A 115343-nucleotide genomic window follows, 5' to 3' on the forward strand; every position below is an offset into this window, starting at 1 on the left:
GGTAGCACACTTCGCCACTGGGTATGGCGGCGCCGAACGAGCGGGCCATGAAGTACTCCGCCGGCACGCCGGGCAGCGTCAACCCCGGCTCGGACACGAAACCGAAACGGCCGTAGAAGCCCGGATCCCCCAGCACCACGCAGCCAGCCGCTCCCATCCCCTTGAGCTCGGCCAGACCAGCCTCCATCAGCCGTGATCCCAGCCCCCTGCCGTGCAGCTCGGGAGAGACCGAAATGGGACCAAGGCCATACCAGTGCGGGCTGCCATCGCTGATGGTCACCGGCGAGAAGCAGAGGTGGCCGACCACCCGCCCCGCCTGCTCCGCCACCAGCGACAGGCTGAGTGCCCCGGCCTGGCGCAGGTCACGCACGATCAGCTGCTCGTTGTGATCGGTATGGGGGGCATTGAGGAACGCGGCCACGGTCAGCGCTTCAATGGCGTCGTGATCGGCGCCTGTTTCGGGCCGAATGATGATGTTCATAGGTTTTCTCCGTTTGTTATCTTGCAATGGATGGCCTGATCAGACTGCCTGCAAGCAGCAGATCACATAGCCATAGCTGCCCAGGTGTTGGCGGTGGATGGCCACTTCCCGGCTCAGATCCTGCCAGGCGGGGCTATCCCCCAGCTCGGCACGGTGGCGCGCCAGATTGCGCTCGATGGGGTCCAGATAGTTGTGCCAGGCCCTTTGCGGCAACGGGGTGTGCCACAGGCAGCGATAACCCGCCTCCTGCACCGTTTTGAGCAGGCCCGTCAGGGTCTGCATGGCGGGATAATCCCGCTGCCAGAACGCCAGCGCCTCCTCTGGCGGCGTGTCCGTCAGCCACACCAGGTCGCTCAACACCAGGCAGGCAGCAGGACCGGCAAGGTACGGCCGCCATGCCTGCAAGGCGTTGGCCACCCCGATGGTGTAGGCGCTCCCCTCGGCCCAGATGAGATCGGCGGGGGCAAGATCTGCCGGCAGCGCCGCCATGTTGGCGCACAGGGTAGTGACATGACTCAGCCCCGCCGCACTGGCGCTACGGGCCACGGCGGCCAGCGCCTCCTCGTCCAGATCGATGGCCACGATGGTGGCGTCCGTCACCTGTGCCAGCGCCAGGGTGGCGGCGCCGCGCCCGCAGCCCATGTCGAGGATCCGGCGAGGCTGGCTGGGCAGCGAGGCAAATTGCTGCTGGGTGAAGAGGCTATCGCCCGGCCCCCAATAGCTCATGCCATCCAGCAGCAGCTTGAAATCCCGGATGTAGCGCTCATGTTCGTTCATGTCTTTGCTGAGCCACTGCAGGTGGTAACGCGCTTTTTCACTGAATCCCTGCTTCATCACCCAGGCAAAGTAAGCCTGCGGGGCTTGATGCTGCAGTTGCCGCTGCCAGGCCTTGAACTCGTCGCCGGAGTGCGCACGCAAACCGGCGAGATCCGCCAGCAGATCCCGGGCGCGTTGCATCCGCGCCAGCTCTTCATCCAGCTCCCTGACCCGGGCTTCCAGCGTTGCCTGCTCCAGCTCGCCCGCCAGGCAGGCGAGGCACTGCTTGAGGCTGAGCCCGCCGGCCTGCAGGGCCTGTACCATCCGCAGCCGCTGCAGATCTTCATCGTCGTAGTGGCGATAGCCGTTGGCGCCCCTCGTTCCCGCAATCACCCCCAGCTTCTCGTAATAGAGCAGGGTGGAGCGGGCGAGGCCGCAGCGCCGGGCCAGTTCGGATATTTTCATGACAACACTCGCTGAGGGGTCCGTGACCCGATGAAGGGAAGCTTAAACTGTGAAGCAATAGACGGGTCAACGACAACATCCGGGTTCATACCATAAAAAAACGGCCACCCAGAGGTGGCCGTCATCGGCAGCAAGAGAGACTCGCGGGAATCAGAGGCCGGCGGCTTCCAGATGCTCCACCAGCAGCTGCACGCTGCGGTTGCCGCGCCACTCGTTGACGTCAAGCCGGTAGACCAGCCGCACCCGCTTGACCGAGGCGTCGGGCCAGCGCTTGAGATCGACCCCGAAGGCGATGGCATCCACCGCATGGCCGGAATCCGTGGTCAGCATCATCTTGAGGTGCTTCTCCCCCACCAGCCGCTGCTGCACCAGCACGAATTCGCCGTCAAACAGCGGCTCGGGAAAGGCCTGACCCCAGGGGCCGGAGGCGCGGATCAGCTCCGCCAGCTCCAGACTCAGCTCATCGGGCAGCAGCTCGCCATCGGTGAGCAACACCCCGGTCAAGAGCTCAGGGGTCACCAGCTCGCCGATGACTGCCTCAAAAGCCCGACCGAAGGCCTCGATATTGGCCTTGGGCAGGGTCAGCCCGGCCGCCATGGCGTGGCCGCCAAACTTGCCCATCAAACCGGGGTGGCGGGTGTCGAGCAGTTCCAGCGCATCGCGCAGGTGCACCCCCGGGATGGAGCGCCCGGAGCCCTTGAGTTCGGTCTCGCTGCTCTCGGCAAACGCGATGACCGGGCGATAGTACTTCTCCTTCACCTTGGAGGCCACCAGCCCCACCACCCCCTGATGCCACTCGTCCCGGTGCAGCACGATGCCGGAGGGCACCTCGCCGTCGCGAAAACGGATCTGCTCCAGGGTGGCGAGCGCCTCCTGCTGCATCCCCTGCTCGATCTCCTTGCGCTCCTGGTTGAGGCTGTCCATTTCGGAAGCGAGCTGGCGCGCCAGGTTGATGTCCTCGCTCAGCAGGCAGGCGACCCCGAGCGACATATCGTCGAGCCGGCCCACCGCGTTGAGGCGCGGCCCCAGCGCAAAGCCGAGATCGGCGGCGCACAGGCGACGCCCGTCGCGGCCCGACACGTCCACCAGCGCCTGGATGCCGGGGCGGCAGCGGCCGGCCCGGATCCGCTGCAAGCCCTGATGAACCAGGATGCGGTTGTTGCCATCGAGCGCTACCACGTCGGCCACGGTGCCGAGCGCCACCAGATCGAGGTAATCCGCCACGTTGGGGGCGCGCAGCCCCTGACGCTCATACCAGCCGCTCTGGCGCAGATGGGTGTTGAGAGCCGCCATCAGATAGAAGGCGACCCCGACCCCGGCCAGCGACTTGGAGGGAAAGTCGCAGCCATGCTGGTTGGGGTTCACTATCGCATCGGCGTCAGGCAGCTCCTGGCCCGGCAAATGGTGATCGGTAACCAGTACCTGCATGCCTGCCGCCTTGGCCGCCGCCACCCCGGCGATGCTGGAGATGCCGTTGTCCACCGTGATCAGGAACTCGGCGCCGCGGGCTACCGCCAGCTCGACGATCTCCGGGGTGAGGCCATACCCGAACTCGAAGCGGTTGGGCACCAGAAAATCGATGTGGCGACCGCCCATGGCGCGCAGGGCCAGCACGCACAGCGCCGAACTGGTGGCGCCGTCGCAGTCGAAGTCACCGACGATGAGAATGCGTTTTTGCGCCGTCAGCGCCTCGGCCAGCAGCGGCACCGCCTGCGCCATGCCGAACAGGCGCTGGGGCGGCAGCAGCGAGCTGGCACTGCGCTCCAGCAGAGCGGGATCTTCAACCCCGCGGCTGGCGAAGATTTGACGAAGCAGCGGGTGCAGGGTGGCGGGCAGATGGGAATCATCAACTCGCGGACGACGACGGATTAGCAGGGGCATTGATGTGATCCAGTATCTTGAGCAGTTGTTCAGGGCTCTGATAACCGCGCACCAGGTCGCCATTTGGCAGGACCCAGCTCGGCAGCGCCTTGATCCCGAGCCACTGGCTCAGGCCGATATGATGGGCAAGGATCTCATTACAGCCGGTCTCAGGCAAACGATCACTGAGATCCAGTGCACCGAACTGCCGGGGATTGCACCAGCGCGCCTGCGCCTCGGCCAGATCGGCAAAGGTGCCGAGCACCGGTAGCAGTTGCACGCTGACCCCTCTCGCCTGCAGGACCGGCAGCTCTTCCAGGGTAGTGCGACAGCTGCTGCAGGCGAGATCGGTGAACAGGGTGACGCGATGGCGCTCCTGCTCGGCCCGCAGCTGTACCCGCCGCTCGCCGATCTGCGCCAGGGCAAGTTGCCGCTGCTGACGCAGCCCCAGCATGGTGAGGTTTTTCATGTCGTGGGCCAGATCCAGCATGGTACCCTGCAGCACATAGTCGCCCCTGGCATCGGTATAGAGCAGCCCCTGGGCGGTGCCCAGCATGTAGAGACCGGGCATGGGGGTCTCGTCCACCAGATAGACCTGTACCCCGAGCCGTTGCTCTATGGTCTGCTTCAACAGTTGGGGATCCATCCCCGCGCTGGCGGCAAAAGAGCCCAGCAGCATCATTCCCAGCAGTAAATACTTCACTCTTTTACTCACTTGGCATGAACGAATGGACTCACAAGGTAACTCAGTGAATATTCTCTCCTCAACCGCTTAATTACTGATTGATTAATAAGTGGGGCCGCAAAAAATCCCGATCTGACAGGTTGCCAATCGGGCAAAGGCCCAGCAAGCTAACCGGGACGACAGGAAACACGACGGTCATCCTCTGTTTTCCTGAAGCTTTATTATTCAAATACCGGTGCGGCACTGGCCGTACCTTGCCCATTTTTGGAGGGGAAAATGAGTCTGATTCAAGAGTTCAAGGCCTTTGCGTCCAGAGGCAACGTGATCGACATGGCGGTCGGTATCATCATTGGTGCCGCCTTCGGCAAGATAGTCTCCTCCTTCGTTGGAGACGTGATCATGCCGCCCATCGGCCTGATCCTGGGGGGCGTGGACTTCAGCGACCTCGCCGTGACCCTGAAGGCCGCCGAGGGGAGCACCCCGGCCGTGGTCATCGCCTACGGCAAGTTCATCCAGACCATCATCGACTTCCTGATCATCTCCTTCGCCATCTTCATGGGGCTGAAGGCCATCAACACCCTCAAGCGCAAGCAGGAAGAGGAAGCCGCCCCGGCCGGCCCGACCAAGGATCAGGAACTGCTGACCGAGATCCGCGATCTGCTCAAATCCCAGCAGGGAAAATAAGCGCCAGCTCCTGTCGTGTATTCGAAAAAAAACCGCCTTCTGGCGGTTTTTTGTTGCCGGTCAGGCGCGCGGATGGTGCTGGCCGTGCAGCGCCTTGAGCCGCTCGTTGGCCACGTGGGTATAGATCTGGGTGGTGGAGAGATCAGCGTGGCCCAGCAGCATCTGCACCACCCGCAGATCGGCGCCGTGGTTGAGCAGATGGGTGGCGAAGGCGTGGCGCAAGGTATGGGGGGATAGCTCGCCGTTAATCCCGGCCCGCAGGGCATAGAGCTTGATGCGATGCCAGAAGGTCTGGCGGGTCATCATACGGGCCTGCTTGGAGGGAAACACCACATCCGAGCTGGTGCCGCCGAGCAGCAGGGTGCGGGCCTCCCGGTAGTAACGCTCCAGCCAGTGCACTGCCTCCTCCCCCATGGGCACCAGTCGCTCCTTGTTCCCCTTGCCGACCACCCGCACCAGCCCCTGGCGCAGGCTGACATGCTCGGCGGTCAGCCCCACCAGCTCGGAGACCCGCAGCCCGGTGGCGTAGAGCAGCTCGAGCATCGCCTTGTCCCGCAGCTCCAGCGACTCGTCCACCAGCGGCGCTTGCAGCAGCGCCTCCACCTCGGCTTCGCTGAGATCCGATGGCAACTTCTTGGGCAGCTTGGGCCCCTCCAGCAGCACGGTGGGATCGTCGCTGCGCAGCTTCTCCCGGTTGAGGTACTGATAGAAACGGCGCAGGGCCGACAGGAAGCGGGCCGTGCTGCTGGCCGCAAACTGCTGGTCCACCCGCCAGGCGAGATAGTGCTGGATGTCGTCCAGCCCCGCCAGCAGCAGGGAGCCACCCTGCTCGTCGAGCCAGAGGGAGAATTTTTCCAGATCGGTGCGATAGGAGCTGACCGTGTTGTCGGAGAGACCCCGCTCCAGCCAGAGGGCATCCAGAAACGGCTCGATCAGGGGATGGGATTCAGACTTGCTCATGGTGCGCCGCGCTCAGGGAAAACATGGCCCATTGTAACGTGCCGACCCACCGCGGCCGCAAGTTGCCGTTGTCCATCGCCCGCCAGGCGATGAAGCGCGCCGGCCAATCTGCTAGACTGACGCCCTCCCCCGGGCGCCACCCTGCGGTTGCCCGCTCCCATTGCCGACTGCGATCAAGAGAAGAGCGATGAAGATAGGTTTGTTTTACGGCTCTACCACCTGCTACACCGAGATGGCCGCCGAGAAGATCCGCGCCCTCATTGGCCCCGAGCTGGTCGATCTCCACAACATCAAGGATGTGCCCCTCACCCTCATGCAGGAGTACGACATCCTGATCCTGGGCATCTCCACCTGGGACTTCGGCGAGCTGCAGGAAGACTGGGAATCCCGCTGGGAAGACATTCAGGATGTCGAGCTGGAAGGTCGCATCATCGCCCTGTTCGGCCTTGGCGATCAGCTGGGTTACGGCGAATGGTATCAGGATGCCCTCGGCCTGCTGCACGATCAGCTGGTCCCCAAGGGAGTCAAGCTGGTGGGCTACTGGCCCAACGAGGGTTACGAGTTCGATGCCTCCAAGGCGCTGATCGACGATGGCCGTCACTTCGTCGGCCTGGCGCTCGACGACGCCAATCAGTACGACCAGACCGAATCCCGCATCGAGCAGTGGGTTGACCAGATCCTGAGCGAGATACACGAGCTGCTCTGAAGCAGGGTTGCCTGACACCAGTGGCGATGGCCCCCAGCCATCGCCCTCTCCCCACACGGCATGACGACGAAGGCCTGGTCAAAGGCCCCTTGATTGAACAAACGTCAGCGGCGACGCTTCACTGACTGCCGGCGGCCGGGTTTCGGGCCGCCGGGCGCATAAATCGCACCGATTTTCTCAATCGGTATCATCGCATGACGCTATAGCGACTTTTTTGTGCTGGTCTGCAACAATGGAAACGGTACCCCATAACAATCAGAGCCGGGTATCGGAAGCAAACGGACAGACCAGAATAAGGAAATTCTATGACCCCATTCTCCCTGTTGGCCCCTGCCATCGCCCGCGACGTGCTCGATCACGCGCTGGCGCTGGGTGCCGACTTCGCCGAGCTGTTTGTGGAGCGCAAGCGCCGCAGCCAGCTCAGCCTGCTCTCCAGCCAGATAGAAAACATCAGCGGTGGCCTCGATTTCGGCATCGGCGTGCGCCTGTGCTACGGCCACAAGGTGCTCTACGGCTACACCAACCTGGCCAGCCGCGATGAGCTGTTGCGCATCGTCAGCCTGCTGGCGGCCAAGGACCGGCGTGACCCCGTAGTGGCTGCCACCGCCTTCGATTTCAGTCGCCTGAGCGATCGCAACCCTGTGGCCCTACCGCTCTCAGCCGACAAGTTGCTGGAACAGAAGATTGCCTACCTGCACACCATGGATGCCGCGGCCCGCGCCGAGAGCACCAAGGTGAGCCAGTTTGCCGGCAACGTGCTGGGCTGGGAACAGGAGGTGGAGATCTTCAACAGCGAAGGGGTGCAGGTGAGCGATCGCCGCCACTACAACCGCATCATGGCCCAGACCATCGCCGCCCTTGGCAGCGAACAGAGCGTTGGTTACGAAGCCCCTGGCGCCATGATGGGCTGGGAACACGCCGCCGGCGTGGATCCCCGCGAGCTGGCCCTCACCGCTACCCGCCAGGCGCTGGTGAAACTGGGCGCAGCCCCCTGCCCGAGCGGCAAGCTGCCGGTCATCATGGAGAGCGGCTTTGGCGGCGTCATCTTCCACGAGGCGTGCGGCCACCTGCTGGAGACCACTTCGGTGGCCAAGAAGGCCTCGGTGTTCCACGACAAGATGGGCCAGCTCATCGCCAATCCGGCGGTCAGCGCGGTGGACGAGGGGCTGCAGGGCAACGCCTGGGGTTCCATCAACGTCGATGACGAGGGAATGGCGACTCAGCACACCCAGCTCATCAAAGATGGCGTGCTCACCGGCTTCCTGGTGGACCGGATGGGGGCCCTGCGCACCGGCTACGCCCGTACCGGTTCCGGGCGCCGCGAATCCTACAAGTTCGCGCCGGCCTCGCGCATGCGCAACACCTACATAGAGCCGGGCAATCACAGCCTGGACGAGATGCTGGCAACCGTGGAGCACGGCATCTATGCCAAGCGGATGGGAGGGGGCTCGGTGCAGCCCGGCACCGGCGAGTTCAACTTCAATGTGCAGGAGGCCTACCTCATCGAAGGGGGCAAGATCACCCGGCCGCTCAAGTCGGCCACCCTGATCGGTACCGGCCCGCAGGTGCTCAAGGAGATCTCCATGGTGGGGCGCGATCTGGCCCTCTCCGCCGGCATGTGCGGATCGGTCTCCGGCTCAATTCCGGCATCCGTCGGCCAGCCGCCGCTCAAGGTTGACAGCATTCTGGTAGGGGGGAACGCCTGATGAGCCAACTCGACATGAACCAACTACTGACCCGTTTGCTGGACCAGGTCGCCGATCTCGGTGCCGAGGCGGACATCATCGCCAATCAGGACAAGGCCTTCTCCCTCAAGGCCGACAAGGGCGAACTCAGCGAATACAAGGTCACCAGCAGCCAGCAGATCGGCATTCGGCTGATAAAAGAGGGCCGGGTCGGCATCGCCTATTCGGAATCCCTCGACGAGTCGGCGCTGGCCGCCATGCTGCAGGATGCGCTGGATGCCAGCCGCTTCGCCAAGGTAGACCCGGATCAGACCATCGCCGTGCAGCAGAGCCGGCTCGCCACCGACTGCGCCGAAATCAATCAGCCCGACACCACCCCCGTGGAGGAGAAGATTGCCTTGGCCCTGCGCCTCGAGTCGGACATGCTGGCGCTGCCGGACGTGACCGGCGCCCCCTACAACAGCTTCTTCGAGGGAGAGGGCCGGCTGTGGCTCGCCAACAGCCAGGGCAGCCTCTGCCAGCATCAGGCGTTCAGCGTCGGCTGCTATAGCTCCGCCCTTATCGAGCGCGACGGTCGTCAGTCCATGTTCTCCCAGGGGCAGTATGAGCGCCGCTTCGATGCGCTGGACAGCCAGACCCTCATCCGCCAGATCCACGCCGTGGCCGACGGCCTGCTGGCGGGTGACGCGGTGCCGAGCGGCCACTACAGCGCCATCTTCGACACCAATGCCCTGGCCAGCCTGTTCGGCTGCTTCCAGGCCGCGCTGTCGGGCAAGTGGGCCCAGCAGGGGATCAACCCCTGGCGCGACAAGCTGGGCCAGTCGGTTGCCTCCCGCTGGCTCACCCTGGAGAGCCGGGCCTATATGCCAGGCGGCATGCACATCAAGGCCTTCGATGGCGAGGGTGCCCCCACCCGGGATCTGCTGCTGATTGGCGAAGGGGAGCTCAAAACCCTGCTGCACAACAGCGCCACCGCCCACCACTTCGGTCTGGCCAGCAACGGCTCGGCGGCGCGCAGCACCCGCAGTGCGCTGGATGTCAGCCCGCGCCACCTGGTGTTCGGGCTCGGTCCCCACAGCGAGGCCGAGGCGCAAGGCGGCGAGTACCTGGAGCTGGTCAAGCTGGACGGCCTGCACTCCGGCGCCGATGCGGTGAGCGGCGACTTCTCGTTCGGCGCCTCCGGCTTCCTGTGTCGGGACGGCGTGCGGGTTGCGCCGGTGCGCGGCATCACGGTGGCGGGCAACTTCTATCGCCTGCTGGGTGAGCTGGAAGCGGTCGCCAACGTGCTGCACCACGACGATGGCAAGAGCTTCTATGCCCCGCTCATCCGTTTCGGCGGGCTGAGCATTGCAGGCAAGTAACCGCCAATGGATGACCAGGAGCATCATGCTCCTCCATTCATCCGCTTCGGCGGGCTGAGCATTGCAGGCAAGTAACTATATATCGAGGAAAAAACCTCCAGCTTCCCACCCGAAAGCGGCGCCATCAGGCGCCGCTTTTTTCGCTCTGGCGCCCCTCATGGGCCGCTCCTAACCTCTAGGAAGCTGCCTGCGAGCTGCCGCCAGAGGCCGTCAGCAAGGAACAGAGCCGCCGGTCGCATCGGCCGGAACATGCTGGAGATCACCAAGATGGACAATACCCTGGTTTGGGCCGACATTCCGACACGGGATCTGGATCGCGCCATGGCCTTCTACTCGGCCCTGCTCGACGTGCCGGTCACGCCGATACAGGAGGAGATCCGCTTCGCCATGTTGCGCCACGATGGCAACAACGCGGCGGCCTGTCTCGGCCCCATGGACAAGTACCACCAGCCGGGGCACACGGGCCCCCTCATCTACCTCGCCCTTGGCCAGCGCCTACAGGAGGCCGAACAGCTGGTGCCCAAGATCGGCGGACGGGTGCTCGAGCCCCTGCACAGCATCGGCAGCGGCCATGGCTCCCGGGTCATCATCGAAGATAGCGAGGGCAACTGGCTGGCCCTCTATGCCCCTCCCGCCAGCTGATAACCGGTGACAGAGCCAGAAACAACAACGGCGACCTCATGGTCGCCGTTGTGCATTGGCCAGTCTTCCCGGTCATCAGACCTGCGGGTTGAGACGGGTCGGCATGCCGGTACGCTGTTCCAGCACCTGCTTGACCACATTGGAGTCGCTGTCCATGTGGGCGATGAAGCGGGTGGTGGCCGGGGTCATGGGCAGCGGCACGGAGGCGGTGGAGTTGAACTCCTCCTCGTTGCGTGACAGCGGCTCGTGCACTTCCATGTAGCGACCGCCATCCGGCTCGACCGTGGTCTTGACCGGCTGGTTGACGAACTGGACGCGAGTGCCGACCGGCACGTTGTCGAACAGGTACTTGATGTCGTCGGCGCGCAGACGCACGCAACCGCTGCTCACCCGCAGACCGATGCCGAAGGTGGCGTTGGTGCCGTGAATGGCATACAGGTTGCCGATGTAGAGCGCGTGCAGGCCCATGGGATTGTCCGGACCGGCCGGCCAAACCGCCGGCAGGGTCTTGCCCTGGGCGGCGTAGCGGCGACGGATGTTCTCGGTCGGGGTCCAGGTCGGGTTGGCGCGCTTGCGCTCCACCTTGGTGATCCAGTTCTCCGGGGTGTTGACCCCCAGCTGGCCGATGCCGATGGGCAGCACCTGCACCACGTTCTTGCCTTTCGGGTAGTAGTAGAGACGCATCTCCGCCACGTTGATGACGATCCCTTCGCGGGGAGCGTTGGGCAGGATCAGCTGATGGGGGATGACCAGTTTGCTGCCCGCCTTGGGCAGGTAGGGGTCGACACCCGGGTTGGCTTCCATGATGTTGGTCAGACCCAACTGGAAGTCGGAGGCGATCTGCTCCAGCGGACGGTTGTCCGCGGGTACCACGTACTCCTGGTTCTCACCGATCAGACGGCTGTTGGCTGCAGGCAGCTGGTATTCAACGGCGGCGGCCTGCTGGCTGACCAGCGCCAGAGTACATAAAAGAGCCGAAGCGGCAGTGCGAAGGGGATTCATAAAATTCCTGTGTGGTTTCCTGTACCAAGTTGGCCGACGGCCATTTCATCCTCGGTCTGGCCCGTGACGAGTCACCTTGCGTCCGAGGTCGATTACCGAGCGCGCATTCTTTCCTGAGTCGGCCAAAAATTCAACGTCGGGATCGCTCTTTTTGCATGAAAAAGCGCATCCGGCGCCGCTGACGCCGCCTCTTGTCACCCTGGCCACCCTAGCAGCCACAAACTGAGCGCAAGCTGAACAACAGGGAGGCCATCGAGCCCCCCTGTTTCATCACGGGATCACCCTTGCCCGCCGAGCAGGGCGGTGACCGCCCCGGCGATGGCGGCGCGGGCATCGAGCGCAGCCATCTCGTCGGCCAGCAGCTGGGCCCTGGCCCGATAGCGCGGCTCGTGCACCAGCTTGCGCACCGCCGCCGCCACCGCATCCGCCGTCGGCTCGTTGCTGTGCAGATTGATGCCGGCGCCGCTCCACGCCACCCGGGTGGCCACCTCCGCCTTGTCCTCCCCGGTGCCCGCCACCACCAGCGGCACCCCGTGCGCCAGCGCGGCCTGCACCGAGCCATAACCGCCGTTGGTCACCAGCACGGCGGCGCGGGGCAGTGCCAGCTCGAACGGCACGTGTTCGGTGACGATCGCATTGGCCGGGACGGCGGCGCCCAGCCGCGCCGGATCCCGCCCGCCGGTGGTCAGCAGCAGTTGCAGCTCGTCGCCGGCCAGCCCCTGCATGGCCGGCAGCAGCAACTGCCCCAGATCCACGTTGGCCAGGGTGCCCTGGCTGACGATGACCAGCGGCCGCTCATCGAGCTGCTCCCACCAAGGCGGCGGCGTCAGCTCAATCCGGGGTGGCAGCAGCGGGCCGACATAGCGGATCACCCCCTCCAGCTCCGGCCGCTCGTATTCAAAGCCGGCGCAGGAGAGCTGCAGGAAGGCATCGGGCGCCGTCACCATCACATCGGTGAAGGGGGCCGTCAGCGGCGGCGCCCCCGCCTCGGCCAGCGCGGCATCGAAGCTCTGCTGTACCTCCCTTTGCAGTTGCCGGGTCGGCTCGTCGAGCCAGGGCAGCTCGCCAAGGGAGCGGCGCAGCTCGGGGGGGATGCGCGGGCCGTAGAAGATGGCGTCCGGACTCGAGAAGGAGACCGGGTTTACCCCCAGCATCAGGATGGGAAGGTGCCGACCGCGCCCCTGCTGCAACAAGGGCAACACACCGTAGAAGCCGTTCTCCACCAGCAGCAGATCCACCCTCTCCGCCGCGATCAGCGCCCGCAGATGGCGGTCGTGCTGCGCCATGGGGGCGGCGAAGAAGCGTTTGAGTGCCAGCGCCATCTGGGCGGTGCCGCTCAGGCTGGCCCGCTCGGGAAAATGCCGCTCCAGCGCCCGGTAGTCAAAGTCCACCTCGGGGGTGAAGGGCACGAATTCGGCACCGGTTGCGCGGATGCGCTGCTCGAACAGGGCGCCGCACAGCATCAGCACTCTATGCCCCTGCGCCACCAGCAGACGGGCCGCCGCCAGCATGGGATTGACGTGGCCCGGGGTGGCGGTGGCCGCCAACAAAATGGTCGCCATCACGCCGCCCCTTGCGGCGCCAGCGCCGGGTTGAGGCAGACCGGGCTGGCCTGGATGTGGACCCGCTGGATGTGGCGGGCCGAGCGGGCGGTGAACCCCTCGCGGCCGTGCAGCAGGCCGAGGTTGTCGGCGATCACCACGTCCCCCCTTGCCACTGGTGGGCATAGAAGTAGCGTGGGTCGTAGAGCCGCTGGTGCAGATCCTGCAGGAAGGCAGCCTGCTCGGCCGGTGCCACCCCCTCAATCTCGAGGGCATGCTGGTTGAGAAAACGTACCCCCTCGCGCGGCGGCTCGTTGTAGCGCAGCACCGTCTCGCCGCTCACCGGGTGGGGCACCAGCAGCGGCGAGCGCACCTGGCCGCCGTAGTGCACCACCTGCTTGATGCGATAGGTAATGTGCACCTGCTCCCAGCGGGCCAGCCGCTCGCCGTCGAGCTCGGTGAGCAATTGGCGGGTATTGATGAAGGTGGTGCGCCCCCTTCGTCCGCCGCCGGGGCGTGCACGCAGTGAAACAGCTGGAACTCGGGCAGGGTCGGCTTGTACATGCCGTCCCAGTGCAGCGGCACATAGCTGGAGTCGAAGATGTGGTCGGTGGCATTCTCGTGCTCCTTTACGTCCAGCACGGCGCCGAAGGGCCACATCATGATCTCCCCCACCCCTCGCCGTAGCGGGTCAGCCGCTCGGGTTCGGTGAAGCCGGACTCGAACCCGCGCAGGATCAGCACGCCGTGGCGGCGGGCCAGCTCGCGCAGCGCCTCGATAGCCAGGCTCTGCACCGGCTGGGCGTTGCGGGCCGGTTCAATCAGCAGGCCGAACGGGGCCTGTGGCAGGATGCGGCAGCGCTCGCCGCCGAGGGTAACGATGGATGCAGTCATGGGAAACTCCTCAGGCGGCGGCCTGCTTGCCGTTGATCAGGTAGTGGCTCGGACGGCCGTGGATATGGACCAGCTCATGCTCCATCGCCAGCACGTCGCGCCGCTTCATCAGCACGAACTGGCCATCCAGATTGGCCGCCACCCCGTGCCAGGGGGTGAGCCAGTCATCCCGGGTCGGCAGCATGTGGATGCCCATCTTCAGGCTGTGACTCGCCTGGGGGTGGATGGAGAGGCGGATCGCCTCGGGGAAGCGCTCCGCCAGCAGGTTGCCCCAGGCACGGCTGCGCTGGATCACCGCATGGGTGCGCGCCTTGGCATCCCGCTGCAGCGCCGTGTTGGAGAGCGGGGTATCCGGCAGCTGGCTGTCTTCATAGAGGAAGCGGGTCATGGCGCGATAGAGGCGAATGCCCTCCTCGGTGCTTCTCACCTCTTCCGTGATCTGTGCCAGCGGCTCGGCATAGCGCTCCACCAGCTGTTCGCGCAGGGTGTCGAAGTCGCGGCTGGCGCAAAACTCGGCCATGCCCGCCACCATGCCTAAGTGGAAGACCCCGAGGTGGGTCGCCCCCAGCTCCAGGATCAGCTGCTCGATGTGGGCCTGATAGGCGTCGATGGCCGGGTCCGCCACCCGGATGAGGTCACCGAACACGTGGCCGTCCGAGCAGATGAGGATCCGCATGCCGGGCGCGTAGTGCAGCTGAATGCGCTGGCAGAGGTGGTTGAGAAAGCTGAGGGAGAGCCGCTCCGCCATGTCCGGCAGGGTGCCCAGCACCTTGTTCGGATTGGGCGACTTGGTGGGAAAGGCGGGCAGCACGCAGGTGATGGTCTCGCCACGCTCGATGAAGACCTGCAGACGGGGGATCTGGATGGCGGCCACCTCTGCTTCCTCCTGCTGCAGACCCAGAATGGGATCGGGGAAGCGGCGGCGATAAGGCAACAGCTCGGCAAATATATTTTGGGCAATATGATGGGAAGATAAACCACTCATTATTCCGGCTCCTTTGGCAAGATTAAAATCAATAAAGATGACTCTTTATCAATGCGTCCAGTCTCTGTCGTTATTATTTTTGTATCCGTTTGCTACCCAAACGAATCGAGAGGGGACAGTAGCCGAGATGAAGTCAGGCTATCAATTCGCCATTGATGTAAACAGATTCAACCCGCAGCGAATAATCTATTTCGCATAAGTTATGTTGAGCTATATATATGAATATAAACAAATTTCATTTAAATAAATGCGTATCAAATATAACCAGTCAGAAAAGTTCCCCGGTCGCTTTATTATTAAGTCACAAATTGACTCGTGGATTATTTAGCACAGCTTAATAGTCATATTTTTTCATGGTGGCAATCCTGACCATTTCGCTGTAAATATCGCAAATAATTATCCAGCTACATATTAAGCAGACGAACAGAGAGCAGCCACCGCCGCGCAAGAGGGGGAATGACCGGGCGAAATGACGCGTCACAGACCTGCTGCGCCATCGCCATGCGCTTTCATGGTGGCGATCCCGTTCGGGGCCGCAACTGTACGCAGAGCGCGCCTAAGCGCTCCCTAGATAGTCGAGGGCCGCCTGCCAGCCCATCTGGTAACCCTGCTCCAGCCGTCCCCGGTCGGTGGTCATGCGGCCGACCCGAAAACCCGCCGGCGGCACTATGACCCGGATGCGGCAATCGGCCGGCGGCTGGCGGATGAAGTCGATGGCATCGTTGTAGCTTTGATGACGCGACAGGCTGGCGCGAGCCAGGGCCGGCGTCTCGCGCAGCAGGTAGCGATGCAGGGCGGGCAGGCGCGGCGCCCGCTTGCGATACCCCAGCGGGCGGGAGAGCACCACAGTGATGTCGCGCGCCCCCTGCTCATAGGCGTGACGCACCGGAATGGAGTCCGCCACCCCGCCATCCGTCATGGCCTCCCCGTCGATGCGCACGAAGTCCCGGTAGACCAGCGGCACCGAGCAGGAGGCCTTGATCTGCTGCTCCAGCTCGGCGGCGTTGGCCTTGAGGTAGGCGGCCTGGCCGTCCGCGACCCGGGTGGTCACCACGGTCAGCGGCACCGGGTTGGCGGCAAAGCGCGCCAGATCTAGCCGGCATTCGCGGATGGTAATGGCCCACAGCCAGTCGAGATCGAGCCAGTGGCCGCCGCGCAAGAACTTGGCCAGGTTGATGAACTCGGGACGGCAGGAGTAGTCGGTGATGACGTTGTGGTTGCGCCCCTGCTGACCGGCCAGAAAGGCCGCCAGATTGACCGCCCCGGCCGATACCCCGATACAGTGATCAAACGCCGTGCGGCCCTTGGCCAGAAACGCATCCAGCACCCCGGCGGCGAAAATACCGCGCATGGCGCCCCCCTCGACCACCAGGGCCGTCTGTCGCCGACTCATCTCGCCTCCCCGTTTTGCTCTGTGAATGGTCTCACACTTTGGCCCATTCAGAACCCGGCTGCCGGGCCGGGATCCCTATAATGGGCACGCCTTCGCTCCCCATGAGCAAGGTATAACTTATTGATGCTACGGAATATTACAATGAAAAATATCAGCAAATCCCTACTGGCCGCTGCCATTTCCCTCGGATTGATGGCAGGCTGTAACAGCCAAAATGACTCCGAGACCCCGACCCCCATGGTTCGCTTCGCTACCTTCAACCTCTCCTTCGATCGCACCGCAGCCGGCATGCTCGCCGGTGAACTGGCCCTCAGTCGCACCGAACAGGATGCCCTGCTGGCCCGCCTCGCCGACGGCACCTTGAGCGGCGCTGAGAAGACCAAGGCCCTCGACGTGCAGCAGATCCGCAACATCGCCGAAATCATCCAACGCACCCGGCCAGACGTGTTCCTGCTCAACGAATTCGACAATGACGGCAAGGGCGCCGACACCACGGACCTCAAAGCCTTCAACGACAACTACCTGGCCCACGCCCAGCACGACGAGGTGAAGGCCATCAGCTACCCGGTGCTGCAGAACTTCGCCACCAACACCGGCCTGATGAGCGGCCATGACCTCAACCTGGACGGCAAGATCAACAACGGGCCGGACGACGCCTGGGGCTTTGGCAACTACCACGGCCAGTACGCCTTCGCCGTGATGTCCCAGTACCCCATCGATACCAAGCAGATCCGCACCTTCCAGAAATTCAAGTGGAAGGACATGCCGGGCGAAACGAACCCCGTCATCGACGACTGCAACAATGCCAAGGCGCCGATCCCGGCCGCCGCCAGTGCGGCGATGCCTGGTATGACGATGCCGCCTGGCAGGCCTTCCCGCTCTCGTCCAAGAACCACGCCGACGTACCGGTGCGCATCAAGCACGGCAACAAGGAGGAGGTGATCCACTTCCTCATCTCCCACCCGACCCCGCCCATCTTCGGCAACGCGGCGCGCCACAACGTCAAGCACAACCGGGCCGAAGTCGCCTTCTGGCAGGATTACGTGGAGACCGCCAGCTACATGGTGGATGACGCCGGCAAGGCCGGTGGCCTGCCCGCGGGCGCCAAGTTCGTCATCGCCGGCGATCTCAACGCCGATCCCCAGATTGGCGATGGCGACCTGACCGCCATTCAGGATCTGCACAACCATGTGCTGGTCAACCAGGCCGTCACCAACGGCACCCTGATCCCGGTCAGCCAGGGCGGCCCCGAGTGCCTCGCCAGCCAGCCGGATCAGTGCAAGCGCAACAACAGCCGCCCCACCCCGGAGCGCATCACCAGCAGCAGCGGCCTGCAGCTTGACCACGTGCTGCCCTCCGCCAACCTGAACGCGGTCGCCTCCGGCGTGTTCTGGCCAGCCAGCTTCGAGCCGGGCTACCACCTGGTGTACGACGCCAAGCTCGGCATCGCCAAAGGCGTTAGCTCGGATCACCGCCTGGTGTGGGTCGACTTCAAACTGTGACAGTGACGCAGAGCAGACAAGCAACGGGGCCCGCAGGCCCCGTTTTCATTGGATCCTCATACCAGCTTCTCCACCCGGGCCGGCAGCCCCTGACGGGCCGACGAGCCGATGGCCCAGTCCACCAGGGGGTAGCGGCCATGGCGGCTGGGATCCAGCACCGCCAAGTCATTCAGATTGACCCCGGCTCCGCGCAGCGGATTGGCGACCACTTTCTGGCCGTCTATCCAGTGTTCCCGCGCCCCCAGCTCCTTGTGGCCGAAGCCGTGCTCGATGGCGATGGCATCGGCCTGCACCCCGGCCACGCACTCGGCCACCCCGATCACGCTGCCATCCGGGGTACTGACCCGCACCCTGTCCCCGCTCTCGATGCCCAGCTGCGCCGCCGTCTGCGCATTGAGCCGCACCCGGTTGCTGGGGTTCACCTGGCGCAGGCGATCCGAGCCGATGCTCATGGAGCTCATGGTGTGGGACTTGTAACTGGTGAGCAGCAGCGGCCACTGGGCCGGCTTGAACGCCTCATTGAGCGGCGTGCCGTCCGCCAGCTGGGGGCGGAAGAAACGCGGGGTACCGCTTAAGAACTGGCCGCTCTGGCTGTGACGGCGGCTGCCCACCTCGGGGTTCCACACCATCAGCGGCTTGGGCCAGCGCTTGCTTGGCTGACCCGCGTCATCGCGCCCCTTGGCCGCCGGCTCGAAGCGCCCGCCACGGGCGAAGAGATAGGCGGCGCGGCCCGCCTCCTCCGCACTCAGGGTGGCGTTCAGCACCGGCAGGATCCGCTCCACCCCGGACCAGGCGAGATCCTCGAGACCTATGGCGGGCACCGGCTCGCCGAGATAGGCGACGTTGGCCGCCCCGTAGAGGGAGAAGTCCGCCGCCCTGTTCAAGCCATGCAACTTGCCGTCCGCCCCTTTGAGCGCCCCCTCGCCAAAGCCTGGCAGCCCCAGCCGTTTGGCCACCGCGATAAAAAAGGACTCCATGCAGACAGGATCCCCCTCGGCAGTCTTGGCGACTCTAGGCTCCACGATAGGCCAGCGGCCGGTGGAGACCTTGGTCATCACCCCGTGCCAGGCACTGGCCCAGCCCCAGGACTCGTAGGTCAGGGTGTCCGGCACTAGGTAGTCCGACAGCGCCGACGACTCGTTGATGAAGCTGTCGATGCTGACCACAAGGGGCAGCACGGCAGGGTCCTTGAGCTCTTCGCCGATGGCCTTGCTGAGCCCGGCCTGGCCGTAGAGGGGGTTGCCCATGTGGTTGATCCAGGCCTTGAGCCGGTAGGGGTAACCGTTCACCGCCGCAGTCAGGTGTTCGCCGAGCAAGGGGCCGGAGATGGGGAACCAGGGCTCTTGCGCCGGATAGGGGTTCTGGCCCGCCTCACGCTTGCGCCGATACTCAGAGGTCTTCTCGTAAGGGAACTTGGAGCGCGACAGGAAGACCCCGGCGGGCTTGACCATGCCGGGGAAGCTCGCCAGATCGTAGCGCGGCCCCGCCCCGAAGGGATCGAACTTGCCGCCGCTCGCCACGGCGCCGCCCCTTGCGTTCAAGTTCCCTACCATGACGTTGAGCATCATGATGGCCCAGGCCGAGTAGAAGCCGTTGGCGCTCATGGTGCCGCCGTGGGAGACCACCGCCGCCCGAGTGCCGTGGCTGGTGAACTCCCGTGCCAGCGCCTCGATGTCGGCCACCGGCACGGCGCACTCGGCGCTGTATTGCGCGAGGCTATATTCCCGGCACGATTCGGCCAGCAGTTGGAAGCTGCTCTTGACCGTGAACACCCCCTTGGGACCCTGAATGGTGCGATCCACCCAGAGGTTGGCCCGCTCACACTGGCCGGCGGGTCTCGGCTCGCCGCTGCCCGCCTCCTCTACCAGCATGGCGTCCCCCTCTCCATAGGCTTCCCCCTCAAAGGGCAAGCCGAGATCGCTTGAGCGCAGCATCTGGCCGAAGCGCGGATGCCCCCCGTCGCAGACAACCAGATGGCTGGCGTTGCAAAAACCGCGATAGCCGGCCCGCTCGGCGGCAGCGGCATGGGGGGCAGCCAGGAAGGGCTCGGCGTAACGTTGGTTGTCGATGATCCAGCGCAGCATGGCCAGGGCCAGCGCCGAGTCGGTGGCAGGGCGGATGGGCAGCCAGCGGTTGGCGGGGGCGGAGGGCATGTTCACCGTGTTGGGCAGGCTGGGGGCCACCACCACGTAGGAGAACGGCTTGCCCGGTCGCGCCCGGTTTGCCGCCAGCTGACGGGACTGGCGCTTGAAGGGGTTGCCCGATTGCTGGGGCGAGGTACCCATGAACAGCAGGAAGTCGCTCTCGTCCCAGTCCGGCTTGAGGTGGGCGTTCTTCTCCAGATCGTCCAGCAGGGCGCCGGCCCCGACCCGGAACGACAGGCCGCAATAAGCACCGTGGTTGGCGAAGTTGCGGGTGCCGAAGCTGTTGAAGGTGAAGCGCTTGATGAAGTGATCCCGCCCCTCGTCCGAGGCGTTGCTCACCAGCAGCTGGTTGGCCCTGGGGCCGTACTCCGGGTTGGCCGGGTCGAGCGGCTCGGCGAGGTTGCGAATGGCCCGCAGCCCCTCAACCAGGCCCTCGCCAAACAGATCGCCCCCCTCCACCACCTCGGCCACCAGCTGCTCGAAGGGGATGCTCTGCCAGCGGCCGCTGCCACGGGGTCCCACCCGCTTGAGGCAGCGGGTGACCCGCTGCGGGCTGTCGAGCTGCTCCAGCATGGCATTGCCCCGCGCGCAGGCGGTGGAGCGCCCGTCCAGCCCCCCTTCCTGGTAGCCACTGGTGGCGAGCAGCGCCTGCTTGACCGGGGTCTTGAAGTCGATGTGGTGCCAGGCGGAGAGGGGGTGATAGGGGTTGCCCAGGATCCGCACTATCTGGTCGCGCTCGTTGTCGATGCGGGCCCGCACTCCGCACAGGGTCCAGCAGCCGAGGCACATGGTGTTGGCAACCCGCTGGGCCGGGTTGGGGTGCAGCTCCCCTCGCTCGTCAACCCGGTACTCCACGGCCAGCGAGTTGCCATGGATGGGATCCCGGGGCGGCTGGCCCGAGCTGCCGGTGGCGAGGCCGCTCGCCACCTGCTTGAGGGTGTCGCTGTAACCGGCGACGAACAATCCGGTGCCGCCGGCGATGGCGGCGCCCTTGAGAAACTTGCGTTTGCTGTGATCCATCAGAGTGCCTCGCGTGCAAAAGTTGTGGATGCCTTGATGGCAGAGGAAGCAGAGGGGTGCACCAGCTCCGAGAGGGCCACCAGCAGGGCCAGCAGCAGACCGAAGGTGCCGAGAATGCCGAGCACACCGGCCGGGCCCCAGGCGATTTCATAGAGGTAGACGCCGGCCCCGTACTTGGGTGCGAGCTGCCCCTGGATCAGCACCAGCCAGCGCAGGCCCCACACCAGGTGCAGCCCCAGCAGCGCCAACCCCCAGAGTGACAGGCGAGCAGAGATCCTGGGCCGCAGCAGCATCAGCAGGCTGGCCAGCCACAGGGTCAGCAACAGCCAGTGGGCCGCCAGCCGCCAGCTCGGGTCGAGCCGATAGAGGGCCGCGGCCTCTGCCGCCGAGGCGCCGCCAAACAGGGCCCAGCCCAGCAGGGAGAGCGCCAGCAGGCCTAACGTCCAACCGCTCTGGCGCAGCAGGGTCGACTCGGTCTGGGCACGCCAGCCCGTCAGCAAGCGATTGAGCAGCAGCAGGGCACTCTGGGCCCCCAGTACCGCGCTCAGGGTCAGCAGCCAGGGCAACCAGGGGGTATGCCAGAGCGGGCGCGCCGCCACCGCCATGGTCTCGAGCCCGGTGTAGATGGCGATGCTGAGCCCGCTCAGGGCGGCCAGCAAAGAGAGAGGCCGCAGCCAAACGTGCCCCGACCAGCTTCCCAGGCAGAGCAGCCGGGCAAGGCGGGCTAGCTTGTCCCCTTCTGCGCCGCGCCGGGCCAGGGCTGGCCTTAGCAGCAGCCAGCCGAACAGCATGGAGAGCAGGCTGAACAGCGGCAGCAGATAGGCGCCATACCACATGACGGAGCCAAAGCGCGTCTGGGCGTAGAAGTGCCAGGCCCGGGCCGGCTGGTGCAGATCCGCGGTCAGGGCGATGGGGGCCACCAGGCCGGCCGCCACCATCAGCACCGCCGCCAGGGTCTGCAGCCGCGGGTCCGGCGCCTTGCGCCACAGCTCAAACGCGCCGAGCCAGAGGGCTCCGTAGGCGAGGCCGATGAGGAAGAAATATTGCACCGCCCAGGGCAGCCAGGTGATGGGCTGAGCCGGGGCCAGCAGTTCGTTAATGACCATGGGCTATCTCCTTGCCATCGTCGGTGAGCAGGGTGCGCAGGGCCGGGTTGCCGTCGACCTTGCTGACGAAGGCCTCGTCCATGCCGAGATAAAAGACCCGCGGCTGGGTATTGGCCTCGGGCTTGAGCACCTTGAGCGCCGGCTCGTGTTCGCGCAGCAGCTGGCTGATCCTGCTCTTGGGATCGTTCAAATCCCCTATGATGCGCGCCTCGCCGACACAACTCTCGACGCAGGCGGGCAAGAGCCCCGCCTCCAGCCGATGGGCGCAGAAGGTGCACTTGTCGGCGGTGTTGGTCTCGTGGTTGATGAAGCGGGCGTCATAGGGGCAGGCCTGCACGCAGTAGCCGCAGCCGACGCACCAGTCGTTGTTGACCACCACGATGCCGTCATCGCGCTGGAAGGTGGCGCCGGTGGGGCAGATATCGAGGCAGGCGGGCTCGGCGCAGTGGTTGCAGAGCCTTGGCAGCATCAAGAGGGAGGCGGGAGCCGCGAGGGCGGCCACGTCGCTCACCTCGTACTGGCTCACCGTGGTGCGAAACTGGCCGAGGGGAGGCTGGTTTTCGATGGTGCAGGCCACGGTGCAGGCCTGGCAGCCGACGCAGCGGCGCAGGTCGATCAGCATGCCGTAACGCTTGCGCCCGTCCCCCCGGCTGATGGCCGCCCGCCCGTTGCGGGGAGCGGGAACGGACTGCGCCTGAACCTGGGTGACGGGGATCAGGGCCGCCCCTGCGGTGAGGGCAGCGATCCCGGATAACAATCGGCGCTTGCTGGGCTCCATGGCGTCTTTCCTTCTGCTGAGCTGGCTTGAAAGGGGTTGGGCCGATTGTCCTCAACGCGGGAAGTCGCCTCTATTGTGGTTTTCCACATACCGGGAGCCGGGTTGATCCAGCGCAATAAAAAATGCCCCAGCCCTGCTGAACTGTGACCGGGGCGGCGTTTGCCACCCCTCCCGGCCCCCGTTCGCATGCAAGCGCGCGCCCCGGTGATAGACTGCCCCTTTGCATAGAGAGGAGAGCCCCCTGCACGCCCCAGTCCCCTTGCCCCTGCTCAGCCTGCTGCTCTGGCTCGCCCTGTCAGCCCTGCCGCTGCGGGTGCAAGCCACCCCGACCCCCTCTTCGCCAGCGCCGGCCCGACAGGAATCCGCACCATCCCAGGCCACGCCGGGGCAGACCTTGGCCGAGCCGATACGCATCGGCGTGCTGGCGACCCGCGGCCCGGCACTGGCCAGAGCCCAGTGGCAACCGCTGCTGCGCTGGCTGGCACTGCGCGTGCCCGGCCATCGCTTCGTACTGCATCCGCTGGGGCTCGATGAACTGGCCGAGGCCGTCGCCCGCGAGCACCTCGATTTCGTCATCACCAACCCGGGCCAGTCGGTGAGTCTGGCGCGCCAGTATCCGCTGGCCTGGCTCGCCACCCTCAAGAGTCCGGCCGGGGGGGACAACCTCGCCATCGGCGCCGCCCTGGTGGTGCCTGCCCAGGCCCCCTACCAACACTGGCGTGACCTCGAGGGGCAAGCGGTCGCCGCCGTCTCGGAGAACGCCTTCGGCGGCTACCTCGCCTATCGCTTCGAGGCAGGCGAACAGGGGGTCAGGCTGGAGCACTTCTTCTCCACCGTGCAGTTCACCGGCTTTCCGCTGGACCGGCTCATCGAGCGGCTGACGGCAGGGGAGGTGGTCGCCGCCATCGTGCCGGTGTGTCAGCTGGAGCGCATGGAGCGGGAAGGCAAGGTCGCCAGGGGGGCGTTTCGGGTGCTGGACGATCAGGCGCCGGCTGGCTTTGGTTGCCAGAGCTCGACCCGGCTCTACCCCAACTGGTCCTTCGCCAAGACGGAGCGGGCCTCCCCCGCGCTGGCGCTGGCGGTGACCCGTGCGCTGTACGATCTGCCCGCTGATAGCGAGGCGGCCATCGCCGCCGATTCGGCGGGCTGGACCGTGCCCACCAGCGAGCTCGCCATCGACCGCCTGCTCAAGGCGCTGGATCGCCACCCGCTGCAGGGCCTCTGGTGGCAATCGGCCTGGCACTGGCTGCGCCAGCATCAGCAGTGGGGCTGGGGCGCCCTGGCGCTGGTACTGCTGCTGGGGGGCCACCACCTGCTGCTGCAATACCTGTTCAACCGCAGCCAGCGCCGGCTGCTCAAAGCCCGCCACCAGCTCGAGCAGAAGGGACGCCAGCTGGCACAGGCCAGACGGCTCGCCGAACTGGGCGAGCTGGGCGCCAACGTGGCCCACGAGATCAATCAGCCCCTCAGCGCCATCGCCAACTACAGCCAGGGTGCCTTGTTGCGACTGGACAGATTGGCACAGGATCCGGCCCAGGCTGCCGCCCAGGCCTCCCTGCGTCAGGCTCTGGAGCAGATAGGGCTCCAGGTCCAGCGCATCACCCAGACCGTCAACCGGCTCAGAGCCAGGCTGCAAAAGCGCCCTCCCCGCGTCGCGCCTTGCGACCTGCCCACCCTGGTGGCGGAGTTGCGCCCCCTGCTGGAGCAGATGCTGGCGCCGCTCGACGTCGCCTTCACCCTGCACTGGCGGGGCCAGCCGCGCCAGCTGCCTCTGGATGGCACCGGGATGGAGCAGCTGCTGGTCAACCTCATCAAGAATGGCGCCGAGAGTGCAGCGAAGAGAGCGGCGCAGAGTGTAGCGAAGAGGGCGGCCAAGAGTGCGCGCGCCGCTGTTCACTCTCCTGCTCACCCCCCTGCGCAAGCACCGGCACAGGAGCCTGCCCGGGTCGAGCTGCTGATCGCCTTCGAGGCGCAGACCCTGTTGCTGGAGATCCGCGACAACGGCGTCGGCCTGAGGGTCCCCGCTACCGAACTGCAGCAGGCGTTTTACAGCGACAAGCCCGATGGCATGGGGCTGGGGCTCGCCATCTGCCGGGAGGTGGTCGAGAGCCATCGCGGCCAGTTCAGCCTGGAGAACCTGAGCCCCCACGGCTGTCTGGCCCGGGTCATCCTGCCCGTGCCACCACCCGAAACCCTCCCTTCATCCACCGACATGCCGAGGAACTGAGATGACTCCCCCTCCCGCCCCCCGCTCTATCTGGTCGACGACGACGAGGCCGTGCTCGACTCCCTGCGCTTCATGCTGGAGAGCTGCGACGAGCGGCAGCTGCTCAGCTTTGCCGATGGCGAGCGCTTTCTGGCCGAGGTCGACCTGCACCAGCCCGCCTGCCTCATTCTCGACTGCCGCATGCCGGGACTCTCTGGCCCCGAGGTGCAGCAGCGGCTGAAGGCGGCCCAGAGCCCCATCGCCATCCTGTTTCTCACCGGCCACGGCGAGGTCCCACTGGCGGTGGAATCCCTCAAGCTGGGGGCGGTGGATTTCTTGCAAAAGCCGGTGCAGCTGGCCCCCCTGCTCGCCGCCATCGAGCGGGCCGAGCAGGCGACGCTGAGTGCGGCCACCCGCCTCGCCCAGCTGGCCGCCTTTGAGCGCCTCACCCCGCGCGAACGCCAGTTGTTGCAGCTCATCGCCCGGGGCCACAAGAACCAGCAGATAGCGCAGGATCTCTGCATTTCGGTGCGCACCGTCGAGGTGTGCCGCGCCAGCCTGATGAAACGCCTCGAGGTCGATTCCCTGGCCGAACTGATGCTGCTCTATGCAAACGTCCATTCAGTCCCCTGAGCCGGGACACTAATCCAGGCCCCTGAGCCAGACCGGGAGAGTGACCCACTTGCCGGGCCTATGCCCATCCCCCATCGGGCCGCACAGGGGATGCCTTTGGCTCAGGGTGCCGGCAAATCTGTGCGCAGGCGCGCTATTCCGGCGCCCGCGGCTTGCAGCGCAAATCGGGGTTTGCTAATACTCCGCGTCCATTGGATGAGCATCCCCTTTCGAGATAGTGTGCCGTGGCTTTCGAACAATTCGCGCTCGTGATATCTCTCTTCCAGCAGCTCTGCGTCTATCTGGTGATCGCCTGGCTGCTCTCCAAGACGCCGCTGTTCATGCCGCTCACTCAGGTGACCCTGAGCTGGCCCCACAAGATCCTCTGCTACCTCATCTTCTCCGGCTTCTGCGTCATGGGTACCTATTTTGGCCTCAGGGTCGAGGATTCCATCGCCAATACCCGCGCCATCGGCGCCGTGCTCGGCGGCATCGTCGGCGGCCCGGTGGTGGGGCTGCTGGTGGGGCTCACCGGCGGCATTCATCGCTATTCACTGGGGGGCTTTACCGCGCTGGCCTGCACCTTCTCCACCATCGCCGAGGGGCTGCTCGGCGGCCTGGTGCACCGCCACTTCGTCGCCCGCCACCGGCTCGACCTGCTGTTCAGCCCCTGGGTGGTGGGCTCGGTGGCCCTCGTCGCCGAGCTGATGCAGATGGGGATCATCTTGCTGGTGGCTCGCCCTCTCGATGACGCCATCCACCTTATCGAGAACATCATCGCTCCCATGCTGGTGGCCAATACCCTGGGGGCCGCCATGTTCATGCGGATGATCCTGGATCACCGCGCCATGCTGGAGAAGTACTCGGTCGCCTTCTCCGCCCGCGCCCTCAAGATCGCCGAGCGGGCGATGCGGGTGCTGGACAAGGGCTTCACCCAGGAGGCGTGCCAGCAGATGGCGCGCATCCTCTACGAGGAGACCGGGGTCGGCGCGGTGGCCATCACCGATCGGGAGAAGCTGCTCGCCTTTATCGGCATCGGTGAGGATCACCACCTGCCGGGCACCGCCATCAACTCGGCCCACACCTTCAAAGCGATCCAGCACAACGAGGTGGTCTATGCCGACGGCAACCTTATCCCCTACAGCTGCAACCTGCATCCCCAGTGCCGGCTCGGCTCCTCGCTGGTCATTCCGCTGCGGGGGGAAGAGGGGTCGGTAGTGGGCACCATCAAGCTCTACGAGCCCAAGCGCAAGTTCTTCTCCTCCATCAATCGCACTCTGGGAGAGGGGATTGCCCGGCTGCTCTCCGGCCAGATCCTGGCCAGCAAGTACAACGAGCAGAAGCGGCTGCTGGCCCAGTCGGAGATCAAGCTGTTGCAGGCGCAGATCAACCCGCACTTCCTGTTCAACGCCCTCAATACCCTGGCGGCGGTGATCCGGCGCGACCCCGAGGATGCCCGCACCCTGGTGCACCACCTCTCCACCTTCTTTCGCAAGAACCTCAAGCGCCAAGGTGACGAGGTGACCCTGGCCGACGAGCTGGAGCACGTGAACGCCTACCTGCACATCGAACAGGCCCGCTTCGCCGAGCACCTGAGCGTGCAGATCCAGATTCCCGAGCCGCTGCTGGAGTACCGGCTGCCCACCTTCTCCCTGCAACCCATCGTCGAGAACGCCATCAAGCATGGCATCTCCCAGATGTTCGAGCCCGGCCGACTGACCCTGACGGCGCGGCAGGAGGGCGAGCAGCTGGTGCTGGAGGTGTGTGACAACGCCGGCCTCTATCAGACCAGGCAGGAGGAGAGCGGCCTTGGCATGAACATAGTGGATCGGCGCATCAAGGCCCGTTACGGCGCCGAGTACGGGGTCACCATTCACTGCGAGCCCCATCAATCCACCCGGGTGAGGATCACCCTTCCCCTGCAGGAGAGCCCATGCTGACCGCTCTGATCGTCGACGATGAACCCCTCGCCCGCGAGGAGCTGCGGCTGCTGCTGGAGCAAGCGGGCAACATCCGCCTGCTGGGGGAGTGTGCCCACGCCATGGAGGCGCTTCCCGCCATCCATCGCCTCAAGCCCGATCTGCTGTTTCTCGACATCCAGATGCCGCGCATCAACGGGCTGGAGCTGGTGAGCATGCTGGACCCGGACTTGCGCCCCCACATCGTCTTCATCACCGCCTACGACGAGTTTGCCCTGCGCGCGTTTGAGGAGAACGCCCTCGACTACCTGCTCAAGCCGGTCACGGCAGAGCGGATGAACAAGGCGCTGGAGCGCATCCAGCGGCTGCTTTCGCCAAAAGGTGAGCTGGCAGGCCAGCCGCTGCCGGACCCGACCCGCATCGCCCAGCCCCTGCGCAGCATCCCCTGCAGCGGCCACAACCGCATCCTGCTGCTGCCCCTTGGCGAGGTGGAGTTCATCCACAGCGATCTGGCCGGCAACAAGGTGGTGAGCGCCCAGCAGCAGGGCACCACAGAGCTGACCCTGCGCACCCTGGAGGAGAAGACCGGCTTCGTGCGCTGTCACCGCCAATACCTGCTCAACCCGGGCCAGATCCGCGAGATCCTGCTGCTGGACGGCGGGCTGGCGGAGGTAGTAACCCAGGGCGGCCACAAGGTGCCGGTGAGCCGCCGCTACCTCAAACCCCTCAAGGAGCTGCTGGAGATCCCCTGAGGCGCGGGCCACTCTCCCCGCTCCTGCTCTGCCCGTTACCACTCACCCGCTTGCCACGCTCGCCGGCTCATCCCTCAAACCGCTCGGGGCCGCTTTTCTGCCGCTCGCGAGCGGCCCTCTGCCACTGACCTTTTCTGCGCTCCCCTTTCCCTGCCGCATCGGTAGAGTGCAGCCTGAGCCCGGCCGGATTGGCCGCAGGAAAAGGAAACTCCGTCATGCAACACGCAATCACTTTCGTCATTGCGGCCCTCTGCATCCTCGCCATCGCCTATCGCCTCTACGGCGTGTTCTTTGTGCGCAAGGTGCTGATGGCCGACGACAAGCTGGTCACCCCCTCCCACCAGCTGGAGGATGGCAAGAACTATGTGCCGACCAACAAGTGGGTCAACTTCGGCCAGCACTTCGCGGCTATCGCCGCCGCCGGCCCGCTGGTGGGCCCGGTCCTGGCCGCCCAGTACGGCTACCTGCCGAGCTTTCTCTGGCTGCTGATCGGCTGCGTCATCGGCGGCGCGGTGCACGACACAGTCGTGCTGTTCGCCTCCATGAAGCATCAGGGCAAGTCACTCTCCGAGGTGGCCAAGGCCGAGCTCGGCCCCATCGCCGGCTGGTGCACGGGGCTCGCGATGCTGTTCATCATCACCATCACCATGGCGGGTCTCTCCATGGTGGTGGTGCACGCGCTGGAGCGTAACGCCTGGGGCGTGTTCGCGGTCTTCATGACCATTCCCATCTCCATGGTGGTGGGGATCTGGCACAAGCTGACCGGCAACCTGCAAGCGGCCTCCTGGGTGGGCTTCATCGCCGTGTTGGCCTGCGTCTTCTTCGGCCCCTACGTGCAGGAGAGCGCCTTCGGTGCCTGGCTGACCCTGCGTGCCGAGACCATCAGTCTGGCGCTGCCGGTCTACGCCTTCTTCGCCACCGCGCTGCCGGTCTGGCTGCTGCTCACCCCGCGTGGCTACATCTCCAGCTTTATGAAGATCGGCGTATTCGGCGCCCTGGTCATCGGCGTTATCTGCATCAACCCGGAGATCCAGTTCCCCGCCATGACCCAGTTCGTCCACGGCGGCGGCCCGGTACTCGGCGGCCCGGTCTGGCCCTTTATCTCCATCACCATCGCCTGTGGTGCCATCTCCGGCTTCCACGCCTTTATCGGCTCAGGTACCACCCCGAAACTGGTGGACAAGTGGAGCGACATCCTGCCGGTCGCCTTTGGTGCCATGCTGGCCGAGTGCGTGGTGGGCGTGATGGCGCTGATCGCCGCCACTGCCCTGCACCCGGCGGATTACTTCGCCATCAACGCCACCCCGGAGGCCTTCGCCAAGCTGGGGATGCAGGTGGTGGACTTGCCGTTCCTCTCCCAGGAGATCGGCATGGATCTGAACGGCCGCACCGGCGGCGCCGTCACCCTGGCGGTGGGCATGTCCTACATCTTCACCAAGGTGCCCTGGTTCAGTAACCTCGCCTCCTACTTCTTCCAGTTCGTGGTGATGTTTGAAGCGGTGTTCATCCTGACCGCCGTCGACTCCGGCACCCGGGTCTCCCGCTACCTCATTCAGGACTTCTTCGGCGAGTTCTATCCGCCCCTCAAGCGCATCGACTGGATGCCGGGCGCCATCGGGGCCAGCGTGCTCGCCTGCGTGATGTGGGGTTACCTGCTGATGTCCGGCGACATCGGGTCTGTGTGGGCGCTGTTCGGGGTCTCGAACCAGCTGATGGCCTCGGTGGGCCTCATCATAGGTGCCACCATCATCTTGCGACTGGCCAGCAAGCGCCGCTACATGCTGACCTGCCTGATCCCGCTGGCCTACCTGTTCGTCACCGTCAACTACGCCGGTTACTGGATGGTCAGCCACGTCTACTTCAACCCGGAAGCCAAGGGCTACAACCTGCTCAACGGCGGCATCTCGCTGCTGATGCTGGGGCTGGGCGCCGTCATCCTGGTGTCAGCCATCCGCAAGTGGATTGAGCTGTGGAAGCTGCGCCAGCAACCCGAGTTCCGGATTGCCCCGGCCAGCGCCAGCTGACCCATCCGCTGCAACAACAAACCCCGGCATGCCGGGGTTTGTTTCATCTGGCGGTCAAAAAACGGGCTCATCAGGGTACATGGCGCCATCGATCACAGAACCTGAGCAGCGATCGGGCTAGAATGGGGGCTTCCGTCACCCGGCCTGGGGCCGGTGACCTCTTCGCGCTTTCACTTATCGAGGACACGCTTCATGGAACTGCTTCTTCTCAGCAACGGCAAAGCCACCGAATGCCCGGGCCTGCTCGGCTGGGCCCGGGATCGGGTGCAGACCCTGCTCGCCCGCAAACAGGTCAAGCGCATCCTGCTCATCCCCTACGCGGTGATCCGCAGCGACTGGGATGCCCGCGCCCTGGAGCTCAGCGAGAGCCTGGGGGTGGAGGCCATCAGCATCCATCAGTTCGATGACCCGGTGGACGCGATCAACCATGCCGACGCCATCTTCATCAGCGGCGGCAACACCTGGCGCCTCAACCAGCTGCTGCACGAGAACGGCCTGGTGGTGCCCATCCAGCGTGCCGTGCGCGAGCGGGGCGTGCCCTATGTGGGCTGGAGCGCCGGTTGCAACGTGGCGACCCCGAGCATCCGCACCACCAACGACATGCCGGTCTGCAGCGCCGCCGTGCTGCCTGCGCTGGGGCTGTTCCCGCTGCAGATCAACCCCCACTATCTGGACGCAAGCATCAGCGGCCACATGGGGGAGACCCGCGACGAGCGCCTGGCCGAGTTCTGCGCCATCAACCCGAGCGAACACGTGGTGGCCCTGCGCGAGGCGAGCCTGCTGCAGATCAGCGGCGAGCACATCGAATACTGGAGCGCCCGCGGCGAAGGTTTCAAAATCTTCAAGCACGCCGAAACCACCCAAGAGTTCAGCACGGCCGCACCGCTGGCCGAGCTGACGCCGTTTCGCCCGCGCAGCTGAATGGCGCTGACCGGCTGAAAACCCACAGGGGCGCAGGATGTCGCCCCTTTTTCGCAATGAAGGGAGGATGAGATGAAGAGCAGGACTGAACACGACAGCTTCGGCGCGATCGCCGTGCCGGCCGATCGGCTGTGGGGGGCCCAGACCCAGCGCTCCCTGCAACACTTCGACATCTCCGGCGAACGCCAGCCGATGGCGCTGATCCACGCCCTGGCCCGCATCAAATCGGCCTGTGCCCGGGTCAACCACGCCAAGGGACTGCTGCCCGCCCGCACGGCGCAGGCCATCATGAGCGCCGCCGACGAGATCCTGTGCGGCCAGCATGATGAGGAGTTTCCGCTGCGGGTATGGCAGACCGGCTCCGGCACCCAGACCAACATGAACCTCAACGAGGTGCTGGCCAACCGGGCCAGCGAACTGCTCGGCGGCACCCGTGGTGAGGGGCGGCTGGTGCACCCCAACGACGAGGTGAACAAGAGCCAGTCGAGCAACGACGTCTTCCCGAGCGCCATGAACCTGGCGGCCGTCACCACCCTCATCCAGCACCTGCTGCCCGCCCTGGCCACCCTGCGCACCACCCTGGCTGGCAAGGCGGCGGCCTTCGACGACATCATCAAGATAGGCCGCACCCATCTGCAGGATGCCACCCCGCTCACCCTGGGGCAGGAGTTCTCCGGCTGGGTCGCCCAGCTCGAGCAGGGGGAACGCCATATCCGGGCCGCCCTGCCCCACCTCTATGAGCTGGCGCTTGGGGGCACCGCCGTCGGCACCGGCCTCAACACCCCGCCCGGCTTTGCCGAGGCGGTGGCCGCCACCCTGGCCGAGCAGACCGGGCTGCCGCTGGTGAGCGCCCCCAACAAGTTCGATGCGCTGGCGGCGAGCGATGCCCTGGTGCATGGCCACGGCGCCCTCAAGACGCTGGCCGCCTCCCTCATGAAGATCGCCAATGACGTGCGCTGGCTGGCGAGCGGCCCCCGCAGCGGGCTGGGAGAGCTCATCATCCCTGAAAACGAGCCAGGCTCCTCCATCATGCCCGGCAAGGTCAATCCGACCCAGTGCGAGGCGCTCACCATGCTGTGCGCCCAGGTGATGGGCAACGACGTGGCCATCAACATCGGCGGGGCCAGCGGCAACTTCGAGCTCAACGTGTTCAGGCCGATGATCGCCCACAACTTCCTGCAGAGCGTGCGGCTGCTGGCGGACGGCATGCAGAGCTTCCACGACCACTGCGCGGTCGGCATTACCCCGAACCAGCCCCGCATCGACGAGCTGCTGGCCCGCTCCCTGATGCTGGTGACGGCGCTCAACCCCCATATCGGCTATGACAAGGCGGCAGAGATCGCCAAGCGGGCCCACCATGAGGGGCTCAGCCTGCGGGAGGCGGCCATCGCCTCCGGCCACCTGACGGCGCAGCAGTTTGATGCCTGGGTGGTGCCGGCCGACATGGTGGGTCGGCGCGGCGGCTGAGCCAGACCAGAGGGAAACTCGAGATAAAAAAGAAGCCGGACTGCGCCGGCTTCTTTTTTCATCAATGAGTCAGGGTTTGATCAGCTTGCTCAACACATCCAGCTCGCGCTGGGCGGCCAGCAGCTTGGTCTGGGCCTCTTCCAGCTTGGCCTGCTTCTTGGCGATCTTGTCGGGCTTGCCCGTCACCCTGGCGTTTTGCAGCTCGACCAACCGTTCGTTGACCTGCTCCTTGAGCTCGGCCACCCGCTGCTGCTGCTCCTTGAACAGACCGGCGTCGGTGCAGTGAGTCTCGATATTGCGCAGGGCCCGCTCCAGCCCGGCGACCTGATCCGCATTGTCGTGCGCCTTGGCAAACACCAGCTGATCCTTGACGGCCTGCTGGCGCGCCTTGCAGCCAACGGCCTCACTGCCATAGGCCTGGCCGGCCAACAGCAGCATGCTCATTCCGATAACCTTCCACATAACGACCTCGTACCCCTGTCATGTTTGATGGCCGCCTATCAGACCGTACTCGGCCAGCCGGGTCAAGGCGCGGGCAAATCGCTACGACAGAGTTTGTGCGACATCACGCCAGCGGGGTGCCGATGGGCCTACAATGGCTACTTTCATCAAGGAGTCTGTTATGAATCAAGAGATTGTCATCATCGCCAACGGCGCCCCCTATGGCAGCGAATCCCTGTTCAATGCCTTGCGCCTGGCCATCGCCCTGCGCGAACAGGGCGGTGCCAACCTGAAACTGTTTCTGATGTCAGATGCCGTCAGCGCCGCACTGGCGGGCCAGGCACCGGCCGAGGGCTACAACCTGCGCCAGATGCTGGAGATCCTGCTGGCTCAGGGGATCAGCATTCGCCTTTGCAAGACCTGTACCGATGCCCGTGGCATCACGGCGCTGCCGCTCATCGAGGGGATCGAGATCGGCACCCTGCCGCTGCTGGCCCAGTGGACACTGGCGGCCGACAAGGTGTTGACCTTCTAGCAGTGCGAGAACCGGGCGCAGGCGTTGATCTGCAACAATCCTGCGCCATTTGAAAACCTGCCTTGGGCTGTTAATGTCTACACTGTCAGTTACATAACAATGCGTGCGCCTCTATTTTCGCTCGGGAAACTGTCATGAATCCAACTGAACAGACTCTGCTGGAGCAGATGCGGATCACAGAGTTCGAAATCGCCCATCGCAAGGAGCTGCTGCTGCTGGATGAGCAGGATTTCGCCCTGCTCGCCAGCTATCGCCCTAAAATCGAGCCACACATCGATGCCCTGGTCGACAAGTTCTACTCCCTGCAAACCGCGATCACCGAAATTGCCCTGCTGATCGGCGACGCCGATACCCTCACCCGGCTGCGGGCGGCACAGCGCCGCTATATTCTCGACCTGTTCAGCGGCCTGTATGACCTGGAATACGTCAACAACCGGCTGCGGATCGGACTGGTGCACAAGCGGATCGGGGTGGAGCCCAAGCTCTATCTGGCCGCCATCAACACCCTCAAGGGGCTGCTCATCGAGGATATCTTCGCCCAGATCCCCGATGAGCAGGAGCGGGTCACCATGCTGACCGCCCTCGACAAACTGTTCCTGTTCGACATCACCCTGGTGTTCGAGACCTATATCCGCAGCCTGGTATCGGAAATAGAGTCCTCCAAGGAGAAATCGGAGATCTACGCCAAGGCACTGGAGGAGAAGGTACGCGAGCGCACCCAGCAGCTGGAGGAGATGAGCCGGACCGATGCCCTCACCGGCCTGCTCAGCGTACGCCACCTGCAGGAGAACCTGACCCGCACCCTGCGTACCTGCCAGCGCCGCTCAGAGCCGGTGGTCATCGCCTATCTCGACATCGACGACTTCAAGCAGATCAACGACAGCCAGGGCCATCAGCGCGGGGACGAGATCCTGCGCATCGTCGGCGACTGCATTCGCAAGGTCTCACGGGCGGAGGATTGCTGTTTCCGTTACGGCGGGGACGAATTCTGCCTGATCCTGCCCAACTGCAACGAGGAGCAGGCCAGAGATGTCTTCCTGCCCCGCCTCAACAATGCGCTGAGCGAGCAGATCAGCGACGTCACCCTCAGCATCGGCCTGGTACAGACCGGGCCTGTCCAGTTCGATGAGGGCAACAGCCTGATCAGGCTGGCCGACGAGCGCATGTATGCCGCCAAAAAGGCGATGAAACAGGTCAACCAGAAGGGGACACACTGAGGCTCAATCCTGCTTGACCCGAATCCGTTCCGGACGCGCAATGCGGGCGCCCCACTCATAGAGCAGGAAAGTAAACAGGCAGAGCACCGCCATCAGCACGTAGAGTGCCTGGCCGCCCCACTCGGCAAGGATCCAGCCCCCCAGCAAGGCACCGATGGCCCCACCCAGCCCGGCCAGCGCACCTGCACCGAAGTAGCTCCCCTTCAGATGCGGAGGCGACATCTGATCGATCAGCACGTTGAGCAGCGGAAACAGTATGGTCTCCCCTACGCTCAACATCAGTACGGCCCCGACCCAGTGTGACCACTGCTGCGGCTCCCCCAGCGCAAACAGCACCTGAGCCCCCAGAAACAGAGTGATGCCGACCTGCAGGCGCACCTTGCCCGGCCAGCGGGCCAGAAGGTGCAGCAGGGGAAACTGCAGCAGCACCACGGTCAGGGCGTTGGTGGCCACCAGAAGGGCGATCAGGCTCGCCACCTCTGGCGTTCCGGCCCGGGTCAGGTACTGCACCAGCGGTGAGTGGAACTGGGAATAGACCAGGTTCATCAGCAGGTTGGCCAGTACCAGCAGCAAGAAGCCCCGGTCCAGCCACAGTACCTTGATGGCCGCACGCAAGCCCAGCTCGCTGCCGTGGGTCGCCGCTATCCTGCTTTGGGCAAATCCCCAGAAAAAGGCAGCCCCCAGCAGTAGATAGCTGCCACTGAGCAGCAGGAAGGTCTGCTGCTGGGCACTGATGCCAAGGGTCACCCCCAGCAGGGGGCCGAGAGCCGCCCCCAGGTTGAGCAGGAAGTAGCGCAGGTGCAGCGCCAGCTCGCGGGCCTTGGCCGAAGCCAGGCTGTCAGCCATCAACGCCTTGCCGGGCGCATCGATGAGCCCGGAGGAGAGGCCGCTGCCGAGTACCCCGAGTCCGAGCCAGAGCACCGAATGGGAGAAGCCAAGCAGGCCGTAGCAGAGCACCTAGACCAGACAACCCGCCAGCAGGATGTTGCGCCGCCCCAGCTTGTCGGACAGCCAGCCACCATAGAAACTGACCAGGGTGGAGATAGCCGCAGTCGCCCCCAGCATGGCACCGATGGCGGTCGCCGAGAGGCCATACTCCCGATAGAGCAAGATGGAGAGAAACGGCCAGACCATGTAATAGCTGGTGCGCACCATGAAGGTGCCCAGGATTACGGTCCAGACCAGGGGAGGAAACTGCCTTAGGAGGGCCCACGACATTACACTGCTCCTTGTTACCCGTCGCGCGGGAAGCCTTTCGTTATAACAACAGGTCTCAAAAGCAACAACGCCAAGTCGCAAATATAAAAAAAGCCGACCCTGAGGTCGGCTTTTTCACGGCTCGGCGGCTTATTCGGCAGCCGGCTCTTCGACGGCGGCAACAGCCGGCTCGGCTGCGGCTTCGGTCGGGGCGTTCGCTTCCTTGATGGAGAGACGCACGCGGCCCTGACGGTCCACTTCCAGTACCTTCACCTTGACCACGTCACCGATCTTCAGGTAGTCGGCCACGTTCTGCACGCGTGCATCGGTGATCTGGGAGATGTGCACCAGACCATCCTTGCCCGGCAGGATGTTGACGAAGGCACCGAAGTCAGCCAGACGGACAACTTTGCCTTCGTAGATGCGGTTCACTTCGATCTCGGCGGTGATGGCCTCGATACGGCGGATCGCTTCCTTGGCGGCATCACCGTCAACGGCGGCGATGCGGACGGTACCGTCATCATCCAGCTCGATGTTGGTGCCGGTCTCTTCGGTCAGGGCACGGATCACGGAGCCACCTTTACCGATGACGTCCTTGATCTTCTCCGGGTTGATCTTGATGGTGTGGATGCGCGGGGCGAAATCGGAGATCTCGGCACGCGGTGCCTGGATGGCTTCGTCCATCACTTTCAGGATGTGCAGGCGAGCACCACGAGCTTGCTTCAGGGCAATCTCCATGATCTCTTTGGTGATGCCTTCGATCTTGATGTCCATCTGCAGTGCGGTCACACCTTCGGTGGTACCGGCAACCTTGAAGTCCATGTCGCCCAGGTGATCTTCGTCACCCAGGATGTCGGACAGCACGACGAAACCTTCTTCTTCCTTCACCAGACCCATGGCGATACCGGCAACAGAGGCCTTGATCGGCACACCGGCGTCCATCAGCGCCAAGGAGGAACCACAGACGGAGGCCATGGAGGAGGAGCCGTTGGATTCGGTGATTTCAGATACCACACGTACCACGTACGGGAACTCGTCGGCGCTCGGCATCACCGCAGCAACGCCGCGCTTGGCCAGACGACCGTGACCGATTTCACGACGTTTCGGGCTACCCATCATGCCGGTCTCACCGACGCAGTATGGCGGGAAGTTGTAGTGCAGCATGAAGCGATCGGCGCGGTTGCCGGTCAGCTCGTCGATGTTCTGGGCGTCACGCTCGGTGCCCAGGGTGGCAACGACCATGGCCTGAGTTTCACCACGGGTGAACAGGGCGGAGCCGTGGGCACGCGGCAGTACACCGGTGGCGACGGACAGGGCGCGGATCATCTCCGGATCACGACCATCGATGCGCGGCTCGCCACGGACGACGCGACCACGGACGATGCGGCTTTCCAGGCTGTGGAACTCTTCGCCGATCTTCTTGGCATCTTCTTCCACGCCGGAAGCGATGACTTGCTCAACCACGCGAGCCTTGATGGCACCGATGGTTTCGTAACGCACGGCCTTCTCGGTGATGCGGTAGGCTTCACCCAGCTCAGCTGTCGCCAGCTCGGCAACCTTGGCTTTCAGTGCTTCGTTGACGGCAGGAGCAGTCCAGTTCCACGGCTTGGTGCCGACGTCGGCAGCGAATTCGTTGATGGCGTTGATAACGGCCTGCATCTGCTCGTGACCGAATACTACCGCACCCAGCATCACCTCTTCGGAGAGGATGGCCGCTTCGGATTCAACCATCAGCACTGCGTTGGCGGTACCGGCAACTACCAGGTCCAGATCGCTCTGCGGCAGTTCGGTAGTGGTCGGGTTCAGCACATACTGACCGTTCATGTAACCCACGCGGGCTGCACCGATCGGGCCGCCGAACGGGATACCGGAGATGGCCAGCGCCGCGGAGGCACCGATCATGGCAACGATGTCGGGAGAAACGGCCGGGTTCACGGACATGACGGTGGCAACCACCTGAACCTCATTGAGGAAGCCTTCCGGGAACAGCGGACGAATAGGACGGTCGATCAGACGGGAGATCAGGGTCTCGCCTTCGCTCGGACGGCCTTCACGACGGAAGAAACCACCCGGGATACGACCAGCAGCATAGGTACGCTCCTGGTAGTTGACGGTCAGCGGGAAGAAATCACGGCCGTGATCGGCCTCTTTCTTGCCAACTACGGTCACAAATACGCAGGTATCGTCCATGCTGACCATGACGGCCGCAGTGGCTTGACGGGCCATCACTCCGGTTTCCAGAGTGACGGTGTGTTGACCGTACTGGAATGACTTTACAATAGGATTCACGTGAATTTCCTTTTTACAATTTGGCGCTTTAAATTCGCGTGCAAGTATACTTGATTCGATGCAAAAGGTAAGCAGCGACACAAATTCTGTGAGGGCGGCAACAGCCTGACGCGCAATAAAAAAGGGGAACCCGGAGGTTCCCCTTTTTCGCGAAATCTGATGGTCGATTAACGACGCAGACCCAGCTTGGCGATCAGAGCAGCGTAACGCTGAACGTCTTTACGCTTCAGGTAGTCCAGCAGCTTACGACGCTGGGAAACCATGCGCAGCAGACCGCGACGACCGTGGTGGTCCTTGGAGTGCTCCTTGAAGTGACCTTGCAGATGGTTGATCTGGGCAGTCAGCAGGGCAACTTGCACTTCGGGGGAGCCAGTGTCGTTGGCGCAACGAGCGTTGTCAGCAACGATTTGAGCTTTGATCTCAGCATTTAGAGACATGGTATTACTCCAGTAGAGTGTTTAAAGGTTCACAGCCAATCTCTAATTCAGCCGTGAAATGAGGGCGGTATCATAATCGTCCCCGTCACTTTACGCAACGGGAAAGAGCCACAACGGCCAACACGCGTCAATACCGCCTGAGGATCACTCCTCGTCGTGTTCGTCGTGATAACGCACCAGACGCTTGGGCGCCACGCGCCCCTCGTCGTCGATCTCGCCCACGCCGATGAACTCGCGCTCCGGACCGACCGTCATGCGCACCTGACCGCTCTGCGGCGCTCCGGCGACCTGCACGGCCTGGCCCTGGTTCACATAGGCGGCCACGGCGGCCAGCATGTTCACCTCGGGCAGGCTTGCCACGGCGGTGTCCATCGGCAGCAGCAGCGGATCCAGCTGCTCGCGCGGCGGAATGCTTTCGGCCTTGGCCTGCTCGAAGATGCACTCGAGCTGTTCCAGGGTCAGCATCCGCTCATAGGGATAGCTGGCCACCTGGGTACGGCGCAACTGGGTGACATGCGCGCCGCAGCCCAGCACCTCGCCCAGATCATCCACCAGAGAGCGGATGTAGGTACCCTTGCTGCAGTGCACCTCCAGCTTGACCTCATCCCCTTCAAAGCTGATGAGCTTGAGCTCGAACACCGTGATGGGACGGGCTTCCCGCTCGATCTCGATGCCTTCACGGGCGTACTCGTAGAGCGGGCGACCGTTGTGCTTGAGGGCGGAGTACATGGACGGCACCTGCATGATGGGGCCGCGGAACTGGTCCAGCGACTCGATCAGGGTACCCACGGCCACGTTCACCGGCCGGGTGGAGACCACCTCGCCATCGGAGTCGCTGGTATTGGTGCGCTCGCCCAGCTTGGCGGTCACCTCGTAGCGCTTGTCCGCTTCCAGCAGATACTGGGAGAACTTGGTGGCTTCGCCGAGGCAGATCGGCAGCATGCCGGTTGCCAGAGGGTCCAGGGCGCCGGTGTGGCCAGCCTTGGCGGCATTGTAGATCCGCTTGACCTTCTGCAACACATCGTTGGAGGTCAGCCCGGTCGGCTTGTCCAGCAGCAGGATACCGTGCACGTCACGGCCCTTGAAACGACGTCTACGAGACATCTCAGGCGTTATCCTCAGTAGTTTCATCCGGCGCGGCATCGTCTTCTTCACGACCGGATTCGGCCATGCGACGCTTGTCTTCACGGATGGTGTTGGTCACCAGGTTGGAAAGACGCATCCCCTCGACCAGGGTCTGGTCGTAGAAGAAACGCAGCTCGGGCACCACGCGCAGACGCATGGCGCTGCCCAGCAGGCTGCGGATGTAGCCAGCGGCTTCCGTCAGCGCCTTGAGCCCTTCCTTGATGCGCTCGGCATCATTTTCCAGCTGCAAGAAGGTGACATACACCTTGGCGTAATTGAGGTCACGGGACACTTCCACATCGGAAACGGTCACCATGCCGATGCGCGGATCCTTGACCTCGCGCTGCAGAATGAGCGCGATTTCACGCTGGATCTGCTGTCCGACCCGACGGGTCCGGCTAAATTCTCTGGCCATATTCTATCCTGCGATAAAAGGGGGCCGCGGCCCCCTATTTAATCTGACTCCAGCCTTACAGAGTCCGTTGAATTTCAACGGTCTCGTAAACTTCGATCTGGTCGCCTTCGCGTACGTCGTTGTAGTTCTTGACCGCGATACCACACTCGTAGCCGTTCTTGACTTCGTTGACGTCATCTTTGAAGCGACGCAGGGATTCCAGCTCGCCTTCATAGATAACCACGTTGTCGCGCAGAACGCGAATGCGGTTGGAACGCTTGACCACACCTTCGGTGACCATACAGCCGGCCACGGCACCAAATTTCGGTGACTTGAACACGCTGCGCACTTCGGCCAGACCGATGATTTCCTGACGGTACTCGGGGGCCAGCATGCCGCTCATGGCCTGCTTCACTTCGTCGATCAGGTCATAGATGACGGAGTAGTAACGCAGATCCAGGCTCTCGGCCTCGATGACCTTGCGTGCAGAGGCATCGGCACGGACGTTGAAGCCCACCAGGATGGCGCTGGACGCGGCAGCCAGGGTAGCGTCGGTCTCGGTGATACCACCCACGCCGGAACCCACGATCTTCACCTTCACTTCGTCGGTGGAGAGCTTGACCAGGGCATCGCAGATCGCTTCCACGGAACCCTGTACGTCGGCCTTGATCACCACGTTCACTTCGGACACTTCGCCCTCGGTCATGTTGGCGAACATGTTTTCCAGCTTGGCCTTCTGCTGGCGAGCCAGCTTGACTTCGCGGAACTTGCCTTGACGGTAGAGCGCCACTTCACGGGCTTTCTTCTCGTCACGCACAACGGTGGCTTCGTCACCGGCAGAGGGAACGCCGGACAGGCCGAGGATTTCCACCGGCAGGGACGGACCCGCTTCCTTGATCTCGCGACCCAGCTCGTCACGCATGGCACGGACACGACCATATTCCAGGCCGCACAGCACGATGTCGCCCTGACGCAGGGTACCTTCTTGTACCAGCACGGTAGCAACCGGACCACGCCCCTTGTCCAGGAAGGACTCGATCACGACGCCGTTGGCCATGCCGTCAACCACCGCTTTCAGCTCCAGCACTTCGGACTGGATCAGGATGGCTTCCAGCAGGTCATCGATGCCCTGGCCGGATTTGGCGGAGACATGGACGAACTGGCAATCGCCACCCCAGTCTTCGGACATGACGTTGTAACGGGCCAGCTCGGTCTTGACGCGATCCGGATCCGCTTCCGGCTTGTCGATCTTGTTGACCGCCACCACCAAGGGAACTTCAGCGGCCTTGGCGTGCTGGATGGCTTCGATGGTTTGCGGCATCACGCCATCATCGGCAGCAACGACCAGCACCACGATATCGGTGGCCTTGGCACCACGAGCACGCATGGAGGTAAACGCCGCGTGACCCGGGGTATCCAGGAAGGTGATCATGCCACTGTCGGTTTCGACGTGGTAAGCACCGATATGCTGGGTAATGCCACCGGCTTCGCCCGCGGCAACCTTGGCTTTACGGATGTAGTCCAGCAGCGAGGTCTTGCCGTGGTCAACGTGACCCATGATGGTCACGACCGGCGCGCGCGGCTTGGCTTCGGAGGTCTCGTCACGATCGGACAGTACCGCCTCTTCCAGCTCGTTCTCGCGACGCAGCACCACCTTGTGACCCATCTCCTCGGCGACCAGCTGAGCGGTCTCCTGGTCGATCACCTGGTTGATGGTGGCCATGGCCCCCATCTTCATCATCACCTTGATGACTTCAACGCCCTTGACGGCCATCTTGTTGGCCAGATCGGCCACAGTGATGGTCTCGCCGATCACCACGTCGCGGTTCACCGCGGCAGCCGGCTTGTTGAAACCGTGCTTCATGGCGTTCGGAGTGGCAACCTTGCCACGCTTGCCTTTGCGAGCACGCGGGTTGCGTGCATCGCGATCGTCTTCGCGACGACCGGCCTTTTTCGGGCCCTTGGCAGCAGCGGCAGTGCGGCGGCTGGTCTCTTCCTTACGATCCAACTCATCTTCAGCCGCCTGGGCGTGCTTGTTGGTGGTCAGATGGTAATCGCTGCTCTCTTTGGCGCGAGCGGCTTCTTCTTCAGCCCAGCGGGCTGCGTTCTGTTCCGCCATGACACGAGCCTCTTCGGCTTTCTTCGCGGCGAGTTCCTCAGCCTTGGTCAAGGCTGCTTGTTCTTGTTGGCGCTTCAGTTCTTCTGCTTCGCGCTTGGCCATCTTTTCTGCCTCTTGCTGAGCTGTGCTACCGGCTGCTTTGGCGGGCTGTTGAGCCTGTCGAGCCTTTTGTTGTGCCTCGATCCGCGCCTTTTCCTCAGCTTCACGACGAGCCTGCTCAGCCTCACGGCGAGCCTTCTCTTCAGCGTCGAGACGGGCCTTCTCTTCGGCCTCGCGACGAGCTTTTTCTTCTGCTTCCAAACGCGCTGTTTCCTCGGCTTCCGCCTGGCGCTGTTCATCTTCCAGCGCCGAACGTCTTACATAGGTGCGAGACTTGCGCACTTCTACCTGCACTTCCTTGTTCTTGCCGCCAGTCCCCTGAACACTGATGGTGCTCTTGGTCTTGCGCTGCAAGGTCATGCGGGCAGGTGCGGCGACCTCGTCACCTCCATGCTGTTTCTTCAGATGGGCCAGCAGTGTCTGTTTCTCAGACTCGCTGACCATGTCGTCGGCCTTGCTCTTGCTGATACCGGCATCGACAAACTGCTGGAGAAGACGATCAACCGGTGTGTCGATGTCAGTGGCAAGTTGTTTGACTGATACTTCTGCCATTCATTTTCCTCCGTTTGATCTTACTCAGACTGCTCTTCTCCGAACCAACAGATATTACGAGCAGCCATAATCAGCTCACCGGCTTTCTCTGCCGTCAGCCCTTCAATATCAGCAAGGTCATCGATGCCTTGCTCTGCCAAATCTTCCAGGGTACCGATGCCGCGAGCGGCCAGTGCGTACGCCATTTCACGGCCAAGGCCGTTCAGATTGAGCAGTTCTTCGGAAGGCTCTACACCTTCAAAGGATTCTTCTTTGGCCAAAGCCTTGGTGGTCAGAGCATCCTTGGCGCGTTTGCGCAGCTCTTCCACCATGTCTTCGTCCAGGCCATCGATGGCCAGCAGCTCGTTGACCGGCACGAAGGCGATCTCTTCCAGAGTGGAGAAACCCTCTTCCATCAACAGGCTGGCGAAATCGTCATCGATGTCCAGAGTGCTGGTGAACAGCGTCAGGATGCGGTCGTTCTCGGCCTGGTGCTTGGCACGCATGTCCTCGACGGTCATCACGTTCAGTTCCCAACCGGTCAGCTGGGAAGCCAGACGCACGTTCTGACCGTTGCGACCGATGGCCTGGGCCAGGTTGGCAGCTTCCACGGCGATATCCATGGTGTGGTTGTCTTCATCAACGATGATGGAGGCCACATCGGCAGGCGCCATGGCATTGATCACGTACTGGGCCGGGTTGTCATCGTACAGCACGATGTCGGCGCGCTCGCCGCTCAGCTCGGCGGAGACCGCCTGAACGCGGGCGCCACGCATGCCGATACAGGCACCGATCGGGTCGATACGACGATCGTTGGTCTTCACCGCGATCTTGGCGCGGGAACCCGGGTCACGGGCTGCACCCATGATTTCGATCATCTCTTCACCGATTTCCGGTACTTCGATGCGGAACAGCTCTTTCAGGAAGTCCGGGCTGGAACGGCTGACGAACAGCTGGGAACCACGGGCTTCCGGACGCACGGCGTAGAGCAGACCACGGATGCGGTCGCCCGGGCGGAAGGTCTCGCGCGGCAGCATGTCGTCGCGGAAGATCACGGCTTCGGCGTTGCTGCCCAGATCCAGGATCACGTTGTCGCGGTTGCTCTTCTTGACCACGCCGCTGATGATGGTGCCTTCCTTGTCCTTGAACTGGTCAACGACCTGGGAACGCTCGGCTTCGCGCACTTTCTGCACGATGACCTGCTTGGCAGTCTGGGTGGTGATGCGGTCGAAGGTGACAGAGTCGATCTGATCTTCAACGTATTCACCGATCTGGATTTCTGGCTGCTCGATCTGGGCAGCTTCCAGGGTAATCTCGGCGTAGGGGTTTTCCATCGCAGCTTGATCTGCAATGACGACCCAGCGGCGATAAGTGTCGTAGTCACCGGTCTTGCGATCGATCTCGACCCGAACTTCAATCTCGCCTTCGTATTTTTTCTTGGTCGCTGTCGCCAACGCGGTTTCCAGAGCCTGGAAAATCTTCTCGCGGGGTACCGCCTTCTCGTTGGAAACTGCGTCAACGACCAGCAAAATCTCTTTATTCATATCCGATAGCCTCGTTAACCAAAGTTCGGCACTATGTTCGCTTTTTGGATATTGGTGAAAGCCAACACTTCGTCCTTACCATCTACCGTCAGGGTGATCATGTCGCCCTGCACGGCTTTGATTACGCCTTTGAACTTGCGGCGGTTGTTTGTTGCCATCCGAAGCGTTACCGCCGCCTCTTGGCCAACGTATTTTTCGAACTGGGCAACCTTGAACAGGGGACGATCCAGACCCGGGGAAGACACCTCGAGGTAATACTCCTCGGTGATGGGATCTTCGACATCCATGATGGCGCCAACCTGATGGCTGACCTCAGCACAGTTCTCGACGCTCACGCCATGCTCGCCGTCGATATAGACGCGCAAGGTGGAGTGTTTACCCGCACGGATAAACTCAATACCCCACAGTTCAAAGCCCAAGGCAACGACAGGAGCCTCGAGCAGATCGGTCAAACGTTGTTCCAACGTAGCCAAAGTCACCCTCCGAAAAAACAAAAAAAGGGCATAAAGCCCAGATAGAAATTGGTTCAGAGTAAATTGCACATAACAAAAAGCCCCGATGTCAAATCGGGGCTTGGCGCTTTACCCTGATTGTCGCCTCGCAGCGACCGCCTTCCTGAGCGTAGGAAATGCGTGAAATTTGGTTGCGGGGGCCGGATTTGAACCGACGACCTTCGGGTTATGAGCCCGACGAGCTACCATGCTGCTCCACCCCGCGTCCGAAATCGTGCGAGATTATAGCCACTTCACCCTCGTCACACAAGACTGACTGGCTATAATACACCCGGTTACCCAGGCTCACTGCTTAATTGGTGCCGTGGGCGGGACTCGAACCCGCACACCCTAGAGCACTACCCCCTCAAGATAGCGTGTCTACCAATTCCACCACCACGGCAAAACTCTTACTCGGGAACGTCAGTGTCTTTCTTGACTGGCGCTTTGCTCTGCTCAACCTGTTGGGTTTGTTGCAGATTTTCCCATTCACTACCCTGTTTGACCTTGTTGCTGGACATAGAGCCGAGCACCAAGCTAATCAAGAAGAACAGAGTAGCCAAAATCGCTGTTGTGCGGGTCAGGAAGCTACCTGAACCACCGGAGCCGAATACGGTATTCGATGCCCCTGCGCCGAAGGAGGCGCCCATGTCAGCCCCTTTACCTTGCTGAATCATCACCAGACCAATCAGAGCCAGTGACACCAGCAGATAAACGACCAAAAGAATCTCGTACATTTAACTTGCACCCTTTGCCGCTTCAACAATTCCTAAAAACGTCTGGTCATCGAGACTTGCTCCACCAATCAGGCCGCCGTCAACGTCGGGCTGGGCAAACAACTCTCTCGCATTGGCCGGCTTTACGCTCCCACCATAGATGATTCTGACTTTCTCACCTATGACCGGAGTATCCTCCGCCAAGCGACCACGTATAAAGGAATGAACCTCTTGTGCCTGCTCGGGTGTGGCGCATTTACCTGTACCTACAGCCCAAATCGGCTCGTAGGCGATGATAGCATTATCGAAAGCCATCGCGCCATTTTTCTCTATGACGATGTCCAGCTCTTCGGCGATCACCTCGAAGGTTCTTCTCGCCTGCCTCGCCGCCCCTGACTCACCCAAACAGAGGATGGGAATCAGACCTGCCGCTCTGGCTGCCGCAAACTTCTCTGCGACGATAAAACTGGTCTCACCAAAGAGACGCCTGCGCTCGGAGTGCCCTACCAGTACGTATCGACACCCTGCCTCGACCAGCATCTGACACGAGATTTCCCCCGTGTAAGCGCCCTGTCTGTGCTGGCTCACATTCTGAGCCCCCAACTTCATTGCCCGCTGCTCACCGAGCAATGCGGCCGTAAAGTCGAGATGCACATGGGATGGACACAAGACCACGTCTACTCGTTCATCAATGCCCTTCAGACACTGACCGGCAAACTGCTCTAACTGCGACCTACTACCGTGTAACTTCCAGTTGGCGGCTACAAACGGCTTGCGATGTCCCATCGGCAACTCCCTTGCGAAAGCGGGGCTGATAATATCCAGAGGATTGTCAGCTGACAAGCGCTATTTTCAAATTTTCGAATCGTTTGAACAAGATACAACCAGGGCGGCTTAAAAGCCGCCCTTTTTGTTCATTAAAACGCCGATTCGACCTGTTGTGCGATGCGTTGGGCCATATCACGCACCTGCTGTTCATGTTCCCCTTCCACCATCACGCGGATCAGGGGTTCAGTGCCGGATTTTCGCAGCAGCACACGACCACGACCAGCCAGCTCCTGTTCCACCTTGGCCACTTCCTGCTGCACGGCGTCAGCCGCCAGCGGATCCTTGCCTTCGGCAAAACGTACATTGACCAGCACCTGCGGGAACTTCTTCATGCCGGAGCGCAGCTTGGCCAGCGGCATCTCGGCGGTGCAAATGGCGGTCAGTACCTGCAGGGCGGCAACGATGCCATCCCCGGTAGTGGTCTGATCCAGGCAGATGATGTGACCGGAGTTCTCGCCGCCGATGCGCCAGCCCTTCTCGTTCATCATCTCCAGCACGTAGCGGTCACCCACCTTGGCGCGGGCGAACGGGATGCCGAGAGTCTGCAGCGCCAGTTCCAGACCCATGTTGGCCATCAGGGTACCCACTACACCGCCCTTGAGGCGACCGTTGCGCAATGCATCGCGGGCAATGATATAGAGGATTTCGTCGCCATCGATGATATAGCCGGTGTTGTCCACCATCACCAGACGGTCGCCATCACCATCGAAGGCCACCCCCAGATCTGCCTTGCACTCCAGCACCTTGGCCGCCAGGGCCTCGGGGGCGGTCGAACCGACACCGTCGTTGATGTTGAGACCATCCGGGCTGCAGCCGATGGCGATCACTTCTGCCCCCAGCTCGCGGAACACGGAAGGCGCAATGTGATAGGTCGCACCATGACCGCAGTCCACCACCATCTTCAACCCTTCCAGGCTCAGATTGGAGGGGAAAGTGCTCTTGCAGAATTCGATGTAACGACCGGCGGCATCGTCGATGCGCAGTGCCTTGCCCAGCTCGGCGGACTCCACGCACTTCAGCTCGTGGTCCAGCTCGGCTTCGATGGCCATCTCGACTTCGTCAGGCAGCTTGGTACCGTCGGCGGAGAAGAACTTGATGCCGTTGTCGTAATAGGGGTTGTGGGAAGCGCTGATGACGATGCCGGCTTCGGCCCGGAAGGTGCGGGTCAGGTAGGCGACGGCCGGGGTGGGCATGGGGCCCATCAGAATGGCCTTGAGACCCGCGGCGGACAGGCCCGCCTCCAGTGCGGACTCCAGCATGTAGCCGGAGATGCGGGTATCCTTGCCGATCAGCACCTTGCGAGTACCCTTCTTGGAGAGCACCTTGCCCGCGGCCCAGCCCAGTTTCATCACGAAATCCGGGGTGATCGGGTATTCACCCACCTTGCCGCGTACACCGTCGGTGCCAAAATACTTTCTTGCCATTGTCTGTTCTCGTTTTTTTATTTGGATATGAAATCTTGTCCCGTCATGACCATCCAGCCGGTACGCAAGGCATCCATGGTCGCTCGCACATCGTGCACCCGAATGATCCGGGCACCACGCTGCATCCCGATGAGCGCACAGGCCAGACTGCCGGCCAGCCGTTCATCAACCGGGCGGCCAAGCAGGTTGCCTATCATAGACTTTCGCGACATACCGACCAAGAGCGGAAGCTGGTAATCGAGCAACTTGTCCTGTTGGGCAAGCAGCTGATAGTTGTGTGCGAGCGTCTTGCCGAAACCGTAACCGGGGTCCAGCAACAACAGCTCCCTCCGAATTCCCGCTGCCAGGCAGGCGGCGATCCGCTCGTCGAAAAAAGCCCTCACCTCCCCCAGCAGATCGTCATAATGCGGCTCTGCCTGCATGGTTCTCGGCTGTCCCTGCATGTGCATCAGGCACACCGGAACGTTGGCAACGGCAGCCGCAGCCAGGGCACCGGGCTCGAGCAGGGCTCGTACGTCGTTGATAAGATGGGCACCCGCCGAGCAGCCTTCCCGCATCACCGCCGCCTTGGAGGTATCCAGGGAGATCATCACCTCCAGCTCGGCGACCATGCGCTCCACCACGGGAATGACTCGGTCCAGTTCCTCCTGCTCGCTCACATCGGGAGCACCGGGACGGGTCGACTCACCACCGATGTCGATGAGGGTTGCCCCCTCCGCCACCATCTGGTGCGCATGGGTCATCGCCCGCTCCAGCTGATTGAAATGACCACCGTCGGAGAAGGAGTCCGGTGTCACATTGAGGATCCCCATGACGTGGGGACGTTCGAGGGAGAGGCTGAGCCCCTTGCTGGTTAGCTGCATCGTTACTTCCGTTGACATAAAGAAAAACCCCGGGGCCAGCCCGGGGTTTGTATCATCACGATTTATTTGGCCGGCAGATCGTTGGCCTTGTCGATATCGACATCAGCCACCTGCTCGGTCTCGGCTACCGCCGGCTTGGCCTCTGCAGCAACCGTGGCACCGCCTTGCGGGGTATCACCGTGCTCATCATGCCAGTTGCTGGGGGCACGCACTTCGCGGCGAGCCATCAGATCGTCGATCTGCTTGGCATCGATGGTCTCGTACTTCATCAGCGCATCTTTCATGCTGTGCAGCACGTCCATGTTGTCCAGCAGGATCTGCTTGGAGCGGGCATAGTTACGATCGATGACCTGCTTGACCTCTGCATCGATGACGCGCGCAGTATCATCGGACATGTGCTTGGCCTTGGCCATGCTGCGACCGAGGAACACCTCGCCATCTTCTTCCGCGTAGAGCATGGGGCCGAGACGCTCGGACATACCCCACTGGGTCACCATCTTGCGGGCGATGTCGGTGGCGCGCTCGATGTCGTTGGACGCACCGGTCGATACCTTCTCGGCACCGTAGATCAGCTCTTCCGCCAGACGACCGCCATACAGGCTGGAGATCATGGACTCCAGATGCTGCTTGGAGTGACTCCAGCGATCCTGCTCCGGCAGGTACATGGTCACACCCAGCGCACGACCGCGTGGAATGATGGAGACCTTGTAGACGGGGTCATGATCCGGCACCAGACGGCCAATGATGGCGTGGCCGGCTTCGTGATAGGCCGTCATCTCCTTCTCGGACTCTTTCATCACCATGGAGCGACGTTCCGCGCCCATCATGATCTTGTCCTTGGCCTTTTCAAACTCGGCCATGGAGACCACACGACGGCTCTCGCGGGCCGAGAACAGGGCGGCTTCGTTGACCAGGTTGGCCAGGTCAGCACCGGAGAAACCGGGGGTGCCGCGGGCAATCAGCGCCGGATTGACGTCATCCGCCAGCGGCACCTTGCGCATGTGCACTTTCAGGATCTGTTCGCGACCACGGACATCCGGCAGACCGACCACGACCTGGCGGTCGAAACGACCCGGACGCAGCAAGGCGGGGTCCAGTACGTCAGGACGGTTGGTGGCGGCGATGACGATGATGCCTTCATTGCCTTCAAAGCCATCCATTTCGACCAGCATCTGGTTCAGGGTCTGTTCACGCTCGTCATGACCACCGCCCAGACCGGCGCCACGCTGGCGACCGACCGCATCGATCTCATCGATGAAGATGATGCAGGGAGAAGACTTCTTCGCCTGTTCGAACATGTCGCGTACCCGGGAGGCACCGACCCCCACGAACATCTCGACGAAATCAGAACCCGAGATAGTGAAGAAAGGCACCTTGGCCTCGCCCGCAATGGCCTTGGCCAGCAGGGTCTTACCGGTACCGGGAGGACCAACCAGCAGCACGCCGGTCGGGATCTTGCCACCCAGTTTCTGGAACTTGCTCGGATCGCGCAGATAGTCGACCAGCTCCTTCACCTCTTCCTTGGCCTCGTCACAGCCAGCCACGTCGGCAAAGGTGGTCTTGATCTGATCTTCACTCATCAGGCGAGCCTTGCTCTTGCCGAACGACATGGCACCCTTGCCACCACCGCCCTGCATTTGACGCATGAAGAAGACCCAGACACCGATCAGCAACAGCATCGGGAACCAGGAGATGAAGATGGACGTCAGCAGAGACGGCTCTTCCGGCTTCTCGCCCATCACTTTGACATTGTGATTGAGCATGTCGTTGAGCAGCTGGGGATCCGGCGCCGGGATGATGGTGGTGAAGCGTTCACCGGTGCGCTTGACGCCATTAATGACCTTGCCATCCATCCGCACTTCACGGATCTGCTCTTGGGTCACTTCTTTAACGAAGCTGGAATAGTCCAGCTGGCGACTGGTGGTATCGCTGGGGCTGAAGCTATTGAACACCGACATCAACACGACGGCGATGACCAGCCACAGGATTAGGTTTTTCGCCATGTCACTCAAATCAGTAACCTCGCAGACTGACAGTTAACGATGAAGGTTAGGGTACTACAGTTTAAAACCGGTAGCCACAATGTAGACTTCTCGTGAACGAGCACGAGATGAGTCTGGTTTACGAATCTTGACGGCAGTGAAAAGTTTACGGATTTCATTGAGATAGATATCAAACCCCTCCCCCTGGAACACCTTGACCACGAAGCTGCCGTTGGCCCGCAGGACCTGATTGCACATGTCCAGCGCCAGTTCGACCAGATACATGGAACGGGCCTGATCCACCTGCTGGGTACCGCTCATGTTGGGCGCCATGTCGGACATGACGACGTCAACCTTGTCAGGACCTACCCGTTCAAGCAGGGCGCCCAATACAGTTTCCTCCCGAAAGTCGCCCTGAAGGAAATCGACACCGGCGATGGAATCCATCGGCAGAATATCGCAGGCGATCACCCGGCCCTTGTCACCGACCTGGTCGATGGCAAACTGGGACCAGCCACCGGGGGCCGCCCCCAGATCCACCACCGTCATGCCCGGCTTGAGCAGTTTGTCCTTGCCCTGGATCTCGTCGATCTTGAACACGGCACGGGATCTCAGTCCCAACTTCTGGGCTTTTTTGACGTATTGATCGTCAAAATGCTCTTTTAACCAGCGGGTTGAACTGGGGGAATGTTTTTTCTGGGTCATGATCGTCGACTTTAAAAAACCACAAGGGTTATTAGTATTAAGGGCTAAGTGGGGGTAGAATACGCCCCTTTCAACCCTGACTTATGAAGAAATTGCCATGATTCTCAACAATAAACAGAAACAGTACCTCAAGGGCCTTGCCCACAGTCTGAAGCCGGTCGTCCTGCTGGGACAACACGGTCTGACCGAAGGTGTGCTGGCCGAGATCGATCTGGCGCTCAACCACCACGAGCTGATCAAGGTTAAGGTTGCGTCTGAAGATCGTGAGATGAAACAGCTGGTTATGGATGCCATCGTCCGTGAAACCGGCGCGGTGAAAGTACAGAGCATCGGCCACGTGCTGACCATCTATCGTCAGGCCAACGAGCCGAAAATCCAACTGCCCCGCAAGTAACAGGAAAGAGCATCGCTCTTTCCTTCATTTCCCCTCTTCCCAAGTCGCTTGCCAAAGTAGTCGCCAGGCCCTTAACCTGCGATGAATACTCGTGGATACCCGCTATGGATCACCATCAGATTCTCACCGAAGATGAACTGGCCATGCTACGGGACTTGGGAAGCGATCAGGAGACGGGCCGCCGGTCAATCCCTGAGCGGTTATCTCGCCACTCCCCTGCTAGGCCTGCTACAACGCGCCGACCAGCTGGTGCTGGAAGCCCGTTTTGCCGGACATCAGCTCCGTTTTCCGCTGCGCTTCACTCAAGGGGATGATGGCTTCGTCGAGCCACGCATCGCCGCCCCCATCATAAAGGAGCTGGGTTATCCCCATCCGCGCACCTGGCGACTGGATGAGAAGGCCAGTTTCAGGATGGGTGAGCACGAGTATCTGGTGCACAGCCTGTCGCTCGATGGTCTGGTCGTCGAGGGCCTGCCACCCGGACTGGCCGTCGGCGCAACCTTGACGGGCAGCCTGCTCATCGAGGATCTAGCCCCCCTGCCGCTCAGCGCAGAGCTGGTCAGGCACATTCATCGTCGCAACGGCATCCAGGGCTGGGCACTGCATTTCCAGATGGCCAAACCGGACCTTGAACTGCTGCGCAACTGGATGTTCCAGCGTCATCAGGACGCCTTCACCCAGGCTTACCAGCCCCGCTAAATACAAACAGGGGAGCCGGGGCTCCCCTGTTCTGGCATCAACCTACCTCAGAGGTAGGCAACTTCCAGGATCTCGTACTCCACATCGCCTGCCGGCGTCTTGACGATGGCCACATCGTCCACTTCCTTGCCGATCAGAGCACGGGCGATGGGGGAATTCACGGAGATCATGTTCTGTTTGATGTCCGCCTCGTCGTCGCCCACGATACGGTAGACCACCTCTTCTTCCGTCTCGCTCTTGAGCAGAGTCACGGTTGCCCCGAAGATGACGCGACCATTGTTGGTCATCTTGGTGATGTCGATCACCTGGGCGTTGGAGAGCTTGCTCTCGATTTCCTGGATACGGCCTTCACAGAAGCCTTGCTGCTCGCGGGCAGCATGGTATTCGGCGTTTTCTTTCAGATCACCATGTTCACGGGCATCTGCAATCGCTTCGATAATCTGCGGACGCAGCTCGGTCTTGAGATATTCGAGCTCTTCACGCAGCTTTTCAGCGCCGCGAACAGTCATCGGAGTATGATTCATAGTCGAAACCTGGGTTGCTTGAAAAGAGAAGCTGCGGCTATCAGAGAGAGCCGCAGCTGTCGGTTCGGATGAGGCATCTTAATATGAAGCCGGCACAAAATCCATGTCAGTCCCTGCGAGCGGGATCGCGCTTTCTCATCAGAATTTGCCGGAACTATTTCTGCTCCTGCGCGCTGATCGGGGCTGACACCGTCGGTTTGCCCTGCATGATGGAGATCTCCACCCGTCGGTTCATGCGACGGTTTTCCGGGCTGGTGTTGGGCACCAGCGGCTGGGAATCGGCCATGCCCTGTACCACCAGCCGGCCACCATCGAAGCCGGGCACCTTGATCATCTGGTGGGCCACCGCCACCGCCCGCTGGGAGGAGAGCTCCCAGTTGGACTGGAACAGCTCATCCTCGGTGGCCACATTGTCGGTATGACCCGAGATAGTGATCTCACCGGGCACATCCTTGAGCAGAGCCGCCACCTTGCGCACCACCGGCCAGAACTGGGGCTGCAGGAAGGCCGAACCTGCCGGGAAGGCTGCCTTTTCCCGGATCCGGATGATAATCTGCTGGCCCAGCGCCTCCACTTCGATGGCGCCGTCCTGGATCTGCGCCTTCATCTGATCCGCCAGTGCCTTGGCCAGCGCGTTGGACTGCTCCTGCTGCTGTTGTTTCTGCGCTTCCTGCTGAGTGTCGCCCCCTACCAGCTTATCCTCGCTCTTGTCATGACCGCCGGCCTTGTCGGCATCGCCGGGCTGGAAATCCAGCTCGGTCTGGGTCATGTCAATGGTCTGCTGCATGATGGTATCGATAGGGGTTGGCTCGGGACGACCCGGTCTGAACTCCTGCGCGATGACAGAGGTTCCCTTGGGGATATCTTTCACCTCGAGAATATTCTGCACCCCAAACGCCTTCTCCATGGAGCCGGCAATCTGCTTGAACTTCTGCACATCCATCTCGGCAAACGAGAGCAACAGCACGAAGAAGCACATCAATAGCGACATCAGATCGGCGAAAGTACCCATATAGCCAGGCAACCCGGGTGGTGGGCACTTGCAATCAGACATAAGGCCCCCTACTCGCTGCCATTGTTGCGTTTGGACTGGTTCAGGTAATTCTGCAGCATGGACTGGATCACCCGCGGGTTTTGGCCATCCTGAATGCCCATGATGGCGTCCAGCACCAGGCAGCGACTCAGCTTCTCCTCACCGCTGCGCAGTTCCAGCTTGTCGGCGATGGGGATGGCAAGCATGTTAGCCTCAATCGCCCCGTACAGGGTGGTAAGCAAGGCCACCGCCATGGCCGGGCCGATGGATTTGGGGTCGCTCATGTTGGCCAGCATGGCCACCAACCCCACCAGAGTACCGATCATCCCCATGGCCGGCCCCAGATCTCCGAGGGTACGAAACACCTTGATGGCGATGGCATGGCGCTCGGAGGTGAGTTCGATATCTTTTTCCATCACCGCACGGATGACGTCGGCGTCATGACCGTCCACCAGCATGTCGATGCCCTTCTTCATGAAGGCATTGGGTACTTCAGCCGCCTCCAGCGCCAGAAAACCGCCCTTGCGAGCCGCATCAGCCAGCTCGACCGCCTTGACGATCAGGTCGTCAAGCTTGTCACCCTTGTAGATGAACGCCTTGCCAGCCACCTTGAACGCCATCAGGAACTGGCCGAGGTTGAACTTCATCATGGCGATGAAGATGGACCCGAGAATAGTGATATAGACCGAAGGCATGTCCACATACATGCTCATGGGTCCACCCAACAGCATGCCGTACACCACCACCCCAAATCCCAGCACTATGCCAATCAGACTACCTAGATCCACATCCCTACTCCTGTCAGCTGAAATTTGTTGTATCTGCAGTTTGTTGAATTTTCTGCTATTGGCTCATCAGCGGCAAGGGTTGCCACAACATTCCCCGTTCAGAAGATGGCTTATTATCGGCCACTTTTCCGAGAGTTTAAGCCGACAGCATTTTTCTGCCTCCCCCCTGCCCGTCGTCGATGTTAAGATAAGCCGTTTTTTTCAATCCCCGAGGATGGACATGGCCAGTAAAAAAATCGACCGCCTGAGTTTTGATGCCACTCTGGAAGAGCTGGAAACCATAGTTCATCAACTGGAACAGGGCTCTCTGCCGCTGGAAGAGGCCCTCAAGCAGTTTGAGCAGGGCATTCATCTGGTGCGGGCCGGCCAGCAGAAGCTGGAGCTGGCCGAGCAGAAGATCCAGATCCTGCTGACTCAGGCCGATGGCAGCGAGCAAGCAGTCCCCTTCCAGCCAGAGCAAGGAGAGGAGTGAGTGACGCTGGACGATTTTTCCCGCCTGCACCGGCAACGTATTGACGACTGTCTGTCTGCACAACTTGAATCCTTGCCTGCCATGGCTCCCCGCCTGCGCGATGCCATGCGTTACGGTCTGCTGCTGGGCGGCAAGCGGGTGCGCCCCTTCCTGGTCTACGCCGTCGGCGAGATGCTGGGCGTAAAGAACGAACTGCTGGACGGCCCGGCCGCCGCGGTAGAGTGCATCCACGCCTACTCCCTGCTGCACGACGATCTGCCCGCCATGGACAACGACGATCTGCGTCGCGGTCAGCCGACGGTACACAAGGCATTTGATGAAGGCACCGCCATTTTGGCTGGCGACGCTCTGCAGACCCTGGCCTTCACCATTCTGGCCGATCACCCGATGCCGGATTCGCTGCAGGCCAATCGGGTACGGATGCTGAGCCGGCTGGCCCGCGCCTCGGGTTATCTCGGCATGTGCGGTGGCCAGGCGCTGGATCTGCAGGCAGAAGGTCGCCAGATCACCCTCGTCGAGCTGGAACAGGTACACCGCCACAAGACCGGGGCCCTCATCGAGTGTGCCGTGGCGCTTGGCGCCCTGTGCAAGGCCGACGTGGATGACGCCACTCTGAGCGCGCTGCAAACCTATGCCGCCGCCATCGGTCTCGCCTTCCAGGTGCAGGATGACATCCTCGACATCACGGGCGATACCGCCACCCTCGGCAAGCGACAAGGCTCTGATCTGGCGCTGGAAAAGAGTACCTATCCGGCACTGCTGGGGCTCGACAACGCCCGTGAGCTGGCTCGCGAACTGCATGGTAAAGCCTTAACAGCCTTGCAATCTTTGCCCTACAATACCGACATTCTGGAAGCGTTTGCCGATTACATCATCGAGCGAACCCACTAAACGCTGGATAACAGTAACAATATGAGCGTTGATATAAGCAATTTCCCCAACCTGGCCCTCGCGGATACGCCGGTCGAGTTGCGATCCCTGCCCTTCGAGCGACTGCCCGTACTGTGCAACGAACTGCGTGAATATCTGCTGCGTTCGGTGAGTCGCTCCAGTGGCCATCTTGCCTCCGGGCTCGGCACCGTCGAACTGACGGTGGCGCTGCACTACGTCTACAACACCCCGTTCGATCGGCTGGTGTGGGACGTGGGCCACCAGGCTTATCCCCACAAGATCCTCACCGGTCGCCGCGATCGGATGCAGAGCATTCGCCAGAAAGACGGTCTGCACCCCTTCCCCTGGCGTGGCGAGAGCGAATATGACGTGCTCTCGGTCGGCCACTCCAGCACCTCCATCGGGGCGGCGCTCGGCATGGCCGTGGCGGCCGAAAGCGAAGGGCTTGGCCGCAAGGTGGTGGCCGTGATCGGCGATGGCGCCATCACCGCCGGCATGGCGTTCGAGGCGCTCAATCACGCCGGCGATGTCCACAAGGACATGCTGGTGGTGCTCAACGACAACGAGATGTCCATCTCCGAAAATGTCGGGGCTCTGAACAACCACCTGGCCCGCATCATGTCTGGCAAGCTCTACACCACCATCCGCGAGGGTGGCAAGAAGGTGCTGGCCGGCCTGCCGCCGGTCAAGGAGCTGGCCAAGCGGGCCGAGGAACACCTCAAGGGAATGGTGGTGCCCGGTACCCTGTTCGAGGAGTTCGGCTTCAACTACATTGGCCCCATCGACGGCCACGACATCAACGCCCTGGTCGAGACCCTGCGCAACATGCGCAACCTCAAGGGGCCGCAGCTGCTGCACGTCAAGACCAAGAAGGGCAAGGGCTATGAGCCCGCCGAGAAGGACCCCATCGGTTATCACGGCGTGCCCAAGTTCAATCCGGACGAGTGCACCCTGCCCAAGGCGAGCGGCGGCAAGCCGAGCTTCTCCGCCATCTTCGGCCAGTGGCTGTGCGACATGGCGGCCAAGGATGAGCGGCTGGTCGGCATCACCCCGGCCATGCGCGAAGGCTCCGGCCTGGTGAAGTTCAGCCAGCAGTATCCGGATCGCTACTTCGACGTGGCCATCGCCGAGCAGCACGCGGTCACCTTCGCCGCCGGTCTTGCCATCGCCGACCAGAAGCCGGTGGTCGCCATCTACTCGAGCTTCCTGCAGCGGGCCTACGACCAGCTGATCCACGATGTGGCGCTGCAAGAGCTGCCGGTGCTGTTCGCCATCGACCGGGCCGGTCTGGTTGGTGCCGACGGCCCCACCCATCAGGGGGCGTTCGACATCAGCTTCCTGCGCACCGTGCCCAACATGGTGATCATGACCCCATCCGACGAGAACGAATGCCGTCAGATGCTCTACACCGGCTACCAGTGCAACGGGCCGGCGGCGGTACGCTACCCCCGCGGCAGCGGTACCGGCATCCAGGTCGAGAGCGAGATGCAGGCGCTGGCGCTCGGTAAGGGCCGCATTGTCCGTCAGGGCAAGGGCACCGCCATCCTGGCGTTTGGCACCCTGCTGCAACAGGCCAAAGCGGCAGCCGAGGCGCTCGATGCCACCCTGGTGGACATGCGTTTCGTCAAGCCGATGGACGAGGCCCTGGTGCTCTCCTTGGCCGCGACCCACGATCAGTTCGTCACCCTTGAGGACAACGCCATCATGGGTGGCGCCGGCTCTGCGGTGAACGAGCTGCTGATGCGCAGCAAACAGTGCAAGCCGGTGCTCAACCTCGGCCTGCCGGATCGCTTCGTCGAACAGGGTACCCAGGAGGAGATCTATGCTCTGCTGGGGCTCGATGGTGCCGGCATCCAGCGCAGTATCGAGCAGTGGCTGCAGGCTTGACCCCTCAGCACACACAGCAAAAGGGCGCCGTTATGGCGCCCTTTTTGTTTGTCTGTCTCGTTGGTTTATCTGTGACCATCAGCCCTTGTAGAGCTTGGGATTGAACACATCCCGCAGCCAGTCACCCAACAGGTTGATAACCAGCACCAACACCACCAGGCAGATGCCCGGGAAGGCGGTGATCCACCAGGAACCGGAGAAGATGTAGTTGAAGCCCACGCTGATGAGCGAGCCCAGCGACGGCTGATCCACCGGCATCCCCAGACCTAGGAAGGAGAGCGCCGCCTCGCTCATGATGGCGTTGGCCACCTGCACCGTGGAGATGACCAGGATCGGCGACAGGCAGTTGGGCAGAATGTGGCGGAACATGATGCGCGGGGCACGAAAGCCCATCACCTTGGCCGCTTCCACATACTCCTTCTTCTTCTCCGCCAGCACCGAGGCGCGCACGGTTCGGGCGTACTGCGGCCACTCGGCGATACCGATGATCACCACCAGCATCAAGATGGCGAACTTCGAGTAGAACTCGGAACCAAACGTAGCCTGAAAGATGGCGGAGATGATGATCGCCACCATCATGGTGGAGAACGACAGCTGCACGTCGGCAAAGCGCATCAGCAGGCTGTCGATGCGGCCACCGAAGTAACCGGCGATGAGGCCGATGACGATGCCGAGCACCAGCTGCAGCGCCACTGCGAACAGACCTATGGTGAGCGAGATACGGGCGCCATAGAGGATGGTGCTCCAGATATCCCGACCCTGGTTGTCGGTACCGAGCCAGAAACGCTCTTCGCCCCCAGCCAGCCAGGAGGGCGGCAATTCGGCATCCATCAGATCGAAGCTGGTCTGGTCATAGACGTTGTACGGGGCCAGCCAGGGTGCCAGCAGCGCCGCCAGTACGAACACCACGAACACCGCAAAGCTGAACATGGCTACCTTGTCCCGCAGGAAGTAGTAGACGATGTCGGAATTTTTAAAACGTGCCCAACGGCTTGGGCTTGCAGTTACAGCATTAGTCATCTGTTACCCCTTGGCGGTCAGGTTGACGGTCGGGTTGATCAACCCGTAAAGCAGGTCGACCAGGGTATTGGTCACCACGAAAATGAGCCCGACGAAGATGACGTAGGCGGTGATGAGGGGCGTATCGACCCGGTGGATCGCCTCGAGGAACAGGAAACCGGTCCCCGGCCACTGGAACACGCTCTCGGTCAGGATGGTGTAGGCCACCATGGTGCCGATCTGCACACCACCGACGGTAATGACCGGCAGCATGGTGTTCTTCAGAGCGTGCTGATAGTAGACCTTGTTGTTGTCGAGCCCCTTGGCACGGGCGAACTTGACGTACTCGGAGGAGAGCTGCTCCAGCATCTCGGAGCGCACCAGCCGGATGAACAGCGGCAGCATGATGGAGGAGAGCGCCACGCAGGGCAGGATCAAATGCTTGATGCCGTCCCAGGTAAAGAAGCCCGACTCCCAGCCCAGCAGGTTGTAGGTTTCGCCGCGGCCATAGGCTGGCAGCCAGCCCAGCTGGATGGAGAAGAGGTACATCAACATGATGGCGGTCAGGAACACCGGGATCGAGATGCCGATGCTGCTCCCCGCCATGATGATCTTGGTCGGTATGCTGTGCGGGCGGATCGCCGAGTAGACCCCAAGCGGAATGGAGACCACCACGATGATCAGCGCAGCGCCAAACACCAGCTCAAGAGTAGCCACCAGCTTGTCGAGGATAACCTCGAGAGCGGGTCGCTTGAAGAAGTAGGAAGTACCCAGATCCCCGTGTACCGCGTTCTTCAAGAAGCGGCTGTATTTGACGAGGAAAGGATCGTTGAGGCCCATCTTCTCGCGCAATTCGTGGCGCTGGGCTTCGGAGACGGATTGTCCCACCAGCTCGCGCAGCGGATCCCCCAGGTTGTCCTGGATGGAGAAGGCGACCAGGCTGATGACGAACATCACTATCACGGCCTGATAGAACCGTTTCAGCAGGAATGTAAACATGCTTGTCCTTCTACGTGGCCTGTGTCATGGCACAGGCTTCTGTTAGCAGGCGGGGTGGCCGGCTGACCACCCCGCCCCGTCCTTCCTTGCAACCTTCGCTTACTTGCCGACCACCAGGTCACCCAGGTAAGGGAAGTTCATTACGTTGACCACCGGCTTGATGTCGGCGTTCTTCTTGGCGCCGTAGGCCAGATCTTCCCAGTGCAGCGGCACGTAGGCGGCGTCGTCGATCAACATGGCTTCGACCTTCTTCAGCATCTCGGCACGCTTGGCCGGATCGGTCTCGGCGTTGGCCTGTTCGACCAGCTTGTCAGCCTCGGCGTTGGCATAACCGGCGCAGTTGTACTGGCCCATGCCGGTCTTGGCATCCTTGGTGAAGGTCAGGAACTCGAAGAAGTTCGCACTGTCTTCGGTGTCGGAGTGCCAGCCGATCAGCTGCATGTCCGCGGCGCACTTGTCAAACTCAGGCCAGTACTGGGCCACCGGCATGGTCTTCAGATCCACCTTGATGTTGATCTTGGCCAGCATGGCGGAGACGGCCTGGGCAATCTTGACGTCGTTGACGTAGCGGGCAGCCGGGGAGATGAAGCTCATCTTGAAGCCCTGCTCATAGCCCGCTTCCTTCATCAGCTGCTTGGCCTTGGCCAGATCATACTGGGGCTTGAGCGCCTCGTTGTGACCGGCATAGCCTTTCGGGCTCAGCTGGCCGGCAGGGGTACCGAAGCCTTTGTTGATCTTCTCGACGATACCCACCTGGTTGATGGCGTAGTTGATCGCCTGACGCACGCGCTTGTCTTTCAGCGCCGGGTTGGTGTTCTGGTTCAGCTCGATGATGATGGCGCGGGTACCGGACAGGGTCACCAGCTGGGTGTCCTTGCCGTTCTTCACGCGCTCCAGATCGTTCGGCGCAACCGGGTAGATCACGTCCACATCGCCACCCAGCAGGGCCGCCACGCGGGTGGCGTCTTCCTTGATCGGCACCACGGTCAGGTTGTCGACGTTGCCCTTGGAGGCTTTGTCCCAGTAGTTGGCGTTGCGGGTGTACTCCAGCTTCACGCCCTGCTCGCGGAACTTGACGCTGAACGGGCCGGTACCGGAGACGTGGGTGGAAGCGTAGGAGTCGCCGTTCTTGACGATCTCGGCCTTGTCTTTGCCCGCCTCGGTCTTGCCTGTATAGAACTTGGAGTCCATCGGGAAGATATAGGTGACGGTCTGCAGCACCAGCGGGAACGGCTTGGCGGTGACGAGATCGACGGTGTACTCATCGACCTTCTTCACTTCGGCGATGGGGTCGAAGATGGCCTTGAAGTCGACGGAGGACTTCAGACGGTTGACGGTCCACACCACGTCATCGGCGGTGAAGTCGTTGCCGGAGTGGAACTTGACACCCTTGCGCAGGAAGAAGCGCACGGTCTTGTCGTCGATGCGCTCATACTTCTCGGCCAGACGCGGCTCGAATTTCAGGTCCTGGGTGTAACGCATCAGCGGATCGAACACCAGGTGGGACATCTCCAGGGTCTGACCGGAGAGCTGCTCCTGCGGGTCCAGCGAGGTGGCGTCGGAGGCGACGGCGACCTTGATGTCGACGGCGGAAACGTTAAAAGCGAAACCGGCGGCAAACAGCGCCAGGGCAATCTTGGATAATCCTTTCTTCATGTCTTTCTCCATGCTTTTGGCTTTTTATTGACACTTTTTTTGACAAGCAGAGCGGCGGGCCGCCCCTTTCCTAGCTTGCGATTTCCAGCCCCTCGCGGGACATTCCCTTGAACTCCGGCATGAGGGAGATCAGCTTGCGGCTGTACTCATGCTCAGCATTGGTAAAGAGTTTCTCGGTCTCCGCCACTTCCACCAGATGGCCGTGCTGCATCACCCCGATGCGATCGCACATCTGGCGGATCACCGGCAGATCGTGGCTGATGAACAGCATGGTGAGGCCAAGCTCCTGCTGCAGATCCTTGAGCAGGTTGAGGATCTGGGCCTGTACCGACACATCCAGCGCCGAGGTGGGCTCGTCGCAGATGAGGAAGCGTGGCCGGGTCGCCAGGGCGCGGGCAATGGAGATGCGCTGACGCTGGCCGCCGGAGAATTCATGGGGATACTTGACCCCGGCACCACGGCCAAGGCCGACGTGATCCAGCAGATCCCCAACGATCCCCTCGATCTGGCTCTCGCTGCCGGCCAGCTTATGAAAGCGGATCGGCTCGGCGATGATGTCGCGCACCTTCATGCGCGGGTTCATCGAGGAGTAGGGATTCTGGAACACCATCTGCATCTGGCGACGCAGCGGGCGACGCTCATGCTCACCCTTGAGCGCGGTCAGATCGATCCCCTCGAAAAAGATCTTGCCGGTATCGGGCGGATAGAGGCCGGTGATGGCACGGGCGATGGTGGACTTGCCGGAGCCAGACTCCCCCACCAGGCCGAAGGTTTCACCCTCGAAGATCTCGAAGCTGATGTTGTTGCAGGCCCGCACATACTGGCGGCGGCTCGGGAACAGGGAATCCTTAGTGACGAACTTCAGATCCACGTTTTCCACCCGCAGCAGCGCCCCTTCATAGGCGCGCTCGTCCTGACTCTGGCCAAGCCAGTGAGTCTTGAGATCGATGCTGGTGTCCGCCGCACCGGCGTCCTCGATATAGGAGACCAGCGGGAAGCGCACCAGCTTCACATCGGATCGGGGCACCGCCGAGATGAGGCTGCGGGTATAGGGGTGGTTGGGGCGACCCAGCACCTGTTCGGTGGTACCGAACTCCACCAGATCGCCGCGATACATCACCGCCACCTTGTCGGTGACGTTGGACACCACGCCCATGTCGTGAGTCACCAGCATGCAGCCCACCTGCCGCTCTTTGCAGAGGTTGCGGATGAGCTGAAGGATCTGATCCTGAATGGAGACGTCCAGCGCCGTGGTTGGCTCGTCGGCGATGATGAGCTCGGGGTCGCCGGAGAGGGCGATGGCAATGACCACCCGCTGGCGCATGCCGCCGGAGAACTGATGGGGATACTGCTTGATGCGCAGCTCTGGCTGCGGGATGCCCACCGCCGCCATCAGGGAAAGCGCCTTGGCAAACGCCGCCTCACGGGTGAGGTCGGTATTTGCCAGAATGGTTTCAACCAGCTGCCGTTCGACCGTGAACAGCGGATTGAGGGAGGTCATGGGGTCCTGGAAGATGAAGCCGATACGCGATCCTCGAATGGCCCGCATCTCGTTCTGGCTCTTGCCGGAGATGAGTTCGCCATTGAGATAGATGTCGCCACGGGCGATACGGCCAGGGGGGCTCAGCAGGTCGATGACGGCGTTGCCTATGGTGGACTTGCCGGCACCGGACTCGCCTACCACACCGACGATCTCGCCCTTTTCAACGGAAAAAGAGAGATCCTTCACTGCGGCCAGCACCCCGTAGCGGGAGGGATACTCGATCCGCAAGTTTTTCACTTCGAGCAAGGACATGTTTACCTCTGCGGGGGACATCCGTCCCAAATAATTCGTCCGTAAATCGGCCGCAGATGCCGGTCGTGCCGTGGGGTGATCTTGAGTGCTTGATGTGACTGCAAAACGCTCAATCCATGAGACAACGAAACCAGCGATCCGGGCGGGTTTTTTGCATTTTTTTGGAATAACCCGCGAGTAACTTAGACGGTTTGACGGCGAGTGTAAATGATCGGGTTATACAATTTCGCAATACTTTGCTCAGTCAGCAGCCAAGCCAGCAGTCATAAATCATGACTTTCATTACATATACAGACTATATGACCGATAGAATGCCTGAATGGTGCTTTTACTTTCAACAAGGACGTAACAGGCGGGAATATTCACTATTGACATAATAGTCTTAAGCTTCGAATGAGTAGTGAATATTTATGTGAAATGATTTTTTAACGGCAGCATATGCCGATGAATGAAAACTAAACAGAGATATATAGGGGGATGCCAGCATGGCGCTCCCCCTTTCTGTCACCCTCAACCCAGCCAGTATGCCAGTGATTGCATACAAAACAGGGCGAACAGGCCGGCGATGAGATCGTCCAGCATGATGCCAAGGCCGCCATGAATGCGGCGGTCAAACCAGGAGATGGGCCAGGGCTTGAGGATGTCGAACAACCGGAACAGCACGAAGCCGGCCAGCACCCACTCCCAGCCGGCCGGGGCCGCTATCATGGTGACCCCAAAACCGATCACCTCGTCCCAGACAATGGCGCCGTGATCCGGCATGCCGATGGCATCGGTGGCGCTCTGACAGATCCGGATGCCCGCCACGAAGCCCACTATCAACAGTGCGATGAACCAGGGCGTCGACAGACCGCTCACCAGCAGATAAAGGGGGATGGCGGCGAGCGTTCCCATGGTGCCCGGCGCCTTGGGCGAGAGGCCGGAGCCAAAGCCCACCGCCAGAAAGTGCAGCGGATGTTTCAGGTTCAGCCGCTTCAGCTCGGGCTTTATCGTGAACAGGCTCATGCGAAGTGGTCCCACCCTTTCAGCTCCAGTGCCACCGTTTGTTCACCCCGCAGGTAGTCGATGCCCGGCTCGCCAGCAACGATGCGGCCGATACGGGTAAACTTGACGCCGCAATTTGCCAGCGCAGTGTCCAGCGCGCCGCGATGCTCCTCCGGCACGGTGAAACAGAGCTCGTAGTCATCGCCACCGGCCAGTGCCAGCTGCCAGGCATCCTGTTCGCTCACCGCATCCTGCAGCACCGGCGAGAGCGGCAGCAGATCGAGATCAATCTGGGCCCGCACGCCGGAGGCCTCGAGGATATGGCCGAGATCCGAAGCCAACCCGTCGGAGAGATCCAGCGCACTGCCCGCCAGCCCGCGTAGGGCCTGTCCGGCCAGAATACGGGGATGGGGATGGTCGAGGCGCGGCAGCACGGCCGCCAGCTGGTTCTCGTTGAGGGTTCGCTTGGCCAGCAGATGGGAGAGCGCCAGGGCGGCATCCCCCAAGGTGCCGGTCACGTAGACCCCGTCCCCGGCCTTGGCACCGCTGCGCAGCAGGGCACGGCCAGCCGGTACCGACCCTTTCACCGACACCGTGATGGAGAGCGGGCCGCGGGTCATGTCGCCGCCTACCAACGCCACGTTGTAGTATTCGGCAAGCTCCAGGAACCCTTCGGCAAAACCGGCCACCCAGGCCTCGTTGATGGTGGGCAGGGTCAGCGCCAGCGACACCCAGCGCGGCTCGGCGCCCATGGCGGCCAGATCGGAGAGATTGACCGCCAGCGCCTTGTAGCCGAGGTCCACCGGATCCATGTCGGGAAAGAAGTGGACGCCGCTCACCAAGGTATCCGTGCTCACCGCCAGCTGGGTGTCGGGGGGCAGGGTCAGCAGGGCACAATCATCTCCAGGGCCCATCACCACGTCCTTGCGGGCGTGGGGGACCTTGAAGTACTTATCAATCAGTTCGAATTCACCCATACAGTAAAAAGCCAGCAATAAGCTGGCTCCTCTCTTAGATGCTGTTGACGGACAGCAGGATCAACGCTTGTTCAGCGACTTGATCACCTTGTCCAGTACACCGTTGACAAACTTGTGGCTGTCATCGGCAGCAAAGGATTTGGCCAACTCGATCGCTTCGTTGATGGCCACGCGCGGCGGCACATCATCACGACGGGTCAGCTCATAGGTCGCCAGACGCAGGATCGCCTTGTCCACCATGTCCACTTCTTCCAGCGGACGGGAGAGGAAAGGTGCGAAGACCTTGTCCAGCTCGTTGCAGTGGAGGGCAACCCCGAACAGCAGATCGCGGAAGTAGTTCAGGTCCACACCCTTGGTGTCCTGATCGATCTTGAACTGCTCTTCGATGTCGCCCACGTTGGCCTTGGTCATCTGCCACTGGTAGATGGCCTGGGTGGCACAATGGCGGGCCTTGCGGCGCTCGGACGGTTTCAATGCATTTCTCCTCGTTACACGTCCAGCTGTTTCAGGACGTTGATCATTTCGAGCGCGCTCAATGCTGCCTCTGCACCCTTGTTACCCGCCTTGGTACCGGCACGCTCGATGGCTTGTTCAATGTTTTCAGTGGTCAGTACGCCGAAGGCAACCGGAATTTCATATTCCATCATTACCTGGGCCATGCCCTTGCTGTTCTCGTTTGCTACCAGATCGAAGTGATAGGTGCCGCCACGGATGACGGTGCCCAACGCCACGATGGCGTCATATTGACCACTCTTGGCCAGCTTCTTGATGGCCAGGGGGATTTCGACTGCGCCCGGCACTCGCACCAGGGTCAGGTTGCTGTCCTGGACTTGACCTTGACGCTTCAGTACGTCTACCGCACCGTCCACCAGGCTTTCGTTGATGAAGCTGTTGAAACGGGCAACGACAATAGCAACGCGCGCCTCAGGAGCGGCGATATTTCCTTCGATAACCTTCATGGGAAATCCTGTCTCTGTGCAATCAAAAGGGGCCGGAGTCAAAAGTGCGCACATTCTAGCACAAAGGGGAATCGGACAAAAACATGCATCACAATTCTGGCAACGAGAGCGCAATTGACTTTTTGCTTAACTGATCCGACCTGTTAATAATACGTCACCCTACTACGGGTTAAAATAATAACACCAAGGAGTTCAGTATGTTGGATTTCAAAAGCAGCAGCGTCGCACTCGCCTGCCTGCTGCCGCTGGCCGCTCAGGCCGATGCTGGCAGCCCGCGCATCATCGGTGGCAGCGCCGTGACAGCCCCCAGCTGGATGGTAGCTATCGGCGAAGTCGTCAACGGCAATTGGAGCAATTTCTGCGGCGGCACTCTCATCGACAAGCAGTGGGTACTCACCGCAGCACACTGCGTAGCAAATGCCCAGTCCGGCCCCATGGAAGTGGCCATCGGGGTGAGTGATCTCAGCCGCCCTCACCTTCGCAGCAAGGTCGACCAGGTGCTGATGCACCCGGAGTATTACGTCAACCTGCTGACCAATCTGGGTTATCGCGACACCCCGAACGCCTCGGATGTAGCCCTGCTGCACCTTGCCACCCCCGTTACCCAGGCACCGATCGCCATCGCCGACCCCGTCATTAAGGATACCTGGCAGCAGAACACGACCATGCTGCATGCCCTGGGGTACGGTGGCATCGACCCCAGCGCGACCAAAGCCAGCCCGCAACTGCTGGCGGTGGATCTCGCCTATCGGGGAGACCGGGACTTCTGGTACGGTGACCCGACCACGACCCATATCTTCGCCGGCAAGCTGGCCGGTCAGGACACCTGCAAAGGCGACAGCGGTGGTCCGCTCACCTATGGTGGACAACTGGTCGGCGTGACCAGCTACGGGGCCTTCCCCTGCGCCACCGGCAGCGCCGGTGGCTATGTCTACGCCCCCGCCTTCAGTGACTGGATCGCCGAGCAGCAGCAAGGCGTCACCCTGACCACGGTCCGCGGCCTGATCCTGCCTTCAGGCACAAGTGGCTGGGCCGACTACCTGCTGGCCAACCGCAGCAACCAGGCGGTCACCCTGAGCGGCATCTACAGCGACGCCCCCGCCATGAGCAACGGCTGCGCTGGCCGTCTGGAAGCGGGTCAAACCTGCACCCTGCGCCTTCGCGCCGATGGCAACAATACCATCGGTACCCTGCGCGTGAAGGGCGTTGAACTCACCGCCACCAATGAACAGGGGGCGAGCCAGCGCCTTGAAGGGGCCTTGATCAGTCTCACCAGCGAGCCCACCAAGACTCCGGATACCACCACGACCACCACAACGACCACCACTTCAAGCAGTGGCGGTGGTGGCGCCACCGGATTCGCAGCCCTGTTGCTGCTGCCGCTGGCCTGGTTGCGCCGGCGCCGCTGAGGCAAAACAACAAGGGATGACCGAGGTCATCCCTTGCTTCATATTCATTTCATCACATCGGGTTTATTCGCCGACGTACTCCACCACTTCCAGGCCGAAACCGCCGAGGGCGTGGTACTTCTTCGGTGAACTCAACAGACGCATCTTGCCGACACCCAGCGCCTTGAGGATCTGGGAACCGACGCCGACCCGGCGCGAGGTGCCCTGCCACTTGGCCCCTTCTGGTGCCAACCCCTTGTCCGCCGCCTCGAACCCCTTGACCCGGGCCAGCAGCTCGGCGCCGTGGGCTTCCGCCCCCAGGATCACCAGCACCCCGCCTTCATCGGCGATGCGGGCCATGGATTTGGGCAGTGGCCAGCTGCGGGCGCTGTGGCGATCGGTCAACAGCAGATCGCTCAGCACGTCGTGCAGATGGACCCGCACCAGGGTTGGCTGCTCGGCCTGTACCTCACCCTTTTTCAGGGCGAAGTGTACCTGGTTGTCGATGGTGTCGCGGAAGGTGATGAGGTCGAACTCGCCAAACTCGGTGGGCAGCTTGCACTCGGCCACCTTCTCCACCGTGGTCTCGTGCTGGTTGCGGTATTCGATGAGGTCGGCGATGGTGCCGAGTTTGATGCCGTGCTGCTCGGCGAACAGCTCCAGATCAGGACGGCGCGCCATGGTGCCGTCTTCGTTGAGGATCTCGACGATGACGGACGCCGGCTCGTAACCGGCCAACCGGGCCAGATCGCAACCGGCCTCGGTGTGGCCGGCGCGGGTCAGCACGCCACCGTCCTGCGCCATCAGCGGGAAGATGTGGCCGGGCTGCACCAGATCGGCGGCCTTGGCATTCGGTGCGACAGCAGCCTGCACGGTCACCGCGCGGTCGGCGGCGGAAATGCCGGTGGTTACCCCTTCGGCCGCTTCAATGGTCACGGTGAAGGCGGTGGAGAACTGGGCGTTGTTGCGATCGACCATCAGCGGCAGCGCCAGCTGCTTGCAGCGATCCCGGGTCAGGGTCAGACAGATGAGCCCCCGGCCGTAGCGGGCCATGAAGTTGATATCTTCCGGGCGGACACAGGAGGCGGCCATGATGAGGTCCCCTTCGTTCTCCCTGTCTTCGTCATCCATCAGGATCACCATCTTGCCAGCCTTGATATCGGCAATGATTTCCTGGGTCGTGCTTAGCGCCATGGGCTACTCCATCAACATGCTGCGGGGATTGAGCCAGTCGGCTCGGCTTGATACTGCCTATTGTGCTCTAGATGGGGCACAGGGGGCCCCATTTCAATCGGCGCGGGATCACAGAAAAGCGTTTTTCCCGCCGAGGGGCCGTCACAGGAAACCGGACTGGGCCAGCTTTTCCAGGGTCAGGGTGGAGGCGTTGCTCTCCTCGCGCTTGCCCGTCATCAAGCGCTCCAGATAGCGGGCAATCTGATCCACCTCGAGATTGACCCTGTAGCCAGGTTTCCACTGGGCGATGGTGGTCTCCTGGGCAGTGTGGGGCACTATGGTCAGCCGGAACAGATCCCCCTGCACCGCGTTGACGGTGAGGCTGATGCCGTCCACCGCGATCGATCCCTTCTCGGCGATGTAGCGGGAGAGTTCGCCCGGCGCCTTGATCCAGTATTCGATGGCGCGGCCGCTGGACGATTTGCTCTTCACCTCGCCGATGCCGTCCACATGGCCGGAGACCAGGTGGCCACCGAGGCGGGAAGTGGGCATCAACGCCTTCTCGAGGTTGACCCGATCGCCCACCCTGGCGGTGGCGAAACCGGTGCGGGAGAGGGTTTCCAGCGACACGTCGGCGGTATAGCTCTTGTCGCCGAGCGCGATCACGGTGAGGCAGACGCCGTTGGTGGCGATGGAGTCGCCCAGCTTGACGTCGCCAAAGTCCAGGGTCGGTGCGTGCACGGTGAGGACCATGTCCTCACCCTGACGGTGCAGCTCGGCCAGGGTTCCCACCGCTTCGATAATTCCGGTAAACATGCAGATCACCTTGCTGATGATGGGGGCGGCACCGCCCCCTTTAACATTGATAAATCAGGCCAGTCTGGCCGTAATGCGGATATCCGGCCCCACCATGCGCACATCCTTGATGTTGAGCTTGGGCGCCTGGAACAGCCGGGTCAGTCCCGGCAGGTGGAACAGGCCGCGCCCTTCATCCCCCATCAGTTTGGGCGCCTGATAGAGTACCAGGTCATCCACCAACCCCTTGTCCAGCAGGGCGCCGCACAGCCGCGGTCCCGCCTCCACCAGCACAGAGTTGACGTTCTGCTTGGCCAGCAGCATGAACAGGCTGACCAGATCCAGCTTGCCGTCCAGCAGCGGTACCTCCAGCTGTTGCACCCAGGCGGGCCACTCACCGGATGCCTTGTGGCGAGCCAGCAGCACCGGGCCCTCGCTCTGGAACAGCGGCAGATCCGGGGTGAGCCGGTTTTGCGAATCGACGATGACCCGCAGCGGCTGGCGCAGGGTCTCTTTGGGGTAGCTGGCCTTGACCGAGGCTGGCAGCTCGTCCCAGCGCACGGTGAGGGAGGCGTTATCCGCCAGCACCGTCTCGGCGCTGGAGAGCACCGCATCGTGGCGAGCCCGCAGTCGCTGCACGTCGCGACGCGCCTCCGGGGAGGTGATCCACTGGCTCTCGCCGCTCGCCATGGCCGTGCGACCATCCAGGCTGGCGCCGAGCTTGACCGTCACCTGTGGAAACGCGGTGCGCATCCGCTTGAAAAAGCCCGGGTTGAGCGCCTCGGCCTCGGCGGCCAACAGGCCGAAATCGGTCTTGATGCCGGCCTCGGAGAGCATCCGCAGGCCGCGTCCACCCACCTGAGGGTTGGGATCCACCATGGCGGCGACCACACGGGTCACCCCGGCCTTGATCAGCGCCTCGGCGCAGGGCGGGGTGCGGGCCGTGATGGGAGCAGGGCTCCAGGGTCACGTAGGCGGTAGCGCCACGGGCGTTGTCACCGGCGGCATGCAGGGCGTAGACCTCGGCATGGGGCTCGCCGGCCCGCTGGTGCCAGCCCTCTCCCACCACCACGCCGGCTTTCACCAACACGGCGCCGACACAAGGGTTGGGGGCAGTGGTGTAACGGCCGCGGCGGGCCAGTTCGAGGGCCCGGCTCATCCATTGGTAATCGTCTTGACTAAACATCTGGGCTCCTCTGACAGCACATCCAGGCTTACGCAATATCGTAGGTTCGATTAGCGCAGCGTAATCGAGCGCGGCAACCTGGTTTGGAAGAAAAACTTACTTCTCCAGCTTGGCGATCTCTTCACCAAACTCGCGAATATCTTCAAAGCTGCGATAGACGGAGGCAAAGCGGATATAGGCCACCTTGTCCAGGCTCTTGAGCTCGTCCATCACCAGATTGCCCACCAGCTGGGAGGCGACTTCACGCTCGCCGGTGGCGCGCAGGCGGGACTTGATGTGGTTGACCGCCTTTTCGATGGCCTCCATGCTCACCGGGCGCTTCTCCAGCGCCCGCAGGATGCCGGCCCGCAGCTTGTCTTCGTTGAACGGCTCGCGTGAGCCATTGGACTTGATGACGCGGGGCATCACCAGCTCGGCCATTTCGAAGGTGGTAAAGCGCTCGTGGCAGAGCAGACATTCGCGACGGCGGCGCACCTGATGGCCTTCGGCCACCAGACGGGAATCGATCACCTTGGTATCTACCGCACTACAGAAAGGGCAATGCATCGGACCTCCGGCGTTGACGGAAAAGGGTGCCGGCCCCGGGGGCTGGCGCTAGGCCGGCCAGTGTAGCACGGCCATCCGGAACCGGTAAAAGCCCGTGGAAACAAGGGATGTGACAGATGCCATCAGCAACCACGGAGTGCATCAATGGCGACATCAGACAACCAGAGTACAGTATTGGCGTCGCTCTCGATTAACTCGACAATGGCTTCTCTCGGACCTGTCCGCCACGCTTCAGTGCCATAGAGTGCCGCCTGTGAGCGGTTCAATTCCTCAAGGTCATCGTAAGCCCGCATCAAAAAATAAACGTCCGGATCATGAAGGGAGGGTCCGTGATTCACCACATCCATCCCCCACTCACGATGTAGAGGCAAACTCTGCTCTGCCACCAACCGATGAAAAATCGCTCCACTCCCGGCTTTGAGCCGATAGTTCCGAATCTCTAGCACTCTCTTCACTGAGCTATCTCCTGCAATCCATCTCTTGAAAAATAGTGTTTCCGATGTTCACCCTGACTATCCAATCAACCGAGCTCAGTCGTCATAAGGCAGGGCATCGGGGTCGCAGCCCTGATAATCGGGTTCGGGATCCACGGCAAAGCGGCGCGCCTCGATATGGCTGTGGCCCAGCAGCAACGCCTTGCCTACCCGGTGCATGCCATCCATCACCCGGCCGGCGCTGTCCAGCAGGATGGGATAGGCGAGATCGGCCGCCATCATCAACTGGCAGTGCTCCACCACGCTGCGCACCGTGGGGCGGGCGGCGTCATGGTCGTACCAGTGCTCCTGATCGAGCTCGGCAATCTCGCCAAGCGCCACCGCCTGCACCGGCAGATCGCGGCTCAGTCGCACCAGCCGGCGCACGTCCCACGCCAGCGCCCCCTGTTCGCTGGCGCGAAAGTGGTACTGGGCGCGGATCGCCTGCCCGAGCTCAGCCTCCAGTGCCGGTTCTTGCTGTTCACTGGCCATGATCAGATTGCCTTGCCCGCTATTCTCTTCGCCATTCATAGTCATCAGGCCCCCCTGTGTTGCCAAACGCCACAAAAAAACAATGCCACCCGTGGGTGGCATTGGTCTCAAACCGGGTGAGGGCCGTTATCAGGCATACACCGGGAAACGACGGCAGATGTCCAGCACCTGTTCACGTACGGTGGCCAGCACGGCATCGTTGTCGTGGTTGTCCAGCACGTCGCAGATCCAGTTGGTCAGCTGGATGGACTCGGCTTCTTTGAAACCACGGCGGGTGATGGCCGGGGTACCGATCCGCACGCCGGAGGTGACGAACGGGGAGCGCGGGTCGTTGGGCACGGAGTTCTTGTTGACGGTGATGTTGGCTTTGCCAAGGGCCGCATCGGCCTCTTTGCCGGTCAGCTCACGGCCGATCAGGTCAACCAGCATAAGGTGGTTGTCGGTACCGCCGGAGACGATCTTGTAACCGCGCTCGATGAAGGTCGCTGCCATCGCCTTGGCGTTCTTGACGACCTGAGCCTGGTAGGTCTTGAACTCGGGTTCCAGTGCCTCTTTGAAGGCCACCGCTTTACCGGCGATGACGTGCATCAGCGGGCCACCCTGACCACCCGGGAAGACGGCGGAGTTGAGCTTCTTGTAGAGCTCCTCGTCGTCGGCGGCGGAGAGGATCAGACCACCGCGCGGACCGGCCAGGGTCTTGTGGGTGGTGGAGGTGACCACGTGAGCGTGGGGCACCGGGTTCGGGTAGACGCCAGCGGCGATGAGACCTGCCACGTGTGCCATGTCGACAAACAGCCAGGCACCGACCTTGTCGGCGATTTCACGCATGCGGGCCCAGTCAACGATGCCGGAGTAGGCGGAGAAGCCACCGATCATCATCTTCGGCTTGTGCTCGACAGCCTGACGTTCCATGTCGTCATAGTCGATCTTGCCGGACTCGTCGATGCCGTAGGGGATGATGTTGTACAGCTTGCCGGAGAAGTTGACCGGGGAGCCGTGGGTCAGGTGACCGCCGTGGGCCAGGTTCATGCCCAGCACGGTGTCGCCCGGCTGCAGCAGGGCCATGTAGACGGCGCTGTTGGCCTGGGAGCCGGAGTGCGGCTGCACGTTGGCGTAGGTGGCACCGAACAGCTCTTTGGCGCGCTCGATAGCCAGGGTTTCAACCACATCCACATACTCGCAACCACCGTAGTAACGCTTGGCGGGGTAACCCTCGGCGTACTTGTTGGTCAGCTGGGAGCCCTGGGCTTCCATGACACGGGGGCTGGTGTAGTTCTCGGACGCAATCAGCTCGATATGCTCTTCCTGACGACGGGTCTCGTCTGTGATGGCCTGCCACAGCTCTGGATCATAGCCGGCAATGGTCATGTCACGTTTCAACATCCGTTTCTCTCCTGAAAATCGTTTGCGCGATAGGTGAAGTGGGCAGGCGCATTGTAACGTGAGCTGGATCAAAGAGACAGTCCAACCACCCAAAAATTTGTTTAAAAAATGTAAAATGTGTCGCGAAATTCACAATGACCATGGCATCCAATCGGCTGGGCCGCCATCACCCGACACCCACGCCAGCCGTGCCATCGCCAGCCAGCGCCCAAGAAACATGACCGGGCCCGGACTGGTCGAACAGCCAAAACCAGAGCCAGATCATGGATATAGCATTTACTAACAGATAACATCTTTAACTGGCACAGCGGTTGTCCGGCATGCGCTGCAACGACGCGACCGGCAACGGAAGGGCCCTCTCATCGCATCCGGTCAACTGCTGCTCACGTCACCCCTTGCCTCTTTGCACTGCAGACCTCACGGGAGTAAGCCATGCTGGATAACCTGATGCTGTTTCTGATTATTTCGGTATTCGCGCTGTTCTATTGGATCTACTATACCGGCACTCGCAAGAGTCCCTTTGTCACGCAGTGGGATCAACTGCCCACCCGCGAGCAGTATCTGGCAGCCCACCCGGAAGCCATCGATGGCGACATCATCTTCTGCATTCATTGCGGCCACCATCAGCAACTGGATGTGGGCCTGGTGCACCAGACCGATTTCCGGCGCCAGCATATCTGCACCCACTGCAAGAAGACGCTCTATCGCGAGGAGCTCTGACCCATCAGCCAAGGATCCGCAAGATGACATCATTGACCGCCAGCTGCCTGTGCGGCGCCGTCGCCCTGAGCCTGCCCGACAGCTTCGACTATCTGGGCAACTGCCACTGTTCCGAGTGCCGCAAATTTTCCGGCGCCGATTACGCCCCGGTGGGCGGCCTGGATGGCGCGCTCGTCACCATCACCCAAGGAGAGGAGGCCATCAGCCGCTTCCAGAAATCCCCCGAAACCACCCTCGCCTTCTGCCGCCACTGCGGCTCCAGCCTGTTCAGCGAGAAGCGCAGCAGCGGCAAGTTGAACCTGCGCCTCGGCATTCTCGACACGGCGCCGAGCCAGCGACCCGGCTTTCACATTTTCGTCGGCTCCAAGGCCCCCTGGCACGAGATCACCGATGAGCTGCCGCAGTTCGAGACTCGCCCCACTGCCTGACACCGTCGCCGACATGCCCTGAAAAGGTCGCCTCTGGCGGCGTTTTTCCCGACTTGTTCGGCGGATTGTCACCTATGGGTTAACTTTTCCGCCAAAGCCGTTAGAATCGGGCTCAGTCTGCTTCCCGCTTGCCATCCACGGAGGAAAAATGCAGGAATTTCTGGCCACTAGCGAACGTCGGGCCGAACTTTACTGGTGGTTTGCCACCCTGTTTACCGCCCAGCTCAGCGACGAACAGATCGCCGAATACGACAGCTATGATGTGCGAAGCTTCCTGAAGAGCCTCTCCACGCTCGATCCCATGCGCCCGGCCGTGGCCGAGCTCAATGACGCCATCGCCCGCCTGCTGGTGCGTCCCGAGCGGGCCAACGCGCTGGCCAGCGACTTCCATGAGCTGTTCCTGGCCAACGACGCCGTCTCTCCCCATGAATCCGCCCACCAGGACGCCGCTGCGCTCGAGCGCATGCAGGCACGGCTGAGCCGGCTCAATATCGATGTCAGCGCCAAATACCAACAACCGGTCGATCATCTGGGGGTCGAACTGGATCTGATGGGCAATCTCATCATTCGCGCCGCCGAAGCCGCCAGCGCCGATCTGCGCGAACAGTGGCTCGGCGAGCAAGAGGCCTTGCTGCACGGCCATCTGCTGGCCTGGTTCCCGCATTTCGAGCGCGCCTGCCGCGCCACCGATCCGTTTGGCTTCTACGGTGCCAGCGCCCGCCTGCTGGGGGTCTTCCTCACCATGGATGCCAACTACCTCAGCCTGGTCAAACCGGCGCCATCCGCCGACTGAGTTCGACATGAAGACGGCCCTGCTGCTTATCGCCTGCTGGCTGCTGGCCCTGATCCCGCTGGATCAGGGCCTTACCCCCCTCGTGACCCTGCTGTTCAACCCGGACCGCGTCCTCTACGGTACTGCCCAGCTCACCGGTTTCGCCGGCATCCTGCTGACCCTCTACCTCGCCAATCTCGGGGTGGAGGTGGTACTGCGCCGCCGCTTCCAGATAGCGGGCATGCTGGCCCTGCTGGCCGCCTGGGTCGGCTTCATCAACAGCAGCGGCAGCGAGGCCCACTGGCTGCTGCTGCTCGCCCTGGCGCTGCCGTTTCACGGGCTCGGCCTGCTGGTGCTGGTGCGCGGCATCCAGGCCTTCGGCCGCCAGAAAGGCTGATAAACCGCCAAAACTATTACAAATCATGACAGCCCGATCCGCCCATCCGCCCTTGTCACAAGGGCAGACCCTCAATTCCTGGTAACATTCGCTTACATTCAGCTCCCGTTCAGTTTCGCCGCAACCGTTATAGTGCCGCTCCTTTTCCAACCAATGCAGGAGCATCAGCATGCCTCCACAGGATGCACGCATCACGGGTCTCGACCTGTTGCGAGGGCTCGTCATCTTCATGGCCGTCTTCGAGCACTACACCGGCTACCTCAACTACTGGTACATCGACTTCTTCAACCGGGAACACGCCCTGTGGGACAGCTTCTATCTGTCGCACAAGGCGATGGCCGGCCAGCTGCTGCCCATGGATCACACCACGGCCCAGGTCTCGGCCTGGCTCATTCCCTGGGTCAGCCAGATCTACCTGGCACTGGCCGCCTTCAACCTCAGCCGCCGCGATCAGGCCAGCTTCAGACCGCAACTGGGCGGCAAGCTGGTACTGTTCGCCAGCATCATTCTGGTGCTCTATGTGGAAGGGCTGGTGATCGCCCCCAACTTCGGCGAGGCCATCTCGTTCTACCCGGTGATGCTGTGGATGTGCCTGCTGGCGCTCTTCTCTCTGGTCTACGCCTGGTTCGGCGTTCGCGGCATGCTGCTGCTGACCCTGCTCAGTCTGCTGCTGGATCAGCTTGGCGTGCAGGATCTGCTCGGTCACATCGACGGCTGGATGAAGCTGCACGTGCACCCCGACTACGAGCTGGATGCCCGCCTCGACCTCTTCATGGCCAGCGGCTGCTTCGGCTTCCTCTACGGCTGGTGCTGGCATCAGCGGCCCCAATGGCGGGACCGCCTCAACAGCCTGGTGCTGATGCTCTCGCTGGTAGCGCTGGCCGTCTATCTCATGTTCGGCGAAACCAGCACGGTCGAGCTCAGCGACATCTACGCCAACGAACACGAACTGGCGATGGACATGGTCGGTCGCGCCGGCATCTGGGGCATGGAGTTTCTGGTGATCGGGGCCGTGCTCTGGCTGCATCAGCGCAACATCCGGCTGTGCTGGCGCCCGCTCAACTGGATCGGCATGTACTCGCTGACCGTCTTCATCTTCCACAAGAGTATCTTCGTGCACCTGTGGGGCCCGCTCTTGCTGTGGTGGACTGCCCGTCAAGGCACCATCTTGCCCAACAACTTCGGCCTCATCATGACGCTCAGCGCCACCAGCGTGCTGCTCATCTACGCCTTCCAGCGCTCCGGCATCATCTGCCACCTGATGGGCATGCATCAGGACCGTGACTGGGCGCGGCTCTATGGCAAATAAGTGCTGGCTGCCGCTGCTGTTCCTGACCCTGCCCCTGTCGGCCAAAGAGCCGGACAACCAGTGGCAGCTGGGCGGTCAGTGGCAGCTCGGCAGCAATCAGGCTGGAGTCCGCGCCGATGCCAGCATGCAGTTCTGGCTCGCCTATGAGCGGGAAACCCAGGTCGGCCTGCTCTTCGCCGATGGCCAGAGCGCCGGGCTGGCCTTGCCGCTCTATAAAAAGAGCTTCTTCGCCGTCGGCGTCGCGCCCATGCAGGTGGTCGATCGCAGCCGCTTCAGCGCCTTCTGGCGCCTCGGCTGGCAACTGGACGACGATCACCAGCTCACCTTGGGCCAGCTCTATGACGTCAGCGGCCGTTATGGCCAGCTCTGGTATATGGAGCACAGCCTGCCGCTGCCGGCCGAGATCTCCCTCAACCTCTGGCTGACTCGGGGCAGTCAGGCCCACATGGCTGCCTATGGGGCAGATGAGGGCCTGCGGGACTGGGGAGTCACACTGGAACGCAGCTGGCGCTGGCAGCAGTGGCGCCTTGGCACCGAGTTCGGCGCCAAGCAGTGGCTCATCAAGGAGCACGACTGGCAACCGATGATCAACCTGACCCTGAGCTATCACTTCAGCTGGTAACACCGTAAAAGGGGGCGAATGACGCCCCCTCTCTTCCCTCCAGAATGCTTCATGCCATACTCACAGCAGCTTAAATGACAAAGATGTCAATTCAGGGAGCGCGCGATGGGCGAAGAGACTTTCAATGCCATGCCGGATCCACCGCTGGCGGGGCAATTGGACATGAACGAGCTGCAGCAGCTGTTCGAACTGGCCCCGTTTGGCATAGGCGTGTTTGACCGCCACTTTCGCTGCCGCAGCGTCAACCAGACCCTGGCCGATCTCAACGGCCTCTCCCGAGAAGAACACTACGGCAGATGCCTGCGGGAAATCGTCCCCACGCTGGCTCCGGTGCTGGAGCCTCTGTTCCAGCAGGTCATCAGCAGCGGCGTCCCCCGGGTCGAGCTGAACCTGAGCGGCCATACCGCAGCCCACCAGGGTCGGCAGCGCTACTGGCAGGCCATTTACAGCCCCATGCTGGACGAACAGGGGGTGCCCGACCGCATCCTCACCATAGTGCGGGACGTCACCGAACAGGTCGAAGCACAGCAACGGCTGCAACTGGCCATGAGTGCCGGCCAGATCGGAGTGTGGGAGTGGCATGTGACGGAGGACAGGCTGCAGTTTGACGGCCAGGTCGAGCGCCTGCTCGGCACCTCGGCCAGCCAGTTTCAGGGGGGATGGAGCAGTTCATCAAGCGCTTCGATCCGCTCTCTGGCGAGCAGTTCAGGGCGGCGGTCAACGGCACGGTCCCCATTCACCTCACCCTCGGCTATCTCGGGCCGGATCAGTTGCGGGGCTGGGTCGACATTCACGCCGATCACGTGGCGGCCACCGACCATCAGGGGCGACGCATCACCGGGGTGATCCACGATGCCACCAGTCGCTGCAACCAGGAAGACAAGCTGCGCCAGGCCAACGTGGTGTTCGAGACCGCCGCCGAAGGCATCATCATCATGGATGGCCAGCGCCAGATCATCTCGGTCAACCCGGCTTTTTCCAGCATGACTCAATATGAAGAGGCGGAGATCATCGGCAAATCGCCGGAGGCCATCATGCACCCGCGTCGCCACACCGATATCGATTATCCCTGGCATACCCTGCTGCCCGGCAGTCACGCCTGGCATGGCGAGATGATGTGTCTGCGCAAGGATGGCGGCTACTTCACCTCCTGGCAGCATGTCAGCGCCGTGCACGACAGTCGCCACAACACCACCAACTACGTCATCGCCTTCTCCGACATCAGCGCCATTCGCAAGGCCGAAGCACAGCTCAACCACCTCGCCTATCACGATCCCCTGACCGAGCTCGGCAACCGCAACCTGCTGCAGGAGCGGCTGGAGCTGGAGCTCAAGACGGCGCAGCTCAACCATCAGCGACTGGCCCTGCTGTTCATCGATCTGGATGGCTTCAAGCTGATCAACGACACCCTGGGCCATAGCGCCGGCGATGAACTGCTCAAGCTGCTGGCCGAGCGGATCCGCCGCGTCCTGCGCCACAACGACGTGGCCGCCCGGCTCGGTGGCGATGAATTCCTGGTGCTGATCCCCTACTTCGAGCGGCCAGAGGAGCTATCCAGGCTCGCCGAGCAACTGCTGGCCAGCCTGCGCGAGGCGGTCGAACTCGGCCACGAGCGGGTTGCCGTCTCCGCCAGCATCGGCATCGCCCTCTATCCGGAACATGCCACCAGCCCGGAAACCCTGGTCAGCGCCGCCGACAGCGCCATGTACGAGGCCAAGAGCCGGGGCCGCAACGGCTATCTGTTCTATACCCCGGACATGACTGAGCAGACCCGGGAGCGAATGAGCATGGAGCAGGGGCTGTTCAAGGCCATCGAGCAGCATCAGCTCTGCGTCCTTTATCAACCCATGACGGAGCTCGCCAGCAACCGCATGAGCGGGCTGGAGGCTCTGCTGCGCTGGCAACACCCCAGCGAGGGGATGATAGGGCCCACCCGCTTCATCCCGGTGGCCGAGGAGTGCGGGCTTATCGAGCAGATCGGCGAGTGGGTCATGCGCACCGCCTGCCAGCAGGGACAGGCGTGGCTGGCCGCCGGGCTGGCGGTCCCCAGGCTGTCGATCAATGTGTCGGTGCGGGAGATGCGCTCGGCAGGTTACGTGGAACGGGTCGCCGCCATCCTGGCCGAGACAGGCTTCCCGCCAGAGAAGCTGGAGATAGAGGTCACCGAGAGCATCATCCAGCGGGTCGATCAGAGCCTGCAGCTGTTCAGACGCCTGAAGGCGCTGGGGGTACAGATCGCCATCGACGACTTCGGCACCGGCTTCTCCTCCCTGAGCCTGCTCAAGAGCCTGCCCATCGATCGCATCAAGATTGACCGCACCTTCGTGCAGGCACTGCCCGATGACAAGCACAGCCGGGAGCTGTGCCGCACCATCATCAATCTGGCAGACAGCCTGGGCATGGTGGTCACCGCCGAAGGGATTGAGACTCAGGCTCAGCGCCAGTTTTTGCAATCCCTGCACTGCCAGGAGGGGCAGGGCTATCTGTTCAGCCATCCGCTGGCCGAGCCCCATCTGGCCGAGCAACGGGGCTCGCGCAAGGGTGCCTGGTGCTAGCGGCGCAGGTGACGCTCATCAGTTGAACGTCAGCCTGGCATCCCACCCTTCGTCCTGCCGCCGGCGTGACTCTTCCAGCAACGCGTCCTGCGGATAGGAGGATTTTTTCTCTTCGAGGGTGACGGACACCGACGGCTTGCGAGCCAGCCAGGCCTCGCTCAACTGGCCGCTGATGTGGTCCCGCAGTGATGGGGAATCGGGCTGTGCCGGTGTCAGCGCAAGACCGTTGGCATGGGGGGCCGCCAATGCGGCCTCATCGGTGGCCTGCGGGGCCTCGAACTGCCAGAGGGAGGAGCACAGTAGCAGGGTCAACATGGGACTATCTCCGTCGATAAAACGACGTTTTACCCAATCAGCGATGAATTGTCATCGACTCGACTGTAAGCGGATGTTGCCATCTATCCAAAAGTCTAATTGCTCTCCCTCGCCAAAGGTATAAGTTGTTACCTAATCATTACAAGAATGTATTCAAAGGAGTGACACATGAGCGAGAGCAAGGTCTACCCGGTCAAAGCCCACATCAGCAACGGCGCCCTGCTGGACAAGGCAGGCTATGAAGCCATGTACCGGGCCTCGGTGCAGGATCCGGATGCCTTCTGGGGCGAGCAGGGCAAGATCCTCGACTGGATGAAGCCCTACACCAGGGTCAAGAACACCTCCTACGATCCGGGCCACGTCTCCATCAAATGGTATGAAGACGGCCTGCTCAACGTCTCTGCCAACTGTCTGGACCGCCATCTGAGCGAGCGCGGTGACAAGGTCGCCATCATCTGGGAAGGGGACAACCCGGCCGAAGATCGCAAGCTCACCTACCGCGAGCTGCACACCGAGGTGTGCAAGTTTGCCAACGTCTTGAAGGCGCAGGGAGTGCATCGCGGCGACGTGGTCTGCCTCTACATGCCTATGGTGCCGGAAGCCGCCATCGCCATGCTGGCCTGTACCCGCATCGGCGCTGTGCACAGCATCGTGTTCGGCGGTTTCTCGCCGGAAGCCCTGGCCGGTCGCATCATCGACTCCGGCTCCTCCATCGTCATCACCGCCGATGAAGGGCTGCGCGGCGGCCGCCCGGTGCCACTCAAGAAGAATGTGGATGAAGCGCTCACCAACCCGGAGACCAAGGTCAACAAGGTGATCGTACTCAAGCGCACCGGCGGCAACATCGCCTGGCACAACCACAGGGACATCTGGTGGCACGACGCCGTCACCACCGTCAGCGCCGACTGTCCGCCGGAGGCGATGGGGGCCGAAGACCCGCTCTTCATCCTCTACACCTCCGGCTCCACCGGCAAACCCAAGGGGGTGTTGCACACCACCGGCGGCTATCTGGTCTATGCCACGCTCACCTTCAAGTACATCTTCGACTACCACGAAGAGGACATCTATTGGTGTACCGCCGACGTGGGTTGGGTCACCGGCCACTCCTATCTGGTCTACGGACCGCTTGCCAACGGCGCCACCACCATCATGTTTGAAGGGGTGCCCAACTACCCGGCCACCAATCGCATGAGCCAGGTGGTGGACAAGCACCAGGTCAGCATCCTCTACACCGCCCCCACCGCCATCCGGGCGCTGATGGCCAAGGGCAACGAGGCGGTAACCGGCACCTCCCGTTCGAGCCTGCGCATCATGGGCTCGGTGGGCGAGCCCATCAACCCGGAAGCCTGGGAGTGGTACTACCGCACCATCGGCGAGGAGCGCTGTCCCATCGTCGATACCTGGTGGCAGACCGAGACTGGCGGCATCCTCATCAGCCCGCTGCCCGGCGTCACCGATCTCAAGCCAGGCTCGGCTACCCGTCCCTTCTTCGGCGTGCAGCCAGCGCTGGTGGACAACATGGGCGAGCCGCTGGAGGGGGCCACCGAGGGCAACCTGGTGATCACTGACTCCTGGCCGGGCCAGATGCGCACCGTGTTCGGCGATCACGAGCGCTTCGAGCAGACCTACTTCTCCACCTTCCCCGGCCGCTACTTCACCGGCGACGGTGCCCGTCGCGACGAGGATGGCTACTACTGGATCACTGGGCGGGTGGATGATGTACTAAACGTCTCGGGCCACCGCATGGGTACCGCCGAAATTGAATCCGCGCTGGTCTCCCATCCCAAGATCGCCGAAGCGGCGGTGGTGGGCGTGCCGCACGAGATCAAGGGTCAGGGTATCTATGCCTATGTCACCCTGATTGCTGGCGAGGAGCCGAGCCGCGAGCTGCATAAAGAGGTGAAGGAGTGGGTCCGCAAGGAGATCGGCGCCATCGCCACCCCGGACGTGATCCACTGGGCCGAGGGGCTGCCCAAGACCCGCTCCGGCAAGATCATGCGGCGAATTCTGCGCAAGATCGCCACCGGCGAGACCGACAGCCTGGGGGATATCTCCACCCTGGCGGATCCGGGCGTGGTGGACAAGCTGATCCGCGAGAAGTCGGAAGCAGCCTGATCCTGACTGCGTTCCTGCCTACAAAGCCGGCCTCGAGCCGGCTTTGTCGTCTTTGCTACTGAGCGTTTCAACAACGCACCGATTAGCGCAAAAAATAGACAGATGTAGAGATTAGACCAGTAAAATGCTGCTAATTTTCACGAAATCAATATAATTGCGAAATCTGTGTGCCAGTGCACACCGATTTGCGCAGAAAATGACTAGATTTCTGATAGTCCACAAGATGGCTGACAGATAGCAGCATTATCATCGAGGATGTACTCAATATGTCGCAAAAACACCGAATTCTCCTGCTCAACGGGCCGAACCTGAACCTGCTGGGCAAACGGGAACCGGGCATCTACGGCAGCAAGACGCTCGATGAGATCGTCGCCGATCTGACGCACAACGCCGGCGAACTCGGGGTCACACTGGAACACCTGCAATCCAATGCCGAACATGAGTTGGTCGGCCGCATTCACCAGGCCATGGGTCAGGTGGATTTCATCATCATCAACCCGGCCGCCTTCACTCACACCAGCGTCGCCATCCGCGATGCGCTGCTGGGTGTGGCCATCCCCTTTATCGAGGTTCACCTGTCCAACGTCCATGCCAGGGAACCCTTCCGTCATCACTCCTATCTGTCTGATGTCGCCAAAGGGGTCATTTGTGGGCTGGGGGCCGATGGCTACCAATTCGCTTTAACCGCGGCCGTGCACCAGTTGCGCGCGGCTTGATAATCACTGATCAGATAAAGAAGAAAGAGAATGCTAATGGATATCCGCAAAATCAAGAAGCTGATTGAACTGGTTGAAGAGTCCGGCATCGCCGAACTGGAGATCTCCGAAGGTGAAGAGTCCGTTCGCATCAGCCGCAACTTCTCCGGTCAGGTGACCGCTGCTCCGCAGATGATCATGCAACAAGCTGCCGCCCCGGTTGCCGCTCCTGCCGCCGCACCGGTTGCTGCTGCCCCGGCTGCCGACGCCATCCCGAGCGGTCACCTGATGCGCTCCCCGATGGTTGGCTCCTTCTACCGCTCCTCCAGCCCGGAAGCCAAGCCGTTCGTGGAAGTCGGTCAGCACGTCAATGTCGGCGATACCCTGTGCATCGTCGAAGCCATGAAAATGATGAACCAAATCGAGTCTGACAAGGCCGGTGTGATCAAAGCGATCCTGGTTGAAAATGGTCAGGCCGTCGAATTCGACGAGCCGCTGTTCATCATCGAATAAGGGAAGTCGCCACCCATGTTGGACAAAGTAGTCATCGCCAACCGCGGTGAAATTGCCCTGCGGATCCTGCGCGCCTGTAAAGAGCTCGGGATCAAGACAGTGGCCGTTCACTCCACCGCCGACCGGGAGCTCAAGCATGTGCTGCTGGCCGACGAAACCATCTGTATCGGCAATCCGGCCAGTACCGACTCCTACCTCAATGTGCCGGCCATCATCGCCGCCGCCGAGGTGACCGGTGCCGTCGCCATCCACCCGGGTTACGGTTTCCTCTCCGAGAACGCCGACTTCGCCGAAGTGGTCGAGAAATCCGGTTTCATCTTCATCGGCCCGCGCGCCGAGACCATTCGCCTGATGGGTGACAAGGTCTCCGCCATCGAGGCGATGAAGAAAGCGGGCGTGCCCTGCGTACCGGGCTCTGACGGTCCGGTCGACAGCGATGCCAAGCACAACGCCGCCATCGCCAAGCGCATTGGCTACCCGGTGATCATCAAGGCCGCCGGCGGCGGTGGTGGTCGCGGCATGCGCGTGGTGCGCAGTGAAGCCGAGCTGTCTGCCGCCATCGCGCTGACCAAATCCGAAGCAGGCCAGTTCTTCAAGAACGACATGGTCTACATGGAGAAGTACCTGGAGAACCCGCGCCACATCGAGATTCAGGTGTTGGCAGACGGCCAGGGCAACGCCCTCTATCTGGGTGAGCGCGACTGCTCCATGCAGCGTCGTCACCAGAAGGTGGTCGAAGAGGCGCCGGCACCCGGCATCACCGAAGAGATGCGCAAGTTCATCGGTGAGCGCTGCGTACGCGCCTGTATCGAGATCGGCTACCGCGGTGCGGGCACCTTCGAGTTCCTGTACGAAAACGGCGAGTTCTATTTCATCGAGATGAACACCCGTATCCAGGTTGAGCACCCGGTCACCGAGCTGGTTACCAGCGTGGATCTGATCAAGGAGCAGCTGCGCATCGCCGCCGGTCAGCCCCTGTCGATCACCCAGCAGGACATCCGCATCCGTGGCCATGCCATCGAATGCCGGATCAACGCCGAAGACCCGGCCACCTTCATGCCGTCTCCAGGCCTGATCCAGCGCTTCCACGCGCCGGGTGGTCTGGGCGTACGTTGGGATTCCCACATCTATGCCGGCTACAAGGTACCGCCCTACTACGACTCCATGATCGGCAAGCTGATCTGTTACGGTGAAAACCGCGACGTCGCCATCGCCCGCATGCGTCAGGCGCTGGACGAGCTGGTGGTGGAAGGGATCAAGACCAACGTCTCCCTGCAAAAAGAGATCATGAAGGACGAAAACTTCCAGCACGGTGGGACCAACATCCACTACCTGCACAAGAAGCTCGGTCTGTAAGGATCCTTGACGAAGAGCGCCATGTCGGTGGACGTCGGCTCCGCAAGGAGCCTCTGCTAAAAAAGGGCCATGGCGACATGGCCCTTTTTTGTTATCCTTGCGCCCCTCAAAATTGTCGGAGGCCAAGGTGAATCGTTTCGCGCTCGCTCGCCGGGAAGCAGCCCTCTGCCTGCTGCTGACCCTGCTCTACTTCCTTGCCTGGTATGGCACGGCCTATTTCATCCCCGCAGAGATCGAATACTGGGACATGCCGCTCTGGTTCCTGCTCAGCTGCATCCTGATGCCGCTGCTGTTCATCGTGCTGTGCGGCCTGATGGTGGATCGTCTGTTCGTGGACATCCCCCTCGACTCCCCTCCCCTCGATGCCAAGGAGCCTTACCATGAATCTTGAGCTGATGCTGCCGTTGTGCATCTATCTGGTGCTGGTGCTGGGAGTCGGCTTCTGGGCCAGCCGCCACAGGGTGGGCGGCGACTTCGTCCAGGAGTACTTCATCGGCAACCGCAGCATGGGCGGGCTGGTGCTGGCCATGACCCTGGTGGCCACCTACACCTCTGCCTCCTCCTTCATCGGCGGGCCGGGAGCGGCCTACAAGATTGGCCTTGGCTGGGTACTGCTGGCGATGATCCAGCTGCCCACCGTCTGGCTCACCCTGGGGGTGCTTGGCAAGAAGTTCGCCATCATCGCCCGCCGGGTCAATGCGGTGACCATCAACGACATGCTGTGGGCCCGCTACCAGAGCAAGGCGGTGGTGGTGCTGGGCTCGGTTACCATCATCCTCGCCTTTATCGCCACCATGGTGGTGCAGTTCATCGGTGGCGCCCGTCTGCTGGAGACCGCCACCGGCCTCAGCTATCAGCAGGGGCTCCTGCTGTTTGCCAGCTGCGTGCTGCTCTACACGGTGATCGGCGGCTTTCGCGCCGTGGTGATGACCGATGCGCTGCAGGGGATCATCATGCTGATCGGCACCGGCGCGCTGCTGGCGGGCATTCTGGTGGCCGGTGACGGCCTGCCCAACCTCATCCACCAGCTCAAGGTGATCGATCCCAAGCTGGTGAGCCCGCAGGGGGCCGGCGACATGCTGACCCAGCCCTTCATGCTGAGCTTCTGGGTGCTGGTCTGCATCGGGGTGGTGGGGCTGCCCCACTCGGCGCTGCGCTGCTTCGGCTATCGCGACAGCAAGGCGCTCCATCGCGGCATCCTCATCGGTACCATAGTCAGCGCCTTGCTGATGTTCGGCATGCACCTGGCCGGCGCCCTGGGCCGCGCCATCCTGCCCGGCATGGACAGCCCGGACAAGATCATGCCCTCCCTGATGATGGAAGTGCTGCCTCCCTGGCTGGCCGGGGTTTTCCTGGCGGCGCCCATGGCGGCCATCATGTCTACCATCGACTCCCAGCTGATCCAGGCCTCCGCCACCCTGGTAAAAGATCTCTACCTCAACTACTTGAGTCCGGAGAAGGCCGGCCAGGAGAAGCTGGAGGTGCGGGTGCCGCGCCTCTCCCTGCTCTGCACCCTGATCCTGGGTACCCTGGTGCTGCTGGCGGCGCTGCAGCCCCCCGAGATGATCATCTGGCTCAACCTGCTCGCCTTCGGCGGCCTGCAGGCGGTGTTCCTCTGGCCACTGGTGCTCGGCCTCTACTGGTCGCGGGCCAACGGCCCGGGGGCCCTGGCCAGCATGGTGTGCGGCATCCTCTGCTACGCCATCCTGAGCCAGTGGGAGATCAAGCCGGCCGGCCTGCACGCCATCGTGCCGAGCCTGGGGCTGGGGCTGATTGCCTTCGTGCTGGTCAGCCTGCTCACCCCGGCCCCGAGCCAGCATGTGCGGCGCTTGTTTGAGCCGCAATCATAAATGGATTAATAAAGGGTTCCGAAACTATCCCAAAATGGGTGTTTTACGGGTAAACTGTGCGCCATGTCACAAAATACCGCACCCTTATGCCCGTACAGAACGCCAGACAGATCCTGACCCAAGCCCTGCAGCGACTCGGTTACGCCCTGTTGCTGCCGGTCTCCATCCTGCCGCTGGCCGCGCTGCTCTATCGGCTCGGCCAGCCGGACGTGCTGGATCTGGCGGTGCTCTCCCTCACCGGGCCGCGCCCTGTTCAGCCAGATGCCGCTCATCTATGCGGTGGCCATCGCTTTCGGGCTGAGTCGCCAGGGTGAAGGCACTCAGGCGCTGGCCGGCGCGGTCAACTTTCTGCTGCTGAGCTCGGCGCTCGGCACCCTGGCCCCCGGCCTGCACAGCGACATGATCTGCGGCCTGCTGGCGGGATTGACCACCGCCATCGTCTACCCCTGGCTCAAACGCCACCCCATGCCCCACTGGCTACGGCTGGTCAACGGCGACTTCACCAGCCTGCTCGCCTCGGCGTTCACCTGTCTGCTGCTGGCCTTCCCCCTTGCGCTGCTCTGGCCGCTGCTGGAACAGGGCATCACCCTGCTCGCCTCCGAGCTGCTCACCACCCCGTTCGGCGCCTTCTGCTACGGCGTGCTGAACCGGCTGCTGATCCCGCTCGGTCTGCATCAGGTGCTGGGCAGCCTCATCGGGCTGGGGGAAAGCAACCTGCAGGCACTGGCCAGCGCCCAGCCGCTGCACGAAGGCTATGTGGCCGGGCTCTATCCCATCATCATGTTTGGCCTGCCGGGCGCCTGCTTCGCCATCTGGCTGCACCGCCAGCGCATGCAGCGACTGCCGCAGGGGGGCTTGCTGCTCACCCTGGCGCTCACCTCGGCGCTGGTGGGCATCACCGAACCCATCGAGTTTCTGTTCGCCTTCACCGCCCCCTGGCTGTTTCTGGCCCATGCCCTGCTGACCGGCCTGTCGCTCGCCACCTGCAGCGCGCTCGGCATCAAGGTGGGCAGCTACTTCTCCGCCGGCCTGCTGGATCTGGTGCTGAGCTACCACGCCGGCGAGCACAGCTTCTGGCTCATTCCGGTCGGCATCCTGTTCTTCGTCGCCTACACCTTGCTGTTTTATCAGCTGCTGGAGCGCACGCCCCTCAGCCTGCCGAGCAAGCCCATCGCGCCGGAGCACCCGCGCCTTGCCAGCGTCGCCCCCTCCGATCCCCAGATGCTGGCGATCCAGTACCTCAAGATGCTGGGGGGCATGGACAACCTGCAGGCGATGAGCGTCTGCCTGACCCGCCTCAGCCTGCGGGTGCGCGACATCTCACTGGTGGATCAATCCCGCCTGCTGGGGCTGGGCTGCCTCTCCTGGATCCAACTCAACGACCATCAGCTGGTGCTGGTGCTGGGCCCCAACGCCAGCCTGATCGAAGGGCAGATCCGCATGCTGGCGGAGCGTCAGTCGGTGCCGCTCGGCCTCAAGCCCAATCAGGAGTCCGCCGGCCAGAGCGGCTGGTAGCCTCAGGCAAATGGCAACCGCTCGGCCACGAAATCCATCAGGCTGCGCAGGGCGGGCGCCAGGTGCTCCCTGCTCGGATAGATGAGGTAGAAGGGGTTAGGCGGCACGGCGAGCTCGGGCAACACTTTTTGCAAGCGACCACTCGCCAGATCCCCTTCGCAGACATGATGGGGCAGCAAGGCAATTCCCCCCTCGTTGATGGCCAGCTCCCGCAGCGCCAGCAGGCTGTTGCTCAGACAAGCCCCCTGCGGCCGCCAACCTCCCTCCTGCAACGGCCACACAGGCAGCGACGTGTGCACCAGGCAGGCGTATCGCCCCAGCTCGCTCAGCTGTTGCGGTGTGCCGTGGGCCGCCAGATAGGCGGGCGCCGCCACCAGATGGCGCGGCACCTGACCGATGCGCCGGCAGATCAGGCTGGAATCTTTCAGCGGTGCCGCCCGCAGCGCCAGATCATAACCCTCCCCCACCAGATCAAGCTGCTCATCGCAGAGGGTCAGCTCCAGCACCACCTCCGGATAGAGGGCCCGAAACTCGGCCAGGATCCGGCCGAGCAGCAGAGTACCGGTCGCCTCCGGCGCGGTGATCCGCACCCGGCCGCCGGGGCAGCGCGCAGCCGCGCCATCGCCAGATTGGCGCTGCGGGCCAGCGCCAGCAGCGCCCGGCACTGCTCCACATAGACCTCTCCCTGCGGGGTCAGGCTCAGCCGGCGGGTGGTGCGCTGCAACAGGCGCACCCCGAGCTGGGATTCGAGCCGCGAGATCTTCTGGCTGACCGAGGATTTGGGCATGCCGAGCAGCTCGGCCGCCCCGGTAAAACTGCCCTGCTCCACCACAGTGGCAAACAGCCCCATCAGCTCCAGTTCGACATTGTTCATATATTCAAACAGTCTTTACCAATTACCCATCTTAATCTGAATAATCAACCAGACTAGAGTGGCTGGCAATCCCCATCCAACCGATTTGAAAGGAACTGCCATGAAAGCCATCGCCCTGACCCACTATCTGCCGAGCGATCATCCCGACTGCTTCATCGAGGTCAATCTGGCCGACCCGACGCCGGGCCCGCGCGACCTGCTGGTGCGGGTCAACGCCACCTCCATCAACCCGGTCGACACCAAGGTGCGCGCCCCCAAGGCCAAGGTCGAGAGCAGCCCGCGAGTGCTGGGCTGGGACGCCGTGGGCGAAGTGATCGCCGTCGGCCGCGAGGTGACCCTGTTCAAGGTGGGCGACCGGGTCTGGTATGCCGGCGACATCAGCCGCCCCGGCAGCAACAGCGCCCTGCAACTGGTGGATGAGCGCATCGCCGCCCTCGCCCCCACCAGCCTGAGCGACCTGGAAGCAGCCGCCCTGCCGCTCACAGCCATCACCGCCTGGGAAACCCTGTTCGAGCGCATGCGCCTCACCCGCGAGAGCCGCGGACGGCTGCTGATCATCGGCGGCGCCGGTGGCGTGGGCTCCATCGCCATCCAGCTGGCCCGCCAGCTCACCGGCATGGAGGTGATCGCCACCGCCTCGCGCCCCGAGACCCGGGCCTGGTGCCTGCAGATGGGGGCCCACCAGGTGGTGAGCCATCACCAGTTGCAGGAGGAGCTCACCGCCCTCGGTATCACTCAGGTAGATGCCATCTTCTGCACCAATGCCACCGAGCAGCACTGGGATGCCATGGCCAGCCTCATCAGCCCGTTCGGCCATATCTGCACCATCGCCGAATCGAGCGTGCCCTGGGACCTCTCCCTGCTCAAGAGCAAGAGCGTCACCTTCAGCCAGGAGTTCATGTTTACCCGCTCCCTGTTCCAGACCCCGGACATGATCGAGCAGCACAACCTGCTGGGGCTGGTCGCCGCCCTGGTGGATCAGGGCGTGGTCAAGACCACACTCAGCAAGGTGGTGGCCGAGCTGACCCCGACCACCCTGGCTCAGGCCCATGCCGAGGTGGAAGCCGGCCGCATGGTGGGCAAGCTGGTGATCGACATGAGTCAGTTCGACAACTAATCCCTTATGGGTAAAAACTGCACCATCATGGGGTGAACTCACCAGTGACAAGCCCCATCACAGCACAGCTCACATCAGGCAACAGACAGTCACCACGCAGCATCACCATAAAAAGAGCCAAAAAAAGGGGCCATCCCGCCGGGATGGCCCTAAATACCTGAACGTTGGGGTAACAATCACACACATATCCTTATGCAGGACCTCTGTATCTTTGCAGCTAGTGTGCCAATCCCACCCCTCTCCCCGCTTGCTTGCCACATTGCACCCTGCCACCGGGGTCTGCAGCCCCCGGCCAACCTGCAGGCAAAAAAAAAGCCACCCGAAGGTGGCTGAAAAAGATGACGGAACTTTCCTAGAGCAAAGCATTCAGCGGGAACAGGTTGCTTCCCGTCACCCAATGAGGAATACATTAACCGTGCCAATTCGGCAAAGACCGCATCCTCCACCACACTGCATGGGCAAACCACGACAGCACACGCCCATGATGATAGAATCCCGCGGTTTCACATTTATGAAGAGTCGACGCCATGCCCTGGATACAAATTCGAATCAACGCCACTGCCAAGACCGCAGACAAGGTGAGCAACATGCTGCTGGGGCGTGGTGCCCAGGCGGTGACCTTTATGGATGCCAAGGATGTGCCCGTCTATGAACCCATGCCGGGCGAAACCCCGCTCTGGGGCGAGACTGAAGTAATGGGGCTGTTCGACGCCGAAACCGATCCGGCGCCCACCATCGCCTTCTTCCAGCAGATCTTCGGTGAGGACGTTGGCTACAAGGTGGAGCAGCTGGAAGACAAGGACTGGGTGCGCGAGTGGATGGATCACTTCCACCCCATGCAGTTCGGCGAGCGGCTCTGGATCTGCCCGAGCTGGCGCGACGTGCCGAACCCCGATGCGGTCAACGTCATGCTGGACCCAGGTCTGGCCTTCGGTACCGGTACCCACCCCACCACGGCGCTCTGCCTGCAGTGGCTGGACGGTCTGGATCTGGCCGGTAAAACCGTGGTCGACTTTGGTTGCGGCTCCGGCATCCTCGGCATTGCCGCCCTGAAACTGGGTGCCGCCCGGGTCATCGGCATCGACATCGATCCGCAGGCCATCCAGGCCAGCCGTGACAACGCCGAGCGCAATGGCGTCGCCGATCAGATAGAGCTCTATCTGCCGGCGGATCAGCCGCAAGATGTCGAAGCGGACGTGGTGGTCGCCAACATCCTGGCCGGCCCGCTGCGCGAACTGGCGCCGCTGATCGCCGGCCACGGCAAAGCGGGCAGCCTGATGGCCCTCTCCGGCGTGCTGGAAAGCCAGGCGCCGGAGCTGGAGACCATCTACGGCCAGTGGTTCGAGATGGATCCGACCGCCGTCAAGGAAGAGTGGTGCCGCCTCTCCGGCCGCAAACTCGGCTAATAAGCAACAAACCACAGCGGCTGCCAACCCATCGGCCGCAAACTCGGCTAATAAGCAACAAGCCACGGCAGTTGCCAACCTATCGGCTGCAAACTCGGCTAAGTCATTGACACAAAGCTGCCAACGGGGCTCCCACACGGGAGCCTCGCCTGTTTTCAACCTGCCCGCAGCAGCCACCTCTCTGGTACGGCCAACCAGCACCATCCATACCCGCACTGCAATCAGTGCTCATTTGACCACACAGCTCACCCCGTTTCCGGTAGGATAGGCCGCCAGCCCCCCTTGCGACACGGAGTGCTTATGCGGATTGCCATACTGGATGACTCTCAGGATCAGGTGCGTCATCTGCCCTGCTTTACGCGCCTGGCAGGCCACGACGTCACCATCCTCACCCAAAGCGAACCTGACCCCGAGCGCCTTGCCGCCAAGCTGGCAGGGGTGGAAGCGCTGGTACTGATCCGCGAGCGCACCCGCATCGACGAGGCGTTGCTGCGCAGGCTCCCCTCCCTTCGGCTCATCAGTCAGACCGGCAAGATCAGCCAACATATCGACCCCCTCCTGTGTCAGCGCCACGGGGTGGCCGTCGCTGAAGGCATCGGCAGCCCGGTGGCGCCCGCCGAGCTCTGCTGGGCGCTCATCATAGCCGCCTCCCGCCACCTCCCGGCCTATTGTCATGCCCTCGCCCAGGGACAGTGGCAGCAATCCGGTACACTGGGGCTGGGCCGTACCTTGCAGGGGCTGACGCTCGGCATCTGGGGCTACGGCAAGATTGGCAGGCTGGTGGCCGGTTACGGCCGGGCCTTTGGCATGTCGGTGCTGATCTGGGGCAGCGAGGGTTCCCGCCAGCAGGCCGAGCGGGATGGCCATGCCAGCGCCCCCGACAAGGAGGCCTTCTTTCGTGACGCCGACATCCTCTCTTTGCATCTGCGCCTGCACGAGGCAACCCGTGGCTGTGTGACCCGCACCGATCTCGCGCGGATGAAGGCCGACTCCCTGCTGGTCAACGTCAGTCGAGCTGAGCTTGTCGAACCGGGCGCCCTTTATGCTGAACTCGCCGCCAACCCCACCCGGCGTGCAGCGCTCGACGTGTTCGACGCAGAGCCGGCCACGGCGCAAAGCGAGCCTTTGCTGCGCCTGCCCAATGTGCTGGCCACGCCCCATCTCGGCTATGTGGAGCGCAACAGCTACCAGCTCTACTTTCAGGCCGCCTTTGACAACCTGATTGCCTTTGCCGAGGGCAGGCCGACCAATCTGGTGCTGCCCGTAGCGGGCCGCTGATCACGGTTATCCGGCGGCCGGACCGCTAACATGTGAACCCCATGCGCCACCAAGGCAAGCCACAGGAGCAGCCATGACCGAGTACGACAAGATGATCGCCAGCCAGCCCTACAACTGCATGGCACCGGAACTGGATCTGTTGCGCCGGGAGACGGCCCGTCTGTACCGCCGCCTCAATCGCAGCGACAAGGAGGATGAGCAGCTGGCGCTGCTGCAGCAGATCGTCGGCGAGCTGGCCCAGGGTGCCTTCATTTGCCCGCCCCTCTACTGCACCTATGGCCGCCACATCTACCTTGGCGAGCGCAGCTACATCAACATGGGGGCCACCCTGCTGGACAATGCCCCCATTCGCATCGGCGCCGAGGTGATGATTGGGCCAAACGTGCAGATCTACACCGCCGCCCATGCGCTGGATGCCGATGAGCGCATTCAGGGGGTTGAGACGGCGCTGCCGGTCACCATTGAAGACAGGGTCTGGATTGGCGGCGGTGCCATCCTGCTGCCCGGTGTCACCATAGGGCGGGAAGCTGTTGTGGGCGCTGGAGCCGTGGTCACCAAAGACGTGCCGGCCGGCGCCAGGGTGGTGGGCAACCCGGCCCGGCTTTTGCCAGTCAAAGACTAGGCAGAGGGCCCGAGGCTCGCTCAGGCGCTCTCCAGCAAGCGGTCGATGCAGTGCACCACCTGCATGCTGGCGTTTTCCATGGTCTTGAGCTGCTCGACCATCCCTTTGATATCCCCCTGCTCGCGCGCGTGCAGGGCAGCCTTGCCGCTCTCGTGGACCCGCTTGTGCGGCCCGTCCAGTTCACGAAAGCCCGGCTTGTGGGCAAAGAGCTCGGCACCCTGCCCCTCTAAATACCATTTACCCAACCTGCACTGAGCGTGGTCGCTCACCGGCTCGTGAAAATGCTGCTGATCGATGAGCCGATAGATGGTGTTTTTCCAGACGGCGTGATCCAGCTTGGTGGTATTGAGGAAGGAGGTGGTGGCCGCGCTGTGGATCACCTGCTGCATCCGGCCAGATTGTGCCAACACCTGGGTCACCACCACATCGATCTGGGAGGAGGAGGTCGCCACTTCGGCGGCACTGGCCTGGTTGTCATCGATGATGGACTTGATCTCCTGTGCCTGGGCCACTATCTGCTTGACCAGCACCTCGATCTGGCTGCTGGCCTCATGGGCCTTGCTCGCCAACTGACGCACCTCATCGGCGACCACGGCGAATCCTCGACCAGCTTCACCGGCCCTGGCCGCCTCGATGGCCGCATTGAGTGCCAGCAAGTTGGTCTGCTCCGAAATCCCCTGGATGGCGGTCACGAACTGGTTGATGGCGGACGTGCTGGTATCGAGCTGATGGACGGCCGTGAGACTGCGAACAGCCTCATCCGTGATGGCATGGGCACGATTGGAAAGACGGGTGATGGCGCCCCTTGTCTGGGCAAAGAGCTGATCCAGCTCGCAGAGTGCTCCCTTTTCCGCCATCAGGTGCTCGGCACTGCCGGCCAGTGCTTCCCGCACGCTCTGCAACATCTCTCCCCCCTGATTCTGACAGGAGATCACCTGATTGAAGAGATCGCCACGCTCCCGACTGGTGCGCTGCATGTGCTCGTACTCACCGATGGTGGCACGCAATTCGGCCAGCTCGCTCTGGTGCTGCTGCTCTTTGAGAAGCAACGCCTCCCTAAGCTGTTGATTCTCTTTTTCAAGCTTGCGGTTGAACCACATATGGCCTCCGGATGGCATAGGTGCGGGCAGTCGATGTCAAAGGGAAGCCTCTGGCTCTCTTGTCTCTGTCGATGCTGGCGGATCCCGGGCCGGATTTCACCTGTAAATGCAGGATCTTTGATCCTGATCCTGATTCCAATCGAGGCCACACGCATAACTGTGCAAAAGATCGCCGCAAAGAGGCCGGGTGAGGTAGATAAGAGGAAGAGGAAGAGGAAGAGGAAGAGGAAGAGGAAGAGGAAGAGGAAGAGGAAAAAGAACGCGAAAGTGCCAGCCCTACAAAAAATGAAGCCCAATGTCATCAAGACGTTGGGCTGTAAAAAGGTGCTACGGAATTGCGACTCTCATCGCAGAAAATTAGAAGGGGTCACCTTCTAAACTGGCACAGGGATATTAACGAGGCGCAAACGTTTTACATAGCGTAATAAACCAAGATTGAGAACGGCATCTCACTATTTAAAAAATTCCCTGCCAGCCACGGCCGCCCTCTTGGCAATCCTCCAAATATCAGTACAGCCCACCACCAGAAACAGAAAAGCCCTGACGAGTCAGGGCTTTGCCGGTAATAAGATAGACTAGAAGCGGCGCACGAACTCGCTCACCGGCAGCTCGCGCAGCTTGCGGGCCTCCAGCATGGGGGTACCGAGGTAGAGGAAGCCCACCAGCTGATCCTCCGGTGCCAGTCCCAACCCTTCATTGATCTGCTCGTCGAAAATGAACCAGCCGGAGCGCCAGATGCCGTTGAAGCCCTGAGCCTGGGCCGCCATCTGCATCGCCATCAGGGCGCAGCCGGCGGAGAGCTCCTGCTCCAGCCGCGGCACCTTGAGATGCTCCTGATACCGGGTTGCCACCGCGATCAGCAGCGGTGCGCGCAGCGGGGCTTCCTGACACTTCTTGATGCTCTCTTCATCCTCGCCGCGACTGCGAGCGGCCTGTGCCAGCAGGGTACCGAGCCGTTCGCGCCCCTCCCCTTCAAACAGGATGAACTGCCAGGGGGTCAGGGTGCCATGATCCGGCGCCCGCAACCCGGCCTTGAGGATATTGTCGAGTATCTCGCCGCTCGGGGCGGGCTCGGCCAGACGACCACAGGAGTGACGATTCAGTAACAGGTGGAGGGCATCCATGGGCAGTTCCTTGTCAGGGGCTATGATGGCGCTACCTTAGCACAGCACCGGATGAAGAAAACCCCTGAGCATCAGGGGTTTGTCGCAATACGTGGCAGCCCGCTGACTAGATGACCGCCGCCAGTTCAGCCCCCTGGCGGATGGCGCGCTTGGCGTCCAGCTCGGCGGCCACGTCGGCCCCGCCGATGATGTGTACCGGCTTGCCCGCCGCCTGCAGACCGGCCTGCAGCTCCTTGAGCGGCTCCTGGCCGGCGCAGATGATCACCTGATCCACCGGCAGACACTGCTGCTGTTCGCCCACCTGAATGTGAAGCCCTTCATCGTCGATGCGCAGATACTGCACGCCGGAGAGCATCTCCACCTTGCGGTTCTTGAGCACGGTGCGGTGGATCCAGCCGGTGGTCTTGCCCAGGCCGTCGCCCACCTTGCTCTCCTTGCGCTGCAGCAGCCAGACCTGGCGCTCGGGGGCGTCGATCACCGGGGCCATCAGGCCGCCGCGCTCGCCGAGCTGCTTGTCGATACCCCACTCCTTGAGCCAGTGATCGCGACTGCGATCCCCTTGCCCTCTACCAGGTATTCGGCCACGTCAAAGCCGATGCCGCCGGCGCCGATCACCGCCACCTTCTCGCCCACCGGCTTGTGATCCCGCAAGACATCGAGGTAGCTCATCACCTTGGCATGCTCGATACCTGGAATGTTGGGGGTGCGCGGGCGGATGCCGGTGGCGAGGATCACCTCGTCAAAACCGCCACCCAAGAGGCTCTCGGCACTCTGGCGCTGGCCCAGATAGAGCTCGACGCCGCACTTCTCCAGCCGCTTGGCAAAGTAGCGCAAGGTTTCGTGAAACTCCTCCTTGCCCGGGATCTGCTTGGCGAAGTTGAACTGGCCGCCGATTTCGCTGGCCTGATCGAACAGGCTCACCTGATGGCCGCGCTCGGCGGCGTAGCAGGCAAACGCCAGCCCGGCGGGACCTGCGCCCACCACCGCCAGCTTCTTGGGCTGGGGCACCCGGCCAAAGGTGAGTTCGGTCTCGAAGCAGGCGCGCGGGTTGACCAGGCAGGAGGCCCGCTTCTGTTTGAAGACATGGTCAAGACAGGCCTGGTTGCAGGCGATGCAGGTGTTGATCTCGTCCGCTCTGTCTTCAGCAGCCTTGATGACAAATTCCGGGTCCGCCAGGAAGGGGCGCGCCATGGAGACCATGTCCGCCTCGCCGCCCGCAAGAATGCGCTCGGCCACCTCGGGGGTGTTGATCCGGTTGGTGGTGATGAGCGGTACCTTGAGGTGCTTTTTCAGCTCGGCGGTCACCCAGCTAAAGGCGCCGCGCGGCACGCTGGTGGCGATGGTGGGAATGCGCGCCTCGTGCCAGCCGATGCCGGTGTTGATGAGGGTGACTCCCACCTGCTCCAGCGCCTTGCCAAGGGCGATCACTTCCTCAAGGGAGGAGCCCTGCTCCACCAGATCCAGCATGGAGAGGCGGAAGATGATGATGAAATCCGGCCCGACCCGCTCACGGATGGCGCGGACAATCTCCACCGGGAAGCGCATGCGGTTTTCACTGCTGCCACCCCAGCCATCGGTGCGCTTGTTGGTGCGCTCGCAGATGAACTGGTTGATGAGATAGCCTTCCGACCCCATCACCTCGACCCCGTCGTAGCCCGCGCTCCTGGCCAGTTGTGCGGTGGCGGCGAAGTCGCGGATGGTGCCGCGGATCTGCCGCTCGCTCATGGCGCGCGGCTTGAACGGAGAGATGGGGGCCTTGAGGGCGCTCGGTGCCAGGCTGAATGGATGATAGGCGTAGCGGCCGGCATGGAGGATCTGCAGTGCTATCTTGCCCCCCTCCTGATGTACCGCACTGGTCACCTTCTTGTGCTTGGCCACCTGCCAGGGAAAGCTCAGCTGGGAGCCGTGGGGCACCAGCCGGCCACGCAGGTTGGGGGCGATGCCGCCAGTCACGATGAGGCCGACCCCACCCCGGGCCCGCTCGCCATAGAAGGCGGCCAGCTTGTCAAAGCCCCCTTCTCCTCTTCGAGGCCGGTGTGCATGGATCCCATCAACACGCGGTTGCGCAGCTGGGTAAAGCCGAGATCGAGGGGGGGTCAGCAGGGTCGGGTAACGGCTCATCATGAACTCCTTTTCGGGGCCCGGCTGGATGGCACCACGCCCATTCCCCGCCGCCTGGACTCAAGCCCAAGACACGACGGCAGGATGGGTGGGCGGCTCACAGGGCCTCCAGTTAATTTTTTGTTATCAAACCGAGGCTAGAGTAAAGAATCGAAAATGCTTTTTCAAACAAATGTTTGGACAATTTTTCGGCGAACAGACGTGTTCCGAACAACCGGGCTCCGATCCTGTCCAAGCGGAAATGGCATTTCACCGGCCAACTGGTTAATAATGGCGCTTCCCTCCCCATTAACAGGGCGATAACGCGACTATGTCTATTTTCAAAGGTCTGGGTTGGCTGTTTCGCAGCCTGTGGCGCCTGCTCAATTTCACCCGGCTGATGCTGGTCAATCTGCTGTTTCTCGTCGTGGTCTTGATCATCGTCTTCAGCGTCAGCCAGAAAGAGGCGCCCAGCGCCCCCATCGAAGGGGCCCTCACCCTCAATCTCTCCGGCGTGCTGGTGGAACAGCGCTCGCAGACCGATCCCACGGTGCAGCTGCTGCGCCAGGTGGACAACAGCGACGAGCTGCCCAGCGAGATCGTCCTCTCCGATCTGCTGTGGGCCATCAAAAGCGCCAAGGATGACGATCGCATCAAGGCGCTGGTGATCAAGCCCCAGGGGCTGCAGGGCACCAGCTTCTCCAAACTGCAGGAGGTGGCGAGCGCCATCGATGCATTCAAGGAGAGCGGCAAGCCGGTCATCGCCATGGCCGACTTCTACACCCAGGGCCAATATCTGCTGGCCGCCCACGCCAATCACGTGCTGCTCAACCAGAGCGGCGCCGTGGTGATCGAGGGGCTCGGCGTCTACCAGACCTACTACAAGTCGGCGCTGGAGAAGCTCAACATCACCCCGCACGTGTTCAAGGTCGGCACCTACAAATCCTTCGTCGAACCCTACACCCGTGACGAGATGTCCCCCGAGAGCAAGGAGGCGAATCAGCGCTGGCTGGATCAGCTGTGGCAATCCTATGTGGCCGACGTGGCCGAGCAGCGGGAGATCGAACCGGACGCCGTGGCACCGGGCAAGGATCGCTTCCTCGAGCTGCTGCGCAAGGCCGGCGGCAACGCCGCCAACTACGCCCTCGACAACGGTCTGGTGGACCAGCTGGCGACCCGCGACGAGATGACCCAGGCGGTGATCAAGGAAGTGGGCGAGAGCGATGACCACGGCTGGAAGGGCGTGGGCCTCAAGGAGTACCTGGCCGCCATCCCGAGCCAGTATCCCCAGAGCGGCAAGGATGAGGTGGGCCTCATCGTCGCCAGCGGCGCCATCATGGATGGTGTCCAGCCAGCCGGCACCATCGGTGGCGACAGCCTCGCCGACCTGCTGGCCGATGCCCGCCGCGACGACAAAGTGAAAGCCCTGGTGCTGCGGGTCGACAGCCCGGGCGGCAGCGCCTTCGCCGCCGAGCAGATCCGCGCCGAGCTGCTGGCCCTCAAACAGGCTGGCAAGCCGGTAGTGATCTCCATGGGCAGCTACGCCGCCTCCGGTGGCTACTGGATCTCCGCCGATGCGGACAAGATCTTCGCCTCCCCCGCCACCCTCACCGGCTCCATCGGGGTGTTCGGCATGTTCGCCACCATCGACAAGGCGCTCTCCCAGTACGGGGTACACTCCGACGGCGTCGGCACCACCGACTATGTCGGCGTCGGCCTGACCCGAGCCCTGCCGGAACACGTCGGCCAGGCGATCCAGCTGAGCGTGGAAGACACCTACCAGCGTTTCGTCGGTCTGGTGAGCAAGGGCCGTGGCCTGAGCCCGGAAGAGACCGAGAAAGCAGCCGAAGGCCGGGTCTGGACCGGTCAGGATGCCAAGGCGCTGGGACTGGTGGACGAGTTTGGCGATCAGGAGGCGGCCATCAAGGCGGCGGCCGAGCTGGCCAACCTCAAGGAGTGGCAGGTCACCCCCATCGAGCAGGAGGAGTCGGCCAAAGACAAGTTCCTGCGCCAGCTGTTCGACAGCAGCGCCCAAGTGCTGGCTTCCCACCTGCAGAGCTGGTTGCCGGCCGGGCTCGGCAAGGCACTGGTGGAGGTAAACCGCAGCCTGGACCCGCTGACCCGCTTCAACGATCCGCAGGGCACCTACGCCCTCTGCCCGGTCTGTACGCTCTGATCGGCAGCAAACGAAAAAAAACCGCCTTGGGGCGGTTTTTTTTATGGCGTGCGGGCTGCGTTCAGCCCAGCAGGCCGGCGCCGTGCCAGTGGTGCAACTCAGCCAGCACCCGGGTCTCTCGCACCGTCCACTGCGGACAGGGGCCTGCCAGCTGGGTCTTGTTGGTCTGCAGCGCCTCGGCCAGTTCGAACCAGCCAGGGGTGAAACCGAGCCTTATCTCGTAGGGCTGGGGCTGCGGTTCACACCACGCCTCCCCCACCTGACAGAGGTAGTAGAAGGAGCGGATGCAGTAGGCGTCGTAGTCAGCCTCGCGGGCCGGCCGGTACTCCCGCGTCTCGCCAAGCAGGGCACCGACCGCCACCAGCTCGGCGCCGCACTCCTCGCGCAGCTCGCGCGCGAGGGCCGTGCGGTGGCACTCCCCGTGCTCGATGCCGCCACCGGGAAACATCAGATCGCCGTTGACCCGGGAGTGCACCAGCAGCAGCTGGTCGCCGCGCAGCACCACGGCCCTGACGGTGACCCGCTCCAGCTGGCGGCCATCTGTGTTGACCCGACCGTGGGTGAGCCGGATGTCGAAGGGGTGTGGCCAGTCGCTGGCCAGAGATTCAATGTGGTTCATCAGGGTTCAGGGACGATAGGTCCCGCTTTTCAGTTGCTCAACCAGGGTGGCAGCCTGGCTGTCCAGGCTCTCCTGCTCTTGCTTGCTCAGGGAGTGATAGAGGCTGAAACGGGTGGCCGACACCTCGGCGGCATTCTGGAACGACTCGCTCACCTTGCCCCACAGATAGGCCTGTCCGTACTGCTTCTGGCCCATGTAGAGGGTGCTGAGGGAGGTAAGGACCCGGCCGTTGACCTGATCCCCTTCCCGGTAGAGGGAGAGGGCGTGCTGCATCAGCGCGATGGCCTTTTGCGGCTCGCGCTTGGCATAGATGCCCCCAAGTGCCAGTTGCAGCTCGGGCTCCTCCAGCACGGGTTGCCCCTCCAGCGCAAGAAACTGCTGGCGAGCCAGCTCGTTGGTGTTGTTGGTCCAGTGCCAGAGCAGCAGGTAGGGATCTTTGGCATTGCGGGTAGCGGCGTCGAGCTGGGCCAGCTGTTCGCCGGCCGCCAGCATCCCCTCCACCCGCGGGCTCTTCTGCTCGCGGGCCCGCTTGTACTCGATGTTGGTGGAGCGTTCGGCACATTTGAGATAACGCTCCAGGCTGCGCATCAACTCGTACTGGCGCCGCTCGGTCCCCTCCGCCTGCAGGTAGTAGCGGGCCCGGATGATGTCGCTGCGCTCGTAACGACACCAGCCGTCGTCCACCAGATCCTGACAGAGGGCCGGGTAATTGGCACAGATGTTGTGGATCCTGTCATCGTCACAGGCGGTGAGCAGCAGGCCGAAACAGAGGCCAAACAACAGGGAACGAGCTGGAAAAGGGGTCATGGTTCATATCTTGTTGGTAACAATTGCAGCCTGCCATTGCCACCCTTGGCTAGCAAACGGATTACATATCCATTACAATGCGCGCGCCGTATAAGGCCGCGACTGCAGAATAATATAACGAAATATACACCCCTACACTGATCTGCATTCGACGAATTTCTATTTGCCCCAACAACGTGAAATAAAGGATCTGGTTAATGACCCACGAGCACTATCTGCAGGCGTGGCAGGAGAGCCAGGAGCTCGCCGAAGCCATGCAACCCTTGATCGGTCGCCTCTACCGCCAGCAGGGGATCGAGATCACCATCTTCGGCCGCCCGCTGCAAAACGCCTCCACCATCGATATCCTCAAGGCCCACCGGGTCGTTCGCCGCCACCAGGGAGCTCCCCTCCCGATCCAACAGAGCTTTCCCCTGCTGCAAGCCATCCTGGCCCTGAACCCGACCGCCGCCGAGATCGATCTGGGCAAGCTGGCCGTGGGTTACTGGCAGGATCACCAGGATGAAGCCGGCATCGACGACTACCTTCGTGCCAAGCTGGCGCCGGCCCTGGGTCGCGGCGTACCGGCCCCCACCGACGTGGTGCTGTACGGCTTTGGCCGCATCGGCCGCCTGCTGGCCCGGCTGCTGATCGAGCGTACCGGCGCCGCCAACTCCCTGCGACTGCGCGCCATCGTGGTGCGCGGCGGTCGTGACGGGGATCTGGAGAAGCGTGCCAGCCTGCTGCGCCGAGACTCGGTGCACGGCCCCTTCAACGGCTCCATCGAGGTGGATGTGGAACGCAGTGCCATCATCGCCAATGGCACCTTCATCCAGGTGATCTATGCAAACAGCCCGGCCGACATCGACTACACCGCCTACGGCATTCACGATGCGCTGATCGTCGACAACACCGGGGTCTGGCGCGACGAGGCGGGGCTGTCTGAACACCTCAAGGCGCGCGGCGCTGCCCGGGTACTGCTGACCGCTCCCGGCAAGGGGGAGATGAAGAACGTGGTGTTCGGGGTCAACCACGAGGTGATTGGGCCCGATGACAAGATCATCTCCGCCGCCTCCTGCACCACCAACGCCATCACCCCGGTGCTCAAGGTGATGCAGGACAAATACGGCATCCGCCACGGCCACGTGGAGACGGTCCACTCCTACACCAACGACCAGAACCTCATCGACAACTATCACAAGGGCGAGCGCCGCGGTCGCAGCGCAGCCCTCAACATGGTGATGACCAGCACCGGCGCCGCCAAGGCGGTGGCCAAGGCGCTGCCCGAGCTCAAGGGCAAGCTGACCGGCAACGCCATCCGGGTGCCCACCCCCAACGTGTCGCTGGCCATCATCAACCTATCGCTGGAACAGACCACCGATCGGGAGAGCCTCAACGCCTATCTGCAGCAGATGGCACTGAGCTCGGCCCTGCATCGCCAGATCGACTTCAGCGCCAGCACCGAGCTGGTCTCTTCCGACATGGTGGGCTCCCGTTTTGCGGGCATCGTCGACTCCCAGGCCACCATCGCCGAGGGGGATCACTGCGTGCTCTACGTATGGTATGACAACGAGTTCGGGTACAGTTGTCAGGTAGTGCGGGTGATGGAACAGATGGCTGGCGCAGTTCGCCAGGATCTGCCGGTCTGATCCCGATTCGTCATGGCTCAATGTGCAAGGAGAAGGCCGGATGTCGTTTCAACAAGGTGAGTTTTTGCAAGCAATCAGGCAGATGCCCGCAGAGGTGTACGAGCGCCTCAAGACGGCGGTCGAGCTCGGCAAGTGGCCGGACGGCAAGCCGCTCACCGACGAGCAGAAGGCCACTTCCCTGCAGGCCGTGATGGCCTGGCAGGCGATGCACCTCGACAACCCCGAGCACATGAACATCGGCCGTGACGGCGAGATCGTGATGAAGAGCAAGAGCGAGCTCAAGCGTCAGTATCGCGACGAAGAAGAGATAGTGCGGGTCGACCTCAACCACTGAGCCTGACCCACCCGCCACAACGAAAGAGGGGAGCCAATATGGCTCCCCTCTCTTTTCCTGACATATCCCCTCATCCCCGGCCCTTCTCCCGCCAGGGGAGCAGACTCGCAGCTGCGAACAGTAAGCGGGCCACCTGCTGGCGATCTTCATGGCAAACCTCGCCACCTCGATCTATCCCCTCTCCCACTGGGAGAGGGTTAGGGTTAGGGGGAAACCAGTCAGGGGGTCAGCTCCCCGCGCAGCGACTGCTGCATCAGCTCGCGGATGCGCGGCGCCGGCAGATCCTGGCTCAGCAGGAAGTGCAGCTTGGTGAGCGCCGCCTCGGCGGTCATGTCGAAGCCCGAGATGACCCCGGCCCGCGACAGCGCATTGCCGGTGGCATAGCCCCCCATGTTGACCTTGCCGTGCAGACACTGGCTCAGGTTGACGATGATGACGCCGCGGGCCGACGCCTCGGAGAGCAGCGCCAGCATGGCCGGATTCTGCGGCGCATTGCCCACCCCGAAGGAGAGCAGGATCAGCGCCCGCACCGGCTGCTGCAGGATGTTGGCGATCACCTCGGCCGAGATGCCCGGATAGAGGGTCACCACGCCGATGGGCTGGGGGGTGATGTCGTGCAGCACCAGCGGCCGCTCGGACGGCACGCCCAGCTCGCCCGCTTCCAGCGAGATGGCAATGCCGGCGTTGAGCAGCGGCGGGTAGTTGGGCGAATCGAAGGCGTGGAAGCCGTCGGCGTGCACCTTCTTGCTGCGGTTGCCGCGGTAGAGCTGGTTGTTGAAGAACAGCGTCACCTCGTGGATCGGGTAGTTGGCCGCGATGTAGAGGGCATTGAGCAGGTTCTGCTGACCGTCGGAGCGCAGCTCGGCGAGCGGGATCTGGGAGCCGGTGATGATGACCGGCTTGTGCAGATCTTCGAGCATGAAGGAGAGCGCCGAAGCGGTAAACGACATGGTGTCGGTGCCGTGCAGAATGACGAAACCGTCGTACTTGTCGTAGTTGCCTTTAATATCCTCGGCGATGCGCTGCCAATCCGCCGGCGTCATGTCGGAGGAGTCGATGAGGGGCGCATATTCGTGAATATGGTAATCCGGCATCTCGGGACGATGGAACTCGGGCATCCGCGCCAGACAGTCTTCCATAAAGCCCGCCATCGGCACATAACCGTGGTCGGACCGCTGCATCCCTATGGTGCCGCCTGTGTAGGCGATGTAGATGGACTTCTTCACACCCTCTCCTCTTTGATGGGCACAACACCCGCGAATCGTGGCTAAGCCGGGGCGAAACGGCGGCATCGACTGCCCGCCGCGTTCGCCATGGGCCGAAAGCCCGCCCATGATAGCGCGCCGGGCAGCCAGCTCACATCCCACCAGTGTCGTCCGGCGGGCCAAAAACCGCCGAATTATAGGGACTGGCGCCCCAAATGACAGCCGGAAAATGGTCTGCAGCCGGTATTAAACGGCGACTAACCCAATAGTGTTAAATGTCACGAGATACATCAAGAGTGAACATTTATCTGACAAATGTGGATATAAGTGGTGCTTTTTGCTACTATCCGCTCGATTTTTCATAAATCTCATCTGGAAGCCTGAACCGTTCAGGCCCGCACCGGCCCCATTTTTACGTGGGGCGGGGGCATGTTGCCCCTTCTTTGTTGGCACCTGAGCCACACTGTTTTTATCCCGGCTGAATCTGTGAGTCTGCATCAACGAAAGACACAGCCAATCAACATGGGAGTACTGAATGCTACAACTTGATTCCTACGCCACCCTGGTCGCAGCCACCCTGGTGTTGCTGCTCGGTCGTTTGCTGGTGACCCGAGTCGGGCTGCTGCGAACCTTCAACATCCCCAAGCCGGTTGCCGGCGGCCTGGTGGTCGCCCTGGTGCTGCTGCTGCTGCGCTCCACCCTGCAGATGGAGCTGCAGTTCGATACCAGCCTGCAAACCCCGCTGATGCTGGCGTTCTTCGCCTCCATCGGTCTCTCCGCCGATCTCGCCAGCCTCAAGCGCGGCGGCAAGGCGGTGCTCACCTTCCTGCTGGTGGTCACCGGTCTGCTGCTGGTGCAAAACAGCCTGGGCGTAGGTCTGGCGACCCTGCTCGGTCTGGATCCCCACATGGGGCTGCTGGCCGGCTCCATCACCCTCTCTGGCGGCCACGGCACCGGGGCGGCCTGGGGTGCCACCTTCACCGAGAAATACGGGGTGCAATCCGCCGCCGAACTGGCCATCGCCTGTGCCACCTTCGGTCTGGTGCTGGGCGGCCTCATCGGTGGCCCGGTCGCCCGCTATCTGGTGAAAAAGGTGAAGGTACCCGGCGAGGAGCACAACCGGGATGACGCGCCGCAAGGCTTCGAGATGCCGGACATGGAGCGGCCGCTCACCACCTTCAGCCTGATCGAGACCCTGGCGCTGATCGCCATCAGCCTGAAAGGGGGCGAGATGCTCTCCGCCTACCTCAAGGGCGGTGCCTTCGAGCTGCCGGTGTTCGTCTGCGTGCTGTTCGTCGGCGTGCTGCTGCGCAACGTGCTGACCCTGCTGAACTGGCATGAGGTGAGCGACCGCGAAGTCTCCCTGCTCGGCAACGTCAGCCTGTCGCTGTTCCTGGCGATGGCGCTGATGAGCCTGCGACTGTGGGATCTGGCCAACCTGGCGCTGCCCATCTTCGTTCTGCTGGCGGCCCAGACCGTGGCCATGGCGCTCTACGCCATCTTCGTCACCTTCCGGGTGATGGGCAGCAACTACGATGCAGCCGTGCTGGCGGCAGGCCACTGTGGCTTTGGTCTGGGGGCCACCCCCACCGCCATTGCCAACATGCAGGCCATCACCCAGCGCTTCGGCCCCTCCCACCTGGCGTTTCTGGTGGTGCCCATGGTCGGCGCCTTCTTCATCGACATCATCAACGCCATGGTGATCAAGCTGTTCCTGGCACTGCCCTTCCTGTAATTCCTTTCCCGTCAGACGTCTATGAACAGAGCCCACCCATTGGTGGGCTCTGCCATTTCTGCTCGCCAGCGGCGCAACGCCCCACCCTTCATAGCAGCCCGCTGCGAGACGCATAAACAAAAAGCCCCGCGCTCGGCAGAGGGCGGGGCTTTGTCATGACGGCCGTGCTCGCCGCGTGTCAGAACTTACAGGATAAAGGTCGAGACCTGCTGGTTCAGGTCGGTGGCCCGGCCCTTGAGGCTCTCGGCCTGATCCAGATCTCGCATGGCGGCGGCGGTGATCTCGTCACTCACGTCCTTGATGGCGGTGGTGTTCTGGGTGATCTCGCCGGTCACCTGGGTCTGCTCCTCGGCGGCGGTGGCGATCTGACCCGCCATGTCGGAGATGAGCGACACCGCCTGGGTGATCTCTTCGAGCGCAGCGGCAGCGGCATCGGCGTCTTTCACGCTGTTGTCCGCCAGCCCCTGGCTGGTCTGCATCAGGCTCACCGCACGGGCCGTGGTCTGCTGCAGGGTCTCGATGGTGGACTGGATCTCCTGGGTGGAGTCCTGGGTACGGCGCGACAGCACCCGCACCTCGTCCGCCACCACCGCGAAACCGCGACCCTGTTCACCGGCGCGGGCCGCTTCGATGGCGGCGTTCAGAGCCAGCAGGTTGGTCTGCTCGGCGATGCCCTGAATGGTGGAGAGGATGCCGGAGATGGCCTGGGCGTGGCGGCTCAGCTCGCCGATCACCTCGGTCGCCTGCCCCACTTCCTCGGCCAGACCGTTGATGGACTGACGGGTCTGGTTCACCAGCATCTTGCCCTGCTCACTGCTCTGGGCGGACTGCTGGGCCGCAGCGGCGGTGTTCTCGGCGTTGCCGGCGATCTCCATGGTCGCGCTCGCCATCTCGGTGACGGCGGTGGCGACCATGGTCACCTCCTGCTGCTGGCGCTGCAGCTCGTCCACGGCGGCCTGGTTGGTCACCAGACTGCGCTCGGCATCGGCATTCAACTCGTTGGCCAGCTTGCGGATATTGCCGATCAGCTGGTGCTGGCTGCCGACGAAGCGGTTGAAGCTGTTGGCCAGCTGACCCACTTCGTCGTTGGTGTCGATCTTGATGCGCTGGGTCAGATCGCCGTTACCGTCGGCGATGCGCGCCAGGGCCTGGGAGACCTTGCTGAGCGGGCCGAGCAACATGCTGACCAGCCAGGAGATGGCGAGGATGCTGCCCACCAGCACCAGCAGGGCCAGGCCGAGCTGGGTCATCAGCAGGGAAGAGAGCGGCGCCTCCAGGGTCTCCTTGTCCAGTACCAGCACCAGTTCCCAGTCGGTATCGGGGATGTCCACCGCCCACAGCAGCTTGTCGCGCCCTTCGTTGTCGAAGTAGGCCGGCACCAGGCTGTTGCTGGTCTTGCTCTGCTCGATCAGGGCATTGGTCAGATCGTTGTCGATCTCGGTGGCCGGCTTCATCGCCTTGGCGGCGTCCTTGTAGGCGATGACGGTGCCATCCTTGTGCATCATGATGGCAAAACCATCGGCCGGCAGCTTCATCTTGGTGACGTCTTCCACCAGCGAGGCGATGGAGAGGTCGCCGCCGACCACGCCGCCCTGAGCCGGCTGGGCCAGGGTCACCACCATGATGTTGTAGGCCACATCCAGATAGGGTTTGGTCACGATCAGGCCGCCCTTGCTCATCGCTTCCTGATACCAGCCACGGGAGCGGGGATCGTAACCGTCACGATTGATGGAGGGATCGGAGTCGTTCATCTTGCCGCCGCTCTCGCCAAAATAGGTGAGCTGGAAGCGGCCGGAGACTTGTGCCTGTTGCAGGGCGTTGAGGGGTTCGGCACCGGCCTTGTTGCCGAGCGCCTGAATGACGTCGCGACGGGCCGCGAGCCAGTCACTGACACTGGCGGCCTGCTGGCTGCCGAGGCGTTGTACCTGTTCCTGACTGCCTTGCAGCAACAGGGACTTCTGGCTGGTATAGCTCTGCCAGGAGAGCAGCAGGATCACCAGCGACAGGGCGATCACCACCGACAACAGTATCTTCTGCTTGAGTGATAGGTTTTTCATCATGCGTTCTTCTTATGAGGTCAGGAACAGGATTTCCCAAAAAGTGCACAGCACTGCGTAGTTATTAACGACCCGTCGGCATAAAACTGAACCGGAAAATGGGCCGGCGGGCGATATTTTCCACCGAGTTGGGGAAAACTGCACCAGAAATTGACTACGAGGCACGCACAAGGACAGCCGACCCTGTTTATTCCTTCCACAATTGGCTAGAATATCCCGTTTTTAAATCACATCGACCCCGAGAGTTTTCACGATGTTTGAAGTCAATCCTGTATTAAACAAGCTTAAGGAGCTGTCTGAGAGGACCGAGCTGCTTAGGGGGTACCTTTGACTATGACGCCAAGAAAGAGCGTCTAGAAGAGGTCAACGCCGAGCTGGAACAGCCGGACGTCTGGAATGAACCCGAGCGCGCACAGGCGCTGGGCAAGGAGCGCGTGGCGCTGGAAAACGTGGTCGGCACCATCGATACCCTGACCCAAGGCGCTGACGACGTGGCCATGCTGGTCGAGCTGGCCGTGGAAGGTGAAGACGAAGACACCTTCAACGAAGCCGTGGCCGAAGCCGACGTGCTGGAAACCAAGCTGGTGGATCTCGAGTTCCGCCGCATGTTCTCCGGTCAGCACGATTCCTCCGACTGCTACATCGACATCCAGTCCGGCTCCGGTGGTACCGAAGCGCAAGATTGGGCCAACATGGTCCTGCGCATGTACCTGCGCTGGGGCGATGCCCACGGCTACAAGCCCGAGCTCATCGAATGCTCCGAAGGCGACGTGGCCGGCATCAAGTCCGCCACCATCAAGTTCACCGGTGAGTATGCCTTCGGCTGGCTGCGTACCGAGACCGGCGTGCACCGCCTGGTGCGCAAATCCCCGTTCGATTCCGGTGGCCGTCGCCACACCTCGTTCTGCTCGGTGTTCGTCTACCCCGAGATCGACGATGACATCGACATCGAGATCAACCCGGCTGACCTGCGTATCGACGTCTACCGTGCCTCCGGCGCCGGTGGTCAGCACGTCAACCGGACCGAATCCGCGGTACGTATTACCCACATTCCTACTGGGGTCGTGGTACAGTGCCAGAACGATCGTTCCCAGCACAAAAACAAAGATCAGTGTATGAAGCAGCTGAAGGCCAAGCTCTACGAGCTGGAAATTCAGAAGCAGAATGCCGAGAAGCAAGCCCTCGAAGAGACCAAGTCCGATATCGGCTGGGGCAGCCAGATCCGTTCCTATGTGCTGGATGATGCGCGCATCAAGGATCTACGTACCGGCGTCGAAACCCGCAACACCCAGGCGGTACTCGACGGCGACTTGGACAAGTTTATCGAAGCTAGCCTGAAATCAGGCCTGTAAAAAAACAGAACAGCAGGAATCACCATGTCTGAACAAACCACTACTCCGGAAGTCGACCAAACTCTCGATCTGAACAACGAGATGCAGGAGCGTCGTTCCAAGCTGGCCGCCTTGCGCGCCCAGGGCAACCCCTTCCCCAACGACTTCCGTCGTGACAGCCTCTCCGGCGATCTGCACGCCGAGTTTGGTGACAAGAGCGCCGACGAGCTGGCCGCACTGGGTAAACGGGTGAAGATTGCCGGTCGCATCATGACCCGCCGGATCATGGGCAAGGCATCTTTCGCCACCCTGCAGGACATGGCTGGCAAGATCCAGGTCTACGTCACCCGTGACGACCTGCCGGAAGGCTTCTACAACGAGCAGTTCAAGAGGTGGGATCTGGGCGACATCGTGGGTGTCGAAGGTACCCTGTTCCGCACCAACACAGGCGAACTCTCCGTTCATGTCTCCGACATTCGCCTGCTGACCAAGGCCCTGCGCCCGCTGCCCGAGAAGCACAAAGGTCTGACCGACCAGGAAGCCCGCTGCCGTCAGCGTTACCTGGATCTGATCGCCAACGAAGAGTCCCGCAAGACCTTCGTGACCCGTACCAAGGTCGTGGCCGGTATCCGCAAGTTCCTGAACGACAAGCGCTTCATGGAAGTGGAAACCCCCATGATGCAGGTCATCCCGGGTGGCGCCTCTGCCCGTCCGTTCATCACCCACCACAATGCGCTGGACATCGACATGTACCTGCGTATCGCTCCGGAACTCTATCTGAAGCGTCTGGTGGTCGGTGGTTTCGAGCGTGTGTACGAGATCAACCGCAACTTCCGTAACGAAGGTATCTCCGTTCGCCATAACCCCGAGTTCACCATGCTCGAGTTCTATATGGCCTACGCCGACTACATCGATCTGATGGATCTCACCGAAGAGATGCTGCGCACCCTGGCGCAGGACATCCTGGGCGACACCAAGATCCGTTACGCCAAAGAGGGCGAAGAGGGTCTGACCATCGATTTCGGTCAGCCGTTCCAGCGCCTCTCCATGGTTGACTCCATCCTGAAGTACAACCCGGATGTGACCCGTGACGATCTGGCGACCCTGGAGAAGGCCACCGCCGTCGCCAAGCGCCTGCACATCGAGCTGATGAAGAGCTGGGAACTGGGCCACGTGATCACCGCGATCTTCGAAGAGACCGTGGAACACATGCTGCTGCAACCGACCTTCATCACCGAGTACCCGGCCGCCGTTTCTCCGCTGGCCCGTCGCAACGACCAGAACCCGGACGTCACCGACCGCTTCGAATTCTTCATCGGCGGCCGCGAGCTGGCCAACGGCTTCTCCGAGCTGAACGATGCAGAAGATCAGGCCGAGCGCTTCCAGGCTCAAGTTGACCAGAAAGCCGCAGGCGATGACGAAGCCATGTTCTACGACGCCGACTTCGTGACCGCACTGGAACACGGTCTGCCGCCGACTGCCGGTCAGGGCATCGGTATCGACCGTCTGGTGATGCTGTTCACCAACAGCCACACCATCCGCGACGTCATCCTGTTCCCGGCTCTGCGTCCACAAAAGTAAGAGCCGAAGAAACAGGGCCGCAGCAGTACAGCTGCCGTCCATGACAATCAAAACGCCCCGCAACCGCGGGGCGTTTTTTTATGGCGGACACAAACCGGTGGCGAACCTTCAATACACCGCCAGCTTGCCGTTTATCAGGCCACTGGCAACTGCCACGACCCCTGCCACAAGGTGACGGCCTCACCGGCCATCAGCACCCTATTCTCCTGCAGTTCTAGCCGCAGCTCACCACCCCTTGCCGAGATCTGACGGGCCCGCAGCTGCCGTTTGCCGAGCCGCTCGGCCCAGAAGGGCACCAGGGCACAGTGGTTGGAGCCGGTCACCGGATCTTCCTCAACCCCGACCCAGGGGGCGAAGTAGCGAGAGACAAAGTCATGGTCCGGATCGCGCGAGGGCGCCGTCACCATCAGGCCGCGACCGGGCAGCGCACGCAGAGCGTGAAAATCTGGGCTAAGCGCACGAACCTCCTCCTCGCTGGCCAGCGCCAGCAAGAACTTGGCGCCAGCCGCCAGGGTTTGCAGCGGCTGGCAACCGACCGCAGCCGCATAGGCCGGATCCAGAACGAGCGGCACCGGAGCAATGTGCGGGAAATCGAGCCAGATCCACTCCCCTTCACGCCGGGCCAGCAGCTCGCCGCTGCGGGTCTCGAAGTGGATGACCTCATCCCCGGCCACCGCTCCCGTCTGCCACAGCACGTGGGCCGCCGCCAGGGTACCGTGGCCGCAGAGATCCACTTCCAGCTCTGGGGTAAACCAGCGCAGCTGATAGCGGGCATGGCCAAGGGGCACCAGAAAGGCGGTCTCCGACAGGTTGAACTCGGCCGCCATGGCCAGCAGGGTGGCATCCGGCTGGCTCGGCCCCAGCACCACCACCGCCGGGTTGCCGCCAAAGGGCTTCCTGCTGAAGGCATTGACATGAAACAAGCTGATGGTCGACATTCACGCTTCCTGTGTGGGTAATACGGGTTCATTCATCGCCCTTTATACCATGAGAGTCCTGTCGACCTGAGTCACTTTGCGACCCTCTCCATCGCCTTTTTAATGCAGTAATAGAATAAAAAAGACATTTTTATTCTTTGTTGTTATCCATCACACCCCTTAACCTGACCAAAAATCAGACCATGGAAGACGTGTGTGATGCAATTGAAGGACTCCCTGACCAACCTGACTCCCCTCTCCGACGAGCAGCAGCGACAGCTGAGCCAGGCGCTATCGACCCTCAACACCCAGCAACTGGCCTGGGTGAGCGGTTATCTCTACGGTCTCTCCCAGGCGGGCAGCCAGCCGGCCTTGACCGGCGCAGCAACCACTGCCACCAGCGGCAATCTGACCATTCTCTACGGCTCCCAGACCGGCAACGCCAAGGGCGTGGCCAGCGCCATCAAGGCGCAGGCCGAGGCGCGCGGTCTGCCGGTGACCCTCACCTCCATGGCGGACTACAAACCCAAGCAGCTCAAGAAAGAGACCCACCTGCTGGTGGTAGTGAGCACTTACGGGGAGGGTGAACCGCCGGAGAGCGCAGTCGATCTGTTCGAGCAGCTCAAGAAGGGCAAGGTCGGCAAGCTGGAAGGGCTCAAGTTCGCCGTGCTGGGGCTGGGTGACAGCTCCTATGAATTCTTCTGCCAGACCGGCAAGGACTTTGACAGCCTGCTGACCAAGGCTGGCGCCGATCGGGTGCATGAGCTCGCCAGCCTGGACGTGGATTATCAGGATGCCGCCAAGGCGTGGGGTGAACAGGCGCTCAATGCCATCGCCGCCACCCTCTCCGCCGGTCCTGCCGGCAGCAGCGTGGCCAGCGCGGTACAACAGGCGGTCGGCCACAGCCAGTACAGCAAGGAGAACCCCTTCCCGGCCAGACTCTCGGTCAATCAGAAGATCACCGGTCGCGACTCGACCAAGGATATCCGCCACATCGAGATCAGCCTTGAAGAGTCCGGCATCCGCTACCAGCCGGGCGATGCCCTCGGCATCTGGTTTGACAACGACCCCGCACTGGTAAACGAGGTGCTGGCGCTGGCCGGTCTCTCCGGCGACGAGGCCACCGCCCGCGGCAGCCTGCGCGAAGTGCTCAGCCGCGAGCTGGAGCTGACCCGCTTGCACGGCGGCTTTATCACCGGTCTTGCCGAGAACTCGGCCAACGTGGCACTGAAAGATCTGGCCGGCGACAAGGCCCAGGTCAATGCTCTGGTGGCCTCTGCCCAGGTAGTGGATGTACTGAAACGCTTCCCGACCGCGCTCACAGCCGAACAGCTGCTGGGCCTGCTGCGCCCGCTCACCCCGCGCCTCTACTCCATCGCCTCCAGCCAGAGCGAGGTGGAAGAGGAGGTGCACCTGACCGTCGGCGTGGTGCGCTACCCGCAGGAAGATGGCACTGTGCGCAGCGGCGCCGCCTCCTCCTACCTGGCGGACCGGCTGGCCGAAGATGCCGAAGTGCGGGTATTCGTCGAGCACAACGACAACTTCCGCCTGCCGCCAACCCCCGACACCCCCGTCATCATGGTGGGCCCGGGTACCGGCATAGCACCGTTTCGCGCCTTCCTGCAGGAGCGCGAGGCCCAGGGGGCCGAGGGCAAGAACTGGCTGTTCTTCGGCAACCCGCACTTCACCCAGGACTTCCTCTATCAGGTGGAGTGGCAGCGCTATGTGAAGAGCGGGCTGCTCAGCAAGATCTCGCTGGCCTTCAGCCGGGATCAGGCCGAGAAGGTCTACGTACAGCACCGCCTGCGGGAAGCGGGCCAGGAGCTCTATCAGTGGCTGGAAGCAGGCGCTCACTTCTATGTGTGCGGCGATGCCAACCAGATGGCGAAAGATGTGCAGGAAGCCCTGCTGGATGTGATTGCGGAACATGGCCACAAGAGCCGTGAGGAAGCAGAAGAGTATTTGAGCGAATTGCGTCGTGCCAAACGTTATCAAAGGGATGTCTATTGATGAGCAAGCAACTGATTCCAGGGCCGGTGGAAGGACCGCTGGCCGACAACGAACGTCTGAAACGCGAGAGCGATCATCTGCGCGGCACCATAGCGCAAGATCTCACAGACCCGCTCACCGGTGGCTTCAACGGCGACAACTTCCAGCTGATCCGCTTTCACGGCATGTACCAGCAGGATG

At 62.3% G+C, this 115343-nt stretch carries 95 protein-coding genes, 2 tRNA genes and 9 pseudogenes (2 of these 106 only partly in view); 48 read left to right on the forward strand and 58 right to left on the reverse strand.

Annotated elements, in window-relative coordinates:
* The 4 genes from ACPDZI_RS16170 to ACPDZI_RS16185 form a co-directional block, all read right to left on the reverse strand.
* A protein-coding gene (locus ACPDZI_RS16170) for a GNAT family N-acetyltransferase (protein WP_438833477.1) crosses the window boundary here: on the reverse strand, positions 1-481 show its 5' portion. 23 nt of this gene lie to the left of the window's left edge; 481 of the gene's 504 nt are visible here — the first part of the coding sequence; its start codon is at positions 479-481; its stop codon lies off the left edge, out of view.
* A gap of 39 nt (positions 482-520) precedes the next feature.
* Positions 521-1702, reverse strand: coding sequence for a MerR family transcriptional regulator (locus ACPDZI_RS16175; RefSeq protein WP_438833478.1), 1182 nt, complete (start codon positions 1700-1702; stop codon positions 521-523).
* Positions 1703-1852: 150 nt separating this feature from the next.
* Positions 1853-3583, reverse strand: a complete 1731-nt coding sequence (recJ, locus tag ACPDZI_RS16180; RefSeq protein WP_438833479.1) for a single-stranded-DNA-specific exonuclease RecJ — start codon at positions 3581-3583, stop codon at positions 1853-1855.
* Entirely contained in the window at positions 3549-4265 is a 717-nt protein-coding gene (locus ACPDZI_RS16185) for a disulfide isomerase DsbC N-terminal domain-containing protein (RefSeq protein WP_029299314.1), read from the reverse strand. Before ACPDZI_RS16185 ends, recJ begins: the two co-directional genes overlap by 35 nt.
* Positions 4266-4523: 258 nt before the next feature.
* Here ACPDZI_RS16185 and mscL point away from each other — a divergent pair, with 258 nt between their 5' ends.
* Positions 4524-4931 (forward strand): large-conductance mechanosensitive channel protein MscL, encoded by a 408-nt coding sequence (mscL, locus tag ACPDZI_RS16190; protein ID WP_017409264.1) that lies wholly within the window; start codon positions 4524-4526, stop codon positions 4929-4931.
* A gap of 60 nt (positions 4932-4991) precedes the next feature.
* Here mscL and xerD read toward each other — a convergent pair whose 3' ends face one another.
* Positions 4992-5891, reverse strand: coding sequence for a site-specific tyrosine recombinase XerD (gene xerD, locus ACPDZI_RS16195; RefSeq protein WP_438833480.1), 900 nt, complete (start codon positions 5889-5891; stop codon positions 4992-4994).
* Positions 5892-6078: 187 nt separating this feature from the next.
* Between xerD and fldB the strand changes: the two genes are divergently transcribed.
* The 4 genes from fldB (at position 6079) to ACPDZI_RS16215 (ending at position 10285) form a co-directional block, all read left to right on the forward strand.
* Positions 6079-6597: a flavodoxin FldB gene (gene fldB / locus ACPDZI_RS16200; RefSeq protein WP_146062926.1), complete on the forward strand. Its 519-nt coding sequence runs from the start codon at positions 6079-6081 to the stop codon at positions 6595-6597.
* Positions 6598-6902: 305 nt separating this feature from the next.
* Positions 6903-8303 carry a TldD/PmbA family protein gene (locus ACPDZI_RS16205; protein ID WP_438833481.1) on the forward strand — a complete coding sequence of 467 codons (1401 nt, stop codon included), beginning with the start codon at positions 6903-6905 and terminating at the stop codon, positions 8301-8303.
* Complete coding sequence (locus ACPDZI_RS16210) at positions 8303-9643, forward strand: TldD/PmbA family protein (RefSeq protein ID WP_438833482.1); 1341 nt, start codon at positions 8303-8305, stop codon at positions 9641-9643. The genes ACPDZI_RS16205 and ACPDZI_RS16210 overlap by 1 nt, the downstream gene beginning before the upstream one ends.
* Before the next feature lie 249 nt (positions 9644-9892).
* The gene (locus ACPDZI_RS16215; RefSeq protein ID WP_029299311.1) at positions 9893-10285 is read left to right on the forward strand and encodes a VOC family protein; all 393 of its coding nucleotides are present in this window, start codon (positions 9893-9895) and stop codon (positions 10283-10285) included.
* A gap of 75 nt (positions 10286-10360) precedes the next feature.
* Here ACPDZI_RS16215 and ACPDZI_RS16220 read toward each other — a convergent pair whose 3' ends face one another.
* From ACPDZI_RS16220 to ACPDZI_RS16240, 5 genes and pseudogenes are all read right to left on the reverse strand, one after another.
* Positions 10361-11287, reverse strand: a complete 927-nt coding sequence (locus ACPDZI_RS16220) for a L,D-transpeptidase family protein (protein WP_016351698.1) — start codon at positions 11285-11287, stop codon at positions 10361-10363.
* A 278-nt stretch (positions 11288-11565) separates the two neighbouring features.
* Positions 11566-12849 (reverse strand): nucleotide disphospho-sugar-binding domain-containing protein, encoded by a 1284-nt coding sequence (locus ACPDZI_RS16225; RefSeq protein WP_438833483.1) that lies wholly within the window; start codon positions 12847-12849, stop codon positions 11566-11568.
* Positions 12849-13721: pseudogene (locus tag ACPDZI_RS16230) on the reverse strand (TauD/TfdA dioxygenase family protein). The gene ACPDZI_RS16225 and the pseudogene ACPDZI_RS16230 overlap by 1 nt, the downstream one beginning before the upstream one ends.
* 10 nt (positions 13722-13731) lie before the next feature.
* The gene (locus tag ACPDZI_RS16235) at positions 13732-14706 is read right to left on the reverse strand and encodes an L-tyrosine/L-tryptophan isonitrile synthase family protein (protein ID WP_219305341.1); all 975 of its coding nucleotides are present in this window, start codon (positions 14704-14706) and stop codon (positions 13732-13734) included.
* A gap of 556 nt (positions 14707-15262) precedes the next feature.
* Entirely contained in the window at positions 15263-16099 is an 837-nt protein-coding gene (locus ACPDZI_RS16240) for a patatin-like phospholipase family protein (RefSeq protein WP_029304266.1), read from the reverse strand.
* Positions 16100-16240: 141 nt separating this feature from the next.
* Here ACPDZI_RS16240 and ACPDZI_RS16245 point away from each other — a divergent pair.
* Positions 16241-17601: pseudogene (locus tag ACPDZI_RS16245) on the forward strand (endonuclease/exonuclease/phosphatase family protein).
* 56 nt (positions 17602-17657) lie between these two features.
* Here ACPDZI_RS16245 and ACPDZI_RS16250 read toward each other — a convergent pair.
* The 3 genes from ACPDZI_RS16250 to dsrO are packed head-to-tail and all read right to left on the reverse strand — an operon-like array spanning position 17658 to position 22649.
* A complete protein-coding gene (locus ACPDZI_RS16250; RefSeq protein ID WP_438833484.1) occupies positions 17658-20765 on the reverse strand; it encodes a tetrathionate reductase subunit A in 3108 nt (1035 codons plus the stop codon).
* On the reverse strand, positions 20765-21871 hold the full coding sequence (gene nrfD / locus ACPDZI_RS16255; protein ID WP_438833485.1) for an NrfD/PsrC family molybdoenzyme membrane anchor subunit: 1107 nt from the start codon (positions 21869-21871) through the stop codon (positions 20765-20767). The genes ACPDZI_RS16250 and nrfD overlap by 1 nt, the downstream gene beginning before the upstream one ends.
* Positions 21861-22649 carry a sulfate reduction electron transfer complex DsrMKJOP subunit DsrO gene (gene dsrO, locus ACPDZI_RS16260; protein ID WP_438833486.1) on the reverse strand — a complete coding sequence of 263 codons (789 nt, stop codon included), beginning with the start codon at positions 22647-22649 and terminating at the stop codon, positions 21861-21863. Before dsrO ends, nrfD begins: the two co-directional genes overlap by 11 nt.
* A 259-nt stretch (positions 22650-22908) precedes the next feature.
* On the opposite strand from dsrO, the gene ACPDZI_RS16265 reads away from it, so the two are divergent.
* The 7 genes from ACPDZI_RS16265 (at position 22909) to fumC (ending at position 32550) form a co-directional block, all read left to right on the forward strand.
* Positions 22909-24876 (forward strand): sensor histidine kinase, encoded by a 1968-nt coding sequence (locus ACPDZI_RS16265; protein WP_438834586.1) that lies wholly within the window; start codon positions 22909-22911, stop codon positions 24874-24876.
* 30 nt (positions 24877-24906) lie between these two features.
* A complete protein-coding gene (locus ACPDZI_RS16270) occupies positions 24907-25488 on the forward strand; it encodes a response regulator transcription factor (protein WP_438834587.1) in 582 nt (193 codons plus the stop codon).
* A gap of 224 nt (positions 25489-25712) precedes the next feature.
* The gene (locus ACPDZI_RS16275) at positions 25713-27407 is read left to right on the forward strand and encodes a LytS/YhcK type 5TM receptor domain-containing protein (RefSeq protein WP_438833487.1); all 1695 of its coding nucleotides are present in this window, start codon (positions 25713-25715) and stop codon (positions 27405-27407) included.
* Complete coding sequence (gene btsR, locus ACPDZI_RS16280; protein ID WP_076360415.1) at positions 27401-28138, forward strand: two-component system response regulator BtsR; 738 nt, start codon at positions 27401-27403, stop codon at positions 28136-28138. The genes ACPDZI_RS16275 and btsR overlap by 7 nt, the downstream gene beginning before the upstream one ends.
* Before the next feature lie 215 nt (positions 28139-28353).
* Positions 28354-30162 (forward strand): carbon starvation CstA family protein, encoded by a 1809-nt coding sequence (locus ACPDZI_RS16285; protein WP_024944260.1) that lies wholly within the window; start codon positions 28354-28356, stop codon positions 30160-30162.
* A gap of 192 nt (positions 30163-30354) precedes the next feature.
* Entirely contained in the window at positions 30355-31083 is a 729-nt protein-coding gene (gene pepE, locus ACPDZI_RS16290; protein ID WP_060389928.1) for a dipeptidase PepE, read from the forward strand.
* Between the two features lie 72 nt (positions 31084-31155).
* A complete protein-coding gene (gene fumC / locus ACPDZI_RS16295) occupies positions 31156-32550 on the forward strand; it encodes a class II fumarate hydratase (protein ID WP_438833488.1) in 1395 nt (464 codons plus the stop codon).
* A gap of 69 nt (positions 32551-32619) precedes the next feature.
* On the opposite strand, the gene ACPDZI_RS16300 is transcribed toward fumC, so the two are convergent.
* On the reverse strand, positions 32620-32994 hold the full coding sequence (locus ACPDZI_RS16300; protein ID WP_187267827.1) for a DUF1090 domain-containing protein: 375 nt from the start codon (positions 32992-32994) through the stop codon (positions 32620-32622).
* A 178-nt stretch (positions 32995-33172) separates the two neighbouring features.
* On the opposite strand from ACPDZI_RS16300, the gene ACPDZI_RS16305 reads away from it, so the two are divergent.
* The gene (locus tag ACPDZI_RS16305; protein ID WP_011707068.1) at positions 33173-33526 is read left to right on the forward strand and encodes a DsrE/DsrF/TusD sulfur relay family protein; all 354 of its coding nucleotides are present in this window, start codon (positions 33173-33175) and stop codon (positions 33524-33526) included.
* 134 nt (positions 33527-33660) lie between these two features.
* Positions 33661-34743 carry a protoglobin domain-containing protein gene (locus ACPDZI_RS16310; RefSeq protein ID WP_076360419.1) on the forward strand — a complete coding sequence of 361 codons (1083 nt, stop codon included), beginning with the start codon at positions 33661-33663 and terminating at the stop codon, positions 34741-34743.
* A 3-nt stretch (positions 34744-34746) separates the two neighbouring features.
* Here the strand turns inward: ACPDZI_RS16310 and ACPDZI_RS16315 are convergent.
* From ACPDZI_RS16315 to rlmE, 16 genes and pseudogenes are all read right to left on the reverse strand, one after another.
* A pseudogene (locus tag ACPDZI_RS16315) lies at positions 34747-36042 on the reverse strand (MFS transporter).
* A gap of 48 nt (positions 36043-36090) precedes the next feature.
* Positions 36091-38229 carry a polyribonucleotide nucleotidyltransferase gene (gene pnp, locus ACPDZI_RS16320; RefSeq protein ID WP_011707071.1) on the reverse strand — a complete coding sequence of 713 codons (2139 nt, stop codon included), beginning with the start codon at positions 38227-38229 and terminating at the stop codon, positions 36091-36093.
* Positions 38230-38396: 167 nt separating this feature from the next.
* Entirely contained in the window at positions 38397-38666 is a 270-nt protein-coding gene (gene rpsO, locus ACPDZI_RS16325; protein ID WP_005298162.1) for a 30S ribosomal protein S15, read from the reverse strand.
* Between the two features lie 144 nt (positions 38667-38810).
* Entirely contained in the window at positions 38811-39770 is a 960-nt protein-coding gene (gene truB, locus ACPDZI_RS16330; protein ID WP_016351717.1) for a tRNA pseudouridine(55) synthase TruB, read from the reverse strand.
* Position 39771: 1 nt separating this feature from the next.
* Complete coding sequence (rbfA, locus tag ACPDZI_RS16335; protein ID WP_011707073.1) at positions 39772-40206, reverse strand: 30S ribosome-binding factor RbfA; 435 nt, start codon at positions 40204-40206, stop codon at positions 39772-39774.
* A 55-nt stretch (positions 40207-40261) separates the two neighbouring features.
* Complete coding sequence (gene infB, locus ACPDZI_RS16340) at positions 40262-42955, reverse strand: translation initiation factor IF-2 (RefSeq protein ID WP_016351718.1); 2694 nt, start codon at positions 42953-42955, stop codon at positions 40262-40264.
* Positions 42956-42975: 20 nt separating this feature from the next.
* Positions 42976-44478 (reverse strand): transcription termination factor NusA, encoded by a 1503-nt coding sequence (gene nusA / locus ACPDZI_RS16345; protein WP_011707075.1) that lies wholly within the window; start codon positions 44476-44478, stop codon positions 42976-42978.
* Between the two features lie 14 nt (positions 44479-44492).
* Positions 44493-44951 carry a ribosome maturation factor RimP gene (rimP, locus tag ACPDZI_RS16350; protein WP_016351719.1) on the reverse strand — a complete coding sequence of 153 codons (459 nt, stop codon included), beginning with the start codon at positions 44949-44951 and terminating at the stop codon, positions 44493-44495.
* A 167-nt stretch (positions 44952-45118) separates the two neighbouring features.
* Positions 45119-45195: transfer RNA gene (locus tag ACPDZI_RS16355), tRNA-Met, on the reverse strand.
* 92 nt (positions 45196-45287) lie between these two features.
* A tRNA-Leu gene (locus tag ACPDZI_RS16360) sits at positions 45288-45372 on the reverse strand.
* A 7-nt stretch (positions 45373-45379) separates the two neighbouring features.
* Complete coding sequence (secG, locus tag ACPDZI_RS16365) at positions 45380-45706, reverse strand: preprotein translocase subunit SecG (protein WP_010633113.1); 327 nt, start codon at positions 45704-45706, stop codon at positions 45380-45382.
* Complete coding sequence (gene tpiA, locus ACPDZI_RS16370) at positions 45707-46471, reverse strand: triose-phosphate isomerase (RefSeq protein ID WP_268013542.1); 765 nt, start codon at positions 46469-46471, stop codon at positions 45707-45709.
* Between the two features lie 131 nt (positions 46472-46602).
* Entirely contained in the window at positions 46603-47937 is a 1335-nt protein-coding gene (gene glmM / locus ACPDZI_RS16375; protein ID WP_268013543.1) for a phosphoglucosamine mutase, read from the reverse strand.
* Between the two features lie 17 nt (positions 47938-47954).
* Positions 47955-48800 carry a dihydropteroate synthase gene (gene folP / locus ACPDZI_RS16380; protein ID WP_438833489.1) on the reverse strand — a complete coding sequence of 282 codons (846 nt, stop codon included), beginning with the start codon at positions 48798-48800 and terminating at the stop codon, positions 47955-47957.
* A 62-nt stretch (positions 48801-48862) separates the two neighbouring features.
* Complete coding sequence (ftsH, locus tag ACPDZI_RS16385) at positions 48863-50812, reverse strand: ATP-dependent zinc metalloprotease FtsH (protein WP_011707080.1); 1950 nt, start codon at positions 50810-50812, stop codon at positions 48863-48865.
* A gap of 45 nt (positions 50813-50857) precedes the next feature.
* Positions 50858-51487 (reverse strand): 23S rRNA (uridine(2552)-2'-O)-methyltransferase RlmE, encoded by a 630-nt coding sequence (gene rlmE, locus ACPDZI_RS16390; protein ID WP_011707081.1) that lies wholly within the window; start codon positions 51485-51487, stop codon positions 50858-50860.
* Positions 51488-51584: 97 nt separating this feature from the next.
* On the opposite strand from rlmE, the gene yhbY reads away from it, so the two are divergent.
* Positions 51585-51881, forward strand: coding sequence for a ribosome assembly RNA-binding protein YhbY (yhbY, locus tag ACPDZI_RS16395; RefSeq protein ID WP_005298134.1), 297 nt, complete (start codon positions 51585-51587; stop codon positions 51879-51881).
* A gap of 104 nt (positions 51882-51985) precedes the next feature.
* Positions 51986-52580: pseudogene (locus tag ACPDZI_RS16400) on the forward strand (PilZ domain-containing protein).
* Positions 52581-52627: 47 nt separating this feature from the next.
* On the opposite strand, the gene greA reads toward ACPDZI_RS16400, so the two are convergent.
* The 3 genes from greA to pomA all read right to left on the reverse strand — a co-directional run bounded on the left by greA (position 52628) and on the right by pomA (position 54925).
* Positions 52628-53104 carry a transcription elongation factor GreA gene (gene greA / locus ACPDZI_RS16405; RefSeq protein ID WP_011707083.1) on the reverse strand — a complete coding sequence of 159 codons (477 nt, stop codon included), beginning with the start codon at positions 53102-53104 and terminating at the stop codon, positions 52628-52630.
* A gap of 154 nt (positions 53105-53258) precedes the next feature.
* Positions 53259-54158, reverse strand: a complete 900-nt coding sequence (locus ACPDZI_RS16410) for a flagellar motor protein MotB (protein WP_076360425.1) — start codon at positions 54156-54158, stop codon at positions 53259-53261.
* 8 nt (positions 54159-54166) lie between these two features.
* Positions 54167-54925 carry a flagellar motor protein PomA gene (gene pomA, locus ACPDZI_RS16415; RefSeq protein WP_076360426.1) on the reverse strand — a complete coding sequence of 253 codons (759 nt, stop codon included), beginning with the start codon at positions 54923-54925 and terminating at the stop codon, positions 54167-54169.
* 220 nt (positions 54926-55145) lie between these two features.
* On the opposite strand from pomA, the gene xseB reads away from it, so the two are divergent.
* The 3 genes from xseB to dxs are packed head-to-tail and all read left to right on the forward strand — an operon-like array spanning position 55146 to position 58175.
* Positions 55146-55397 (forward strand): exodeoxyribonuclease VII small subunit, encoded by a 252-nt coding sequence (gene xseB / locus ACPDZI_RS16420; protein ID WP_024944269.1) that lies wholly within the window; start codon positions 55146-55148, stop codon positions 55395-55397.
* Positions 55398-56288, forward strand: coding sequence for a (2E,6E)-farnesyl diphosphate synthase (ispA, locus tag ACPDZI_RS16425; RefSeq protein WP_268013546.1), 891 nt, complete (start codon positions 55398-55400; stop codon positions 56286-56288).
* Positions 56289-56309: 21 nt separating this feature from the next.
* Complete coding sequence (dxs, locus tag ACPDZI_RS16430; RefSeq protein ID WP_029304284.1) at positions 56310-58175, forward strand: 1-deoxy-D-xylulose-5-phosphate synthase; 1866 nt, start codon at positions 56310-56312, stop codon at positions 58173-58175.
* A gap of 78 nt (positions 58176-58253) precedes the next feature.
* On the opposite strand, the gene ACPDZI_RS16435 is transcribed toward dxs, so the two are convergent.
* The 8 genes from ACPDZI_RS16435 to ribH all read right to left on the reverse strand — a co-directional run bounded on the left by ACPDZI_RS16435 (position 58254) and on the right by ribH (position 66544).
* Positions 58254-59195 carry an ABC transporter permease gene (locus ACPDZI_RS16435; protein ID WP_202009169.1) on the reverse strand — a complete coding sequence of 314 codons (942 nt, stop codon included), beginning with the start codon at positions 59193-59195 and terminating at the stop codon, positions 58254-58256.
* Positions 59196-59198: 3 nt separating this feature from the next.
* The gene (locus tag ACPDZI_RS16440; RefSeq protein ID WP_010633104.1) at positions 59199-60173 is read right to left on the reverse strand and encodes an ABC transporter permease; all 975 of its coding nucleotides are present in this window, start codon (positions 60171-60173) and stop codon (positions 59199-59201) included.
* Between the two features lie 99 nt (positions 60174-60272).
* Complete coding sequence (locus ACPDZI_RS16445) at positions 60273-61829, reverse strand: ABC transporter substrate-binding protein (protein ID WP_017409295.1); 1557 nt, start codon at positions 61827-61829, stop codon at positions 60273-60275.
* Between the two features lie 70 nt (positions 61830-61899).
* Complete coding sequence (locus ACPDZI_RS16450) at positions 61900-63624, reverse strand: dipeptide ABC transporter ATP-binding protein (RefSeq protein WP_011707092.1); 1725 nt, start codon at positions 63622-63624, stop codon at positions 61900-61902.
* A 510-nt stretch (positions 63625-64134) separates the two neighbouring features.
* On the reverse strand, positions 64135-64629 hold the full coding sequence (locus ACPDZI_RS16455) for a phosphatidylglycerophosphatase A family protein (RefSeq protein ID WP_101614013.1): 495 nt from the start codon (positions 64627-64629) through the stop codon (positions 64135-64137).
* Positions 64626-65585 carry a thiamine-phosphate kinase gene (thiL, locus tag ACPDZI_RS16460; protein ID WP_438833490.1) on the reverse strand — a complete coding sequence of 320 codons (960 nt, stop codon included), beginning with the start codon at positions 65583-65585 and terminating at the stop codon, positions 64626-64628. Before thiL ends, ACPDZI_RS16455 begins: the two co-directional genes overlap by 4 nt.
* Before the next feature lie 60 nt (positions 65586-65645).
* A complete protein-coding gene (nusB, locus tag ACPDZI_RS16465) occupies positions 65646-66059 on the reverse strand; it encodes a transcription antitermination factor NusB (protein WP_011707095.1) in 414 nt (137 codons plus the stop codon).
* A gap of 14 nt (positions 66060-66073) precedes the next feature.
* Positions 66074-66544, reverse strand: a complete 471-nt coding sequence (gene ribH, locus ACPDZI_RS16470; RefSeq protein WP_016351731.1) for a 6,7-dimethyl-8-ribityllumazine synthase — start codon at positions 66542-66544, stop codon at positions 66074-66076.
* A gap of 197 nt (positions 66545-66741) precedes the next feature.
* Here ribH and ACPDZI_RS16475 point away from each other — a divergent pair, with 197 nt between their 5' ends.
* Positions 66742-67953, forward strand: a complete 1212-nt coding sequence (locus tag ACPDZI_RS16475) for a S1 family peptidase (RefSeq protein WP_207136617.1) — start codon at positions 66742-66744, stop codon at positions 67951-67953.
* A gap of 63 nt (positions 67954-68016) precedes the next feature.
* Here the strand turns inward: ACPDZI_RS16475 and ribBA are convergent, their stop codons facing one another.
* The 7 genes and pseudogenes from ribBA to glyA all read right to left on the reverse strand — a co-directional run bounded on the left by ribBA (position 68017) and on the right by glyA (position 73980).
* A complete protein-coding gene (gene ribBA / locus ACPDZI_RS16480) occupies positions 68017-69126 on the reverse strand; it encodes a bifunctional 3,4-dihydroxy-2-butanone-4-phosphate synthase/GTP cyclohydrolase II (RefSeq protein WP_016351734.1) in 1110 nt (369 codons plus the stop codon).
* A 141-nt stretch (positions 69127-69267) separates the two neighbouring features.
* Complete coding sequence (locus ACPDZI_RS16485) at positions 69268-69921, reverse strand: riboflavin synthase (protein ID WP_276846548.1); 654 nt, start codon at positions 69919-69921, stop codon at positions 69268-69270.
* A 54-nt stretch (positions 69922-69975) separates the two neighbouring features.
* Positions 69976-71086 (reverse strand): annotated as a pseudogene (gene ribD, locus ACPDZI_RS16490) (bifunctional diaminohydroxyphosphoribosylaminopyrimidine deaminase/5-amino-6-(5-phosphoribosylamino)uracil reductase RibD).
* A 96-nt stretch (positions 71087-71182) separates the two neighbouring features.
* Positions 71183-71632, reverse strand: coding sequence for a transcriptional regulator NrdR (gene nrdR / locus ACPDZI_RS16495; RefSeq protein ID WP_010675395.1), 450 nt, complete (start codon positions 71630-71632; stop codon positions 71183-71185).
* 122 nt (positions 71633-71754) lie between these two features.
* A complete protein-coding gene (locus ACPDZI_RS16500) occupies positions 71755-72087 on the reverse strand; it encodes an NIPSNAP family protein (RefSeq protein ID WP_268032279.1) in 333 nt (110 codons plus the stop codon).
* A gap of 75 nt (positions 72088-72162) precedes the next feature.
* Positions 72163-72597 carry a hypothetical protein gene (locus ACPDZI_RS16505; RefSeq protein ID WP_438834588.1) on the reverse strand — a complete coding sequence of 145 codons (435 nt, stop codon included), beginning with the start codon at positions 72595-72597 and terminating at the stop codon, positions 72163-72165.
* A 129-nt stretch (positions 72598-72726) separates the two neighbouring features.
* Positions 72727-73980: a serine hydroxymethyltransferase gene (gene glyA, locus ACPDZI_RS16510; RefSeq protein ID WP_106553204.1), complete on the reverse strand. Its 1254-nt coding sequence runs from the start codon at positions 73978-73980 to the stop codon at positions 72727-72729.
* A 432-nt stretch (positions 73981-74412) separates the two neighbouring features.
* Here glyA and ACPDZI_RS16515 point away from each other — a divergent pair, with 432 nt between their 5' ends.
* The 7 genes and pseudogenes from ACPDZI_RS16515 (at position 74413) to ACPDZI_RS16545 (ending at position 80783) form a co-directional block, all read left to right on the forward strand.
* Complete coding sequence (locus ACPDZI_RS16515) at positions 74413-74700, forward strand: hypothetical protein (RefSeq protein ID WP_168966620.1); 288 nt, start codon at positions 74413-74415, stop codon at positions 74698-74700.
* Positions 74701-74723: 23 nt separating this feature from the next.
* Positions 74724-75128, forward strand: a complete 405-nt coding sequence (locus ACPDZI_RS16520; protein WP_438833491.1) for a GFA family protein — start codon at positions 74724-74726, stop codon at positions 75126-75128.
* A gap of 148 nt (positions 75129-75276) precedes the next feature.
* Positions 75277-75921 (forward strand): molecular chaperone TorD, encoded by a 645-nt coding sequence (gene torD / locus ACPDZI_RS16525; protein WP_276846559.1) that lies wholly within the window; start codon positions 75277-75279, stop codon positions 75919-75921.
* A 7-nt stretch (positions 75922-75928) separates the two neighbouring features.
* Positions 75929-76297: a hypothetical protein gene (locus ACPDZI_RS16530; RefSeq protein WP_146062902.1), complete on the forward strand. Its 369-nt coding sequence runs from the start codon at positions 75929-75931 to the stop codon at positions 76295-76297.
* 169 nt (positions 76298-76466) lie between these two features.
* Positions 76467-77606, forward strand: coding sequence for a hypothetical protein (locus tag ACPDZI_RS16535; protein WP_438833492.1), 1140 nt, complete (start codon positions 76467-76469; stop codon positions 77604-77606).
* Positions 77596-78228: a hypothetical protein gene (locus ACPDZI_RS16540; protein WP_162275762.1), complete on the forward strand. Its 633-nt coding sequence runs from the start codon at positions 77596-77598 to the stop codon at positions 78226-78228. Before ACPDZI_RS16535 ends, ACPDZI_RS16540 begins: the two co-directional genes overlap by 11 nt.
* A gap of 105 nt (positions 78229-78333) precedes the next feature.
* Positions 78334-80783: pseudogene (locus ACPDZI_RS16545) on the forward strand (sensor domain-containing protein).
* 18 nt (positions 80784-80801) lie between these two features.
* Here the strand turns inward: ACPDZI_RS16545 and ACPDZI_RS16550 are convergent.
* A complete protein-coding gene (locus tag ACPDZI_RS16550; protein WP_268013559.1) occupies positions 80802-81098 on the reverse strand; it encodes a hypothetical protein in 297 nt (98 codons plus the stop codon).
* 168 nt (positions 81099-81266) lie between these two features.
* On the opposite strand from ACPDZI_RS16550, the gene acs reads away from it, so the two are divergent.
* The 7 genes and pseudogenes from acs to ACPDZI_RS16585 all read left to right on the forward strand — a co-directional run bounded on the left by acs (position 81267) and on the right by ACPDZI_RS16585 (position 89142).
* Complete coding sequence (acs, locus tag ACPDZI_RS16555; protein WP_194759355.1) at positions 81267-83213, forward strand: acetate--CoA ligase; 1947 nt, start codon at positions 81267-81269, stop codon at positions 83211-83213.
* A gap of 266 nt (positions 83214-83479) precedes the next feature.
* On the forward strand, positions 83480-83929 hold the full coding sequence (aroQ, locus tag ACPDZI_RS16560; protein ID WP_016351748.1) for a type II 3-dehydroquinate dehydratase: 450 nt from the start codon (positions 83480-83482) through the stop codon (positions 83927-83929).
* A 36-nt stretch (positions 83930-83965) separates the two neighbouring features.
* Positions 83966-84421, forward strand: a complete 456-nt coding sequence (gene accB, locus ACPDZI_RS16565) for an acetyl-CoA carboxylase biotin carboxyl carrier protein (RefSeq protein ID WP_029304298.1) — start codon at positions 83966-83968, stop codon at positions 84419-84421.
* Positions 84422-84436: 15 nt separating this feature from the next.
* The gene (accC, locus tag ACPDZI_RS16570) at positions 84437-85777 is read left to right on the forward strand and encodes an acetyl-CoA carboxylase biotin carboxylase subunit (RefSeq protein ID WP_438399038.1); all 1341 of its coding nucleotides are present in this window, start codon (positions 84437-84439) and stop codon (positions 85775-85777) included.
* A gap of 112 nt (positions 85778-85889) precedes the next feature.
* Complete coding sequence (locus ACPDZI_RS16575; protein ID WP_336987924.1) at positions 85890-86168, forward strand: YhdT family protein; 279 nt, start codon at positions 85890-85892, stop codon at positions 86166-86168.
* Complete coding sequence (panF, locus tag ACPDZI_RS16580; protein WP_168966613.1) at positions 86158-87627, forward strand: sodium/pantothenate symporter; 1470 nt, start codon at positions 86158-86160, stop codon at positions 87625-87627. Before ACPDZI_RS16575 ends, panF begins: the two co-directional genes overlap by 11 nt.
* 86 nt (positions 87628-87713) lie before the next feature.
* Positions 87714-89142: pseudogene (locus tag ACPDZI_RS16585) on the forward strand (PTS transporter subunit EIIC).
* A 2-nt stretch (positions 89143-89144) separates the two neighbouring features.
* Here ACPDZI_RS16585 and ACPDZI_RS16590 read toward each other — a convergent pair.
* Positions 89145-90016: pseudogene (locus ACPDZI_RS16590) on the reverse strand (LysR family transcriptional regulator).
* Between the two features lie 100 nt (positions 90017-90116).
* On the opposite strand from ACPDZI_RS16590, the gene ACPDZI_RS16595 reads away from it, so the two are divergent.
* From ACPDZI_RS16595 to ACPDZI_RS16610, 4 genes are all read left to right on the forward strand, one after another.
* Positions 90117-91133: a zinc-binding alcohol dehydrogenase family protein gene (locus ACPDZI_RS16595; protein ID WP_438833493.1), complete on the forward strand. Its 1017-nt coding sequence runs from the start codon at positions 90117-90119 to the stop codon at positions 91131-91133.
* A gap of 527 nt (positions 91134-91660) precedes the next feature.
* Positions 91661-92539, forward strand: a complete 879-nt coding sequence (gene prmA / locus ACPDZI_RS16600; RefSeq protein ID WP_010675412.1) for a 50S ribosomal protein L11 methyltransferase — start codon at positions 91661-91663, stop codon at positions 92537-92539.
* 300 nt (positions 92540-92839) lie between these two features.
* The gene (locus ACPDZI_RS16605) at positions 92840-93817 is read left to right on the forward strand and encodes a D-2-hydroxyacid dehydrogenase family protein (RefSeq protein WP_438833494.1); all 978 of its coding nucleotides are present in this window, start codon (positions 92840-92842) and stop codon (positions 93815-93817) included.
* A 73-nt stretch (positions 93818-93890) separates the two neighbouring features.
* Positions 93891-94439 carry a sugar O-acetyltransferase gene (locus ACPDZI_RS16610; RefSeq protein ID WP_049048223.1) on the forward strand — a complete coding sequence of 183 codons (549 nt, stop codon included), beginning with the start codon at positions 93891-93893 and terminating at the stop codon, positions 94437-94439.
* A gap of 20 nt (positions 94440-94459) precedes the next feature.
* On the opposite strand, the gene ACPDZI_RS16615 is transcribed toward ACPDZI_RS16610, so the two are convergent.
* A complete protein-coding gene (locus ACPDZI_RS16615; RefSeq protein ID WP_202009153.1) occupies positions 94460-95539 on the reverse strand; it encodes a methyl-accepting chemotaxis protein in 1080 nt (359 codons plus the stop codon).
* 117 nt (positions 95540-95656) lie between these two features.
* Between ACPDZI_RS16615 and ACPDZI_RS16620 the strand changes: the two genes are divergently transcribed.
* Complete coding sequence (locus ACPDZI_RS16620) at positions 95657-95917, forward strand: hypothetical protein (protein ID WP_438833495.1); 261 nt, start codon at positions 95657-95659, stop codon at positions 95915-95917.
* Between the two features lie 197 nt (positions 95918-96114).
* Here the strand turns inward: ACPDZI_RS16620 and ACPDZI_RS16625 are convergent, their stop codons facing one another.
* Both ACPDZI_RS16625 and ACPDZI_RS16630 read right to left on the reverse strand, forming a co-directional pair.
* Complete coding sequence (locus ACPDZI_RS16625; protein ID WP_438833496.1) at positions 96115-96663, reverse strand: NAD(P)H nitroreductase; 549 nt, start codon at positions 96661-96663, stop codon at positions 96115-96117.
* A 106-nt stretch (positions 96664-96769) separates the two neighbouring features.
* Positions 96770-98784, reverse strand: a pseudogene (locus ACPDZI_RS16630) (FAD-dependent oxidoreductase).
* A gap of 310 nt (positions 98785-99094) precedes the next feature.
* On the opposite strand from ACPDZI_RS16630, the gene sppA reads away from it, so the two are divergent.
* The gene (gene sppA / locus ACPDZI_RS16635; protein ID WP_438833497.1) at positions 99095-100939 is read left to right on the forward strand and encodes a signal peptide peptidase SppA; all 1845 of its coding nucleotides are present in this window, start codon (positions 99095-99097) and stop codon (positions 100937-100939) included.
* A 61-nt stretch (positions 100940-101000) separates the two neighbouring features.
* Here sppA and ACPDZI_RS16640 read toward each other — a convergent pair whose 3' ends face one another.
* Both ACPDZI_RS16640 and ACPDZI_RS16645 read right to left on the reverse strand, forming a co-directional pair.
* Positions 101001-101558 (reverse strand): NUDIX domain-containing protein, encoded by a 558-nt coding sequence (locus ACPDZI_RS16640; protein ID WP_017409320.1) that lies wholly within the window; start codon positions 101556-101558, stop codon positions 101001-101003.
* A gap of 6 nt (positions 101559-101564) precedes the next feature.
* Positions 101565-102365, reverse strand: a complete 801-nt coding sequence (locus ACPDZI_RS16645; RefSeq protein ID WP_076360455.1) for a DUF2989 domain-containing protein — start codon at positions 102363-102365, stop codon at positions 101565-101567.
* A gap of 197 nt (positions 102366-102562) precedes the next feature.
* On the opposite strand from ACPDZI_RS16645, the gene ACPDZI_RS16650 reads away from it, so the two are divergent.
* Together ACPDZI_RS16650 and ACPDZI_RS16655 are read left to right on the forward strand one after the other, a co-directional pair.
* On the forward strand, positions 102563-103993 hold the full coding sequence (locus ACPDZI_RS16650; RefSeq protein ID WP_102988105.1) for a glyceraldehyde-3-phosphate dehydrogenase: 1431 nt from the start codon (positions 102563-102565) through the stop codon (positions 103991-103993).
* A gap of 40 nt (positions 103994-104033) precedes the next feature.
* On the forward strand, positions 104034-104327 hold the full coding sequence (locus ACPDZI_RS16655; RefSeq protein ID WP_011707127.1) for a YeaC family protein: 294 nt from the start codon (positions 104034-104036) through the stop codon (positions 104325-104327).
* A gap of 218 nt (positions 104328-104545) precedes the next feature.
* On the opposite strand, the gene ansA is transcribed toward ACPDZI_RS16655, so the two are convergent.
* Positions 104546-105553, reverse strand: a complete 1008-nt coding sequence (gene ansA / locus ACPDZI_RS16660) for an asparaginase (RefSeq protein ID WP_011707130.1) — start codon at positions 105551-105553, stop codon at positions 104546-104548.
* 514 nt (positions 105554-106067) lie between these two features.
* Between ansA and gltS the strand changes: the two genes are divergently transcribed.
* Positions 106068-107267, forward strand: coding sequence for a sodium/glutamate symporter (gene gltS / locus ACPDZI_RS16665; RefSeq protein ID WP_016351764.1), 1200 nt, complete (start codon positions 106068-106070; stop codon positions 107265-107267).
* Positions 107268-107452: 185 nt separating this feature from the next.
* Here gltS and ACPDZI_RS16670 read toward each other — a convergent pair whose 3' ends face one another.
* A complete protein-coding gene (locus ACPDZI_RS16670; protein ID WP_011707132.1) occupies positions 107453-109324 on the reverse strand; it encodes a methyl-accepting chemotaxis protein in 1872 nt (623 codons plus the stop codon).
* A gap of 253 nt (positions 109325-109577) precedes the next feature.
* Here ACPDZI_RS16670 and prfB point away from each other — a divergent pair.
* Together prfB and lysS are read left to right on the forward strand one after the other, a co-directional pair.
* A protein-coding gene (gene prfB / locus ACPDZI_RS16675; RefSeq protein WP_102988103.1) for a peptide chain release factor 2 occupies positions 109578-110676 on the forward strand; the annotation gives its coding sequence in 2 pieces (ribosomal slippage) (positions 109578-109652 and positions 109654-110676; 1098 coding nt in all).
* Between the two features lie 24 nt (positions 110677-110700).
* On the forward strand, positions 110701-112236 hold the full coding sequence (gene lysS, locus ACPDZI_RS16680; protein ID WP_438833498.1) for a lysine--tRNA ligase: 1536 nt from the start codon (positions 110701-110703) through the stop codon (positions 112234-112236).
* Positions 112237-112370: 134 nt separating this feature from the next.
* Here lysS and ACPDZI_RS16685 read toward each other — a convergent pair whose 3' ends face one another.
* Positions 112371-113174, reverse strand: coding sequence for a PhzF family phenazine biosynthesis protein (locus ACPDZI_RS16685; protein WP_438833499.1), 804 nt, complete (start codon positions 113172-113174; stop codon positions 112371-112373).
* Between the two features lie 198 nt (positions 113175-113372).
* Here ACPDZI_RS16685 and ACPDZI_RS16690 point away from each other — a divergent pair, with 198 nt between their 5' ends.
* A complete protein-coding gene (locus tag ACPDZI_RS16690; RefSeq protein WP_438834589.1) occupies positions 113373-115163 on the forward strand; it encodes an assimilatory sulfite reductase (NADPH) flavoprotein subunit in 1791 nt (596 codons plus the stop codon).
* On the forward strand, positions 115163-115343 hold the 5' end (the start) of the coding sequence (cysI, locus tag ACPDZI_RS16695) for an assimilatory sulfite reductase (NADPH) hemoprotein subunit (RefSeq protein WP_438833500.1). The gene runs 1532 nt beyond the window's last position; only the first 181 of its 1713 coding nucleotides appear in the window; the start codon lies at positions 115163-115165; its stop codon lies beyond the right edge, outside the window. The genes ACPDZI_RS16690 and cysI overlap by 1 nt, the downstream gene beginning before the upstream one ends.

The sequence above is a fragment of the Aeromonas oralensis genome (assembly GCF_049665575.1).
GTDB lineage: Bacteria > Pseudomonadota > Gammaproteobacteria > Enterobacterales > Aeromonadaceae > Aeromonas > Aeromonas hydrophila.

Coding starts and splice junctions, on each gene's coding strand:
- ACPDZI_RS16175 (WP_438833478.1), bottom strand. CDS start 1,702: ATGAAAATATCCGAACTGGCCCGGCGCTGCGGCCTCGCCCGCTCCACC.
- recJ (WP_438833479.1), bottom strand. CDS start 3,583: ATGCCCCTGCTAATCCGTCGTCGTCCGCGAGTTGATGATTCCCATCTG.
- mscL (WP_017409264.1), top strand. CDS start 4,524: ATGAGTCTGATTCAAGAGTTCAAGGCCTTTGCGTCCAGAGGCAACGTG.
- xerD (WP_438833480.1), bottom strand. CDS start 5,891: ATGAGCAAGTCTGAATCCCATCCCCTGATCGAGCCGTTTCTGGATGCC.
- fldB (WP_146062926.1), top strand. CDS start 6,079: ATGAAGATAGGTTTGTTTTACGGCTCTACCACCTGCTACACCGAGATG.
- ACPDZI_RS16205 (WP_438833481.1), top strand. CDS start 6,903: ATGACCCCATTCTCCCTGTTGGCCCCTGCCATCGCCCGCGACGTGCTC.
- ACPDZI_RS16210 (WP_438833482.1), top strand. CDS start 8,303: ATGAGCCAACTCGACATGAACCAACTACTGACCCGTTTGCTGGACCAG.
- ACPDZI_RS16215 (WP_029299311.1), top strand. CDS start 9,893: ATGCTGGAGATCACCAAGATGGACAATACCCTGGTTTGGGCCGACATT.
- ACPDZI_RS16220 (WP_016351698.1), bottom strand. CDS start 11,287: ATGAATCCCCTTCGCACTGCCGCTTCGGCTCTTTTATGTACTCTGGCG.
- ACPDZI_RS16225 (WP_438833483.1), bottom strand. CDS start 12,849: ATGGCGACCATTTTGTTGGCGGCCACCGCCACCCCGGGCCACGTCAAT.
- ACPDZI_RS16235 (WP_219305341.1), bottom strand. CDS start 14,706: ATGAGTGGTTTATCTTCCCATCATATTGCCCAAAATATATTTGCCGAG.
- ACPDZI_RS16240 (WP_029304266.1), bottom strand. CDS start 16,099: ATGAGTCGGCGACAGACGGCCCTGGTGGTCGAGGGGGGCGCCATGCGC.
- ACPDZI_RS16250 (WP_438833484.1), bottom strand. CDS start 20,765: ATGGATCACAGCAAACGCAAGTTTCTCAAGGGCGCCGCCATCGCCGGC.
- nrfD (WP_438833485.1), bottom strand. CDS start 21,871: ATGGTCATTAACGAACTGCTGGCCCCGGCTCAGCCCATCACCTGGCTG.
- dsrO (WP_438833486.1), bottom strand. CDS start 22,649: ATGGAGCCCAGCAAGCGCCGATTGTTATCCGGGATCGCTGCCCTCACC.
- btsR (WP_076360415.1), top strand. CDS start 27,401: ATGCTGACCGCTCTGATCGTCGACGATGAACCCCTCGCCCGCGAGGAG.
- ACPDZI_RS16285 (WP_024944260.1), top strand. CDS start 28,354: ATGCAACACGCAATCACTTTCGTCATTGCGGCCCTCTGCATCCTCGCC.
- pepE (WP_060389928.1), top strand. CDS start 30,355: ATGGAACTGCTTCTTCTCAGCAACGGCAAAGCCACCGAATGCCCGGGC.
- fumC (WP_438833488.1), top strand. CDS start 31,156: ATGAAGAGCAGGACTGAACACGACAGCTTCGGCGCGATCGCCGTGCCG.
- ACPDZI_RS16300 (WP_187267827.1), bottom strand. CDS start 32,994: ATGAGCATGCTGCTGTTGGCCGGCCAGGCCTATGGCAGTGAGGCCGTT.
- ACPDZI_RS16305 (WP_011707068.1), top strand. CDS start 33,173: ATGAATCAAGAGATTGTCATCATCGCCAACGGCGCCCCCTATGGCAGC.
- ACPDZI_RS16310 (WP_076360419.1), top strand. CDS start 33,661: ATGAATCCAACTGAACAGACTCTGCTGGAGCAGATGCGGATCACAGAG.
- rpsO (WP_005298162.1), bottom strand. CDS start 38,666: ATGTCTCTAAATGCTGAGATCAAAGCTCAAATCGTTGCTGACAACGCT.
- truB (WP_016351717.1), bottom strand. CDS start 39,770: ATGTCTCGTAGACGTCGTTTCAAGGGCCGTGACGTGCACGGTATCCTG.
- rbfA (WP_011707073.1), bottom strand. CDS start 40,206: ATGGCCAGAGAATTTAGCCGGACCCGTCGGGTCGGACAGCAGATCCAG.
- infB (WP_016351718.1), bottom strand. CDS start 42,955: ATGGCAGAAGTATCAGTCAAACAACTTGCCACTGACATCGACACACCG.
- nusA (WP_011707075.1), bottom strand. CDS start 44,478: ATGAATAAAGAGATTTTGCTGGTCGTTGACGCAGTTTCCAACGAGAAG.
- secG (WP_010633113.1), bottom strand. CDS start 45,706: ATGTACGAGATTCTTTTGGTCGTTTATCTGCTGGTGTCACTGGCTCTG.
- tpiA (WP_268013542.1), bottom strand. CDS start 46,471: ATGGGACATCGCAAGCCGTTTGTAGCCGCCAACTGGAAGTTACACGGT.
- glmM (WP_268013543.1), bottom strand. CDS start 47,937: ATGGCAAGAAAGTATTTTGGCACCGACGGTGTACGCGGCAAGGTGGGT.
- folP (WP_438833489.1), bottom strand. CDS start 48,800: ATGCAGCTAACCAGCAAGGGGCTCAGCCTCTCCCTCGAACGTCCCCAC.
- rlmE (WP_011707081.1), bottom strand. CDS start 51,487: ATGACCCAGAAAAAACATTCCCCCAGTTCAACCCGCTGGTTAAAAGAG.
- yhbY (WP_005298134.1), top strand. CDS start 51,585: ATGATTCTCAACAATAAACAGAAACAGTACCTCAAGGGCCTTGCCCAC.
- greA (WP_011707083.1), bottom strand. CDS start 53,104: ATGAATCATACTCCGATGACTGTTCGCGGCGCTGAAAAGCTGCGTGAA.
- ACPDZI_RS16410 (WP_076360425.1), bottom strand. CDS start 54,158: ATGTCTGATTGCAAGTGCCCACCACCCGGGTTGCCTGGCTATATGGGT.
- xseB (WP_024944269.1), top strand. CDS start 55,146: ATGGCCAGTAAAAAAATCGACCGCCTGAGTTTTGATGCCACTCTGGAA.
- dxs (WP_029304284.1), top strand. CDS start 56,310: ATGAGCGTTGATATAAGCAATTTCCCCAACCTGGCCCTCGCGGATACG.
- ACPDZI_RS16435 (WP_202009169.1), bottom strand. CDS start 59,195: ATGACTAATGCTGTAACTGCAAGCCCAAGCCGTTGGGCACGTTTTAAA.
- ACPDZI_RS16440 (WP_010633104.1), bottom strand. CDS start 60,173: ATGTTTACATTCCTGCTGAAACGGTTCTATCAGGCCGTGATAGTGATG.
- ACPDZI_RS16445 (WP_017409295.1), bottom strand. CDS start 61,829: ATGAAGAAAGGATTATCCAAGATTGCCCTGGCGCTGTTTGCCGCCGGT.
- ACPDZI_RS16450 (WP_011707092.1), bottom strand. CDS start 63,624: ATGTCCTTGCTCGAAGTGAAAAACTTGCGGATCGAGTATCCCTCCCGC.
- ACPDZI_RS16455 (WP_101614013.1), bottom strand. CDS start 64,629: ATGAGCCTGTTCACGATAAAGCCCGAGCTGAAGCGGCTGAACCTGAAA.
- thiL (WP_438833490.1), bottom strand. CDS start 65,585: ATGGGTGAATTCGAACTGATTGATAAGTACTTCAAGGTCCCCCACGCC.
- ribH (WP_016351731.1), bottom strand. CDS start 66,544: ATGAAGGTTATCGAAGGAAATATCGCCGCTCCTGAGGCGCGCGTTGCT.
- ACPDZI_RS16475 (WP_207136617.1), top strand. CDS start 66,742: ATGTTGGATTTCAAAAGCAGCAGCGTCGCACTCGCCTGCCTGCTGCCG.
- ribBA (WP_016351734.1), bottom strand. CDS start 69,126: ATGGCGCTAAGCACGACCCAGGAAATCATTGCCGATATCAAGGCTGGC.
- ACPDZI_RS16485 (WP_276846548.1), bottom strand. CDS start 69,921: ATGTTTACCGGAATTATCGAAGCGGTGGGAACCCTGGCCGAGCTGCAC.
- nrdR (WP_010675395.1), bottom strand. CDS start 71,632: ATGCATTGCCCTTTCTGTAGTGCGGTAGATACCAAGGTGATCGATTCC.
- ACPDZI_RS16505 (WP_438834588.1), bottom strand. CDS start 72,597: ATGGCCAGTGAACAGCAAGAACCGGCACTGGAGGCTGAGCTCGGGCAG.
- glyA (WP_106553204.1), bottom strand. CDS start 73,980: ATGTTGAAACGTGACATGACCATTGCCGGCTATGATCCAGAGCTGTGG.
- ACPDZI_RS16515 (WP_168966620.1), top strand. CDS start 74,413: ATGCTGGATAACCTGATGCTGTTTCTGATTATTTCGGTATTCGCGCTG.
- ACPDZI_RS16520 (WP_438833491.1), top strand. CDS start 74,724: ATGACATCATTGACCGCCAGCTGCCTGTGCGGCGCCGTCGCCCTGAGC.
- torD (WP_276846559.1), top strand. CDS start 75,277: ATGCAGGAATTTCTGGCCACTAGCGAACGTCGGGCCGAACTTTACTGG.
- ACPDZI_RS16530 (WP_146062902.1), top strand. CDS start 75,929: ATGAAGACGGCCCTGCTGCTTATCGCCTGCTGGCTGCTGGCCCTGATC.
- ACPDZI_RS16535 (WP_438833492.1), top strand. CDS start 76,467: ATGCCTCCACAGGATGCACGCATCACGGGTCTCGACCTGTTGCGAGGG.
- ACPDZI_RS16540 (WP_162275762.1), top strand. CDS start 77,596: ATGGCAAATAAGTGCTGGCTGCCGCTGCTGTTCCTGACCCTGCCCCTG.
- ACPDZI_RS16550 (WP_268013559.1), bottom strand. CDS start 81,098: ATGTTGACCCTGCTACTGTGCTCCTCCCTCTGGCAGTTCGAGGCCCCG.
- acs (WP_194759355.1), top strand. CDS start 81,267: ATGAGCGAGAGCAAGGTCTACCCGGTCAAAGCCCACATCAGCAACGGC.
- aroQ (WP_016351748.1), top strand. CDS start 83,480: ATGTCGCAAAAACACCGAATTCTCCTGCTCAACGGGCCGAACCTGAAC.
- accB (WP_029304298.1), top strand. CDS start 83,966: ATGGATATCCGCAAAATCAAGAAGCTGATTGAACTGGTTGAAGAGTCC.
- accC (WP_438399038.1), top strand. CDS start 84,437: ATGTTGGACAAAGTAGTCATCGCCAACCGCGGTGAAATTGCCCTGCGG.
- panF (WP_168966613.1), top strand. CDS start 86,158: ATGAATCTTGAGCTGATGCTGCCGTTGTGCATCTATCTGGTGCTGGTG.
- ACPDZI_RS16595 (WP_438833493.1), top strand. CDS start 90,117: ATGAAAGCCATCGCCCTGACCCACTATCTGCCGAGCGATCATCCCGAC.
- prmA (WP_010675412.1), top strand. CDS start 91,661: ATGCCCTGGATACAAATTCGAATCAACGCCACTGCCAAGACCGCAGAC.
- ACPDZI_RS16605 (WP_438833494.1), top strand. CDS start 92,840: ATGCGGATTGCCATACTGGATGACTCTCAGGATCAGGTGCGTCATCTG.
- ACPDZI_RS16610 (WP_049048223.1), top strand. CDS start 93,891: ATGACCGAGTACGACAAGATGATCGCCAGCCAGCCCTACAACTGCATG.
- ACPDZI_RS16615 (WP_202009153.1), bottom strand. CDS start 95,539: ATGTGGTTCAACCGCAAGCTTGAAAAAGAGAATCAACAGCTTAGGGAG.
- ACPDZI_RS16625 (WP_438833496.1), bottom strand. CDS start 96,663: ATGGATGCCCTCCACCTGTTACTGAATCGTCACTCCTGTGGTCGTCTG.
- sppA (WP_438833497.1), top strand. CDS start 99,095: ATGTCTATTTTCAAAGGTCTGGGTTGGCTGTTTCGCAGCCTGTGGCGC.
- ACPDZI_RS16640 (WP_017409320.1), bottom strand. CDS start 101,558: ATGAACCACATTGAATCTCTGGCCAGCGACTGGCCACACCCCTTCGAC.
- ACPDZI_RS16645 (WP_076360455.1), bottom strand. CDS start 102,365: ATGACCCCTTTTCCAGCTCGTTCCCTGTTGTTTGGCCTCTGTTTCGGC.
- ACPDZI_RS16650 (WP_102988105.1), top strand. CDS start 102,563: ATGACCCACGAGCACTATCTGCAGGCGTGGCAGGAGAGCCAGGAGCTC.
- ACPDZI_RS16655 (WP_011707127.1), top strand. CDS start 104,034: ATGTCGTTTCAACAAGGTGAGTTTTTGCAAGCAATCAGGCAGATGCCC.
- gltS (WP_016351764.1), top strand. CDS start 106,068: ATGCTACAACTTGATTCCTACGCCACCCTGGTCGCAGCCACCCTGGTG.
- ACPDZI_RS16670 (WP_011707132.1), bottom strand. CDS start 109,324: ATGAAAAACCTATCACTCAAGCAGAAGATACTGTTGTCGGTGGTGATC.
- lysS (WP_438833498.1), top strand. CDS start 110,701: ATGTCTGAACAAACCACTACTCCGGAAGTCGACCAAACTCTCGATCTG.
- ACPDZI_RS16685 (WP_438833499.1), bottom strand. CDS start 113,174: ATGTCGACCATCAGCTTGTTTCATGTCAATGCCTTCAGCAGGAAGCCC.
- ACPDZI_RS16690 (WP_438834589.1), top strand. CDS start 113,373: ATGCAATTGAAGGACTCCCTGACCAACCTGACTCCCCTCTCCGACGAG.